The organism is Nitrospira sp. (assembly GCA_029194665.1).
In the GTDB taxonomy this organism is placed as follows: domain Bacteria; phylum Nitrospirota; class Nitrospiria; order Nitrospirales; family Nitrospiraceae; genus Nitrospira_D.
The window spans coordinates 57,672-163,165 of sequence record JARFXO010000008.1 but is presented as its reverse complement, the minus strand read 5'-3'; the positions used below and the strand labels follow the sequence as shown (position 1 = coordinate 163,165).

Here is a 105,494-nt window from a genome sequence, read left to right as displayed (position 1 = left end):
ATGACCGGACCGCGCGTTGAGTGCCGTAAGCCGAACGGCATTACACATACTCACCACTCAAGTCCGGATTTCAGTAAGCAGGAGGCTGATCGTGAAAAACAATGAAACGCGGGCATGGCAGGATTTGAAAATGACTTGCTACACGATGCTGGTTATCGCACTGTTGGTAACGGTTGTACATGTAGTTGTGGGTGGTTGAGACGCAGGATTCGTGGCCCGCTGAACAACTCGGCATGCGCCAATCGCAGATGAGCGATCGCTCCTGTATCTCAGCCAATGTTGCGGATGAACCGCAACATTCAATCGTCCTGAGGTAATCCGACAAGAGCACGAGGACCTCAACCGATCGCATGCTGAACCTGTTATGGATTCTTCTCGGCAGCTATGTCGTCGGTATACTGCTCCCATTCTGTCTCCCCCGACGAGCTGAAGTTCAAAGTCTCTCTGCCGGTGTCCCCGCCGTCGTGGCAACCAGCGCAGGTGTCGTTCTCGGGCTCCTTGGCCTCACGTCTTCGGGATTCATCACCGGCTCACTAGCATCGACGATTCCCCTGCTCGCCTTCACGATTCGAATTGATCCACTGGCCGCATTCTTTCTTTTGACCATCTCCCTCGCGGGTCTCGCCGCTTCGATTTATGCCCTTGGATACGTGCGGCATTTTGATGGGCGCGCATCAGTCTCGACGATTGGATCCCTCTTCAATGGGTTTCTTTGTTCCATGACCCTGGTGGTGCTCGCGGACAACGGCTTCTTTTTCCTCATCGCATGGGAACTGATGTCGTTGCTCTCCTATTTCCTCGTGGTGACGGAGCATGAAAAAACCGAGGTCCGCTATGCGGGATTGTTCTACTTGATCATGACGCATGTCGGAACGGCGTTCATCATCGTGGCATTCCTGATCCTCTTCCAGGGTGCCGGGTCGTTCTCCTTTGAAATTTTCCGGCATCCTAACCAGTCCCTACCGGAGGGCATGAGAACGCTCGCCTTTCTGATGGCCTTGATCGGCTTCGGCACAAAAGCGGGTATCGTACCGCTCCATGTCTGGCTGCCCTATGCTCACCCCGCGGCACCGTCACATATTTCGGCTCTGATGTCCGGCGTTATGATTAAGACCGCGATCTATGCCCTGATTCGGGTGTATTTCGATTTTCTCGGTGGCCAGTTTCCCTGGTGGTGGGGGTTCACCGTGCTGTTCCTAGGAGCAACATCAGCGTTGCTGGGCGTGATGTACGCGTTGATGGAGCATGACCTCAAGAGACTCCTCGCCTTTCATAGTGTAGAAAACATCGGAATCATCTTGTTGGGAATCGGAGCCGGCATGGTCTTTCAGTCCTACGGGTTGAAGGAACTGGCCGCTCTCGGACTGCTGGCGGGGCTGTACCACACGATCAATCACGCGATGTTCAAGGCTCTGCTGTTCCTAGGCGCCGGCTCGCTGCTCTATGCGACTCATGTACGTAACATCGAGGAATATGGCGGCTTGCTTCGGCGCATGCCCTGGACGGGAGTCTTTTTTTTGGTCGGAGCAGTCTCGATTTCCGCACTTCCTCCCACGAATGGATTTGTGAGCGAGTGGCTGGTCTTCCAAAGTCTCTTTCTGAGTTATCAGCTTCCGACGGCGTTTCTCAAACTGATGCTGCCCATCGCCGCTGCTATCCTGGCCTTGACCGGCGTACTGGCTCTGGCTTGCTTCGCAAAAGCTTTCGGGATTTCGTTTCTCGCACTGGCGCGAAGTACGCAGGCACGCCACGCTGAAGAAGTGCCGGCCCCTATGCTTGTCGGGATGGGTCTCCTAGCCGCCTTCTGTGTGGTGCTGGGAGTCGCGCCGATGGTGATGCTGCCGCTGTTGGATCGTGTCGTCGCTCCTCTGGCGGGAATATCGATTGAAGGTAAGGTGCTGGCGATGGATGGATGGGCTCTTGCGCCGGTGAATGTCGAATTCTCAAGCTTGTCCACACCGGCGCTCTCGCTGCTACTCATGGCGCTGGCGCTGCTGGGATGGGGATTGGCCGTCACGTTCGGCGGACGTCTAAGAAAACGCCGTTATAAGACCTGGAGCTGCGGAATCAACCTCACACCTCGGATGGAATACACCGCAACCGGTTTCGTCCAGCCGATCAAGCGCGTCTTCAGTACTGTTTACCAGCCGACGGCCAAACTCGAGACGGAGTTTCTGCATGAGTCGCGATACTTTGCCAAACGACGCCACTTTGAATTTCACATCGAACCGATTTTTGAGAAGTATCTCTACGATCCCCTGGTAGCCTTCTTCACGACGCTGGCTGACCGGCTGAGAGTGATCCAGGCAGGAAGCCTACATCTTTATCTGACCTATATCTTCGTCACCCTCATCCTCTTGTTGTTGCTCGCGGTGTAATTGATGCTACAGGCGATCATTCTCGTTCTTGCTCAAGTGACGGTCTTACTGGCCGTCTCGCCGTTTCTTGTCGGTCTGATCCGCAAGGTCAAAGCACGTCTGCAATTACGACGGGGCGCGAGCGTCCTCCAGCCTTACGCTGACCTGGCTAAGCTCTTCCAGAAGCAGCCGGTCATCTCGACGACCGCCTCTTGGGTTTTTACAGCGACACCCTACATCGTGTTCGCCTCCACACTTTCTGCTGGTTTATTGGTTCCGACGTTCATCTCGCTGAATCCCATGAACTTTGCGGGAAACATCATCGCGCTTGTGTATCTCCTGGCATTGGGAACGTTTTTCCTGATTCTTGCGGGCCTCGATGCTGGATCAGCGTTCGGCGGGATGGGAAGCAGTCGCGAGGCAATCGTTGCATCCCTGACCGAACCGGCCATGATCCTCTCTATCTTTGCGATCGCTCTGACCAATGGTTCGACGAACTTGAGCACGATCGTCCATAGGACCGCGCTGCTGGAAGGTACCGTAACGGACCCTTCCCCGCAGCTGATGGCGTTGGCGGCCCTCTTTATCGTGGCGCTCGCAGAGACAGGACGGGTGCCGGTCGATAATCCAGCGACGCATCTCGAACTCACGATGATTCATGAAGCCATGATCCTGGAGTACTCGGGACGCTATCTCGCCTTGCTTGAATGGGCGGCTGGTCTGAAGTTGGCCCTGTTCCTTTCGTTGATTGCCAACGTCTTCGCTCCTTGGGGAATTGCGACCACTGCAGCGCCTGCCGCAATGATGATCGGACTTCTGGTCTACCTGGCGAAGACTGCAGCACTCGCGGTGGTGATCGGAATTATCGAATGTATGTTCGCAAAATTGCGGTTGTTCCGCGTCACGGATCTTTTGGGCGTTGCGTTTATCCTCGGGCTGCTCGGCCTGCTGTTCTTTTATACTCTTCGGAGCTGAGCGGATGCAGGTTCTTTCTTACAGTGGATCGCAACTTGTCGACTTGTGCTCGGCCTTGCTCTTGTTGACCTGTTTCGCGATTGTGGCGCAACGGCGGCTCTCGGCCTGCGTCGACCTGTTCGCGCTTCAGTCGGCTTTTCTCGTTGTGACGACGGCACTGGTGGCCTATTTGACCGGGAACCAGCACCTCTACGTTGCGGCGGCGCTGACCGGTGTCATCAAGGTGATCATCATTCCTCGGGTCCTCAAGAAAGTCATTGACCGCCTCAACGTCAAGCGAGAATTGGTGATGTACGTCACTGTTCCGGCCGGGCTGTTGATCTGCGGCGGACTGGTCATGCTGGCCTTCTTCATCTCCCAGCCGATCATTCCGTTGGGCTTTCTGCTCACGAGGGATTCTCTGGCCATCGCCCTCGCGATCGTGCTCATCGGATTGTTTACGATGATCGCGAGACAAAAGGCCGTGACGCAACTGGTCGGTTTTCTGGTGCTGGAAAACGGTTTGTTCTTGGGCGCCACCGCCGCCACATACGGGATGCCGTTGATCGTCGAATTGGGTGTGTTCTTTGACGTACTCATCGCGACATTGATCGCGGGGATCTATACGAACCGCTTACAGGACGCGTTCGACAGCGTGGACACGAATCAACTTACCGTGCTGAAAGAATAGCGGAGGATCCGTTGATGATCGAGGTCGTGGCCTTGGTAGCGGCGCCGCTATTCGCGGGAGGGTTGAGCTTGGTCGTTCACCGTTCCGCGCTGCTCCACACGATCAACCTCATGAGCATGACCGTTCTCGTGACGGCAGAAATCATGATCACCCGAACTATGCTGAAAGACGGCCCATTCACGGCTTTGGAGCAGTTGGTGTATCTCGATGCATTGTCGACCTTCATTCTCTTCATCATCGGAGTGGTCGGACTGGCATCTTCGTTCTATATGCGATCCTACATGGATGAACAAGTGGCGCGGGGCGTCATCGCGTCTACAAGGCTCAACTTGTTCTTTTTTCTTTTTCATATGTTTTTACTTGCCATGGTAGTTGCAACCATCGCGAATAGTGTCGGGGTGCAGTGGGTCGCCATTGAGGCGACGACGCTCGCCACAACCTTTCTGATCGCCTTTTGGCGACGACGAGAGTCGCTGGAGGCAGGGTGGAAATATCTCATTTTGTGTTCAGTCGGAATATCGCTCGCATTGTTCGGTGTCGTGCTTCTGTATTATTCGTCGCTTCATGTGCTCACTGATGTCAGCCAGGCATTGAATGTGACGCAACTGCTCCCCGTGGCCGACCGACTCAATCCGCATGTGTTGAAGCTGGCCTTCATTTTCATTCTGGTCGGCTATGGGACCAAGGTGGGGCTTGTCCCGATGCATAGCTGGTTGCCGGATGCCTATACGGAAGCGCCGGCTCCAGTGGTAGCCATGCTCGCAGGCGTCCTCGAAGTGGTCGCGGTCTATGCAATTCTGAGGATGAGGATGATCATCGATCATGCGGTGCCGTTTGCCTTCACCGGCGGGCTGTTGGGGTTGCTCGGATTTGCCTCATTGGTGACTGCGGCATTCTTCATTCTTATCCAGCACAACTACAAACGATTGTTTGCCTATTCCAGCATCGAGCACATGGGGATCGCCATGATTGGATTCGGAGTCGGGGGAGCAGTGGGAACCTTCGGCGGACTGTTTCATCTGTTGAATCATGCATTTGCCAAGTCGATGGCGTTTTTTGCTGCGGGCAACATTCATCGTCGCTTTCACACCGTGGAAATCGATCAGGTGCAGGGGGTGGCGACTGCCCTGCCCTGGACGGCAATGGCGCTGATGATCTCAGGATTGGCCCTATCGGCGCTTCCTCCGTTCTCATCATTTGCCAGCGAAACCCAAGTCGTCACGGCCCTCGCCTCGCAAGGGGTTCCGGGAATGTGGTTCACCAGTACCGAGGGCATGGTGACCGTTCCATTGTCGGACCAATTCGGGCGGATAGCATTGGCTGCGGTATTTCTCATGGCTGCGGTTCTCGCATTTGGTGGATTGCTTTATCGCATGACCGGGATGGTTTGGGGTACGCCGCCGGAAGGAATCCTCCGGGCAGAAACCTGGACATTGGGTCATTTGCCGATCATTTTTCTTGCCGGAGCACTGGTGGTATTCAGTTTTTTCCTGCCGCCGCCCATACAGCAACTTTTGGAACAGGCGACCATGCTGCTTGTAATCCAATAGGAGAGGACTGTCATGACAGAGGCCCGGCCCTGTGACGACCTACTCAAAGCCGCGTTCCCGGCCATTGTGCAGGGCGACCCGGTCTGCGGAGAATCTTCGCATTTCCAGGTTCCTAAGGACCTACTTCCAGCGATCACTCGCTACCTGCATACCCAGCCGACCTTGCGCGGCCGGCTGACACTCATATGGGCCTGTGATCATCGCCCTGCTCGTGACAGCTACGGGCTTCATTACCTGTTCACTCTAGAGGCGTCCCGCCACTGGGTGGTGTTGTCCATTGAGCTCACAGGCAACGATCGGCTGTTCCCATCCATTACGCCGCACGTTCATGCCGCCAAGTGGTATGAGCGAGAGATTCGCGACCTGTTCGGGCTCATTCCCGAGGGGCACCCGGACCTGCGACGTCTGGTCCGACACGAGCACTGGCCGAAGGGGACGCACCCCCTCAGGAAAGACTTTCCCTGGGACCGCGTGCTCGGTCGACGGCAGGGTGAGCATCACTTCCGACGCATCGAAGGAGAAGGTGTGTTTGAGGTGCCGGTGGGCCCGATCCACGCCGGGATCATCGAGTCCGGACATTTTCGGTTTTCCGTGGCCGGCGAACCGATCATGCAGCTCGAGCTGCGCCATTTTTGGAAACACCGCGGTGTGGAAAAGCTTTTTGAGGAGCAGATGCTGATCGGGGCGGTACCGCTGGCCGAACGCGTGTCCGGGGACACAACGGTAGGACATAGTCTCGCCTATTGCCAGGCGGTTGAAACGCTTTTGGGCCTCCAGGTGCCTCGGCGCGCCAGGTACCTTCGTGCTCTCTTTTTGGAGCTGGAACGACTGTACAATCATCTCGGCGACATCGGCGCCATGTGCAACGATACAGCGTATGCGCTCGCCCATGCGCATTGTGGCCGGATGAAAGAGCGGATCATGCAGCTCAATGATCGGCTCACAGGTTCACGGTTCCTTCGGGGTGCCATCCGGGTCGGAGGAGTGACTCGGGACATCGAGAACCGACAACTCACCGACATTGTGGATGAGCTGAACCGAATCCAGCCGGACTTCTCCGAGGTGGGAGCCATCATTTTTGCGAACGCTTCTCTTACCGATCGCCTGGAAACGACAGGGATCCTCCACGAGCAAGCGGCATGGGATCATGCGGTGATGGGCGTCGTGGGGCGAGCCTCGGGCATGGATTGCGATCTAAGACGTGATCGCCCGTTCGCTGCGTATGACGAACTACCAGTGAATGTGGCTCTGTATCGCTATGGTGACGTAAGAGCCAGATTGCGCGTTCGCGGCGATGAGATCCACGAATCCATTCGCCTCATTCGCGAGATTCGCAGCAAGATCCCGGACGGACCAGTCGCAAATGAACCAAGCCATTTGCCGAACCCAGGTGACTGGACTCTGTCAGCGGTCGAAGGTTGGCGAGGGGAAATCCTTTATATGGTGATGGCAGGAGAAGGCGGCCGGATTCATCGTTGCAAAGTCCGTGACCCCTCGTTCGTGAATTGGCCCGCGATTCAATGGGCCGTGCCGGGGAATATCATCCCGGACTTTCCTCTCATCAACAAGAGCTTCAATCTCTCATACGCTGGAAACGACCTGTAGGAGGCCGAACATGTTCCGTATCATCAAGAAGAGTTTGAAAATCGGGGTTGTGACGGGTCAGTATCGAGGAGCGGAGAAGCCTCTGCTACCGGTTATCCCGGAGGCCAAAGAAAAATCCACGCTCTTCAAACGGTCGCTCGCGATCCGCGAAGTAGATACCGGCTCGTGCAACGCCTGTGAGATGGAGATGAACGCGCTCTTGAATCCTGTGTACGATGCCGAACGGTTCGGCATTCATATCGCAGCCTCGCCCCGCCATGCCGATGCCTTGGTGGTGACCGGACCGGTCACCGTCAACATGGAGCGCGCGTTGAAAGACGTCCACAAGCAAACTCCTGACCCGAAAATTGTCATTGCACTCGGCGACTGTGCGATCGACTGCGGCATGTTCAAAGGCAGCTATGCAGTGACCGGGCCTGTGGAACGGCATATTCCCGTGGATATCCGTATCCCCGGCTGTCCGCCTCGTCCAGCAGAAATTCTCGAAGCCTTATCTGAGTTGCGCAAGTCAACGGCATGAAGCATAACAGCCGGGAGCCTAGAAACAGGTGTGCGACCTCGGACAGATCGAGAGGTATGGAGTAGCAAAATGGTTTTTCACCAGGCTGTTAGGCGACCTTCTTTCCATCCAACACTTCACGAACTTTTTGGGTCAATAGATTGGGCGTGAAGGGTTTCTGAAGAAAGGCCGTGTCTCGTTTGACCCCACCCTGTTCGAACACCGGATGATCGGGGTAGCCGGACATGTACAAGACCTTGATCTCGGGCCGAACCACCATCAGTTTTTCTGCCACCTCCGGCCCGCTCATCTGCGGCATCGCGACGTCTGTCAGCAATAAATGGATCGGGCCCAGGTGCTTCGCACCGGTCAGGAGCGCTTCGATGCCATGACGCGCCACCAACACTTCGTACCCACTGATGCGAAGCGCTTCCTGCACGAGTCCGCGCACCGACGGGTCGTCCTCAACCACGAGTATCGTTTCTCGCCCGATCGCTCCGCCCACTGGTCCGCTGACGATTGGAGCTGCCTCTGCGGCCTGATCCACCTTCGGGAAAAAGATCTTGCAGATGGTGCCCTGTCCCGGCTTGCTCTCGATCCCGATCGTTCCGCCGCTTTGCTTCACGATACCGTACACCGTGGACAACCCAAGTCCTGTCCCCTTCCCTTTTTCCTTCGTAGTAAAAAACGGCTCGAATAAATGCGATTGAGTTTCTTCGCTCATCCCATGGCCGGTGTCCCTGATCACCAGGAGCACGTAGGTTCCCACATCGAGCGTCGTCGTTTCACGCCGAGGGCCCTTTCCGATCGTGACGTTCCTGGTTTCGATCGTCAGCTTACCTCCGGTCGGCATGGCATCTCGAGCATTCACAGCCAGGTTCATGATCACTTGCTCGATCTGCCCCGGATCTGCCTTGATCGATCCCAACTGCGGCTCCAGGTCGGCACAGAGCTCAATGATGTCCTCCCCCAACAACCGCCTCAGCATCCCGTCCATGTTCATGACGATCGCGTTCAAATCCACGATCTTCGCCGCCACAAATTGCCGGCGGCTGAATGCCAGCAGTTGGCTGGTCAGGCCGGCAGCACGATCGGCGGCTTTCTTGACTTCTGCCATCTCGCGTCGGGCAGGATCTGCCGACCCCAAGCGACTCAGGACCAGTTCGCTGTATCCTCGAATCACCGTCAGCAGATTGTTAAAATCATGGGCGACACCACCAGCGAGCCGCCCCACAGCCTCCATCTTCTGCGCTTGGCGCAGTTGTGCCTCCGTCAGGCGCAACGCCTCTTCGGCTCTCGTCCGTTCGCCGAATTGCCCGATCTTGAGGCCGACATCGGTGATCATACTGAGCAACTCGCCATCGGGCTCACGAACCTGATCGCTGAAGAACTCGATGACGCCCTCGACTTCACCGGCGATACGGATCGGAAACCCGAACGCGCCATGAAGTCCGGCCTTGGCAGCGACATCCGCCAAAACAAACACGGGATCGCAGGTCACATCTCTGATCCACATCGGTCGTCCGCTTTCCCAAATTCGACCCGGCAGCCCAGCCCCTAGCTTGAAGCTCTGGAGCTGCTTCGCGGCAATGAATGCCTCAGCGCAGATGGTCTCCGCTTGCCAATGATGGAGACACCGCAATGTTCCCGATTGTTTATCCAATCGCCAAAATAAACCTACGTCCCACTCAAGGCTTTCGCCGACTGCCTGAGTGATTCTTGGCACCGCTTCTTCCAGCGTCAGGGCCTCGGAGAGGACTCGTGTCACCGCATATTGGGACGCGAGCCGTCGTTCAGCCCGACGACGATCGGTAATGTCTCGCACAAACGCGCTGAAGATATACGCTTCACCGATACGCGCCGGCGACACAGCGAGCTCGACCGGGAACTCGTGGCCTTCCTTATGGCGCGCAGCGATCTCGATCCGACGATTCAGCACAGGGCCGACTCCGGTCTTGAGATACTCCCTGATCCCTTGAATATGCGCCTCTCGATCTCGCTCAGGGATGATGGTGTCCGAGAGCAATTTCCCCATCGCCTCTTCGCGAGTCCATCCGAAGATGACGGTCGCTTGGGCATTCCATTCCGTCACGATTCCGGCGGCGTCGATGGTGATGACTCCATCAAGTGCCGTATCGACAATCGCTCGATTGCGTTCCTGACTTTGTAGTAAGGCCGCCTCGGCGGCACGAGCCCAAGCACTTTCCTGTTGAGCCTGCCGGTATTCGGCACGCAATCGAATCGTCGACCATAATAAGAGCACCAACAGAGGGAGCCAGACAGCCGCCACGATGCTCCGCTCAACATGGCCGAGCAGGAATGTTCCCACACCCAGGGTGAACAGCGTGAGTAAGACCATCACGAACATCAACCACTCATACCGTCGAGCTGTTGCTGCGTTTCGCTCATCCGGTTGGGTCATGTAGTCGTCCTTGTGATTGTCCAGGTATCGAGGACTGCGGTCGGATGGTAAGCCGATTTGGCAGCACGGAGTCCCGGAAGACCTCCATCATCCATGGCATTGATAGAGGCCGCTCCTTGGGCCAGGGCAGTTCGACAGGTGTCACGGAAGAGCCACTGCGCCAGGCCTGTGATAGAACGATCCGCGACCTCCAGCAGGATGCACCAGGTTAGAGGAGTCAGCCGGTAGCCGAAGGTATAGGCGGCGATGTCACCGTTGACCCTCACGATCGTACCAGACAAGCCGATCCGTTCATGCTCTTCAAAGACGAGCGCATGGGCCATTTCCGCATCCTCCAGAAGCAGCGCCCCCATCTGATCGAGGTTTCCCCGGCGTTTCTGCTGGGCCCACCGTCGATACAGAAGCGTGCAGCCGGCTTGGTGGCCGGCACGATACGGTTCGCTCGTGATCACCCGTTCTCTGGCCACACGATTGCAGAGCGCCCGTTGGGATTTGTAATGGTCTCCGGCCAAGGCAACTAGAGCCTCAACCGGGTAGAGATAGTCTCCTTCTTTCCGACGGAATTGGATCCTGTCGCACTCCAGCAGCCGTCTTTGGGACTCCATCACGTTTTCGATACGACTCACCGGCGACGGTCCGTTCCACGACCGCATCAGCGCGAATGCTTCCTCCACCGCCTGATCCAGCGGCCCGGCTCCGAGGGGTGGAAGCGGCATGAACCATCCGTCCGGAGACTCGGCAAAAAGAAACAACGTGTGATCGAACTCCATCCACCAGTAGGGAAGCAGCGATGTCCATATATAGTGGTAGGGAAACGCAAAGGCGGCCGGCGTGTCATGGCCGATCACCTGAGCACGATCGAGCGCCTTTGCAAAACCGGCTGCGTCCTGCAACGTCAACGGACGGAGCTGAGGATCCACCGGCTTAGGACCAAGCCGAACCGTCAGGTGCGGGAGCGCCTTGAGAACGACCACATCCTCCTGAAACCGACCGACGAGACGAGGATGAGCCGCAATCGCTTCCACGATCGCCTCATCCGCAAGGAAGGTGGCAACACGATCCCCATACTCGCGAATTGCACTTGAGTGCGCGTCGCGAACGAATGGACACTTGGAATCCCAACCAAGCTGGACTTCTCGACCAGACGCGTCCCACATCAACGCCAACGGGTACAGCCGACAATCCAATGGGCGAACGTCGTAGATTCCACAAAGGCCTGACTTCGAATCAAACGCAGGACAGAGATACCCTTCGCCGGTTGGATTCTCGACAAGATGGACCTGCGAGCCAGCCTTGTTGGGAAAGAACGACTCGGGAACTCCATGTGCCACGGCATCGTTGATTTCCGCACTCGTAAAGTACGGGCGGAGAAAGCTGTCGGCTTCCGGAAAACGACAACAGACATCACAACGAAAACACGCGGAATCGGGGACCAGCTGAGGCAGAACCTTTATTGCTTGTTTGGAATCCACTGTAATGAGATCCATCGAGAGCCAATCATACGATGCATGGCTGACGGTAGCAAGGAAGGTTCGCTTCTAACCATCTTGCGACCTGTCACATTGCTCCGTATACCATATCCTCTTCGGGTAGTCCGTCGGCCTCTTGTCGGTCTCTGACGTGCGTGTTAGCATGAAGTCCCTTTGCACCATCGGATGCCGTATGTCCTTTAGGCCGAAACGTAACTAATGGTTCCTCCCTTGTCCCAGACCGAAGCCCCCTGCCCGACGTTTTCTCCAGAGGCCGCGCGCGATCGCTGCACTGCCATCCGCACGCGATTGCGCCACGCCAATCTGTTTAGAGTTCCAGCCGCCCTATCTGTTCAGCAGCCGTCTTCAGGCTTGGAGACGGCGACCTCGTGGCGAGTCAGCCCCTGTCCGTTTTACCTGTCCTCTGATCAATTGCAGTTCTTCACCGATTTGGGGCCACAACTGCTCTCGTTCTATCAAGCGCTGAACCGGCTCTACAACGAGAGCGTCAAAGGAATTCAACCACCCTGGGTTGCACGATACCTTGATCAAGGCAAGCCGGAAGCCTTGGTGCAGTACAGCCGAATGAAACGGTTTCGCGATGCCCTGCCCGCCGTCATCAGGCCCGATGTGATTCCCACAGAGAACGGCATGGTCATCACCGAGCTGGATTCGGTTCCGGGCGGCATCGGGCTCACCGCCTGCCTCTCGTACATCTATCACGACCTTGATGGCAGTGATTCCCAGCTCATCGGGGGACGAGACGGGATGGTGCGAGGATTTGCCCGCATGCTGCAATCTTTGCGAGGCCGGCGCGAAGGATGCATTGCGATCCTGGTCTCGGATGAATCCAAGGACTATCGGCAGGAAATGTCCTGGTTGGCCGCTGAACTCCGCGAAGAGAAGCTGCCCGTCTGGTGTGTCGAGCCGCATGAGGTTCGCTTTACAGAAGAAGGGCTTCGGCTGCATGTGGACGGCAGCGAACAAGCCGTCAGCATGGTCTATCGCTTTTATGAACTGTTTGACCTATTGAATATTCCCAAGGCCGAGCTCGTTCAATATGCCGCGAAGAAAGGCTGGGTGTCCGTGACGCCGCCTTACAAGCCGACACTGGAAGAAAAATCTGCGTTCGCACTGCTCCACCATCCTATGCTTCGTCCATTCTGGGAAAAGGAACTGGGGACCGACTGCCTGCTTCATTTAAGCACCATCATGCCCAAGACCTGGCTGATCGACCCAGCACCGCTTCCTGCAATCGCGACGATTCCCGGCCTACGGATCAGTGGACGTGCGGTTTCAAACTGGGCCGATCTCGAGACGGCCACGCAAAAGGAGCGCCGTTTCGTCGTCAAGCCTTCCGGATTTTCCACACTCGCTTGGGGAAGTCGCGGCGTGTCGATCGGACATGACCTGCCCCAAGTCGAATGGGTCCAGGCGCTGCGGAATGCGCTCGCATCATTCCCGACGACACCCTATATCTTGCAAGAGTTCCATAAGGGGCGGTTATTTGAAATGGACTTTGTGCAAAACGACGAACAGACCATGGCACGCATGTCAGGCCGCGTACGCCTCTCTCCCTACTATTTTGTTTCAGAGGGTCAGGTCGAGCTCGCCGGCATTCTGGCGACCCTCTGCCCGGCTGACAAGAAGATTCTTCACGGGATGATGGACGCCATTATGGTTCCTTGTGCCCTCCGATCAGCCTGATGCGCGCCCTCATGATCAACCATAAATTGGCCGTTTCACTTTCTGCCTTTTCCTGGTAGCCTAATAGGATTGTGGCTGTGACTCTTTTCCATGTCGATTGGTGCCCTGACTGTCATGAGGTCCGTCAAAAACTGGCTGATTTGGGACTGACCTATGAAGCGGTCGTCGTGCCGGACAGCAGGCGACTGCGCACGCAGGTGTACGAGGTATCCGGCCAATACTATGTGCCGGTCCTCAAGGACGGCGATCTCGTTCTGACGGAAACCGATGACATCCTGGCCTATCTGAACGAGCGGTATGGTGCCGAGCGCGCGGGATCCGAAGCGGCAACCGAGTTCCAGTCGCAAGCCCGCACCAGGCCCGATGTGTTGGACCAAGACGACGAACACCCATCTTGCCGAATTAACTGACCAACCGAAGGACGATTCATGGAAGACTGGAGACAAGTCTTGGCTCAGAGCATCGTGAAGCCCAAGGACTTGGCCGAACGGTTCGGCATCGATGAAAAGGAGGTCGAAGCGATTGTCGGCCCTTATCCCATGCGGATTACCCCGACGGTACTCGAGACGATCAAATCGAAGGATGACCCGATCTGGAAACAGGTGGTACCAGACGCGGCGGAGTTGGACGATATTGCGGCCGACGACGATCCCCTTGAAGAAGATCTCATGAGCCCGGTGCCGCACCTCGTGCACCGCTACCCTGATCGAGTGCTGCTGATGGTCACGAACCAATGCCCGATCTATTGCCGGTTTTGTACCAGAAAACGTCTGGTCGGCAAACCTGGTTTTCTCAAGAAGGGCGAGCTGGACCGCGCCATCGACTATCTCCGCGAGCACAAAGAGGTGCGCGATGTGATCCTCTCTGGAGGCGACCCGTTGCTGCTTCCTGACCATCTCCTCGAACGTATATTCAAGGCGCTTCGAACGATTCCTCACTTGGAGATCATCCGCATCGGATCGAGGGTTCCGGGAACGTTGCCGCAACGCATCACATCCCATCTCTGCGACATGGTCAAAAAGTACCATCCTATTTACATGAATCTGCATTTCAATCACCCGGACGAGCTGACGCCCGAAGTGAAAGCCGCTTGTGGCCGACTCGCGGATGCCGGCATTCCACTCGGAGCCCAAACAGTGCTCCTCAAAGGCGTGAACGACGATCCGGAAATCATGAAGCGCCTCGTCCATCAACTGCTCCTTGCACGGGTGAAGCCCTATTACCTCTATCAGGCTGACTTGACCAAGGGAACGAATCATTTCCGAACGACCGTTGAAACGGGCCTGCGCATCATTCAGGCGCTCCAAGGCCACACGAGCGGAATGGCCGTGCCCCACTTCGTGATCGATGCGCCGGGCGGCGGCGGTAAGATCCCGTTGCTGCCCGACAACTACGTGGTCCATCTGGATGAGGATGGGGCGATTCTCCGGAATTATGAGGATAAGACCTTCCGCTATCCCCAGCCAAAGTCCGATCATCGACGGGAGCTTCAGCTGATCGATGTACGTTCCTCGCTCGATGGTTCAGAAGAAGCCTATGCGGCTTGCAGCGACAGCTACCCCGATCGCGACGGCTACGCCGCCTGGGGTAACAGTTGCGGCGGAGATGCGGACGACCTGTGACGACCCATTCGCACCGAGCCGGTATCCTCCCCTATCAGGACATCAAGCGCTTGATCGCAAGCCGAGCCATCAGCGCCTCTCCGACAATCGAAGGCAGGCAGATCCAGCCGGCCAGTCTCGATCTCCGTCTGGGCCGCAAGGCTTATCGACTGATCAGCAGCTTCTTGCCGGAACTGTCGGCCATCTCCTCACGACTGAACGTGCTGGATTTTTATCAATCGGACCTCGTGATGTACGAGATGGATCTGACCGACGGGGCGATTCTGGAGAAGGGCCATGTGTATCTCGTTCCGTTACTGGAGCAGCTGGCTCTTCCAAAGACGGTCCACGCACGGGCGAACCCAAAGAGCACGACAGGCCGCTTGGATGTCTTCACCCGGGTCGTGACGGATCTCACCTCCGGATTCGACGAAATCCGTGCCGGTTATCGGGGCCGGCTCTTCCTGGAGATCGTCCCACGCTCGTTTGCCATTAAAGTTCGCACGGGGCAGTCGCTGAACCAAGTCCGGTTTGTGTGCGGCGAGGCCGCTGTGCAGGACCGGGCGCTTCAGGCTCTTCACCGACACACGCCATTGCTGTATCACAATACGACATCCCATACGGTCGTAAGCAGCCGAGACTTTCGTGTTGAGCGCGGTCTATTCCTCCGCATTGATCTCGCCGGAACGGATCAAGGAGACACTCGTGTCATCGGTTATCGGGCAAAGAAAAACAGCCATGTCATTGATCTCGAGAAAGTCGGCCATTATGCTGCGACTGATTTTTGGGAACCGCTCCATCGCCATCGCCACGATAGCTTGTTATTGGAGCCGGAAGAGTTTTATATCCTCGCCTCGAAGGAGCGCATCCGTGTGCCGGCCGGCTATGCCGCCGAAATGGTGGCGTACGAAGCAGCCTGCGGAGAGTTACGGACTCACTACGCCGGTTTTTTCGATCCTGGCTTCGGTTATGGATCGAAAGGGGAGATCACAGGTACACAGGTTGTGCTGGAAGTTCGTCCGCATGACGTGCCATTCTTGATCCATGATGGCCAGACCTTTTTCAAGGTCGTCTATGACAAGATGATGGGGATTCCGAAACAGCTCTATGGAACCCTGTTGGGATCATCCTATCAACAACAAACCTTGACACTCAGTAAGCATTTTAAAGTCTAGCCATGGCTCCGTCCGATCCGACACCTCCTCAAGACGAGCCTCCGCACCCGTCACGTCCGACCAACGCGGGAGAGCAGGGAGGTGGGAACGAGCATCACATACACGTCATTGGCTTGATGGTGGGATCCGCGCTGATGTTTATCGGTTTTCTCAATGTGTTTCTGTCTATCAGCGGCGGTTTCGAAATCAATGTCATGCCGTTCCTCATCTATTTCGGTGGCCTCGCGATCTGGGCCAATGCCGCCATCGAAACTTCGATCCTCCGCTATGGAACCATGGCCATTGCGATCACCCTGGCCTTAGGTCTCGTTCAATACGGAGAAGTGCTCTTTTGGCACAAGCAGGTCCTCTTCTGGGTCACCATCGTCATCGTCATGTATTTCATGTTCGTCGAGCCCAAGAAGCCCACACCGTGACCTCCAGGGTGACGATCTCCGTCATCATTCCAACGCTGAATGAAGAGCGGACCATCGGACAAACACTGTCATCCCTACCAACGGATGAAATCCTCGAAGCCATCGTTGTTGATGGAGGAAGCACCGATCAGACGATCTCGATTGCCGAAGTCTTTTGCGCGGAAGCATCGAACGTTCGTATCCTAACCGCTCCGGCAGGGCGGGCACGCCAAATGAACGAGGGGGCGAAGGCCGGCCGGGGTGACATTCTGCTCTTCTTGCATGCCGACACCCTATTGCCGACCGGTGCACAGCTGATGATCGAGACGGCGCTCACCGGCCCTGCGGTGGTGGGAGGCCGCTTCGATGTTGCCTTCGACTCTCGTTCAGCCTTGGGAACCATGATCAGCGCGTTCATGAACTGGCGTTCTCGATTGAGCGGTATCGCCACGGGCGATCAAGCCCTGTTCGTGCGCCGCCGGATCTTTGAGCAGCTCGGAGGCTTCGCTGACATCCCATTGATGGAAGACATTGAATTCAGTCGGAGACTGAAGCGTACTGGACTGATCGTGGCACTTCATCAAGAGGTCACCACATCGTTCCGCCGCTGGGAACAGCAGGGCCCCTTGAGAACCATCTTCTTGATGTGGACCCTACGATTCTTGTACTGGATCGGGGTGAGTCCCCATCGCCTCAAGGATTTCTACAAGGCAGTACGATAGGCAATGGGAAACCCAAAACACAGCCCACAGCCCTCAGCCCTCAACACTGCGCTAGTGATTTTCGCCAAAGCACCGATCCCGGGTCAGGTGAAGACACGTCTCTGTCCGCCGCTGACCCCCGACGAAGCGGCCACGCTCCACGGTAGTTTTGTGATCGATACGTTGGAGAGAACAAAGGTTGCGACCTCGAAACTGAAACTGCCGCTCGATCGCCATCTTGCCTGTGCACCGTCAGCGACGCATGTCTTCTTCAAGATCATGGAAGAACGGCAGGCAGTGAAGCTGCTCGACCAAGTCGGCGACAACCTCGGCGCACGCATGAACCAGGTATTTAAAACACTGTTCGCACAAGGATACCGACAGGTCATACTCCTGGGGACGGATGTGCCGGCCCTTCCGCTCGATCATTTTAAACAGGCCCTCACCTCGCTGGAGAACCATGATCTTGTGCTCGGTCCGGCTTTTGATGGAGGCTATTATCTGATCGGCCTCAAGCGGATGGCACCGGAACTCTTCGCCGACATTCCTTGGTCAACTGATCAGGTCCTCAGACTCACACAGAAGAATGCAGCGGAGATCGGACTCAAGGCTTCCTTGATTCAACCCTGGCGAGACGTCGATACCCTGGCCGATCTCGAAGCCCTCATCGAAGCCTGTACCGTCGAGGCCAAGAAACCAAAAAACGAACGGTCTTTTTCAGTCCGTACCACGGGCGTGCTGGATTTACTCGCTAAACGATTGCGAACGAGAGCATAATGACCCACTCATCGATCAACCAGGGAGCCGCATGAGTCAGCGCGTCGCACTGATCACCGGAGGAGCGAAAGGCATAGGACGAGGGATCGCCCTCGACCTGGCGTCGCGGCAGTGGAACATTGCCTTCTGCTACAGAACCAGCGAAGCCGAGGCCAAAGCAACGGCGCAGGATATCGCGCAGCGAGGAGGACAAGCACTGGCGCTTCGATGCGATGTTTCTGACCCGGTGGCAGCCACGCACATGGTCACGCAGGTTGAAAAAGAATGGGGACGAATCGATGTCTTGATCAACGGCGCCGGCCCTTATCATCGAAGGAACCTGTTCGACGAAACCATCGAGGGCTGGAACGAGATGTTTGCCGGCAATCTGCATCCTATTTTCTATCTCGGGCAGGCCGTGGCGCCCGGGATGAAGTCCCGCAAAGCGGGCCGCATCATCAGCTTCGGTATGGCCAATGCGGATCAGATGGCAGCGCAACCAGACGTGACCGCCCATTATATTGCCAAGGCCGGAGTGCTGATCCTGACGCGCACATTAGCCAAGCTCTTGGCTCCATACGGCATCACAGTGAATGCTATCTCGCCCGGTTTCATCGATTCAGGGAGCGCGGCACCGCAAGAACTCGCCGCCATGACCAAACGCATTCCCGCCGGGTACATTGGAGCGGTCGACGATACTGTTGCGGCTGTTCGTTACCTGTTGAGCGACGACGCCCGGTACGTGAACGGAGCGAATATTCAAATCAGCGGGGGCTGGGGAATATAAAGAGTGAGGGGGCTGGATTCGTTTTGGTGCTCGCTGACCGCGCGCCAAGACTTGGATCATATTTCAGAGCAGGGGCGACGCTCGGTCAATGCGCGCAGTTCAAAACAAATCCACCCCCCTCATAGACAGGGAGACAGGTGTGGACACATTGTGATCGCTCAATGTGCGCAGGGGAACCAACTTGGATGCCGTTCTTGAGAGGAAGCAGGAGAGTACCGGCGATCGGGCAATGTGGGCAGTGCGAGCGGACGCAAGCTATTATGGGGGCAGTCCATGAAAAATGAACAAGAACGCGAGACGCATCGGCGTTTTGTTCAGGCTCTTCAGCATGAACATCTCACTTGTGCGAAGCCTGGCTGCGGCGGACCGATGGCCGTGGCCGATCATACTCCACATAGCGCCCGCATCAAGTCTTACGAGGCCACTTGCGAACGTTGTCACGCTGCCGAGAAGATCACCGGCAAGGAAGAACATCAGCCCTCGTGGGATGTGGCCTCCATCACCCTGATGGCGGAATCACATCTTCTCCACGAACAGCCCACGTGCCCTTACGACGATACTCCCATTACCTTCATCTCCTTGCCCAATCCTCGTCGCAAAGCCCGATACCGCCTCCTCTGCTACTACTGCGGCCGGCATACGGAAATGAACTGGCCGCCGCCTGAGGCCAAACGGTAACTCGACGAGACCGTCTCAATCAGGTGCGCTCTGAACCTCAGTACGATGCCAGCGCTTTTCTGATGAACTCCCCGAGTCGGCGGAAGTAGACGCTGCCGCCCATCACATAGGTGTCATTATGGCCGGCGCCTTGGATCACATACCATTCCTTGGGCGGTTTGGCCGCGTCGAAGACTTGGCGGCCCAGTTCAACGGGAATGATGTCGTCCTTATCTCCATGGATGATGAGTTTCGGCAGCGAGAGATTCGGCAGACGATCGATCAACCGAAACTCAGCTCCGAGGAACCAATGGGCTGGAAAGCCACCGTAATGGAATTTGGCGACTGCCTCGATGGAAGGAAACGACGATTCAAGTACGAGCCCTGAGGCTGGTCTTTGTACCGCGAGTTCGCCCGCCACGGACGCTCCGAGTGATCGCCCGAACAGGATGATTCGTTCGGAGCGGATTCTTCTCACCCTGGTGAGGTAATCATACGCTCCATAGGCGTCCTCGTAGAGCCCCTTCTCACTGGGGCGAACATTCTCACTTCTGCCATACCCTCGATAGTCGAACAAGAAAACGGAGAGCCCGATCTGGTATAAGAACTTCAGATTTTCGAGACGATTGATGATGTTGCCGGCATTGCCATGGCACCACAGAATGATCGGGCGATCAGACGCCGCTTCCGCGTACCAGCCGAACAAACGGACACCATCGGAAGCCTGAAACCACACATCTTCGAGCGGCACAGCGCTCAGGCTTGCCCAATCTCGATCTTGCCAGGGGTCCGGATGATAGACAAAGAATTGGTCGAGGAAACTCACCGAGGAAGGATAGCGTAAACCGGTTCAGAGAAGGAAGATGGTCAGAAAAACGCCTGGACACTGAACAGCACATCGTTGTCGTAGTCGCGATGGTTGTACTCCAACCTGACCGTCCAATTCCGGGCCAACGTAAAACGTGTCCCGACAAACCACCGGAAGTCATCGGATTTGTCACCCAATGGAAATTTTAAATAGGTCCCCGTCGCCATCACTTTCCACCGCTCGGTGAGATCGACCAACATCCCGACCGTTCCACCGCCGCCTACTCGATACATCTCATCATAGGCCTTACTGACGTCCGCCTCGGCTTCCGCGAAGGCGAACAGGATCTCCCGCTTCAGCAACCGAAATTCCTTCGCGCCTCCAATACCTGCGTTGAACAGACCATTGCTGCAAAGTTGACACTCATTATAGCGAATCGTGTTCATGCCGATGTTGACCTTCCATGACGGGGCATGAAAGACGGAGTCGATCGGCGACAGCGAGAGGAGATTCAGCAGCGTGGCTCGTTCCACGCGGGTCTGTGCGGCGCGATTGTAATGGCGGATTGTAATGGATGCCATTTCGATCTGGGCACCGGGTGTATAGCCGATTTCCGGGTCAAGCAAATCGTGGTACCCGGCCCGCACCGACGCTTCCTCAAACGTATCGTTGTTCCGCCAGCCGCCCCCTACGCTAACCCGTGATGTCTTATGTCCCAGCTCTGGTCGCTGGGCAAAGGGTCGCACGGTGAATTCTTCGGATGGAATGCGAAGCTGACTGCGAGCGGCCAGAATGGCCTTGTTGCGGGCTTTCCATTCAGGTTTCGGAGGATCAGTCGTCTCAATCCGATACCGCATGTAGTCCGAAGCGAGGTCGAGCAGAAAGGCTTGCCTGGGGAATTCCAACTCGGTGAATGCCGGTGAGCTCACCGCGCTTGGATCTTGTGTGATCCGATGAGCCAGATCTCGTTCTGCTGCGGGCAACGATTCTCGCTTTCTTTTGATGACCGTACTACGGGACGGTCGGTACGCGATATCGGATACCAGACCAGGTTTCGATGTGATGAGTCGTATGGTGTCGGCCGGGACTGTCCAAAGGACGAATTCATCAGTAAGGCGTAAATCCGGGTCGGCATAATCCAAGAGGGCCATAAGATGGTAGGAACAGTTCTCCTTGAAGAAAAAATAATCAAAGTACGCATTCCCGAGTTCCCACGCATGCATCAAGAATCGCCGTAACTGATTTTCAGTGAGATTCAAACGATATTCCCAAATATCCCGGTTCTCGATGTCTCGATATTCCATCACTTTTAGATAATAGGGAATCGTCGAAAAGTATCCCTTGTAGATTCCGAAGATGCCCTTCACTGGAAACGCGATGCCGGCATCGGGAGGCACCTGCGCTGCATAGTTGATGGTATAGGCAAGGATGCGGGTCTGTTCGGTCTGCCCCTTTTGATCGACGCGAAACAGGGTATGGCCGAACATGGAGGCCGGGTTATTCAGGAAGGCTGATGGGAAGATCAGCGAGACAGATTGGACCTCGAAATCCTCATACCACCGATGAAACCGTTCGCAGGCGAGGGGCGGCAGACGAGTAGCATCAAAATTCAGTCGTTCCTTGAGCCAGTGGTACCGTGCGATGAACGCGCATTGAGCCGGCTGTCGAGTGGAACCGACCAGTTCATCGGAAAAAAACTTTGCAAGGGTTGCATTGAGCTCGGCAGCCGGATCCGTCTTCCCATTGGGAGACAAGAAAAAACCGGGATCGTCCTGTTCGCTCTCATATCCGCCGAAAAGACCCTTTCTATAGTGCAACAACAGATGCCATTCGCGCTGCCCCGCAAGCTTGGCCTCCTCGGCACGGTCGATGAGCTGCTGGAGATACGGCTCATGATCTGATTGCTGCGCATCGGAAGGAACGGGAGCAAATAAAGGGGCGAGAAATGCAAGAAGAACCAGCACGACGCAACGCGACGACAAGGGCCCTGACATCTCGGCCAGGGCCCTTACAATACCTCAGCGTACCGATGCTTGCGCGAGGACAGGATGACCCACGATCGCTTCGTTGAGAGACTTCACGAATGCCACCGGAGAAACTTCCCCAGCTTGAACCAGGGACGTATACCGCTCCTGGGTCATGGCGAAGAACGCGGCGTGGCGCTCCGCTGGTACGCCCATCAACGTCGCAAGCGAGGCCAAGTGTTCACCCTGCCCCTGAGCCATCTCCGCAGTGAGCGCATCGAAGTTCAACGATGCAAATACAGTCGTCCTATGCTCACCCAAGATTTTGCCGTCATTGGTACAGCCGGAGGTTCCGCTGCTGATGGCAAACGTGTTCATCCCGGTCCCATTGGTAGTGACCATCAAGACTTGGGGGAGAATTTCCTTCTGGCCCTTGTAATCCTCCCAAGCCAGCTTTCCCAGACCACAGCCAGGACCGGTATCTGGGTTTGCCGCCAGAGCCGGACCAGCCTGGGCGCCGAACAGCACGGCGACAGCCAAAATGAGCGCTTTTTTCGACATAAGTCCTCCTCCGTTAGATTGATTAGGCGTCATGCTACCGCATAAACACCGACACCTACTATAACTCAACTCACGATCGATAGGCTCAAAAGAGCTTGCCACTAGGGAAGTCCCTAGGTCTCCTGCTGTTGGCGAGAAATTTGCGTAATTATAGACGAATCGGAACGAATCGCAACCACTTTTCTCAGCCCAAGGATTCTTACCTACTCGCTACCTCACGAGCGATTCCAAATGCCATCATTCACTTGGTCCGTCTCAGCTCAATTTAAATTGACGAACGCGATGAGTCCGACTATACTCCGCTTCGGCGATTGCCTCCCTTAGCTAGGCAGTCAAACTATTTCATTCTATTAAGGAGGACCTATGAAGTACGTATCCAGACTTTCCCTAGCGGTTATTGCCCTAGCGGGCCTCGGTTTGAGCGGCTGTCAGATCGTCGCCTCTCCGATGGCAGGCGCCATCTTTGGCGAGACGAAGTACGGCTTTGTCGCCACCGACGCGTCTGCTGCCTCCAAAGAGGGCAAGGCCTGTGGCACCTCGATCCTAGGCTTGGTCGCACAAGGTGATGCAAGCATCCAGGCTGCCAAGGCAGCCGGCGGAGTCAGCACCGTCGCATCAGTTGACCACTATGCCAAGAACATTCTGGGCGTCTACGGCGAATGGTGCACGATCGTGCGTGGTAACTAATCAGCTGTAGCAACCTGTCGAAAGGGCCTTCGGGACGACTTCCGATAGGCCCTTTCATTTTCTCCCTCATGCCCGCGTGGAACCGTGGGACTCGACTTCCTCCCGCGATTTGTCGCTCTGCCAACCCTGCTGCTCTGCTGCCTGTGCTTACGTAATGTGGCTATGTCAGCCGAATTCGGAGACGCCGAAGTGAGCGTCTATGCACTGGGCGCCTGGCCTCACGATCAGGATATTTTCAATCAAGGAACAACGGTTGGGGCTTCGATTCAAGAGGGATTCGGTGCCGGGTTCAAGGTCGGGCTCTTTCCTTCCAGGCTTCGTCGAATGGTGGGGCTTGAGATTGATTCCAATATGCACGGCTCGGCGGTCTCCTTTCCCAACGTCGCCAACGGCCAGAACAATGGAACCGGACAGTCCGATCTCCTCCTTATCAATACGACGTTCAACCTCATTCTGCGTTATCCAGGGAAGAAGGTTCGTCCATACGGCGGGTTCGGCATAGGATGGTCCACCGGCGTGCTCCTCAACCCGAACATTGCAGGACGAGAGGATAAGGATTTTGACGCAGCCCGCGCCTTTACCCATCAATTTCTGGGTGGAATACAACTCCTTCTCAGTCCCAATGTCCATCTATTCGGTAGCAACCGGTCCTATCCCCTCTTTCTGTTCGGTGAGTACCGGTATCTTTCATCCGATTTTCATTGGGACACGTTGGCCATCGATTTTCGTACTCACTATGGATTGATGGGTGTAGGACTGCGGTTTTGAGAGCTCATCCGCGCTTGATCGCGCTGACGGCCCGCTATCTCACACGATCACTAAGTGCGATCAGCGTAGGTTTAATAGAACCATTTTCGACCGCGATGACACCAATGCCGCGCGGCAGCCTAAAGCGCTTCGGTCCCGCCGACCCCGGATTGAATAACAGCGTATCGCCCAACCATTCACTTTTCGGCTGATGCGTATGGCCGAAAATACAAATGTCTGGCCGAGTCCGGCCGAGAAAAGCGCTTCCCTCTTTGGTCAGCTTTCCAGCTTCAAATACAACATGCCGGATAGCGATACGGAGACCATTCAGTCGGATGATGCCCTCTGTCGGGAAACCGCTCTTTTCGTATCCATCGACATTGCCTGAGACAGCCGTCACAGGAGCAATGGCCTCAAGCTGTTCGATGACGGATGGCTTGCCGATGTCGCCGGCATGGAGGATGTGATCAACGCCCTTGAAATGTCTCAAGATTGCCGGATCGAACAGGCCGTGGGTATCGGCGATGATCCCGATATAGATCGGCCCCGAACGATTCACGGACTACCACCTGTTTGAGCACTAAGCGAGGTTCGAACTTTGGTCCACTCGAATGTAAACGGCTCAGGGGTTTGCTTCCGCATGTCTGTGAGCTCAGCTTTCAAACGATCTGCCCTCGCGCTGCTCATCGGATGGGTGGAAAGCCATTCGACCCGTCCCTCATCTTTCTCCGCCAATCGTTGGAAGAAGGTGATCATGCCGGAGGGATCGATTTTAGCCCGATACAGGAGCTGAAGGCCTGTCAGGTCGGCCTCCGTCTCCTGTGCCCGTCCAAACTTCAATGTCATCAATTCAACACCGAGCTGCTTCATCACCCCACCCAATCCCGGCGGATTCCCCAACACAATCGACAGGACGGCCACAAAGCCCAGCTGCTTGACGATACGTTCCAGTCCATGCCGCTGCAGCACATGGTTCAGCTCATGGGCTAATACGCCCGCCAGTTCCTCCGGGCTTTCCGCTTTTTTCATCAATCCCGTGAACACGACGATATACCCACCGGGGAGGGCAAAGGCATTTACCACGTCGCTCTTCACGACGGTGATCGAGAATGTGTAGGGGTTCTCCGGAATCTGGTCGGTCAGGCGATGGGTCATCTCGGTGACAGCCGCCACGGCAGGACCTTCGTTCATGACTTCCTGCCGAGCAAGAAAGTCATGATACGCGGACTCGCCTAACTTTCGTTCCCACTCGACCGGGATACGATCGACAGCAAGTTCTACCAGCAAGTCGCTCCCAAACCAGAGTCCCAGCACCAAGCCCAGAAGCGTCCCTCCGACAATCATCCACACGATCCGGCGCCGGTGTCGCACCTGACGAACCTGTCCCGCCGCTCGTTCAAGCGGTATGGTCAAGTGATCGGGCGCCGCTTGTCGGAAGGCGCGAATTACGTCGGAGTTCTTGAGATACAGTGTCCGCTGCCCTGTTGGCCCCCTCCATGTCGCGACGAGCTGGTCATGATCCAATCCACCTGCTGAAACGGTCAGTTCTGCAAATGGCACTGATTCCGAACGGCGCTCGCCCGCATGACGATCCGAGAGAAAAGTCATCGTGAGACCATGTCCTTCGACATGGACAAGGCACGGCGTACCGCTGGCTGGAAATTCATCACCAAAACAGAGCGCATTGGGGTGGAATTCGGTCATGGCGTGGCTCTCGATTGATTCATTGAGGGCGAAATGTTCTCGAGGGGATGCTCAAAACGGCCACCAACAAGGCCGCAGGTGAGAAACAAACGCAGGCGTGACAGTTTCCACCCTCCCGCCCCGAGCTGCCAAGACAGCTCCGTCCTCGTCTGGGGTACGTTGAGGATTGTTTCGAAAACCGAGAACGAAGTTGGCGGGCGGTTTCAGCATCCGCTATTCGGTGATCGGAATGAACTGTCTAACCCATGCTCCAAACCCGCCTGGATTGCGGCTCTGAATGAACACAAGACCCGGTCCACGGAATCGGCAGACAAAACCCTCGCCCGACGTGAAGCTGGCCACCCATCCGGACGTGGCCTTTTCGATGTTGTACGTGGTAGTGGTGGACCAAGCCACCAGATGGCTGTTGTCCACGATATATTCCTGAGCCGGTTTCAACTCGATCTTGTGAACGGCTCCGAAGCTGTTAAGTAGGAGCATCCCCTTTCCGCTCATTTTGAGGATGAAGAAGCCCTCCCCGCCCAACAGTCCACGGCTCATGCTCTGCATCTGACTATCGATCGTCACCCCATCAGCGCCCGCCAGGAATCCATCCTTTTGCACCATATACTCGTTGACACCATCGAGATCGAGAACGACAATTTCGCCCGGCACTGTCGGTGCGAGCAACACCTCGCCGGCACCGCGACTTGCGCGTAATGTCTGGAAGAAAAACTTCTCTCCCGTCAGAAACTTTCGTGACAGTGCTCCTAGAAATCCTCCCTCCATTTTGCTCTCAATGTCGATGGTCGGCGAGCAGGCCACCATCGCACCTGACTCGGCCTTGATATGTTCCCCCTCTGCCAACTCAACTCGCACCATCGGAAACGCACCGGGATATAAGATCTCGCTCTTCATCTTCCCTCTCCCCTTTCTTTCACCTCACCCATCCATATACCCTCTGACTCGGCTCCGGTCCTTCTTCCAGATAGCTCATTCTGAGCCGACCTAGGGCGTCATTCGGCACCTGGCGCCGTTTTACCTCGACATCGACCCCAAACAGCCTAGCCGAGTTTAACCCAAAAACCTGTTCCTTCGTCCGTCTCGTCAGAGGCTGATACTGATGTTTCTCGATCAATTCCTCGGGGATCTGAAATCGCCGAAACGCCTCGATCTGCCATTGCGGCGTTCCATACCAGATGGAGTCTGTTCCCCACAGTACGTGATCGACCCCGAACGAGCGGATAATTTGCCCCAGCAGATGCGCACAGATCAACGGATAGGTCGTCACCAATTGCGCAAAGGTCGAACCCAGCTCCATATAGATATTCGAGATGCTCGGTTCCACTTCCTTCATCCGGCAGAACTCGGTGGTCCATGGAATTTCGCCGGTCTTCGCAAATATCTGCTCAATCGAGGCCACGCCTCGGAACCCGGAGTGATACACCAGAAAGGCAAGATCTGGAAAGTGCTTCGCCGCCTTGATCAAATCTCTTGGATGATTGTAGTCCGGCACGGGACCGAGAGGCAGCCCCTTGTGGACACATATCCGCTTCACGTTGAGCTTTCGCGCCTGTTCCAGCATTGGATAGGCGATGTGCTCATCATCCATCCGCCAGCCTCGGTCGAACCCCTTCGGGCAGGAACCGGTGTAGCATTTCCACGCATCCACCTTGAGGGTTTCAGCCTGCATCGCCATGAATTCTAGATCTGCCGCACCCAGCTGGGGCGTCGCCAGACCATGGGCCAACATCCGTTGCGAACCGGCCAACCGATTGATCTCATCGCGAATATGGACCATTTCTTTTGGTGGGACGACGGCTTCTTGCGGATAGGGCCCGGGCGGCGTGCTGATCAACCCGACGGTCGTCTCGCTGTCGAAAAACACTTCTTTCACAAAATTCTTCCATGACAAATCATCAAGGGTGCCTCGATCCCCCGCAAGTTTCGGGTTGAGCCCTGCCTCACGAATGTGCTTCCTCAACGACAGTAATGCCTGTTTGGAAACGCCACCCTTGCGATTGGATTCGGCATCGGCGGGATCGTAACCGGAACTGACGTAGTGGGTTTGCACATCAAAGATAAAATACGGAGCCCCCTGCTGCTCGGCAAACGCCGCCGTTTCAAATAACTCGATTTCTCCAATATTGAAAAAGCGGCCGAATGCATCGTTCATAGCCAGTAGCGCAGCAGCCATCCCACCAGTGGTCCTCAAGAAGCCTCGGCGTGTCAATCCACGCTGAGCTGCAGCCCTTTCCACCAACTCGCTTGTTATTCGTTCGACGCGCGCCTGTTCAGCCGTTTGACAAATCGGGAAAAACTCTTCGTTGGATACGATCTGCGTTGGAACAGCAGTTGGAAACGTCGCGCCCTTTTTCACAGAGAGACTTCCAAGGAATGGTCGCGGGGAATGTCCCATGACGCACCTCTCAATCTATGCAAGGCCCACTGATTGTGTGAAATACTCCGCGCGCTGTCAAGCAAGCGAGGTTGGGACAGATCGGGAGCAGTGTGAACAGGCTTATCTGGACTTGGATGAAGCGGCTGAAGTTTTCGCAGAGGCGGCAGACGTTTGGACGGCAGGGATCTCCACCACCACATCCGACTGAGGATCGGCATCTTGATCCTTCCCATCCTGCCCGACACTGTAAAGAAGGCCTTTTTTCATGTTCACCAACATCGGCAATCCCGTATAGGGATCATAGAAACTTTGTCCTGCTTTCGCGATCCTTGTGAGGAGATCTCCATCTAGAGAACCACGTCTGAGCCAGGCTTGTAAGCTGGCAAGCCGGAGGTGGGCCTCCGTGTCAATTACGAATCCGTTGTACCGGCCCCATGGAGCAAGCGGTTCTAGACCGACGATATTCTCTATAGGATTAGTGAAATAGTCCATCAGGCCGGATGCCGGAAAGTGTATGTAGGTTTTCCACTTCGGCAATGACCCATATTGTCCTTCGCCGGCAGCTTTGTACGACGCGTCGTAATATTCTGCATAGGCGTTGAGACGGCGTTGCACCGGCAAGGGGAGAGCCGATGCCACCATCTTGTACAGCGGCTGTTCTTCAGCCCTCCCTGCTTTCAGCTGAGCGTCGTACATCTTTGAAGCGACGACTAGTTCGCTCTGCATGGGCCAGCGCAGCGAGATCTCCACCTGATCAAGCGGCCGGAGGAATTTGGAGATGCGTCCAAGATATTTTCCGTCGAAGTCAGAACGGACGAGTAACCCCGAGGCGACTGCGATATCATCATTGATCGCCTGCAGGGCCAGCATTTTCACGGCAAGGGTCCTGGCTTGACCCAGTACGATGCGCCACGCTTCCATGTCCGTTTCAAGTCGTTCGACACCGATCTCGGCACCTTGCAGGAACCCATCCGACACATGGAGTTGGTGGGCAAAGACCATTGCGGTACAAGGAGGAGCAGTAGGTTGACCAAAACCCCAATCTTCAAAGGGAAGTTTTTGCCACTGACCATATCGATTGAGCGTCGGTTGATGCTCATTGCTCCATCCCTTAATGGTGTCTTGATGGGACTTGAACTCACCGACGGGATCCGATCTGCGAACCCACCCACGCATGACATCGGCTGATGCATTTGCCCCCTTGACCGTCCTCGATCCCGAACCACCAAAACAGGCCGACGCCGAACTGCCCTCGTCGATATCCGGCTTGCGATCATACCCTGCCTGTATCGGGTCGTGACCGACGGGCGCGTCAATCCCGAGGAGGAGAAAGTAGCCGTTTTTCTTGAAATCCGACAGAGCCCGTTGAGGAGTGGTCGTGAGGCGTTGAAATGCCGGAGATGGTGACTCTTCCATAATAATCCAGGTCAGTCCGACGGCACCGACTCCTAATACCATCAGGATCCCGGAGAGCAGCACCAGACTCACACATGTCACCACAATAGCCCGTGTGGTCGAGAAGCATGAGCCGACTAACCCCGCAATTGCAATGCGGGCTCGACCCAGCGTCGTACTGGATTTTCGGACTGGTTTCGACTCCAGTACATGTTCATGTGGCTCAGTCGGTCTGAGCTTTCGGGACGACTCAAAAAGGGCATCAACTGCAGCTGGAGCCACTGACGTAGCGCGGGTAACTTCCTGCGGTTCTGAAACCGACGGATGCCTCTGGGCAATGGGCGTGGGTTGAGATGGCTCGATAAATTGAATTGATTCTCCAGCTTTGACCCATTCGTCTTGTGCGGGCACTGGCTTAGGAACCGGTGCAGGAATGGGAGTTCGCGCCTCAACAATCGTCATTGACGGCGGTTGATCCTCCTGGACCTGTACCTCAGCCGGCTCTTCAATGAGATGAGGAATGGTCGCCATTTCAGACGGCAATTCCAAAATAGTGTCCTGCTTGAGTAGCGGGACGGAAGATGGAATCTCGCCGGTTTCCTCGCTCAACGTCTCGCAGGTCGGTTGTGATGAAGTAGCGGGATGTTCTGCCGTAGACTCCTGAGCAAGCTTCTGATCGGCAATTATCGTACGATCATCGTCTGCCATCAAAACGGGGGCGGCACTCTGAGACGAAACCGCTGCAGGAGACACTACATCGTCTGTGACCTGTCCATTCGCATAAACCGACGATATTCTCGTTTTGAGAGAGGCTTCCGAAGGCGGCGATGCAGACATCGTAGGACCGCTCACCACCGGAAGCTGTTGGTCCAGTTCTGCCAAGGCAGGGGCGCTTTCTGGCATGGAAGTAGTTTGTCCCAAATCAGCAACCGGTATCTCAGGCTCAGTCGAGACCGGTATCTCACGATCCGGAGTAATCGAAAATGCTCCCGTTTCTGCAACCGGGGGAGGTGGAGAGATCGGAGGTTGTGCTTGATCTTCACCTATTCTCGTTACCAAATCCTTGTCAGCTTCACCAGCTGATTGAACTATCGCTGACTCCCTGTCCTCGGCATCCGGCTCAGCTGTTTGCGCCGGGAGAATCGAGATGACCGACTCCTGAACTTGATCCCAAGGCATCGGCGCAATTTGAAATCCAGATGCGGTTTGGTCTCTCAACGACACTGATTCTTCTCGCTTCGGAATTTCAACCGCTTGATGTTCTAACACTTGTTCCTGGGGTGGGGAGGCGACTGCGGGAAGTGCTTCCTCGACGTTCGCTTGTGTTACTTCGGACGGGGAGACATTTGCTGAATGATCACTTCCGAATTTCCATGCACTATTAAAGACTGATTCCCATGAGAAGCCTGGTTGCTTCCATGGTGCTGAAATCTCATTGGCTGAATTCGACCCGGGATTCGATGGAGCACGGGCCTCTGGAGAGGCTTCAGTAACCACTTCCTTTGAATGAGTGCCGCCAGGCTGCTGGGGGGAGGGTTGTCGATCCTCGACCTCTATTGGTCCAGCGGTCGACGATTCCTTGTTCAAGAAGGCGGGTGCTGATGTCTCTTCCATCTGGGAAGAGAGTGTGCCGCCGGCAGCATCGATGGACTGTACTGTGAATTCAAGCGAAGGTACCGAAGCATTGGCAGTCTCCGTAGGTGCGGAAACCAGGGATGAGCCACTTACACCAGGCGGTGCCTGTGGTTCGGCCTCGGCCGATAAACTGTCTTGCTGCTGAGCTTCGGCATGACCACCTGTCGACACAACTGGATCCAGCCCATGTTGTATCTCTGATCTCTCCGCATCGGAGGCTGATGGGGAAGCGAATGGATGGAAACCTCCAGGAGCAACTTGTCCGGAACAATCATCCAACTGAGGTCCAGAAAGAGCACTCTCAAATTCATGCGTGCAAGTTTCTTCCTGTGCATCGCTTCCCAGTTCATTCGCGCTGCTCGCTGCCTTCTCTTGTAACGATGAATCAGCGAGCAGCAATTCTTCGCTGAAAGTCGGTCCTGGATGTGCTGGAAGATCCGTGATCGACGGTGGGATAGGAGATCCGGAGAAGTCCGAGCCCTCGACTACTTTGCGGTCCGCCGGCACCATTGTCTGAGCATCCTGAATCTCCCGCGGCATCACCCCATCCACCGGTTCACAACCTGCCTGAGTACCCTGACCTCCCTCAAGCATGTCGAGTGATGGAGCGACAATCGATTGTCCCGATTCGCTGGGCTGACGGGCCAGCAACTCACCGGTTTGCGCGTCGAAGAAGGAGGCCAATCGAAAGGCCAGCGGACTCGCGGGGGCAAGCTCTCGTATTTTTGCGTAGAGTAAAGCGGCATGCTGTGGGTTGTCGGGATCAGGGTCTTCGATCAAGATATCGATCGCCTTGCCGTACTGGTCCACAGCTTCGAGTGCATCTCCTTTTTCTTGATAGAGCGTCCCAAGTTTCTCTAGGAATGGAACGCATCGCGGGCCGGCGGCTAAGTACTCTCGAAGCAACGATTCTGCGAGCCAATAGTCTTGGCGCTGAAACGCCTCGCTGATGAGTGAGTCAAAGGCTTGTCTCGCCGGGATAAGGCTCCCGAGACGAAGGTGGAGAGTGGCGAAAAGTCGCCGCGCCTCCATGTTGTGCGGATCGAGTGTCAGCAATTCCTTCAGCGCGGCAGAAGAACGCACATACTTCCCGGCATTCATTTGGGTGATGGCTTCTTCAAGAAGAGCGGTCTTCCTGCTGTAGCCCACCACACCACGCTTCTGGCCACGGCTGGTCTGGGTTTTATCAGATTTTAAAGGGAGTTTTTTATTCGCGCGCACGCTACAACCTTAGCAGATCCCTACATCTGAAAGTCTGCATGAGCGGCCGAGATCGCTCTCCGCGACCGCCTTGGAATTGAGTATGGATATAGGGGTAAAACCGTTGAGGAGATTGCAACATGGGTGCCTCGCCCTCTAATGATGCATTAAGTCAAGTCATTGAAAATTAATGTCTTGGCTCAGGGGTATTCCTTCCATTGTCATTGTCCACCCAATTTTGGACAGACCTTCACCCTCCCTGCCTGACCACGTAGAGAGGGCCACAAAATCAGGCATGCGCAGAGTGAAGCAGACCGATCAGTTTATTCGGTAACCCCATCGAGAGCGAAGACCAGGAGGCCAGAGACTCGTAGGGAGCCACTATTCGTCTCACGGAGCGATTGATCGGCGAATACAGTAACTTTGCTTTGGTATGTTCTTAGAATCCATTGGTTTGGTTGTCACACACAGCTAGCCGCTCTTTATCGGTTGTCTTGTGAGAGTCTTTACCGATCTGCGACTAGCCGGCTCTGCCGCTCCAGGAAAGGATCAAGCTGCAACGAGAGACCGTTCTTCTACACACGAGCTTAGGCTCCCTTTCAAAAAACCTCGTCCTGGTTGTGTCATTCGCTACGGCTATGATACCGTCAGACCCACGCATTCGGCTCAATTGATACCACCGATACCACCGAATCAATAGTCCATCGTGCAAGGCCTTTCAATAGGTTATCGTCCATTGAACACAACCAAGAGACTTGAAGCCTGTCTGGCTTTGTTCCTGTTTCTCTCCTTGGCCGTCCCTCCTCCTCTATTCTCGCAGGGCACGGGAGGCCACCCAGCGAAGGTGGCGCTAGATTTTAGCGATGTGGAGGTTCCGATCTTTGTCCGCTTTATCAGCGAACTGACCGGGAAGAACTTCGTCTTGGATGAAACCATTAAAAAACAGGGAGGGAAAATTTCAGTGTTTTCTCCCACCAAGGTTTCGTCGGAGGAGGCGTACAACATGTTCGTCGCGGCATTGGAAGCCGCTCGGTTGGCAGTCGTTCCCAAAGGGGGGAATGTGTATCAGGTCGTTCCGATGGGCGATCTACCTCCCGAACGTGGTGTATTCGTGTACAAACTCAAAAACGCCAATGCCACGGATCTCGCCGCTGTCTTGACGAACCTAGTTGCACGCTCACAAACCGTTGCACAGATAACGCCCGGCACCAGGCCTCCGATCAGACCGTTGACGGAATTCGAGGCTCCGGTCCAAGTGTTTGCCGATAAGGCAACGAACTCTATCGTGATCAGTTCGACCAAGATCGCCTGGAATCATCTCCACCCGGTGATCCGCGATCTGGACATCAAGCGCAGGCAGGTATTCGTGGAAGCCGTCATCCTCGAGGTGCAAGTCGACCGGTTGAGACAATTGGGCACCGACCCCACGCAGGTGCTCGCAGTAGGAGGGAATGATATGGTTCGGGGGCTCGTCGGACTCAACCGGACACCGGAGGACATCTCAACTCTTGCGGCGGCCATCCTGGGTAACGTGGCGGGTGGCGTGGCCACGGGCGGTGGACTCCAATTGATGAACACGATTAATGTCCGCGCCTTCCTCCATGCCCTGTTGAGTATGACCGACACCAACGTCCTCTCCACTCCCCAAGTGCTGGCCGCGGATAATCAGAAAGCCAAGATCGTCGTCGGCGAGAATCGTCCTTTTCCAACCGGGCAGGCCCAAGGCATCACGGGTGGGACGCTCGTAACAATTGAGCGGAAAGACGTAGGTGTGACATTGGAGCTGACGCCACAGGTACTCGAAGATGAATTAATTCGCCTTGAAATCAAGCAAGAGATCACGGCGATCGCAGAAAATGTGGCTCAAACAATCGGCACCGGCACCTCCTCTGTCCCGGTCGGGCCCACAACGACCAAGCGATCCATGGAAACAACGACGATTGCCCAGGATCAACAGACGCTCGTGATAGGAGGATTGGTGCGTGACAATATCACACTCAGTGAACAGAAAATTCCCTGGCTGGGAGACATTCCGTGGATCGGCTGGCTGTTCAAAACTCAGTCCCGCGCGACCGAGAAACTCAATCTCCTTGTATTTCTGACTCCTCACGTCGTGCGAGATCAGAGCGACATGGTCGAATTGAACGCGAGAAAGGCTAGAGATGCGAATGCTCTGCAACGAGAGAACCGAATCGAGGAGCCTACTCGACTGAAGCAAGATCTGCTTGAACGACTTGAGCTTCCGTCGACAGTCGCTCCGTCCACCTCAACGGCCCCCCCCACCAAGCCTTAAGGCAGGCACATCCATGGATGGCCACGACTCTGTGTAATACTCTGCAAACGGTAGTTCAACGAACCCCTGATACCGATCCACAGGTCATCATAAGCCCCCCCTCCGAGGAATGGTCGCTTACCATCTACCTGGATAGACTGTGCCTAGGAGGACATCGCTATGGTAGACCAACCGGTTAACTGGCGACTACACCAGCGGCTTCCTGTGGCATATCCTGTGATATTCGGAGGCGCCCCGTTTGTAGGTGAAGGGATGCTGTCGGATCTCTCCATTTCAGGCTGCTCCGTTAGCTGTGAGCGGACAGTCCTCAAAGGTAGCTATATCAAGCTGAGCGTTGTGTTGCCCGATCCAACAGCCTCTCTGTTCATTGAGTTAGGAAAAATCCGCTGGGTTGGTGAAAAGGGCTTTGGCGTGGAGTTCATTCGTGTGCCCACACTCACTCGGCACCGATTGGATCGAGTCATGTCTCAAGCGCCGGCCCTCGACGTGAACTGCTTGCCGACATTGGTCTGAACGTCAATCGAACCCCTCAAGTCCTAGTTGACGCCAGACAGGTACCCTCTCCTAACCTTACGCTAAAGGCTAGAATCCAACGAGAGTGCATCGGCGGTAGTGGACCCTCCCACTACCTCGGCAAGCTACTACAGGACGAACGTTGATCGAGAACCCCGGTAGGGCCAGACGGTTGACCGACTACGATTCCTCTAGCATGAGTGGGGCAACTGAGATGTAGTAGATGGAGAGGGAGAGGAATTGTCGGTGTTCAGCCAGGCCAACCCTGGCTGAACACCACGCTGCACCGCGATAAGCAACCTGAGTGGCTCTTGCACGAACCTACGGTTTCACGTCAAAGTGAAGCGACAAGCCAGCATGCACAAAGATCGTTTGGATCGTAGATGAATAAGTATTTATGGTTAGATTTTGCGCGCCAGGTTCGGACACCCCGTACCGATCCGTCCCCAGCTGGTCGTGAAAGGCCTGCGTATACTTCGCCTCAGCAAACGCAGCCAGGTACTTGAACAGATGGAACTTGAGTCCTCCCTTTGCAAGAAACCCGACAGTCGTATCCCGTTGGTCGGTGATGGCGTTCTGAAAACCAGCTCCCCGGAATCCACCTGGCCTATACGCTATCTGATGCGCTCCCACACCGACCCCGACGTACGGAAACCACCGCCCGTTGGGATAGGCCTCGGAAACCGCCATCGGTTTTCGAATCAGGAAATTGGCGCCGACGTAGACGCCTTGCATTTCAGTCGTGGTGCCCTGGAACATTCCGTCGGGAAGATAGACCCCATTAAAATTCTCCACACAGCAGTTCACGTCCGGAAACCAGATAAAACCCTCGATTTCACCGCCGAGATCGAGTCCCGCCAATTTGTTCCTGGTTGGAAACCAGATCCCAGCGTTGCCACCGATCGACTGTTTCATCGCATAGTTGATATTCGGCATCACCGTAGGCTGTGACCCATCAGTAAACGTGGCATCCTCACTGAGCGGCATTCCCACGCCCGCCATAAAGGAAAGATAGAGCTCGGGCGTACCGGCGGACATGTTCGGGGGATTAGGCGATATCGCATAGGGATCGGCGACCCGTTGGCTGTACGGATCTTGTGCCCTGGTGAGATCCGAATAGCTGAAGACACAGAGGAGGCAAATCATCGCCGAAATTCTGGTGTTCATTCATCGCCCTCCCAAGGTAAAGAAAATATTTTTCTTCAACGAATTTGGGTCGCGAAATTTGATATCCGTCAGGATCTCGTCGATGGTCAGCGGGGCGATGCGAGACGCTTCCGTCGTCGTTACGCCCGAACCGACCCCAGGTTCCGCTGTTGCGGTGATTGGCATGAGAGTCCACCTCTCCGCCTCTAGAGCGATCATGAGGGGATGCTCCTTTCGTAGACATTCGGCGAACGGCGCCAACAGTAGCAACCCCGCGCTCATTTTTGAAAATAGATAAAACGGATTGGAGCTATCGGTAAATCCAATACCCCATCGGACATGGCTGTGGCACCAGAGGAGGATGCCAACGGAAGCATGTACCTGGAAACTACCGTCCCAACGCTTTTTTGACCGCCGCACCGATCTCAGCTGGATTCTTGACGACTGTGACCCCAGCCGCTTCCAGAGTCTTCATCTTTTCAGCGGCAGTGCCTTTGCCACCGGAAATGATCGCTCCGGCATGGCCCATGCGGCGGCCTGGAGGCGCGGTAATACCGGCGATGAAGCTGATCACAGGTTTCTTGATGTTGTTTTTGATGAACTCAGCGGCTTTTTCCTCGGCGTCGCCGCCGATCTCTCCGATCATGACGATCGCGTGAGTTTCGGGATCCTTCTCAAACAGCGGCAAGACGTCCACGAATCCCGTGCCGTTCACTGGATCACCACCGATACCGACACAGGTCGTCTCTCCCAATCCCAACGTCGAGAGTTGGTGCACTGCTTCATACGTCAAGGTGCCGCTGCGGGATACCACCCCGACCACGCCTTTCTTGTGAATGAAGCCCGGCATGATACCGATCTTGGCCTCATCCACCGTGATCACGCCGGGGCAGTTCGGTCCGATCAAACGAACATCGCGGCCGCGAAGCGCTCGTTTCACCTTCACCATGTCGTTGACGGGAATCCCCTCAGTGATGCAGATGACCAATTTGATACCGGCATCGGCTGCTTCGAGAATCGCGTCGGCACAGAACGGCGGCGGCACGAAGATGAGCGAGGTATCGCACTCGGTCTGCTTCACCGCATCGGCCACCGTGTTGAACACCGGGATGCCTTCCACTTCCTGCCCGGCCTTCCCAGGTGTGACACCCGCGACCATCTTAGTCCCATAGGCCTTGCATTGGGTCGCATGGAACGACCCTTCCTTGCCCGTAATCCCCTGCACCACCACCCGTGTATTTTTATCAACGAGAATGCTCACGATTCCCTCTTTTCCTGTTCTTCCTTTTGAGAAGGTGTGACGAGTCGGGGCTCATACTGGGCACATCCACCGAGCACCGACCGATGTCTCATAATATGAATCGACTCTCCTGTGCGCGGTGGACGAGCACTGAGACTCGACCAGGCGCACCTTCTCTCACGCTGCTTTCCCGGTCAGTCTCACAATCTTCTGTGCCGCCTCCCACAGATCGTTCGCCACTTCGAGCTTCAAGCCCGACTCGGCCAGCAGCTTGCGGCCTTCCTCTGCGTTCGTCCCTTGCAGACGCACAACCAACGGCACCGAGATCTTCACTTCCTTGGCCGCTTCGATCACTCCATGCGCGATCCGCTCGCACCGAACGATGCCGCCGAAGATATTGATGAAAATACCCTTGACGTTCGGGTCTTTCAGAAGAATGCGAAAACCGGCGGCCACCGTTTCTTTCGTCGCGCCGCCGCCCACGTCCAGGAAGTTGGCCGGCTCGCTTCCGGCCAGCTTGATCACGTCCATCGTCGCCATGGCAAGGCCTGCACCGTTCACCATGCAACCGATGTTGCCGTCGAGCTTGACATAGTTCAGGTTGTTCGCCGTGGCTTCGATTTCGAGCGGCTCTTCTTCATTCAGATCGCGCATCTTTTGCACGTCTTCGTGCTTAAAAAGGCCGTTGTCGTCGAACGAGACTTTGCCGTCCAGGGCCACCAGGGTTTTTTCCTTCGTGATGATCAGCGGATTGATCTCGACCAGCGCCGCGTGCTTCTCCATGAACAGACGATAGAGATTTTCGAGCAGCTTAACGAAAGGATTCATCACCGTGGGCTCGATGGATTGGAGTCCGAGGGCAAAGGCGACGTTGCGGCCGTTGTGTCCCTGGAATCCCACCGCCGGATCAATCGCCTCCTTGACGATCTTTTCCGGAGTATGGGCAGCCACCTCCTCGATTTCCATGCCGCCTTCGGTGCTGGCGATGAAGGTCGGCCAACCTGTGTCGCGATCGACCAAGATTGAGAGATACAGTTCCTTGGCGATGTTCGCCCCTTCCTCCATCAGGAGGCGATTGACCTGGCGCCCCTTCGGACCGGTCTGGTGCGTTACCAGCGTCTTGCCGATCAACTCCTTGGCCAACCCGGCCACAGCAGTCTTATCTTTGGTGATCTTGACGCCGCCGGCCTTGCCCCGTCCTCCGGCATGGATCTGAGCCTTGACGACGAAGACCGGTGTATTCAGCTCGTTGGCCCAAGCCGTCGCAGCATCCGGGGAGGTGATCTCCTTCCCGCGAGGCACCGGCACGCCGAATTGCGCGAAGAGAGACTTGGCTTGAAATTCATGAACGTTCATTCTCTACCTCATTCAAAAAGGACTGCGACGGGGACGTTTCTTACTGCGCCCCTTCTCACCCACCCACCCTAAGGGCGTCGAGAGGCGCCCTTCACCCATTGCGAGCACCGCCAAACAGAACTTGTTCGACCCGGAGCCCCCTCCAAATAATCTTGGCGACGGGATAAAATTCCATTTCGTGTGCCGCGTTGCGCGAGCACAAGAAATGCCCCGTTGCAGTTCTAACCCACTTTCCTGGTGTACGCCGGCAGGATCATCGGTGAGATCACGCCGCTCACATTCCCGTGCTGCTTCGCCTCGGCGCGGAACCGCTCCAGATGCTTCAATGTGAGCTTGCCCTGCTTCATCGATCCGGCTCGTCCTGCCGCCGTCAAACCGGACCGCTTGCCATAGACCATCAGGTCGAGGAGCGAATTGCCCATCAATCGATTGCGTCCATGCAGTCCTCCGGACGCCTCGCCGGCCACGAAGAGGTTCTTCACGTTCGTTTCCGAGTTCGTATCGATCTTCACCCCGCCGTTTTGGTAGTGCAGGGTCGGATAGATCAACACCGGATCCTTGCTGATGTCGATGCCGAACCTCTCGAATTGCAGCACCATCGCCGGGAAATGTTTCTCCACTGTGCCCGCTCCGTGTTCGGCATCCAAGATCGGCGTATCCAACCAGACGCCGACGCGGCCCGACATCGTGCGGATGCCTCGGCCTTCCTCGCACTCTCGGATGATCGAGGACGACACCACATCGCGGGTATCCAGCTCGTTCACAAACCGATCGCCCTTGGCATTGACCAGCTGGCCGCCTTCGGATCTGATGCCCTCTGTGACCAACGCGCCGATCAATTGCTCCGGATAGACCGCTCCCGACGGATGGTATTGAAACGTGTCGATGTGCGCCAGCTTCGCTCCCATGCGGTAGGACAAACAGAGCCCATCGCCGGTCGCGCCGTAGTGGTTGCTCGTGGGGAATCCCTGAATGTGAAGCCGGCCGATTCCACCGGTCGCCAGAATAACCGACTTGGCCGCGACCACGACATGACGCTGATTGTCGAGATCTTTGAAGATCGCCCCGGTGCAGGCGCCGCTGTCGTCGCTGAGCAGTTCAATCGCCGCGGCGAATTCCAGCAGCTGAATCTTCTGGTTGAGGACCTCATCCTTGAGCACCCGCATGATCTCCAGCCCGGTGTAGTCCGAGCAGGTCACGAGTCGCGGTTTGGAGCTGCCGCCGCCCTTTTTTACATGGAGATTGCCGTCGGCCTGCCGATCGAACAAGACACCCAATTCCAAGAGCCACTTCGCAATCGACGGCCCTTCCTCGACCATGACCTTGAGCAGGGCATGGTCGTTCTCCATATGCCCACCCTTGAGCGTGTCGAGAAAATGGGTGACCGGAGAGTCCTCCGGTGCCACGGACACCTGCATCCCTCCCTGGGCCATCACGCTGTTTGAATCGCCCAACCGAAGCTTGGTCGCGAGAATCGTCTTGGCGCCGGCTCCGTGGGCGTGCAGGGCCGCCGCGCAGCCGGCTCCGCCGCCGCCGATGATCAGGACATCGGTCTGATGGTGCGGCGTCAGGTCGAGATCGTCGTGAATGGGGCTGTCACCTTCGAGCAGGGTGGCCAATTCAACCACGGTCTTCTCGCCCTCGTTCGGACCGAACCGAATGGGCCGGTAGGCGCTGGCCCGGAAATCAGGATGGTACTTGTGAATCAGTTGATCGCGGTCGGCGGGCGAGAATTTCGGAATGGTCTGCTTACGCCTGGCATCCCGAGTCTTGTGGACGATTTGCTGAAGTGCGTGGATGTCCATGATTCAACCGTAGCAAGTGGGAAAGTTCAAAGGTTCACGATTGCTGCTGAACCATGACTTTAAGACTTTCACACGTTCCAAATTTTTCACTTAACAGTCGCACAATGCTCGGCAAGTTCCTTGTCGTTCATCTTCAGTACGTTGTGCCACTCGTCGTTGTACCGACCCTCTTGAATTTCTTTGATGCGGGTATCCAGTCCGATCGGCTTTTCGGCAAAGTGTGCGCCCTGAGCCCGGCTGACATAGAGCGCGACAAGATTCGGCGCGATATCGGCGATGCAGACCGGTGTGCACATGCCGCACATGACGCAGTCCATGAACATTTCGGAGACACTCTTGAAGTCGCCGAACACAGCCTTCCACACTCCCTCGCGCACGTCGATCCTCTGGGGACAGGCTTCGGTACAGGCATTGCAATTTCGACAGAGCGGCGCTTCCGGATAGAAGTTGAACAGGTCTTGCTTCGGATCTTGGAGTTTCTGGATCTCGTAGATAGCCTTACGCGCGGGGAACGGCGGCATCATCGTGAAGCACATCCCATCTTGCACCGCCGTTTGGCAAGCCAGGCAAGTCCTTACTTTCGGATCGTCCTTCGTCCGGTAGTAGGTCGCGCAGGCGCCACAAAACCCGCCGAGGCAGCCGATCCCCCGAACCACGTCGATGCCCGCGTACCACATGGCCTTTACAACCGTGATCCCTTCCGGCACGTCTACCTTCTTGCCGGCGATCTCGATCGTGACCATCCGAGGCTTCATCACCTCGGGTTGATCGATCACGTTTTGGGTATCGTCCGTTGTCATAGTTCTTAGTTTTCAACCGTGATAGCGTCGTGATTCAGGACTGAGGACTGATGCTCGTCCTCAATCAATAACTCAGTCCTCAGTCCTAGCTACTCAGTCCTCGCGACTCGGTCCTGTTAGGCAATCGCGTCGATGATCCGATTCAACGTCGCGCTTGGGCGCATCGCCTTCGCAGCCTTTGCGTCGTCCGGGTGATAGTATCCACCGACGTCCTGAGGCTTCCCCTGCGCCGCCAACAACTCCTGATCGATCGTCTTTTCGTGGTCGGTCAGGTCCTTAGCGATCTTCTGGAACGTCTCCGCAATCTTCTTGTCCGCCGTCTGAGCAGCCAAGGCCTGCGCCCAATAGAGCGCGAGATAGAAATGGCTGCCGCGGTTGTCGATCTCGCCGACCTTACGGGCCGGAGACTTGTTGGACTCTAAGAATTTCGCGTTGGCTTGATCCAGCGTGTCCGCCAGGATCTTGGCGACTGCATTGTTCCCCACCTTCGCCAGGTGCTCCAGTGAAGCAGCCAGCGCGAGGAACTCACCGAGCGAATCCCAGCGCAAGTAGCCTTCTTCCTGGAACTGCTGTACGTGTTTGGGAGCCGAACCTCCCGCTCCGGTCTCAAACAACCCCCCGCCGTTCAACAACGGGACGATCGAGAGCATCTTGGCGCTGGTGCCGATTTCGAGGATTGGGAACAGGTCCGTCAAATAATCGCGCAATACGTTGCCGGTGCAGGAGATCGTATCCTTGCCGTCTTTCATCCGCTCGATCGAGAAGCGGCAAGCATCGGCCGGCGCCATGATCTTGATTTCGAGGCCGGTCGTATCATGCTTCGGCAGATAGGCATTGACCTTCTTAATCAATTCAGCGTCGTGCGCGCGATCCTTGTTCAACCAGAAAACCGCCGGCGCACCGGTCGCCCTGGCCCGACTCACCGCCAGCTTCACCCAGTCCTGAATCGGAGCATCCTTCACCTGGCAGGCACGCCAGATATCCCCTTCTTCCACCTTGTGCTCAAGTAAGGTCTTGCCGGACGCATCCACGATACGGATCGTGCCGTTGCTCGGCGCCTTGAAGGTCTTGTCGTGGGAGCCGTATTCTTCCGCCGCCTGCGCCATCAGGCCGACGTTCGGAATCGTCCCCATCGTACGGGGATCGAAGGCCCCCTTCTGCTTACAGAACTCGACAATTTCGCGATAGACCGGCGCGTAACTGGCGTCAGGAATCACACACTTGACGTCTTGCAGTTGGCCTTGAGGGTTCCACATCTTGCCGGAATCGCGGATCACCGGCGGCATGGAGGCATCGATAATGATGTCGCTCGGCACGTGGAGGTTGGTGATGCCCTTGTCACTGTTCACCATCGCCATCGGCGGCCGCCTCTGATAGACGGCCTGGATGTCGGCTTCGATGACCTTTCGTTGATCGTCCGGCAGGGACTTGATCTTAGCATAGACGTCGCCGAGACCGTTGTCTGGATCCACTCCGATCTTCTTGAACGTCTCACCATGCTTTTCGAACACATCTTTGTAGTAGACAGTGACGCCATGACCGAAGATCTTCGGGTCCGAGATCTTCATCATCGTGGCCTTCATATGGAGCGAAAACAGCACGCCCTGCTTCTTGGCATCTTCGATCTGCTCTTCCAAAAACTTACGCAGCGCCTTGACGCTCATGAAGGTCGCATCCAGCACTTCACCGGCCTGCAGAGCAATCTTGTCCTTCAGAACGGTGACCTTGCCGTCCGCACCCACGAACTCGATCTTGGCCGTGGTCGCGGCAGGAATTGTGAGCGACTTTTCGTTTGAAAAGAAGTCGCCTCCCTTCATATGTGACACATGCGTCTTGGAGTCGGACGACCAGGCGCCCATCTTGTGCGGGTGCTTCCGGGCATAGGCCTTCACGGACAAGGGCGCGCGACGATCGGAGTTCCCTTCGCGCAAGACTGGATTGACGGCGCTGCCCTTGACCTTGTCGTATCGGGTCTTGATGTCCTTTTCCTTGTCGTCCTTCGGATTTTCCGGATAGTCGGGCAGCTTGTAGCCCTGCTTCTGCAATTCCTTGATCGTGGCGACCAATTGCGGGATGGACGCGCTGATGTTCGGCAGTTTGATGATATTGGCTTCGGGCGTCTTGGCGAGTTCGCCCAATTCCGCCAAGGCATCGTGCTGTTTCTGCGCCGGGGTCAGATATTCCGGAAATACCGCGATCACGCGGCCAGCCAGCGAAATGTCCCGCAATTCCACCGTCACGCCCGCCGCCTTCGAAAAGGCATTGATGATCGGTAGGAACGAATAGGTCGCCAGCATCGGCGCTTCGTCCGTCTTCGTGTAAATAATTTTGTCTGCTTGTGCCATGATTCTCCCCCTCACCAGTGAGTTAATTCAGCGCGTTCAGCGCTGAGCCAGCCTTAAACCACGCAATCTGTTGTGCCGTCATGCTGTGGTTTGCCTGGATGGTGAGCGATCGGCCATCCGCCTTGTAGACTGCCACCTGTACCGGCTTGCCGGGAGCCAGACTGCCGAGCCCCGTCACGCTGATGCGGTCATTCTGCTCAATCTTCTCGTAGTCCTTCGGATCAGAGAAGGTCAACGCCAAGATCCCCTGTTTCTTCAGATTGGTTTCGTGGATACGCGCAAAGCTCCTCGTGATCACCGCCCGCACATTCAAGAACCGTGGCGACATAGCCGCATGTTCGCGGCTACTGCCTTCGCCGTAGTTTTCATCGCCGACCACGATCGAGCTGATACCCTTCGACTTGTACGCGCGGGCAATCTGCGCGATGTTCAAATTCGCCTCGCCGGTCAGGACGTTCGTGCCCTTACCAGGCTCCGATGCGAACGCGCTGTTGGCGCCAAGGAACATGTTGTCGCTGATCTTGTCCAAGTGGCCACGGAACTTGAGCCAAGGCCCTGCCGGTGAAATGTGGTCCGTCGTGGTCTTGCCCTTGGTCTTGATCAGAAGCGGAAGCTTATCGAAATCCTTCCCATCCCAACGCGGGAACGGTTGCAGCAATTGCAGCCGTTCGCTGGTCGGCGGAATATCGACGGTCAAGCTTGAGCCATCTTCAGCCGGCGCCACATACCCTTCTTCACCCTTGGCAAAACCTTTGGCAGGCAGTTCCTCTCCCACGGGAGGCTCCAGCTTAAACTCCTTACCATCGGCGGCCTTTAGATTTTGATTGATGGGATCAAACCGCAAATCGCCCGTCAGCGCATAGGCCGTCACGATTTCAGGACTGGCCAAAAACGACCGCGTCTCGCTGATGCCGTCGTTACGGCCGGGAAAATTTCGATTGAAGGAGCTGACGATCGAATCGGCCCTGCCTTTTACTCCATCCGCACGTTTCCACTGGCCGATACAGGGGCCGCAAGAATTGGACAGCACGGTGCCCCCCATTTTCTCAAAGGTGTCGAGGAACCCATCGCGTTTCATCGTATGATAGATGCGCTCGGATCCGGGTGAAACAAGGAATGCCGTCTTGGCTTTTAACCCAGCCTTCAACCCCTGCTGCGCAATGTGAGCGGACCGGCTGATGTCTTCGTAAGAGGAATTGGTGCAGCTCCCGATCAACGCCGCCTTCAATTCGACCGGATAGCCCTTCTCCTTCGCCTCGGCCGCAACCTTGGAAACAGGCCTGGCCAAATCCGGGGTATGGGGACCGACGACGTGCGGTTCCAGCTTCGACAGATCGATTTCCACGATCTGGTCGTAGTACTTCTCGGGCGATTGGTAGACCTCCGGATCAGCCACCAAGAGCTCCTTGTGCGACTGCGCCAAGCTGGCCAGATCAGCTCGATCCGTAATGTTCATGTAGGCGACCATCTTCTGATCGAAGGGGAACACGGAAGTCGTGGCGCCCAACTCCGCACCCATGTTGCAGATGGTGCCTTTACCGGTGGCGCTGATCGTCTCCGAACCGGGACCGAAGTATTCGACGATCTTGTTGGTCCCACCCTTGACGGTCAGAAGACCGCAGAGGTAGAGGATCACGTCCTTCGGCGAGGTCCAGCCGTTCAATTTACCAGTCAAGCGCACACCGATGAGTTTCGGATGGAGCACTTCCCACGGGAGTCCTGCCATCACTTCGCCTGCGTCCGCCCCGCCGACACCGATCGCCAACATACCCAGACCACCACCGTTCGGTGTGTGCGAGTCGGTGCCGATGATCAAGCCGCCCGGGAATGCATAATTCTCCAGCACGACCTGATGAATGATGCCGGCGCCGGGCTTCCAGAAGCCGATGCCGTACTTCTTCGCCGCGGAGGCCAGGAAGTTGTAGACTTCCTTGTTTTCGTCCATGGCACGAAGCAGGTCCTTCTCGGACCCCATTTCGGCGCGAATCAAGTGGTCGCAGTGGATCGTGCTCGGCACCGCCGCTTTCTGCTTGCCGGCCTGCATGAACTGCAGCATGGCCATCTGCGCCGTGGCATCTTGCATCGCCACACGGTCGGGACGGAGCGCCAACATGGCTTTCCCTCGCTCCCACTGTTGGGCGTCAAAGTTGTCGGCATGCGAGACGAGAATCTTTTCGGTCAAGGTGAGGCCGCGACCGAATTTCTTTCTGGCCTTCTCGAAGACCCCAGGCATTTTATCGTACAGCCTTTTGGCAAGATCTATAGACATGGCTTCACTCCTTCAATGTTCTGAGTGCTGGGCGCTGAGACTGGACTCGCAACTCAGGGACTCAGCACTCGTTACTCAGCACTTACTTGAGAGGCGGCACTTCTCTTCGTTTGGGCGCCGCATAGTTCACCAGGTAATCGAACAGCCGAATCAAACGACTGTCCTGTCGCTTCTGATCGACCCAGTGACCGATCAATCCGATCGTACGCGACAGGATGAAGAATCCGTTCAAACTATCGACCGGGAAGCCCATATCGACCAACACAGCCGCCATCGTGCCGTCCACGTTCAGAATCAAATTATCCTTCTTCACCGCCGTCACCTGCTCTACCTCTAAGGCGAAATCGAGACAGGGCGTTTTGATATGCAAGCTCTTCACGTAACCCACGAGTTCCTTCACGCGTTTATCAGGGTTGCGCAAACTCTTCACTCGGTGGCCGATACCAGGCACAGGCCCGACGTGCTTTTTCATGTAAGCCAGAAACTCGTCGACCTTCATCTTGTTATCGACCGCATACTTGAACCAGCGGCCGGCATCCGTCACGGCCCCGCCGAAGCGAGGCCCAATCATGATCAAGCCGGCTGCCACCGCTTGCGACAGCCCGATGCCGGCGCAGGCCGCGAGAATCGTCGCATAAGCACCGCTCACACAGGGGCCGTGGTCGGCGGACAACATCATAATTCGCTTGATGATTTCAGCCTCTTGCTTTGAGATCAGCCGCTTGTCCCAGAGCAAACCGATCACATGAGGAATTTCATACCCTTTATTGATTAGCTCGGAGGCAGGATAGCCGTCGTAGCAAGGTTCGTCCCCCCGGTCGTCGCTGATCGTGGTGCGGATGAGCGGCGCCACCACGACTTCGTCCGCCTTCATCGCTTCTTCGACGGTCTTGGGGAGCCTTGGAAGACTGACCGGCTCAATGACCTCCTTGACCAGACCGGACTTCAAGAATCCCTGATACGTGTCCTTGATCGCGGGACCAAGCGCACCGAACGTCTCAGGCACCAACGCGCCGGATTGCTTGAGGGCCTCCGACTTCGATCGGGCCGAGCCTTCTCCCTTCATCCCTTCCTTGGCGCCGGCATGGCCGAACTTCATTCCCTTGGGCAGACTTTCCTGACAGAACCCGGAGACGACGCCGATCAGCTTGATCCGGCGCTTCTTCGCACCGTACCACTCGGCCGCCCGCTCTTCGAGATCGCCGCCCATTTCACCGACGATGACCACCGCCTTCGTCTGCGGATCATGCTCGAACATTTCGAGGTAACTGACGTAGTCGGTGCCTGGATAGGCATCGCCGCCGATGCCGATCGCCGTCGTGATGCCGTCGGCGAACTGCGAGCAGATCCAAATGATTTCGTTGGAAAGCCCGCCCGACTTGGTGATGACTCCGAAAGAACCTTCCCGATAGAGCTTTGAGAGCACGAGGTTGTCGAACGCTCCGCCGATTACGCCCAACCGGCAAGCGCCGGCGGAGATAATGCCGATGGATGACGGACCGTTGAAGACCTTGCCCAACTTCCGGGCATGGGCGCCGAGCAGTTTCGCATCCTTCTCCGGCACACCCTCGGTGATCATCGAGACCACCTTAATATGTGAATCATCCAGCGCTTCCATCCCTCCCCTCATCGCACGGTCCGCGCCGATGTAGACAAGGCTCGTGTTGATCGTCGGATGGTTCTTCGTCGCTTCCGCAACGGTCTTGTAGATTGGAATCGCGATCAAACCACTGCCGTAGGGAATCTCGTTGGTCTTGCCGGCGTCTGGCGGATAGACGAACGCTTCAACATTGAGCGGGCGCTTGATCAGGTAACAGAACTCCGCCATGCGGCGGGCCGCGTTGACACCTGCAGCACCCCCCTGAATCACCACGCGGGTGTCCTTATTTGCCAGAATACTCATCGCGATCTCCTCTTTGCATCAGGACTGAGTGCTGAGGGCCAGGTGATCCTCTCTAACTCAGTCCTGAGTCCTCGTTGCTATTTCTGAAGCGCTTTGTCGACGATGTCCGTCAGCGGGGTGTTGCGGTCGAAGACGTGAATGTCGAAGCCCTCGTCCTTCAGCGCGCGCATCGCGTCAAGGCCTTCTTTTTCACGAGGCCCACCACGGCGCACCCAAATTTTCACCCCCTTTAACTTGCCGTCACCCTTTGCCTTGCGAAATCCATTGATGATGCCGCCGAAGGTCTTCTTCACGTCGGTAAAATTGGCGATCGCCCCGCCGACGATGATATTCTTGATGCCGGGCAAGGAGCAGACCTTTTCCGTCAGCACCTCAACGGCCCAATCGGGGGGATCACCTGAATACTCGGCATAATTCGCCAACTTGCCGCCTCGCGCCACGACGGCATCGGAATAGTAGACGCTCGCGCCGCCGCCGGCCGGCAGCATCGCCGTATCGCCGCCTGGAATTTCGATGAACTTGACGGACCCCTTGATTTTGCTGTCGACCCCCATGACTTCCACTTCATCTCGACTGTAGGCACGCCCAAACTCTGCGGCGAACTGGAAATTCCAATCCGGATGGCGGAATTTGGCGTCACCGTCCAGCAGCGTCACGGCATCGAGCGCAATCAACTCACCGTCGCTCTCGCGCGTGACGACAGGATTCACTTCGAGATACTGCGCATCTTCGCTGTCGAAACAGGCAAACATCTTTCCGGCGAAGTCGGCCATCTTCTTGGCGACCGGGCCTGTAAATCCTGCATCCTTCGCGAGTTTTTCAAGCTGGTCCGAGGAAGGAGTTTGCCCGATATCGAGACACAAGCGCTTCACTCGCTCCCAATTGGACTCCACTTCGATCCCGCCGCAATTGGCGACAAGGATCTCGACACCTTCCCGAGTGGACTTCACCGCGCAATAGTATTCCTCTTTGTGGGGAACCATCTCAGAGACAATGACCTGCGAGATGGTAATGCTCCCGACCTGGCGACCGATCATTTCTTTGGTTGCCGCCACCGCCCCATTCAGATCGAGGCCGACCTTCACCAGACCGAGCTTAAACCGAGAGCCCAGCGCTTCATGCGCTTTGGCAACCAATTTAGTCTGTTTCATCCACTCGTTGACTTGACCAAGCTTGGAGAGTTCGTCCGCAGAGGTGACAACCGCATAATGTGGAACGTGAATTCCCCACTTCTTCATCAATCCCATCCCGGGACCTTCCAAGACCTTTGCCATGATCGTTCTCCTTCGTATTCAACTCAGTCGTATAGGGGAGCCGGATTGTAGCGGAAATCAACGGGATGACTCAAGACACCAGAGGGACTACCGTGAAGCGGATCAAAAGGCCTAGCGTGAAACTTTCAAACCTAGCCCTTACTAAGCCGTGAAAATGTAAGTACTTTTTTCGCCTCTGCCCGTTACTTTGTAGAGCGAAGAGACTGGCATCGGGGACAAAAATATGCGCTCCGTTCCCCTTGAAAACGTTGAATGATCCCGCCACAGTGCTGTGGACAGGGCTGACCCGCTTTCCCATAGACCAGATGCCGCCGCTTGTATTGTCCCTCCGTTCCATCGGGAGAAATAAAATCTCGGACGCTCGAGCCTCCGCAGGCAATCGCCTCGTGAAGGACCTCACGCATGATCCGGTAGAGCTTTTCAATCCTGCCCACCGATAGTTTGCCGACCTGAACATGTGGGTGCAAGCCGGCTCTAAAGAGAATCTCATTCGCGTAGATATTCCCGATACCGGCGATGACTTGTTGATGCATCAGGAGCGACTTCAGCCGACCGCGTCGCTCTGTCAGAACTCGCACAAATTCAGGCTGGGACACGAGAAGTGGGTCCGCCCCGAACCGACGAACGAGATATCGCTCAAGGCCCGGCTTGTCCAGGAGGGAAAGACGTCCGAACCGACGAGGATTCCAGTAGCGTAGTTCCGGCTCACTGGCTCCTTCGAACGATAACCTGACATGGGTATGCTGAGGATGTTTCGTCCGAGCCGACTGGAACAAGAGCAGTCCGGTCATCCCGAGTTCAGCCACCACATAGCGACCGGCTTGAGCCTTCGTAAATCCCAGAACGATACTCTTGCCGAATCGCTCGACAGATTGCAGGCCGACGCCTCGATACCAAGCCACGGTGCTGTAGCCTTCTCGAACGATATCCGCCCGTCCGACCCACACATCACGCAATTGTGCCCCAAGGAGACGTGAACGGATCTGTCGCGCAACGACTTCAGCTTCTGGAAGCTCCGGCATAACTCATCCAGGTTAAGCGCTAGAGAGGAGCTCCATTACGCCATGAGAAGTGAGGAAAGGCAAGACGGGCTTGGCGGATCGGGGGAAAAGATCACTATCGAGGGACGGCAGAATTACTAGCGCGCCGGAGTTGGCGGACCTGTTCAATGGCAACTTGAAGGTTCGGCAGAGGCATGGCACCAGGGCGCCGAGCCATGACCAACTTCAAGACTTCATCATAAGTCCGGCCTTCGATGCAGCAGAGATAGGCCATGACCACAGAAACCGAGCGGCCCATACCGGCCCGGCAACAGACCAGGGTCCGACCTTTTCGTGCGCGTGGCTCCAGCCATTGAACGGCTTCCATCAGCCTGGCAGGATCGGCCTTGGCAAACTCTCGAAAAGGAATCCGATGATAGTCCACCCAGGCAGCCGGTGTGATCGTAAACTCTTCGGCGACCAGCAGGAGTGTGCCGATCGTCGACGGAGGCTCCTCCGCATCGATAATGCTGCCTACCAGCAGAATGTCTGTAATCTGATGCACGGCGTTTTCAGTATAGCCGCACCGTGAGCGACGTCAAGCTATTCCCCTCTGCTCTCTTGTGGTTGCGATTTCATTTCCCCGCCCGTTATACTCGTCTCAACATGGTCACTATCACTCAGCAGGAAGTCGAACGTCGCTTGAATACGGTCCCATGCGCCGTTTGCAAACAGTCCAGCTTCGCGATCGACGAACGGTTCATGGGAACAGACGGCGACTGGCGAGGCATCTGCAAGAAGTGTTACTACACGTTTCCCGTCTATACCGACATGGAGTTCTATCTGCGGACACAGCCGGATGTGCCGCTCCGGTTAAGAGAGATTTCCTGCACAGCCTGCAACCATCAGGGGGTTGATCTCGATTTTCGAGCCACGTTATCCGTACGAGATGCCTATTACTTCGTGACCTGTCGGAATTGCAAGCGGCAATTCCCTGAGAAATCGTCGTTGGAAGCGTTTGAATAAATCAACCTTGTTCCCGTCGCTGGTGTATACTAAGTCGCATGACTGATCAACCAAAACAGTCTGACCTCTCCGATCCGGAAGAGAAACCCAAGGAGAGAAAAGAAATCCCGTTGATCGCCATTCAGGATGATAGTGCTGTGATGGCCGAAGAAATGGCGGATCTGTTCGAAGAGGACAAGGTCTCCCACCAGCACGGCAGTTCAGAGCCTGAAGCGGACTAGTGTAGTGACCCACAAGTTCCTTCACCTTCCGTTCGTGGTGAGCCTGTCGAACCATGAACGGAACCGGTTGAAAACACTTGCCCTTCGACAAGCTCAGGGCGAACGGTCAATGCCAACGTATTAATGAAACACTACACTAGCCAGTTCGGCTTTCAGCAATAGCCGTCACCGTTCCGTCCACCTAGCCAATAAGAAAGATTGACCAGCACTGACCAGTCCTACCCTGCTCACACGCTTCGGCTCGACCGCGCTAACCTCAGGTCGCTCGGCGTCGCAAACTTGTTCAGGCTCCGCGTTGCTGGGCCTGAACTTCAAACATGCGCCGCCGTCCTCATGCTTCAGACTGCAACCTTTCGGTAAGCGTGGTACCCTCGCCTCTGCGATTCGCGATGCAGCACCGCGCAGCGCCGCTCTAAAAAATACAACGGCGACGAGTCGCTTATGGACCCGTCACCTTCAGATGAAGCACAGCTCTGGTTGGGTCTACGGCATACAGATGGCCTGTGAGACCCTTTCATGCCCACGCAGTATAGCTCTTCCACAGGCCTTTATGTACTCGCAACATCGCGACAGATAGAAAGTGTTCCCAGTTGCAGCTTGCAACCAACCGTTAGCCAGCTTCGCGCTTCCAAATCTTATGCAGTTGTCCAGCTAACCTAGCGAACACTTCGTCTCTCTGGTTCTGATGGAGGGAACTCAAAGGTTCATGCGGCTTGTTTACTGTTTGAATCGAGGACAAAACAAACTCGTCCGGACCGAGATCAGGGTCTGGGTATTTGAAAGTCGTCAGGCTAAACACGCAATGGCTAACTATTAACGGCAATATAGGGAGTCCCTTTGCCTTACGTTCATTAAGGAGTCTTGGCAGCTCACTTTTTCTCACAAAGTCGGAGGCTAGGAAATGTTGACTTACGAACAGAACAGCTGCACGTGCACTGTCGATAGATATACCGATGTCCCGCTCCCACTCTGCACCAGGGGCTAAGTCGAGGTCTGACCACGCACACACCTGGTCTTGCATTTGCAGTAGCTTTAGGTGAGTAACAAATTCATTCAAGTATGATTTGTCCTCGTCCGCGTAGCTCAGGAAAATGGGTAGTCGTGGATTCATGATGCGCCCTCCCTTTGCCTGAAGTGTCCTTCGCTTATGTGGAGGATTGTGCATTCAGATTGAATAACCTCGCTAGGCTGCACTCAGCGGCGAAATACGATTGATTCTGCCCTTGGCTTGCCTTCGCCGCCTCCCACAGATCGACCGCTCTCTGGGCATTCAACCAGAACTCAAGGCTGTTTCCGAACAGACGAGAGAGCCGTAGCGCCATTTCCGGGCTCACAGCCCGCCTCTCTCGCAGTACTTCGTTCACAGTCTGGCGCGATACCCCAATAGCCTTGGCAAAGCCTGATACGTTCAGCTTATAGTCGGGCAGGAAATCTTCTCGCAGCATCTCACCTGGATGCGTCGGACGCACTTTCCGAACTCCTTTGTTAGGGATAGCCATGCCTCACCTCAATGACAGTCGGTCAATTCAACATCATACGCATCGCCGTCGACAAATCGGAAGCAAATCCTCTACTCTACGCCGCGCTTTTCTTGAACGATGCGACGAGTACCCGCTTGGGCTTTCCTAGACTGCGACGATTCTTACGGATACGGTCGAGTTCGCGGGCCGTATCCGCGGTGAGGTACGATTCATGACACCGAGCGCAATGGACAATTGGAATGTTCTCGATGACGACAAGACTGCCACCTCGGCCAAAACTTTTCGTCGCCTTCTTGATAGTGGCTGCCTGAGCGCCACAGAGATCACACTGCATCAATCCTCCTCACGATAGACGGTGATTATGACCGCCTTCCCTGTTGGTCCGATCTTCAAGACGACATGCACAGGCTGACCGGAACAGTCCGCTCCCTCCAAGACATATTTTCTTTCCTTGGTGGCACGATCAACTTGTCGCTCGACAATCTGTCCGGTCAGAATGACGTTCTCAATGTCTTCGGCTAGAACGTCATCCTCATCCATCTCCTCAAGCGCATGAATCGTGATAATGTACTGACGTTTCCTGATCAATGAACGGAGTTGTTTTAGAACCCGCTCGAACATTCGGAGGCCATTCTACGCCGCGCCGTGCTTATGCTCAAGGAGACTTCACTGGAGCGCACATCCGTTCAGCGCCTGCTTTTGGCTATGCTGAACGAACGATTTGTACAGCCGTATCCCGCTCGATGCGTCCCAATGCCGACGCCTTGTCTCCTCGTTCCTTTCGAACGATCCGCTCAATTTGCACGATCGCGCCACGATGCCACTGATCGAATGATTCGTTGTGAGGAGACGCCAGGCGATCCTGCCGCCCGACTTCTTGTCGGCCTTGCTCGTTGCAAAGCCAGGCTCTTTTCTCCCCCTTCATGACCCGCAGTTCACTGACAACGCGATAGACATCCGGCTTCCGGTCGACGATGGTCTTGCCGTCTTTTCGCAACAATACGTACGAAAATTTCAACGCATCCTTGATGAAGCCTACTTGCTCGTCGATCTCCTGAATAATCACAGGTGGTTCCCATGCCCGTTCTTCATGGCACCAATCGTCAGCCTTGGCTAAGGCTGGGCAATTCTGCTCATGGAGACAGGGGCTATAGAGAGTGCACCGTTTCTCTTGAAGCAATCGATCGCGCACCCGATGGAGTGCGCGAGAAGTTTCTCGTAACGCCGGCTCGACGATCATCATCGTGCCGTGCGGTGCCAGTAACGCTAGAGACTGGTCAACAAAGGTAGTTCGCGCCATGATGGGATCGCCTGCGTCTGCAAAGATCTCATTCAAACAATTGGCAAGAATGATGAGATCAAACGGCCACTTCTGTCGAACCTGTTCCAACCAGGCTCGTCGCTCCAAATCTCCCTCACACGTCCGCAAGTCCGCTTCCTGAATACTGGCCACCCGACAGTAGCGATCCCATAACTTCCTGGCTTGTCTGAGGGCTACCGTCGAACTATCGACAGCGGTAACTGATAAGGCATATGGCAACTTTCGTTGAGACCACCAGTCAAGGACCGCCAGAGCCCCGGTTCCCGGCCCCGAACCAATGTCGAGAACGGAAAACCCCTCGACCGGTTTCGGAGTCGGCATCTCATCGAGCAACAACCGGATTTTCGCCAGATTGACGGGCATGAAATACTGAAGATACGCAGCCCCCAAAAACTCATCGTCTAGATATGTTCGGGATAGACGACTCCGCTCTTTAGTGAAGCTCTTGGAAAGCGCCGCCACTGCCTGCCCTAACTTTTTTTGGGAGAGATCCTCGCTCTCGATCCGTTCAGCGATGGCCTCAAGGAGTAACGGTGAAACCGTGGCGTTGAGGCATTGCATGAGGCTAGTGTATGCTCGACCTATTACGGAGGACAACCATGACGGATGAAATCCTGAAGGCTTACAAAGAAGTTGAATCAGCGGTGGAACGGTACATCACGCTCCTGCATGACCACGTCACAATGCTGCAGAACGTGGAACCACCCGGCTCCGACAAGGTCGTTCGACTGACGGCTGGCTCAAAAGCCATGACTGATAGTGCGGCAATCTATCTGTCCTATGCGAAGTATGTCGCTTATGGCATGCCGGCCAGCGAGGAGATGGTTGAGGACGAGATCCAAGGTTGACCGGCGCCGTTCGTGAATCGTTATTCGTGAAACGCAGGAGACCACTCATGACGAATAACGTGTAGCGATTCACGTATAACGCGGGGCACCAAAAAGCAAAAGAGCCTGCCCGGTTTCCCGGCCAGGCTCTTTTCCCTTTACTAAGAAACGCCTTATCAGATGCTCCGCATGAACTGGGCAACCTCGTCGTGACTGACGGCCCCACCCATGACCTGCGACATCGCGACATTCGTGGACTTCTTGCCGGTCAGACCGGATTCGACTTCGTCCAGGATCAATTCCACCGGCATCGACTGACCCCCATACACGCGCGGACCGCCGATGATCTTAGCTTTGGAGTACCCATAGACCGCGGTCGCCACTTCCTTGGCCAACCAGCCGACGTAGTTGAATTCCGGCACGACGATCAGCTTTGTATTCTTGCACAGCTCACGCAGTTCCTTCGTCGGAAATGGACGGAGCGAACGAACCTTGATCAACCCGACGTTGAGGCCCTTGTCCTTGCAGAGACGCACCGCTTCGCGCGATTGGGCCGCCGCGCTGCCGGAAGCGATGATGATGGCTTCCGCACCCTCGACGTTTTCCGCCGTCACCAAGCCACCCATGTACTTATTGATGTACTTGCGGGAACGTTCAACGGCCGCCCACACCTCTTGCTGCCAGACTGCGTGAATGTTGTAAGCCATGAAGTTCGACTTCTGGACCGGGGCATCGCGAGACAGGCGAGCTGGAGGATTCTCCGCATCCAGCACCGGGACCGCACCACGCCAGGCTTCACGCGGCGGCAACTTGATACCACGATCCTGCATCCGCACATAACCGCGGGCATGCGTGACGAAGAATCCATCGCAACAAACCCCAACCGGCAAGGTCACATCGTTCTTTTCACTGATCGTGAAGCCTGCCATCGTGAAATCGAACATGTCCTGCTGGTTCTCGGCATGGAACACAATCATCCCGCAGTTCAGCAAGTAGGACACTTCAATGTTGTCCGGCTGAATCGCGAGCGGTGCGTTGACCACCCTGCAGGTAAACATGGCAACGACTGGGAGACGATGGCCGGGCCAGGAGGCGATACCCTCCAAACCACGTAGCGTACCTGGTCCTGCCGTGGCCGTATAGCAACGGACACCCGCGCGCGATCCACCGGCGATTGCCGCCATAACACCGACTTCTTCTTCACCACGATAATACTCTTTCACGTAGCCTTCGCCGTAGAGCACGCCGACCAGCTGCATGGTTTCGCTCTGGGGGGTAATCGGGTAGGCGATGGCCAAATCCACGTTCGAGCGGCGAACCGCTTCCTTTGCCGCTTCGCTCCCGGTGATGAATTCCTTCGTCCGCGGTGCTTCGAGGAACAGGTACTCAGGTGTCACGACCTTTTGTCGCTTTGCTTCCCCATGGGGATCTTTTTTCCCATCCGACTTTGGCACCGCAACGCTGGTAATCGGATCACCCTGTGGATTGGTTTTGACTTCGGTCTCGCTCATAGTTACACCTCTTGGCTAGTTCGAGCGTTGCCGCCCGGCCTTATCCTTCCCGCTTCATGTGCTCGGCAGAATGACCGAACATCGCCGCACTACCCGTCCCACCTGGAGTTGGAGCGAACGCCATCGGGTTCGTGTGGGTCTTACCGCCATGCACCTTGGATTGCGTGCCGGTAAAGCGGACATTTTCACCATTTTCCGGTAACTTGATCCCCATCTCTTCACGGACACGCTTAAAAATCTGCGCTACGCGCTTGATCTTAAGCGTATCGGAGTCTCGGATCGTCAGCATCGCATCCTCATGGCCTTGTTCCGCGCAGATCGCCATGGTGCAGCAATTCGTTCCCGCCCGGATCATCTTGAGGGTCAGATTCGCATAATGGCAGTGCACGCCGATGAAGATACAGGCTTCGATCTTATTGCCCCAGATCGTCAGATTCGGATGATTAGGGTTGATGACTTCTTCCGGGTCGATCTTCGGATACTTCGGCCGATAGTCCGGCATCGGAATGATCATGACTTCCGGAATCTGCGCGGCAATTTCCAGCGTGGCCTTTGCTTTTTCAACCGCATGATCGTTCCAGGCCCAGAGCAACAGTGGTCCAGGGAAGAGCGTCGCGTTTGGGCTCGTCAGCATCTTACGAGCCATCTCTTCAATCACCACTTCTTCGTTCGGCTCGAGCAAACCATAAAATAATCCCTCCCCTGGATCCGGCAGCGACACCCCTAGCTGTGCGGCTGAGGGAGGATGGAAGCCCGCAGGCCCTGGTACGATGATGCGCTCTCGAGTATCCTGTGTTGTTGCCACGCCCTTCCCCCTTCCTCAGGTCTTATCCAACGACCGGACTAGCCAAGACGGCCGTTGTGCTCTTTTCGCCGTATGTAATATTGTCCGTCAACGCCGCCTTCGGCAATTGATCGATCATGATCATCTTGATCGCGTAGTTCTTGGCCATGTTGTCGCAGACCCACACACATTGCGCACAGCCCTTGCAGCGATCCACCGCTACGTAGGCCGAACCGTACTTGAATCCTTGATCCTTGCCCATCTCCTCGCTGTACTGGATAGTATTGGCCTCCGGGCAATATTGCGTGCAGAGCTTGCAGCTCTTCGAGGCACAGATTTCAACGCTGATATCGGCTACAAGGTACATGGTGCTCCTTTATGCAGTGGCCACCGCCACCGGCTCTTCAGCGCGCTTGACATCGGCCGCGGCCCAGCCATGGTCGACAGCATAGTTCCATCCAGCCCGCATGACGGCGACGTTCTTATCGATCAGCTCCTGTTTCTTCTTGAACTTCCGTTCGACGACACTGTCGAGGGCGGCAGTACCGCCGGATACCACAAAACCTTTCCCGAGGAACCGGTCCTTGACGGCCTGGTCCAACCCCGCCATGCTCGTCAGCCCTGTAATCGCGCCGATGCAGCCCATCAGCGCCATGTTGGTGGCGAGGTCCATGCCCGCGACCTCCAGCGAGATCTTCGTCGCTGGGAAGTAATAGAGCTTCGCGCGACGTTCTTTGAGCTCAGCCGCCTGATCTCTATGAAGATTCATCGGCCCGTCGTTGTTGATCAACGCCACTCCATCTTCTTTCAGGCCGAAATAGAACGGCATCGTATAGGACTTGCCATGGGTGATGACCTGCGGATGGAAGATGATGATGATGTGCGGAAACGTGATTTCACCGATTTCGTAAATCGGCTCGTCCGATACCCGAACATAGCTTTCGACCGGCGCCATCCGCTTTTCCGACCCATAGAACGGCACGATGGTGCTCTCGCCGCCTGCATTGATCACGGCGGTACTGAGAATATGCGAGCCGGTGACGACTCCCTGCCCTCCGACGCCTGCCATCCGAATATTGAATCTTTTCGCCATGATGGACCTCCTCGTGAACGCCTAAGCTTTGCCGGGAATCGCGGCGGCTGGAGCAGCCGGCTTGGCAAGGAATTCTTTGTAGCCGTAACGCTCAGTGAGGTATTGCTTCGCTTCGTCGCTGACATATTCCGTGAACTGATACCGATCATTCTCGACCGTCTTCGCATCTTCCATGACCTTGTCGGTCGGAATGGCGTACTCGATGTTGCAGGACGTGTAGGCTTGAATGTAGGTCGATCCAACTTCGCGCGCAATCAACACCGCTTTCTTGATCACGCTTTCCACACGGCGCGGATTGTTCGGCACCACCGTGGCGACATAGGCGCAGCCGGCAACCTTCGCCATCTGCAGCATATCCATCTTCTCAAACTTCTTGCCGAGCGGTGCCATCTTCAGCACGGCGCCGCGGTTGGTCATGCCGCTCTCCTGACCACCGGTATTCCCATAGACTTCGTTGTCCAACATGATCGTCGTGAACCGCTCTTTGCGGAACCAGGAGTGAAGGACCTGCTGGAAGCCGATGTCCGCCGTACCACCGTCGCCGGCCATCACAACCACATCCTTCGGCTTGTCGCCGAAACGAAGACGGAGGCCGCGGGACAGGCCGCTCGCCACTCCGTTTTGATCACCGTAGTTGCCGTAGACAAAGGGAATCGCCGCCTGAGAGATGGCCAGACGGCCGCAACCAGCAGTCCCGACAGTAATGGTGTCTTCGGGGTTGGGAAATGCGATCATGGCGAGCCGGATAAAAAGCGTCATGGCACAGCCGGCACACATGGGGTGTTCTTCCAACACTTCTTTGAAACTCCCCATTTGTGAAACAGTGACCTTCTTTCCAAAAGGTCCATGTTCCACCATGTCCCGATATTCCTTCGGCATAAACTTCTCAAATCCATTGGAAAACTTGACATAATCAAGACTCATCAGGCACCTCCCTTATATCGTTGGCAACGGTCAGCCGCTGCTCATCTTCTTCTTCACACCGCTTCCACATGCATCGAAGAAAACTTGAGGACTTGAGGATTTGACAATCAGACCACTACTTTACACTCACCAAGCATTGCGCATACTAGCAAAGCCGAAAAAAGACTGTCAATCTTTGCTCAACCTTTTCTCGACTCTTTCTCGTCTCTATTCATCAACAGTCTCATCAACAGTCCCCGCCATGAATTTTCGACGATATTTTCTGCAATAGTATAACGTCGTGAAAATCAAAGCAACTTCTAAGAGGGCCTAAGGTATCCAAAAGAAGACCTAGTTTCAGTCGGCGGGGTAGGTCATTCGCCCCAACGACCAAAACGAGTAAACCACAAGAGCAGGCAGCTCCGAACTTTTTAACAATTCACGTTTAGACATTGCCGATCTATCACATTCCGTTTACACTGCACAGCATGCCACTACGCGTTCTCATCCCGGGTGAAGATGATGCCGGTTTCCATGTCGGCGGAGTTCATAAACGTCCGCCGATTCCGGACGATTCCGTCAAAGCCGAATGTCCGAAATTCATGGCGCACGGTCCTTGCGGAGGGGTTCGCAAAGGTGGGCTGTGCGAGGTCTACCCCGAGATGAAATGTCCATGGGTCTCACTTTATATAGAACTGGAGAAAATCGGCCAAACAGAATGGATGAAGCAACTATGAATGGGCCAGCGTGGAGAAGGGGAGAAAATGAGGGGCAAGCAAAAGACCACGAAATTGGGTTACAACGAGCGGCATGCAAAGAGCGGAATCAGCGCCACGCTTCCTGACATCGAGACCTTCCCGAATCAATATAAGGGGTATGAAATTACGATTGAGATCCCTGAGTATACGGCGATTTGTCCTAAAACCAACTTGCCGGACTTCGGAACCATTACATTGCATTATATGCCTGATAAAGAATGTCTTGAGCTGAAAGCGCTTAAAATGTACATCCACGCCTACCGCAATCTCGGCATCTTCTATGAAAATGCCGTCAACAAAATCCTTCACGATATTGTTAAAGCCTGCCATCCCGTATGGGCAAAGGTCACCGGCACCTTCACGGCGCGCGGCGGGCTTTCCAGTAAGATCGAAGCCAAGTTTCCTTAACTGAACAACAGCACACCAGTCGGGACTCGAAGGTCCTTGGATATGGCCTCTTTGTATCGATTTAGCTCACGGTAAGCATGGCGACCTATGCGATCGGCGATGTGCAGGGATGCCATGACGCCTTGCAACGGCTTCTCGACCTTATCCAATTTGATCCGAGCTGCGACCGTCTTTGGTTCGTCGGCGATCTCGTCAATCGCGGACCCGATTCACTTGGTGTGCTTCGTTACATCCGTTCGCTCGGACCATCCGCACGTGTGGTGCTCGGCAACCACGACATCTTTCTTCTTGCAGTCTCGGAAGGGGTGGTGGCACTTCGACCCAAGGATACGATAGGCGACGTATTGAAAGCCGACGACCGGCTGGACTTGATCGACTGGCTCCGACACCAGCCCTTGCATCACCAGGAGGGGTCGTTCTTCATGATCCATGCGGGGCTACTCCCTCAATGGACAACGCAAGATGCCGATCAATTGGCCGGCGATGTCGAGACCGCCCTGCGCGGTGAGGGCTTCCAATCGTTCTTGCGATCACTCTTCCATGAGCCGGCGGTCACGTGGAGCCCCAACCTTACTGGCGTGTCACGGTTGGTCACCGTTGCCCATGTACTAACGCGACTTCGCACCTGTACACCGACCGGCGACACCTCGAACTTTTCCGGTCCGCCGGAAAAGGCACCGCCAGGCTATTTCCCTTGGTTCCGTCTCCCCGCTCGCCGCAGTGCGGATACGACCATCATTACCGGCCATTGGGCTGCACTCGGCCTACACCTGGAGCCTAATCTGCTGGCCATCGATAGCGGCTGCGTGTGGGGACGACAACTGACAGCGGTGCGATTGGAAGATCGGTCGGTGTTTCAGGTTGACGGGCAGACACGACGTTGACGCACACCCAGTTCAGACCCCTGCGACCAGACGCGCCAGGGGAACCTGCTCACCGATCCCGAAGGTAATCGACGCCTTGAGTTCCTCCGGATCGACATAGGTTCCGAACAGCCGGTCCCAAACCGAGAACGTCACTCCAAAATTCACATTGGCATGTGCCAGGTTCTCACTGTGATGGACATGGTGATACCGCGGCGTCACAACGATCCATTCTAGCCAATTCGATCGCCAGGTGACGTTCATGTGCATCCAATCGTTCAACAACATGTGGGAAGACAAGACCACCCAATACACCCACCATGGAGCATGGCCGAAAACCGAAAATGCCGTCATCCAGGGCAAGTTGAACAATACCTGTTGCGGGAGCGAGGCTCGGTACCCGGCCAGCCAGTACATGTGCCTCGGAGAATGGTGCCACTTATGGATGCGCCAAAACGGGCTCAGGTGCAGAAATCGATGTACCCAGTAGGCGCCAAAGTCTCCAACCACATAGTAGAGGGCAAAAGCCGTCGCAGTCGGAAGGGCCGAGACAAATTCCGGCAACTGCGGCCGAATCACGATCCGTTCGCTCACAACCAAGGCGACAGGGAGCAGCAGATACCCGACCAGCGTGGCCCCCACGATGTCCATGAGGAAGATGGACCGATAGGGCACCTTTCTCGCCGGTGTCATCCATTCCAGCGCTGTGACGAAGATCACCCTCGCCGTAAACAAAAGAGGAATGAAGAGATCATGGGCGAAGACAAACTGCTGGAGCTCCCGGCTCAGCAACCATTGAATCCAGTCCATCAAGCCTGTCCATTCGCCGATGTAAATCGTATGGTCGGACCCTATCAAACGGACTCAGCCCTGTCCTCCCCCTCTTTTGAATAGGAGATAGGTCTTGGCACCACGCAGAAACATGAAACCCTTGGGTGCGGGAGGGCAGGAGAAGCTATGTGGGTGATCTAGTGGTAACTCTCAGAATCCGAAGGGAATTTCCCCTGTTCCACTTCTTCTTTATAACGAGTCAGGGCTTGGAGCGTGTCGGCTTTGAGATGAGCGTAGGTCTTGACGAATTTCGGGATGAAAGTATCGAAGAGCCCAAGGAGATCATAGAGCACCAGCACTTGGCCATCGCAATAAGGGCCTGCTCCAATACCAATGGTGGAGATCAAAAGGGCTTGAGTAACCTTTTTGGCTAGATCGGCAGGCACCGCTTCCAGTACCAGCGCGAATGCGCCGGCTGCTTCAAGAGCCTTTGCATCTTCCAAAAGCCGGGAGGCGTGAGCGTCGGCTTTACCTTGGACTTTGTATCCGCCCAATGCATAGACTGATTGCGGTGTCATCCCCAGGTGGCCCATGACAGGAATGCCAACGCTCGTCATGGCTTTGATTCGATCTGCCATCACAGCACCCCCCTCCAGCTTCACCGCAGCGGCGCCTGCTTGCAGCAATCGGCCCGCATTGCGCAGGGCCTCCTCTGTGCTGGTCTGATAGGACATAAACGGCATGTCCGCAATCACCAGCGCTCGCTGCACCACGCCTGCGACCAGCTTGGTGTGGTAGAGCATGTCGTCCATCGTCACCGTAAGCGTATTGGGTTTCCCCTGCACGACCATACCCAGCGAATCCCCGACCAGAACCACCCGTATGCCCGCTTGCTCTACGATGCGCGCGAACAGCGCGTCGTAGGCCGTCACGACGGCGAGTTTTTTCCTCTCTCGTTTGAGCTGCTGGAAATCGAGGATCGTCATCAGTTCAATTCAGCTTTGGCGATGATCTCGGCCAACCGATGCGTGGCTTTGATCGCCATGATATGAACGCCGTCGCAATGCGGCCGGACCGCCTGGATCGTCCGTACGGCAATCTCCACCCCGACATCCTCTGCCTTCTCACCGGCAGCTTTGAGTTCATCGATCATCTCGCTTGGAACCGAGATGCCCGGAATATGCGCGTTCATGAATTCCGCCATCTTGTGGTTACGCAGCACAAGGATACCGGCAAGAACCTTGACCTTATAGGGCTGGACCGATTTCATGAAGCCCGCGAACTGCTCAGGATGGTACACCGCTTGGGTTTGGAAGAATTGGGCGCCCGCCTTCACCTTCACTTCAAACTTGGCCAGCATGGGCCCGAGTGGGTCGGCCTCCGGTGTGACGGCGGCGCCGATCGTAAATGCCGTCGAACCGTCCAACTTATGCCCAGCCATGTCGTGACCGTTGTTCAATCCTTGCACGAGTTGCATGACTTGGACTGAATCGAGATCATACACCGGCTTGGCCTCCTTATGATCACCGACCGTCGGATAATCGCCCGTGAGACACAGAATATTTCGAATCCCCAGCATGTGGGCGCCCATCAGATCCGACTGCATGGCGATCCGATTGCGATCGCGGCAGGTCAACTGCATCACGGGGTCGTGCCCCAACTCATACAACAGACGACAGACTGGAAGTGATCCGGCCCGAACCACGGCGGCCGTATTGTCGGTGACATTCACTCCGTGTACCAGCCCGACAAGCTGTTTGGCACTCTCAAGAACGGACGAGATGTTGGTGCCCTTGGGGGGGTTATACTCGACCGTGACTGCAAACGTCCCTCGGTTGAGGACATCGATTAGGCGCTGTGGCTCTCGACTCATGGATGGCTCCTCATAGCATCCCTGCAGCTCTCTTGGCCGACTCCACGGTATTTTCCAGCAGCATCGCGATGGTCATCGGGCCGACCCCACCGGGGACAGGGCTGATCCAGCCGGCTTTTTGGCTGACTGCGTCAAAATCTACGTCGCCGCACAGCTTGCCTTCGGGAGTCTTGTTGGTCCCTACATCAATAACGACCGCACCTTCACGCACCATGTCGGCCGTCACAAACTTCGCCTTTCCGATTGCGACGAGCAACAACTCCGCCTCACGGCAAACTGCGGGAAGGTCTCTGGTTTTTGAATGACAGATGGTGATCGTCGCATTCCGTTGAAGCAGCATTAGCGCCAACGGCTTCCCGACAATATTGCTCCGTCCCAGCACAACTGTCCGCTTGCCTTCTATTGTCACCCCGGTCGATTCGATCATCTTGATGACACCCTTAGGGGTACAGGCTTCGAAGACCGGGTGTCCCTCCACCAGTCGGCCGAAGTTGTAGGGATGAAACCCATCCGCATCTTTCAGTGGCGAAACTGCTTCTAGGATCACCTGGCTGTCGATGTGTTTGGGCAGCGGGAGCTGAACCAGGATTCCATGGATTTTGGGATCGCTGTTCTTTTTGTCGATCAACGCCAACAGTTCAGCCTGCGTCGTGCTCCCAGGCAGTTTGTGATCGTCAACGTAGATCCCCGCTAATTCGCAGGCCTTTTGCTTGTTTCGAACGTAGACATGCGAAGCGGGATCGTCACCGACCAAAATGGTCGCAAGGCCCGGTTTCATCGCCTTCTTGGCGAACAGTTCCGCCGATTCTTTTGCCAGACGATCGCGAACCTGTTGCGCGAGCCCTTTTCCATCAATCAATTGTGCGGCCACGATCCCCTCCCTGTAACTATTCTGCCGATCAAACCGCCGCAACTTAACAGGGGAATTTTATGCAAGTCAACGTTTCATCATATCGCACTCCTTGCCTCCAACCTTCATCGCCATTTCTTGACAGTCTCTTAGCCGCTCCGGTACGATGAAACTCGGCTAAAACTTGGACAACCCGCCTTTGTTCGTGAAGTTCTATCACCACTTACTACTGTCGACTACATTCATCCTAGGCTTGACGTTCCCCGGTGAAGCCGCGCAAATCATCGGTTTGGGATCACCCAATAGCTTCATCGGCGACCAGTCTGGGAAGGAATATTTCATTTCCAACATCAATGGCGAGCCGGAAGCCAGAGACAACAACGGCTTTATCACAAAATTGAATGCCGAAGGAAAGGTCACCGAGCTGAAATTCATCCAAGGTGGAGTGGCAAACGTGTTGCTGCATGCCCCGAAAGGGATGGCCTTGGTAGGACCGCTTCTTTACATCGCGGATCTCGATCAACTGAAAGCTTTCGACAAGACGTCAGGCAAACTCTTCGCCACTGTCTCGTTCTCCAGATCGTCTCCTACGTCGGTATCGTTGACCGACGTGGCGGCCGCGCCGGGCGGTCTGTTGTACGTTTCGGATCAGGCGGCGAACTCCATTTATCGGGTTGATCCGTCAGCCGATCATCGAATCGACCTCTTGATCCATGATGAACGGCTCGCAGGACCAGCCGGAATTGCGATTCACCCCGGGACGAATCATCTCATCGTTGTGAGCCTCCAAAAAGGGAAGATTCTTGAGATCACTCCGGACGGACGATTGACCGAACTGGAATCGAACGGGTTTTTTACCGGTCGCTTTGAAAACCTGAGCGGAGTAGATTTTGATCGATGGGGGAACATGTACGTATCAGACATCACAAAAGGCAAGATTTGGCGCATGACTCGAGATCATCGATTCCAAGTCATCGCCGAGTATCTCCCCGCTCCGGCTGATATCGGCATCGACCGTGCGAACAACCTGATATTGGTTCCCTACCACTATGTGGATGCCGCCGAGATGAATGGGCTGGAAACCCCGTCATCGGCTAAGCCTAAAGGCGAGAAGCGCACGCTAGCCGATTATGGATTCATCCCGCCACCTCCCAAGCCCGGGCCGGAAGGAACGAAGAAATGAGCTCGTGCTCTTATTGTCACCATCGAAAGGGCAAACGGCCGTGTCCTGCTCTCGGAGGATTGATCTGCAGTCCTTGCTGTGGAGAGCATCGCGTGACGCGGATCTCATGCCCCACTGATTGCACATATCTCGACAGCGGGAGCGATTACCAACAAAAGAGACTCGGCGTGCGATTTGCCTCAGTTCGGCGAGACTTCTATCAGGAGCTGGACCAGCTGGGAGGCCACAAGGCCGTGGCGCTGTTCAATCTAATTGAAGTGGTCACGTTCGGCTACTTTGAAGGACGAAGGGATGGACAGGATCTCGAGATTGTCACGGCACTCCAGACGCTCCGTCGCACGCTCAGCCCACTCCACGTCCCAGCCGGTCCTACAGCGGTTTTTGCCGAGCATCTCACAAAGGAATATGAGTCGTTTCAAAAACAGAATCCCGAACAAATTGCCGGTGCCTCCGACGCTCTGGCCATCCTGGATCGCGCCGTGCAATTTGTCTCCACATTTTCAGAGAATGGATTTCAGTCGAGCCGGTTTCTGGGAGGGTTGCTTGGTTATGTAAGAACGGAGCATCCGGAAATCGCGGCACAGCTCAAGAAGAGACGTGAGGCGGGACACATTCTTTTGCCAGGACAATCTTTCCTGCCACCACCCCCGGCCGAAACACACACTCATGGTCCCGACTGCAAGCACCACCACAATTAGCCTGCTGTAGTCCAGCGCACACTCGATCGGTCAAGGAAATTTCTGGTCGATGCACGGCTCACCTTCGTCCAGGAACAGGCCCAAGAAACGAAAAACACCAGGCGCGAACGCCGTCCATCAGCTACCCAGGGACCTCCCCAGTGAAAGTCGGAACACCTGTCATGGTACGTTAAGCCCCAAAGGGGGAGTACCGATGTCTTTTCCCGACTCGCTCAACGTCCCTATTCTTCGGAACATCTTTCATCCATCCGATTTCTCCCCAGCAAGTGAATCCGCGTTCGCTCATGCCTTGAGAGCTGCCTTGATGGCTCAAGCCAACCTGACCATCCTTCATGTCTCCTCCGATCGATATGCGGAATGGATGGAGTTTCCCGGTGTACGTGCGGCGCTGGAGCGATGGGGCCTGCTGCCCATCAACAGTCGCCGATCTGACGTCGCCAAATTGGGTATCCACGTCAAGAAGGTCCAAGCAGTCCATCCGGATCCCATGGAATCAGTGACATCCTATCTAGCCGAACACGCGACGGATTTGATCGTGCTCGCGACTGATCAAAATAAACCCGGTCTTCCGTGGCTTAGAAAGTCCGTGGCGATGCCGGTTGTGCTGGCGTCAGGGCAGATGACCCTCTTCATCCCGAAAGGCACGGCCGGATTCGTTTCCTCGCACGATGGTTCCGTCTCGTTGACGAATATCTTGATTCCCGTCGCCTCCAAGCCGCCTGGCCAGGCGGCAGTCCAGGCCGCCGTGCGGATGGCCTACCGGCTCAATCGCCCGGTCGGCGTCTTTACGGTGCTCCATGTCGGCGAAGAAGGGGACATGCCCGACCTCCACTACCCCGATATGCCCGGCTGGCAGTGGGATACCGTCATCAAACAAGGAGATGTGGTGGACGTGATCTGCGGAACCGCTGAGGAGATCAAGGCGGACCTCATCGTCATGACGACCGAAGGGCGCCATGGTTTTCTCGATGCGCTGCGGGGCAGCCATAGCGAGCGGGTGATTCACAAGACGCCCTGCCCGCTACTGGCGATTCCAGCAGGCGGATTTATCGTCTCGGTGTTGGAGGCTGAATCAGAAAGCCGAGCGGCATCTTGAGGATCCGTCGCACATGAGCATCCAACGCAAATGTCGAGGGGAATTACTCCACGATCGTGACCGTCATTTCCACCCGCTCTCTCGGATTATCCCGCTCGTCGCGCGGCAGGTTGACGATCTTGTCGGCCACTCCGATCCCCTTCGTCACTTCGCCAAAAACGGTGTACTTGCGATCCAGAAATCGTGAATCCTCCACCACGATGAAAAATTGCGAGCCGGCCGTATCCGGATCAGCTGCCCTGGCCATAGAAACAATGCCACGCTTGTGTGGGATATCGCTGAACTCCGCCTTGATCGTATGGCCGGGGCCACCCTGCCCATAGGTATCCTTTTTAAGCGTGTCCTTCGTATTAGGATCTCCGCCTTGAATCATGAAACCGGGGATGACACGGTGAAAAATCGTCCCGTTGTAGAATCCAGACTTTGCTAGCTTGACAAAATTCTCCACATGTTTTGGCGCGACATCCGGATAGAACTTGATTTCGATATCGCCGAATTTCGTTTTGATGATCGCCCTCGACCCTTTTGGTGTTTCAGTCTTGGACGCGGGGGTGTTATCAGCCGCGACAACCGCCGCGTTACCTGAGACTGATAGACCGACCGCTAATACCGCTCCCATCAGCATTCGCCACTCGAATTGCTTCAGCATGAGCCCCTCCCATATCTTTCATATGACAATGTCGATCATCTTAGCATGGACTCGGCATTACCGTTCAGACTGCTCCAACGCCCGTTGCGCTGCCTCCTGTTCCGCTTCCTTCTTGCTGTATCCTCGGCCGATCCCCAACGCCCGATCGTTCACATGCACTTCCACTTCAAATACCTTTTGGTGATCCGGTCCGGTTTCGCGTACGATGACATACCGAGGCAACAGTTCATACCGTTTTTGGCACCATTCCTGGAAACGCGTCTTATAATCATCTCCTCCTGGTTCTTCTTGTAAGACATCAATTTGCCGTAATTCATCCATCAGCGCCTCAATAGTGAAGCTTCGGCTCGCCTCCAAACCTCCATCAAGATAGACAGCCGCGATGATGGCCTCGAACGCATCAGCCAGCAACGAGGGTTTGTCCCGCCCGTTCGAGAGTTCCTCGCCTCGCCCAAGTTTCAACCTGGCGCCAAGATTCAGCCGCCTGGCGGCATTCGCTAATGACGCTTCACTCACGAGTTTGGCTTTAAGTTTTGAAAGAGCTCCTTCGGACAACTCAGGATGCCGCCTCGCAAGATAATCGCTCATGATGAGCGACAAGACCGCATCCCCCAAGAACTCAAGCCGTTCATTATGGTTTCGACCGGAGTCTCGGCGCTCATTCACGTACGACTTGTGGGTCAATGCTTCCGTCAAGAAGCTCGCATTTGTGAAGCGATAGTTCGATATGGCAGGAAAAGGATCGGCTGAAGGAACCGGCGTCATCGTGACACGCGTACTACACGTCCGGTCTCTTGAAGATCAAACAGGCGTTCACTCCGCCGAATCCAAAGGAGTTCGATAACGCTGTTTGAATGGCGGCAGGTCGTGCCTTATTCGGAACATAGTCCAAATCACAGGCCGGATCCGGATGATCCAGATTGATCGTGGGGGGGAGAATCCCGTGAAACAGCGCCAGAAGACTGACGACAGCTTCGACCCCACCGGCGGCTCCAAGTAGGTGCCCGGTCATGGATTTGGTTGAACTGATTGGAATACGAAACGCCTGTTCGCCGAATACCTTTTTGATCGCTCGAGTCTCAATGGCATCGGCCATCGTCGACGTCCCATGCGCATTAATATACCCGATCTGATCACGATTGATTCCCGCATCGTTGAGGGCCAACTCCATGCAACGAACGGCTCCCTCGCCTTCTTCCGGTGGGGCCGTAATGTGATACGCATCACTATTCATCCCATACCCGATGATCTCACCGTACAGTCTGACCCCACGCCGAAGGGCATGTTCAAGCTCCTCGATCACCACGACCCCCGCGCCCTCGCCCAACACAAATCCATCTCGGTCCTTGTCGAACGGGCGGCTCGCCTTCGTCGGGTCATCGTTCCGGAACGACAAGGCCTTGGCTGATGCGAATCCGGCTACACCCAGCGGAGTGACCGCCGCTTCGGCACCGCCAGCCACCATGACATCGGCCTCACCTCGTTGAATCAGGCGGTACGCATCCCCAATGCAGTGATTGCCCGTGGCGCATGCCGTTACCGCGCAAGAGTTAGGCCCCTTGGCTCCGATCCGAATCGCCACTTGCCCGGACGCCAAATTGATGATGGTCATCGGAATGAAAAACGGTGAGACCCGGCCCGGCCCCTTGCTTCTGAGCACATCATGGTAGTGCTCGATCGATCCGAGCCCGCCGATTCCGGAGCCGATGTACACTCCGACCTTTGCGGCCTCCTCCGGCTTTATTTTTAGCCCGGCATCATCCACCGCCAACTGGGCTGCGCCCACGGCGTAGTGGATGAACGTATCCATCTTCTTGATCTCTTTCTTTTCGATAAACTGAGCAGGATCAAAATCTTTCACCTCACCCGCAATTTGAGCATCATACCCCGTCGGATCAAATCTAGTGATTCGGCCGATCCCGGACTCACCGGCGCAGATCGCCTTCCACGTCTTCCCGACACCCGTTCCCAACGGTGTCACCACCCCAAGACCGGTGACCACAACGCGCCGTGCCGCGTGATCAGATGCTCCTGACATGCCTAGGATTTTTCCTTGATGTAGTCCAATGCCTTCCCAACGGTCAGAATCTTCTCTGCATCCTCATCGGGAATTTCGATCGAGAACTCTTCCTCCAGCGCCATGACAAGCTCGACGGTATCGAGCGAATCAGCCCCAAGATCTTCGACGAAGGAGGCCTCCGGCGTCACCTCATCCTCTTCCACACCGAGCTGCTCAGCAATAATCTTTTTGACCCGCTCTTCAACAGTTGCCATCGCTATGACTACCTCCTTCCCCGGTAGGACTCCCACTGCACCGCCACAGGGGGATCTGTGACAGCCGTACATCCTCACATATTCGACGCTTCTATACCATTAACATCCCACCATTCACGTGCAAGACATGGCCGGTGATGTAGGCCGCATCTTCGGACACGAGAAACCGCACGGCCGCCGCGACATCCGCCGGAGTACCCAATCGTGCCAATGGGATTTGTTTCAGTAACGTTTCTTTCACATCAGCCGGCAGCCCATGGGTCATGGCCGTGTCGATGAAACCAGGCGCCACCGCATTCACGGTGACGTTACGGCTGGCATATTCCCGTCCGACAGTTTTTGTAAACCCGATGACGGCCGCCTTCGAGGCCGAGTAATTTGCCTGTCCCGCGTTCCCGATCACGCCAACGATCGAAGCGATGTTGACGATGCGACCATACCGTTGCTTGGTCATCGGCTGCAAGACCGCTTTCGTGCAGTTAAACGTCCCGTTTAGGTTGATCTGAAGCACCAGATTCCAATCTTCCTCCTTCATCCGTAACAACAAGCCATCGCGGGTGATACCGGCATTGTTGACGAGGATGTCCACTTTCCCCCAAGCCTTCAGGACTTGCTCGACCATCGCCTTCGTGTCATTGGCGTCGGCGACGTTGACTTTAATGTTCAGAGCCTTTCGTCCCAGCTTTTCGACGGAGGCGACCGTTTCCACGGAGCGGCCGGGGTCGAGATCGGCCACGGCAATGTCGGCCCCCGCTTGGGCAAGGCATTCGGCAATGGCCCGACCGATACCCTGTGCGGCTCCGGTGACAATCGCGGTTTTTCCTTGTAGTGACATTTCAGACCTTTCGGACGATACGTTAACAGGCTGATGGGGAGTTCGTCACCTGGTTTTCCGCCTGGACAGTCCGGCTTTAACTGACCGCCTTGACGGTCTCGTCCAACGACTTCGGATCGTTCACATTCAACAGTTTCGCCTCAGGCAGAATTCGTCTGATCAAGCCGGTCAACACGGTACCAGGGCCGATTTCTACAAACGTTGTGACGCCCATCCTTCCCATCGTCTGCACGGTATCCTCCCACAGTACTGAAGAGGGCAGCTGACGGACCAACGACGATTGGATCTCCTGTGCCCGGTTGATCGCTTTCGCCTCGGCATTATTCACAAGCGGGGCGTTGAGGTCCGACCACCGAACCATGGCTAAATCCTTTGCCAATCGATTGGCTGCTTGCTGCATCAACGGAGTATGAACCGGCACACTGACCGGCAACGGGATAGCCTTTTTACAGCCTTGCGCTTTGGCCAATTCAATCGCCCGCTCCACTGCCGCCTTTTCACCGGCGATGACCACCTGCCCCGGCGAGTTGAAGTTTGCCGCCGCGACCACTCCAGCGGGCGACGCCATACGGCAAACGCTCTTGACTGTCTCGGCCGTTAAACCCAACAGGGCGGCGACAAGTCCGGCTCCCGGAGCCACGGCTTCAGACATGTAGCGTCCTCGTTTCTGAACCAGACCAACGGCATCGCGAAAAGATACACCGCCTGCCGCAACCAACGCGGAGTATTCGCCCAAACTATGACCCGCCACCGCCAGCGGCCTGACCCCGACCGGCTCAAACAGTTTCAACGCGGCCAGGCTGCTCACGAGCAAGGCCGGCTGGGTGAATTCTGTTCGATTAAGTCGCTCAGCCGGTCCGACAAAGCACAACTCGGCCACATCGTACCCCAGGACCGTCGAAGCCTCATCATAGATGGGTTTCAACAAAGGATGCGCGTCGTAGAGCGCCTTCCCCATCCCGACCGACTGGGACCCCTGTCCGGGGAAAACAAGTCCGATTCCTAGAGTCATGGGGCGTTAGATATCTTCGAAATCCTATGTAAAGTCAACGGGAAAAAGTTTTCGCAGGCCCCCGCCTTCTCGCAATCAAACGGAGTCCAGGCTTTCATCCCGCTTGATCTCCAAGAGATACGCATCTACCATCGGATGAGCGATGAGGCCCAGGTCAATCCTGCCCCAAACGCTCCGAGCATCACCAATGAGCCATCCTTGATGCGACCTTCGCGAACCGCTTCATCCAGGGCAATCGGGATGGATGCAGCAGATGTGTTCCCGTAACGATCGAGATTCAGGAGCACCTTTTCGCTCGGAAGGCCCAGCCGCTCCATCACCGCCTTCAGAATTCGCATATTGGCTTGGTGCGGCACATAGAGGTCAAGATCCTCTATCCGGAGGTTATTCGCTGACAACGTCGTGCGGGCAATGTCTTCCAGGGTACGTACCGCAACTTTGAACGTCTCGTTCCCTTTCATCTTAATGTACTGCAACCGCTCGGCGAGGACCTTTTCGGATGGTGGAGTACGTGAGCCTCCTCCCGGCACCATGATCAACTCGCAGAGCGCACCGTCGGATCGAAGGTGAGTAGAGAGGATCCCCCGTTCTCCATCGCTAGCACTGACGACGACTGCGCCGGCCCCATCCCCAAACAGTACGCAAGTATTCCGGTCCGTCCAATCGATGACGGCAGACATCACCTCCGATCCGATCACCAGGACATGGCGCATCCCGCTCTTCACATACGCATCCGCCACCGAAAGCGCGTAGACAAATCCACAGCAGGCAGCCGAAAGATCGCAGGCCGCGGCTTTGGTCGCGCCGAGTTGATGCTGGACGAGACAGGCCGTTGCGGGGAGCGGATAGTCACCCGTACAGGTGGCGACCAAAATCATGTCGAGATCGGTCGCCGCCAGACCGGCCGCAGTCAAAGCCCGCTTCCCGGCCTGAACCGCTAAGTCCGAACAGGCCTCTCCAGCAGCTGCGATACGACGCTCCCGGATACCCGTCCGTTCTCGAATCCATTCATCAGAGGTGGCGACCATCCGTTCAAGATCCGCATTCGTCAGAACCCTGGCAGGCGCGTAGGAGCCGGTTCCGGCAATCCAGGCTTTCATGAGTCCAGTTCCATCGATGAACGCGAGCGACTTTCTTCAATATCGCGCTGAATCAGCTCGCGCACGCCGCCCTCAGCCATGCCCTTCGCTCGTCGGATCGCATTCTTAATGGCCTTGGCAGACGATCGGCCATGACAAATCATCGTGATCCCATTGACGCCCAGCAGCGGGGCGCCGCCGAATTCGGCATAGTCGATTTTCCGTTTCAGATTCATGAGCGGCCCGGAAATCAAGGGATAGGCAAGTCGGCCAAGGAAGTGGCCCGAGATTTCCTTCAGCAACAGTCGCTTGATCATCTCGGCCACACCTTCCGAAATCTTCAGGGCGACGTTGCCGATAAATCCGTCGCAGACAACGACATCGGCAATGCCGCTGTACACATCGCGGCCCTCGACATTCCCGACAAAGTTCATCGAGCTGCCTTTGAGGAGCTTGAACGCCTCTTTGGTGACTTCGTTGCCTTTGCTGTCTTCTTCGCCGATGCTCAGAAGGCCGACACGAGGATTCGGTTTTCTGAGCAGATGCTTCCCATACTCATTGCCCATCAAGGCAAATTGCTCGAGATGTTTGGCGGTGCAGTCGACGTTGGCCCCCACATCGAGCATGATCGCTTCCCCACTCAACGTCGGCAGGCTGGTGGCGATCGCCGGTCTCTCCACTCCCTTCATCAGGCCCAACACAAAGAACGACGCCACCATGCTCGCCCCCGTGTTGCCGGGACTCACGACTGCGTCCGCATGGCCATGCTTGACCAACTCGGTCGCAACCCAGATCGACGAGTCCCGCTTTTTCCGAGCGACGACGGCGGGCGACTCGTGCATTTCGACGACCTGGGATGCATGCCGAATTGAGATACGGGAATCATGACAAGATTGTCGCTCTCGCTCCTGGTTCAGGGTGGTTTGGTCGCCGACGAGAATGACCTCGACGTCACACTCTTTCACCGCCTGAAAAGCGCCCTCGACACAGGGTGCGGGACCATGGTCGCCCCCTACTGCGTCGAGCGCAATCTTCATGCGAGATGGCGTACTCACGGATGGCGTTGGAATAACCGGCTGAACACGCGTCGCCCCCTCGGCTCACGTCAGACGTGCTGGGAAACTCGCGCAATGGACCGACTTGTACGACCTGCTCACGCCTCTTCGACTTGAATGACCGCCTTGCCCTTGTAGGTGCCGCAATTCAAACAGGTATAATGCGGCAGCTTCAACTCGTGACACTGGGGGCACACCGCCATCCCAGGCGGGGTCATGCGCAGCTTTTGGGTACGACGCTTGTCGCGCCTCGCCCGTGAATGTTTATGTTTGGGATTGGGCATGATGACTCCTTCTTCCGCTCGATTCGAACCACTGCTCAGCGCTCACCAAGGTCCCTCAGCTTGTCCTTCATAGTGCGCAGCACCTGAAACGGGCTTCCCGTCGGCTCTTCACCACAACGACAGGGGCCCTCATTCAGATCTTTCCCGCAACGGGCACAGAGTCCGCGGCAGTCCTCGGAACAGAGCGGGTGCATGGGAGAAGCAAGAATCAATTGCTCGCGCAGCATCGGCCCCAATTCCAGATGATCACCCGTAAAGTAGTAGAGATCGTCGTTCTGTTCTTCTGCTTCGCCTTCCGGCGGTGCTGCCGAGTTCCTCTTCCGTGGATCGTCTCGCTTTGCCACGGCACTCGCCGCTTTGATCTCACGCTCATAGGCCACACGTAACGAAAACGCCAGTGGATCGCCAAAATCTTTGAGGCACCGCACACATTGGCGGACCGCTGTTCCTTCCACGACTCCGGTCACATAGATGGTCCGTTCAATCGCTCGAAGATCCAGCCCGACTGCCATGGTTCCGCGGATGGACACATCCGTATCCGTCAGTCCCAACTCTTCTCCCGTCAGGTCCCCCGACAATGAGATACCCGCTGCCGTGATGTCCGCGATTTTCGGTGTCAATACATCCATGGTCATCCTCGGCGGCGTGCCGCTGCCCCACCCCGGTGCCTCGAGATCGACGATCACGTTCGCTATCGCTCCTCGGCAAAGCTGATGATGGCGATATGCCGAGCCCGCTTGACGGCCACCGTCAGTTCACGCTGGTGACGCATGCAATTCCCGGAAATGCGGCGCGGAACGATCCTTCCTCGCTCCGTCAAAAAATTCCTGAGGAGCCCGGCGTCTTTAAAGTCGATCGGCACTTTATCCAAACAAAATCGGCAAGGACGTCTCCGTTGAAATAACCGCCCTCCGCCTCCGCCACGTTCGCCTTCGCTTCGATCCATCACTGCCTCCTCATGCTCCTGTCATTAACCTTCTTCACTCATCTCATAGCCGGGCTCATCGTGCATCGGAGGTTCCGCACCAGTCCCACCATCTTGACGCTTGGGCATGAACGTCACGGTCTGCGCGACCACTTCATGCTTGCTGCGTTTTTGGCCGTCTTCCGTTTCCCATCGGCGCTGCTGCAACCGACCTTCGACGATCGCCCCGTTGCCTTTACTGAGATACTGCCCGCAATGTTCCGCCTGTCTGCCGAACACCACAATGTCGACGAAGCAGACCTCTTCCTTCAGGTCTTCACCCTGTTTAAACCGACGGCTCACCGCCAAGCCGAAACTCGCCACCGGTGTCCCGCTCGGAGTATACCGGAGCTCAGGATTACGGGTAAGGTTCCCCATCAGTATGACTTTGTTAAATCCGGCCACCGTCCGACTCCTGTGTCGAGGCTTCCACCGGACGCCGCTCCACCAAGGGCTTCTCGTGATGGACCGTCAAGAACTTGATGATATTGTCTTCCAATCGATAGGCCCGTTCGAGCTCACCGACCGTGTTGTTGGGGGCCTTAAAGTAGAAATAGGCGTAGGTACCCTTCCGCTCGCGACGCACCTCGTAGGCGAGTTTTTTCTTTCCTAAATTTTCAGCTTTGATGAATTGGGCGCCGGTCTTATCGGCGACGTTCTTCATCTTGTCGATGAGCGCCTTGGTCTCCTCATCAGAGACGGACGGACGAATAATAAACAGAGACTCGTAGAGCTCCATGCAGCGATCCTCCTGGACAAAGGCCCCCGAACCAGTCGGGAGCGAGGTGTAGGGTGCCTATTCGGCGCAAGAACGGTGGACCGTAGCACAAGATTTCTCACACTGTCAATGAATCACCGCCCATCCCTAATCTCCGGCTAAGCGAGACTGCGTCAAGATTTTACTTTGCGCCAGGCGTCAGGCCATCCCCGCCCGGTTCGTCACGGTCGCGATAAGTCATGCTGACCCCGATTTGTCCCTTTACGGATTGGGGCTACCTCTTTCCGTCCGTCGGTCGCATGCCTGGCTTGAGCTCGAAGAGATAAAGACCTTTCCCTCCTGAGGCGACGATCCCTGTTCCAGAGGGGAAGCAGGCAATGTGTGACGGGTAATCATCGACACGGATGACAAGAATCGAGTTGGGCGAGGCGACATCCCAGAGGCGCAGCGTGCCATCACCGGCGCCGGAGACTATCCACTTGCCCTGCGGATCGACCGCACAGCACGTGACCCCGTCGGTGTGGCCTTCGAGGGTACGGAGGACGTGGCCGGAGGCGACATCCCAGAGGCGCAGTGTACGATCGTTGGCGCCGGAGACTATCCACTTGCCCTGCGGATCGACCGCACAGCGGACCCGCCGGTGTGGCCTTCGAGGGTACGGAGGACGTGGCCGGAGGCGACATCCCAGAGGCGCAGTGTACGATCGTTGGCGCCGGAGACTATCCACTTGCCCTGCGGATCGACCGCACAGCACGTGGACCCAGTCGGTGTGGCCTTCGAGGGTACGGAGGACGTGGCCGGAGGCGACATCCCAGAGGCGCAGCGTGCCATCGTCGGCGCCGGAGACTATCCACTTGCCCTGCGGATCGACCGCACAGCACGTGACCCCGCCGGTGTGGCCTTCGAGGGTGCGGAGGAGCGCAGAATGTGGCCGATCGGGCATGGGCCAGAGCGGTTTGAGGAAGGAGATGTCGGCACTGGACTCAAACCGGTCTGCTATGGATGCCAAAGCTGGATCGTCGCGGAGTCGCGTGTAGAGAGTCCGCAATAGATCGTCCATTTGGGAAAAGCCAGTCAGTACGTGACCAGATTGAGCCAGGTTTCGACGAAGGGCCTCGATCGCTGCATTGCTCTTCATCCTTTCGGCCGTCACCAGATCGCTTTCCGCACTAAACACTTTGAGGAGAAAGATCTTCTTCGCGAGATAGTGCAAATCCTGGACTACCGCGTGCAGCTCATCAGAGCATTCGGCTTCGGTCAGATGATGGGCAAGGTATGACCAGATGTACCGATCATCGGCTGGCAGTCGAGACCACGGGCTTTGCTGTGCCGTGACTCCGTTGGCAAGGCTGTCTCGGTACGCCTGCAGGAACTGAGCATGGAGACTGGGCAAATCCTCGGCGATCAGTCGCAGGAAATCTTGCTGCAGGTCATGAAAGGACAGGCCGGCTTCCCGTTGATTCTGTCCGGTATACACTAGCCCTTTTCGTTCGAGGGTTTTCAGCAGGCTTTTGACTTGTATTGCGTCGAGGCCTCCGGTCTGATGCCAGAGCTTGTGAACGGTCGGTTCTGGGATGACCGTATCCTCCGGAAAGATTGCGAGTTCGAGATACCGTTGGCGCCAGTCATTTGGTAATGCATCGACACTGCATCTCATGGACTTGAAGATGCTGCCGTAGGGATGGTCGAGGAATTCAAGATGCCCGCGTGCCAGAGCGCTTCTCAGGTCGTCCCAGGCCATGCCGTCTCGCACGCGCGCGCCGGCGAGCGCCAGGGCCAGTGGAATCCGGCTGCAATGTTCAGCGATCTCTTCAGCGACGTGAGGAAGGGATGCACGAGACTGAGCGGACCACTGGGCGAGCAATTCTAGCGCAAGCTCTTTCTTGACACGATCGAGTCGTTCCTCATGGGCGCCGATCGCGGTGAGGAGGGTGGCATCCCTGGTTGTAATCAGGAGCTTGGACCCTGCGTTCAGTGTATCGAACGCCAGCGCGTCTTCATATCGCCAGAGATCATCCAACACCAGCAGACAGCATTTCCCTTCAAACAGTTCCCTGAGCAGCTTCTTGCATGGTTCTACACCGGTAAGGTCGGTTTCTTTTCCGGTGAGATCCTGAATCAGGCCGTCCAGTAAGCGAAGCATATCGGGTGCTTGACCCAAGGTGATCCAATAGATCCCATCCGGAAAAGCCTGACGAACTTCGTCATCATTCGCAAGAGCGATGGCCAGCACCGACTTGCCAATGCCGCCTTGCCCATGAAGGCCGAATTTTGACGCTGCGCCGGATATGCCGACTACCGTTTTGTTTTCTGTTAGCAAGGCGACTTTGAGCCGGTTCAGCTCCTCTGGCCTTGATATGAAATGCGGCCGTTGGGCAGGAACGCCGTACAACCTTCCCATCTGCTTGGTGATCGATGCCACTGCGGCGCTCATGTTGACTTGACCCTTTTGGCCGATGCGAGTTTGTTTCTCATTCACGAATGGAATCGGAGCAACAGGGAAGGGAACCGCCGTCACGAGTGTGTCGACAATCTTGACCAAGGCATTGTTTCGTATTTCCTCATCCGGGATGAGTCCCAATGGCTCCTCAGTGCCCCTGGCCCACTGGTACTTCGATAACTTCATCAGTGTGGGCGATTTGGGGACCGAGCTGATCGGCACGCAGAAAAGGACTGCGTCGCCGCGTTCCGTGGCATTTAGAATGGCCGGCAGCTCGACATCTGCGATGAAGTCGGATGCGAGAAAGTGAGGGCTGACCAGCAGTACGGCGATTTTCGTTCGATTCAAGGCTTCGTCAATCTTGCGTTCCCACCGATCGCCCACTTGAATGTAGGGATCGATCCACAGACTGATCTGTTTGTCACGGACGAATGGCTTCAGGAGTATTTGCAGCCGATCGAGCCACTGCTTGTCTTGGTGGCTATAACTGATGAAGATCAAGTCGCGTTGGAGCGCAGTAGTGGGGCTGTCCATGGCCGGGCCGCCGTCGCGGTCAGAAACAGTACGGGCAGCAGGATAATGTGTCGATAGGTGATTTACAAGGCACGGAAGGATGTTCGGAGGAAGAAGTTAGGGACCTTGTTACTCATTCTTTCTTTCACAGCCTGCATGTGATCGTAAGTCAACACTCATGCCTGATCCCACTTGACGGACGGGAGGGATAAGGAGGTACGTTGGAGCCATGCGAAGGTGGCCGGTGATCATATCAGTCCTCCTGCTCCTGTCGCCTTCCGTCGCCCCGGCCCAATCCCCGGTTCGTCTCCCAAGCCTTTCCGGTGGCGGCAATGCGGCCGGCAAGCCCACCGCCCCAGACCCACCATCACCTGAAGAGCAGATCAGGCAATTGCGTGAACGGTTGACTGCGGCCGAGGCGGACCTCAATTCGATCAGCACATCCGGTCCATTGGAGGCCGGTGCTCCATCAGGCACTCCCGAAAACGAATTGCTGGAGCGCCGTTCCTTCCTCTACCAGTTGGCCCGTGCCTACGAGCAGCAGCTTGAAGATACCCAAAAGCTCCAGCAGGCGCGCACGCGCCGTGAGCAAGTGGAACGAGAGAACCGCGAGTGGACGGACTTTCCTGATCCGCCCCCATACTCCGTCCTCATCGTCGATTCCCTCCGAGACCGTACCAGATCCCTGAAACGGACAGTCGAGCTGCTTGAGTCCAAGCTGGCCGCCACGATTCGTGCCGCTGAGCGTAGTGAGGAAGCGCTCAAGGCCGCCGAGCAACGATTGCGACTGGCTACCGAGCAACTTGAAATGGTCAAGGATCAGACCCAAACGACTCGACTCACCTGGCTCCGCGACTTGGCTCACCTGCGTAGCCGCGCCATGGCCGCCTCAGCCGCCATGCTGACTCAGTCGGTGAAGGCTCGTCAGGAGGAACTGGCCGAAGCGAAATCCAGACTGGCCTTCGCGCAGCGGCAGCTTGCTCGGGCCGAGCCAGAGCAACGGTTTAATACACAGGATTTGGATAAGGTTCGGGAGCGACTCGAGACGGAACGGACTGGGTTGGAGGCAGAGCTTGATCTGGCGCTGAGAGACCAGCGCGCCAGCCATCGTGCCCACGACCAAGCGGTCACAAGGCTCAATGGTGCCAAGACGACTCCATCCCCGGGCGGCAAGGAATCCCCGAAAGCCGCTGTCACCCACTCGTTGCTGATCGACCGCGCCGAGTTGGGGCGCGTGCAATCGGAAAACACCGATATCCGCGTCGAGATGTTGCGGCATATGTTGGATACCGTGGAGATGGAACGCCGGATCTGGGAAGGCCGGTTTGCGGTCGTGAGCGAGGGCGACATAACCAAAGCCCGCGAGGCCTTTCAACGTTTGGCGCCGGTCCTCCAAGAGGCCAGGACCTGGAGAGACTATATCGGGCAGCAGATCGACATGACCTCGGGACAGGAGGGCGCGTTGGAAACGCGGCTGAAACATGCCACGACACCAGCGGAGGTCGCCCGGTTACGCCCCCTCGTAGACCGCTACCGAGAACGGGGGCGATACTATCATCGCGGACTGGAACGCTCACAACAGCTCAATCGCCTTCTCGAATTGCTCAAAACCCGTTTCGAACAACAGGAGGAAGCGCTTCCGCTCTCGGCTCGCCTGCAGGCATCACTCACCGGTGCTTCACGCACACTGACCAACATCTGGGAGTTCGAGCTTTTCGCGGTTGAAGACACGATCGAGGTCGACGGCCAATCCATCAGCGGCCGACGGAGCGTGACGATCGGGAAAATGTTTCGGGCCATCCTGTTGTTGATGCTGGGATACTGGGCGTCCGCGGCCATGGCCAAGTTTGTACAAAGTCTTGCCGTTCGGCGGCTGCGGATGGAAGAACCCCTGGCCGACATCCTCCGCAAGTGGACGTTCGCCATACTGTTCGCCGTCGTGCTGATCGTCAGCTTGGTCTGGGCCAAGATTCCGTTGACGGTGTTTGCCTTCCTTGGCGGAGCGCTCGCGATCGGCATCGGCTTCGGCACGCAGAATCTGCTCAAAAACTTCATCAGCGGTCTGTTGGTCCTTATTGAGCGACCGCTTCGCGTAGGCGACCTGATCGAGATCGACGGAGTCGTGGGGGAGGTCCGGAGTATCGGGTTCCGCTCATCGACGATCCGTGACGGCAACGGCATGGAGATGCATATACCCAACAGCAACCTCTTGGAGCGGAATCTGAGCAACTGGACCTACTCCAATCGAACAAGGCGGTTCTCCCTGAAGGTCGGAGTCGCCTATGGATCGCCGGTCAAGCGGGTCCGCGACCTGTTGAGCGAGGCAGCCGTCCAGCACGGACTGGTGTTGAAGGATCCGGAGCCGCTGGTCCTGTTAGAAGACTTCGGAGACAATGCACTTATCTTCACGTTGTACTATTGGGTGGCGTTCGCTCCCGGGGTCAACCCAGCACTGGTCGGCAGCGACTTGCGGTTCATGATCGAAAAAAGCCTGGGCGACGAACGGATTTCCCTTTCGTATCCCCAGCGAGATGTCCATTTGGATACCGCCAGGCCGATTGAAATTCACCTGACAAATCGACTAAACCAGCCGGTCCATCCAGAGGATGACCACGAACAAGGCAAAGTTCGCGGTCATCCGACCACCTGATACCGCGCGATCACATGAGGACATCAGGGCCGAAGAGCCTGTCGTTTCGTAGTGATCGTCGAATGCCCGGAGGTCGCTCATCTATGGACCGTGGGTTCACATCGCCGAAGTTCCACTCATAGCCCGGAATCCACGACCAAAATCTAGACCCAGCTTTCCTACGTACTTGACGGGGATCTATTTTGATGTAACCATCGGTTACTACTTTGACTTGCCATGGATCGTCATATTGTCTGCCTACAGATTCCTGCCTTTAGAATCGTGCTGGCCCGTGCCGCTGACAGCGCGCTGCGGAACAGGCCGGTGGCCGTCGCACCGACGCATACGCAGCGCGCGTTGATCCGAGAGATTTCCACTGAGGCGTTTCGTGAAGGCATTCAGCCTGGCATGCCCGTAGATCTAGGACGGCTGATCTGCCCCGGCCTGCGGATGATTCCGCCCGATTCATCATTTACGCAAGCCGCCCATCGTGAGCTGCAACAGCGTATCTCGTCCTTTGCACCGGCTTGGGAATCGATCAGGCCCGGCTCGCTCTTTCTGGACCTCACCGGCACAACCAGACTCCTCGGCCCTCCCATCGATACCGCAACCCGCATCGGTCGAGAATTGATTCATCAGGAGGGATGGCCGAGTACGATCGGACTGGCGGAGAACAAACTCGTCTCGCAGTTGGCGGCATCCACGCTGACCAAGGCACCTCAAGTGTTGTCGATCCATCCTGGCTCCGAACAGCCGTTCCTCGCTCCGTTGCCGACCATGTTGCTTCCCGGTCTTCGCCGGACCCACACCTCACGAGTCATACAACGGCTAGAGGATTTAAACCTCGTTACACTCGGCGCGATTGCCTCTGTTTCATTAGCACACCTACAAGCCGCCATCGGTACTCCTGCTTATACGTTACACGACTGGGCCTTGGGTATCGATCCTTCTCCGGTACACCCAGTAATCGCTCAGCCTGTGATCGAACGGTCCGTCCTCCTCGATCCGGATGAAGTGGATGATCGACTCTTGCAGGGCCGGTTGTACCGATTATTGGAGCAGCTTTGCGCCACGCTGCGGCAACAGCAACGGATGTGCCGGCACATCTCGCTGACAGTTCGTCATAGCGACCATATCGAGCAGACCGCTCATAAGACGCTGCCCCACAGCACCTACTGGGAAGTCGATCTCCAGCCAGTGCTGACAGACCTGTTCTACCGATGTTTCTGCCGCCGGGTACGTCTCACAAGGCTGATCCTTCAGGTCAGTCGGCTGGAACCACCCACCCGACAACTTTTGCTCTTCGATGAGTCGCAATCCATAACTCCTCCCCGTTCTCACCGTCTCTCGCTGGCTCTGGATCAGATTCGCGCAAAATTCGGCGAACAAGCCCTGTCCTGGGGAAGGACGTTACGATGACGGCTGTCCAATTCGTCCATCTCCATGTCCATTCGGATTATTCACCGATGCGCGGGGTGTCGTCACTGGAAGGACTCTGTGCTTTGGCACAGCGACAAGGATCGCCGGCCATGGCTTTGACCGATGCGAACGGATTGTACGGAGCGATCCGCTTTGTCGAGCAGGCGAAGCAACTGGGGCTCCGGCCGGTTCTCGGCGCTGAACTGACCACTGATGATCATCGGGCGATTTTGCTGGCCAAAACACCAGACGGGTATGCCAACCTCTGTCAGGTGCTGTCGCAGAGACATTGCAATCCATCGTTCGACTTTTTCACGTCCGTTTCACGCTATCGTGATGGTCTCATCGTCTTCACGGACGACGAAACGGCGCTTACGGTCTGGGCCAAAGAATCGCGGCAAGACCTCTATGTCGAATTGACACCAGGGCCGGCTATGCATGATGCCCTTCTCTTCAGCCGCCGTTCCGGTTTGCCGCCTGTCGCCACCAATCGCGTGTACTTCTCTCATGCGAATGGCTTTGCCACCCATCGTCTGTTGCGTGCCATCGCCCTCAACAAGACTCTGTCACGGCTGCCGGAAGAAGCTTGTTGCACGCATAGGCAATGGCTGATGCCACCCGCGCTCATGGCATCTCAGTTTCCTCACGTTCCGGAAGCAGTGGAAAATACCCTCCGCATTGCCGAGGCCTGTCACAGCGACTGGCGTTTTGGCGAGACGATCTTTCCCGCCTTTCGTCGGCTGACCGATGAAGAAGCATTTTTGACGCTCAAAGACAAGACCTATGCCGGCGCACAGAGTCGATACGGCGTCATCACGCAAGAGATCCGTGACCGGATTGAAAAAGAGTTGGCGATCATCCGAGGGAAACGCTTCGCTCGCTATTTTCTTGTCGTGGAGGAAATTGTGACGACGTCAAAACGGACCACCTGTGGCCGCGGTTCAGTCGCGGCGTCAATCGTTTCGTACTGCCTTCACATCACTCATGTCGATCCGATCAAGCATCATCTCTTCTTCGAACGGTTTCTCAATCCAGGCAGGAAAGATCCACCGGACATCGATATCGATTTTGCATGGGACGAGCGCGACAACGTTTTGAAATGGGTGTTCGAACAGTACGGCGATCGCCAAGCCGCCATGGTGGCAAACCAAAACAGCCTCGGCTTCCGGGCAGCCATCCGCGAAGTCGCAAAGGTGTACGGAATGCCGACTGAAGAAATCGGCAGGATATCTTCACACGTTGTGCGTCAAAAGGACTTCCTCGGCTTTTCCACTCCACCGACCAACGAGCAATGGCTCCATCGGTTGTCACAGACCATGCAGTTGCCTCCCCCCTGGCCTGAGATCCTTGCTTTGGCGCTGAAAGCACAGAAACACTTCCGCCATCTCTCCATACACTGCGGCGGAGTCGTCATCGTACCGGATGAGATCCGGCGCTACGTGCCGGTGGAATACACAGCCAAACGCTTACCCGTCATCCAGTGGGAAAAAGATCAGACGGAGGACGCTGGGCTCGTGAAGATCGATATCCTAGGCAACCGGTCACTCGCTGTGATTCGAGATGCTCTTGCGGCCATCGCCAAACATACGGGCCGGACGATCGACTATGAAACCTGGAACCCGCTCAACGATGTCGCCACGCAGGACGCGATCCGACGTGGTGACACGATCGGCTGCTTTTACATCGAATCACCCGCTACACGTCTCTTGTTGAGAAAACTGTGGCTGGGAATGCCACCGCACCGCCGCGCAGTGACCGATGTTTTCGAGTATCTCGTCATGGTCTCGTCCTTGGTCAGGCCTGCGACTATTCCCTTCGTGGAAGAGTTTATCCGACGAGCGCATGCAGGCTCGTGTCCATCCCGACATCCCAAGCTGAAAGGAGTTTTGGATGAAACACACGGCATCATGGTCTATCAGGAGGACGTAACCAAAGTGGCGATGGCTCTAGCGGACTTTTCTGTTGAAGATGCGGATCAGCTTCGTAAGATCATCAGCAAGAAGCACAAACAAAAGCAACTGCAAGACTACTATCAGCAGTTTTTCCGGGGTGCCGAAAAAAATGGCGCGTCACCGAAGACGATCCATAGCATCTGGAAGATGATCATGAGTTTCGCCGGCTACAGTTTTTGCAAACCCCACTCGGCCAGCTATGCGCAGGTGTCGTTCAAGTCCGCGTACCTCCGAACCCACTATCCGGCGGAATTCATCGCCGCCGTCATCAGCAACCAAGGCGGCTTTTATTCGACTTTTGCCTATGTGTCGGAAGCCCGACGCATGGGACTGGCGGTCCTCCTGCCGGACATCAACGAAAGCGATTGGGCTTACCACGGTGAAGGCGAACGGCTACGGATGGGCTTGATGCAGGTGAAGACAATCCCGAAAGACCTCGGCGTGGGAATCGTCGAGGAACGGACGAAAGCCGGCCCCTATCGCTCGTTCCAAGATTTTTTGCGGCGTGTGAAGCCGGAGCCCTCCCATGCCAGAGCATTGGTCCGCGCCGGCTGCTGTGATTCCATCGCCGGTGAGCTGACAAGGCCGGCCTTGATGTGGCGGCTGTATGCGGGAAATGATTTCGCCTCAAGTCGTTTGCCGGTACCGGACGATTATTCCGCCGCTCAGAAGCGAGCCCATGAGATTGAATCGTTCAGCTGTCTGGCCAGCCGCCATCCTCTGACTCTCTACCGCAAGCAGATCGAACGGCTCCGCCCGGTGCCAGCCTCCCAAATGCATCGTTTCGTCGGTCGGCGTATCACCATGGTCGGCTTGCTGATCACAGAGAAATCGGCTGAGACCAAGTATGGCCAAACCATGGAATTCATCACCCTGGAAGATGTCACAGCCCTCTACGATGTCACGCTGTTCCCCGAGATCTACCGCCGTTGCTGTCATCTGCTTTCACCAAACCAGCCGTACGTGGTCAATGGACTGGTGGAAGAAAGCTTCGGCGTCGTCACACTGACTGTGCTGGATCTCCAACTCCTAGAGCCGACAACGGGCGACGTTCCTGACCGACTGACCCGACATGAATATGCTGACGGTTTCGTCCCTCATGAGTTATAGGAAACCCTTCTATAACTCATGCAATCCGTCTATTATGAGCTATACGAGAGGAGTCTATCGCTCATGACATGGAATTGGCAGCAAGACGAGTGGCCGAACTTCACCTATGACAGGCAGACTTTTACTCCAAACGAGACCCACTTTATCCATGAAGCGGGAATGGTTCAGGGCGCCATCAAACATCTCACGGAGGGAGATCAGTCACAGCTCACAATTGATCTCATCAGCAACGAGGCCGTCACCACTTCGGAGATCGAGGGGGAAATACTCAACCGCGACTCCGTGCAATCGTCCATTCGCCGAAATTTCGGGCTGGATACGGATAACAGGAAGATCCCTCTCGCTGAACAAGGCATTGCCGCCCTGATGTCCGATCTCTATCAGCACGCCGGTACCACGCTTTCTGAAGAACAGTTGTTCGGCTGGCACGCGATGCTGATGCGTGGACGGGGGGACCTGACTACCATCGGAGCGTACCGGAACACCCAGAATCCGATGCAAGTGGTGTCAGGCCCCATCGGAACTCCCAGGGTTCATTTTGAAGCGCCACCCTCGCACAGGGTTTCGATGGAGATGAACAGGTTTCTCGAGTGGTTCAACCACACGGCACCGGAAGGACAGCATCCGCTTCCTGCACTGGCTCGGGCAGGCATCGCACACCTGTACTTCGAATCGATCCATCCGTTTGAAGACGGCAATGGACGGATTGGGCGGGCGCTGTCGGAGAAGGCCTTGTCCCAGACCCTAGGCAGGCCGACGCTCATTGCGCTGTCTCAGACGATCTGCCGGAGCCGGAAGGCCTACTACGCAGCACTTGAGGACAACAATAAGGATTTGGACATCACAGACTGGCTCAGCTATTTCACACGAACCGTCCTGGAAGCACAGCAATACACCCAACGCCTCATCGATTTTCTCATTGCGAAAACCAGGCTGTATGATCGACTGCGTGGCAAGCTCAATGAACGGCAGGACAAAGTACTGACACGCATGTTTCGGGAGGGACTGGACGGGTTCAAAGGTGGTCTCAGCGCAGAAAACTATCTCAAAATCACCCACACGTCCAGAGCCACCGCCACCAGAGATTTACAGAGCCTGGTCGAACTGGGCGCGCTCCAAAAAACCGGCGAACTCAAACACACCCGGTACTGGCTGAGGATCCTTCAGGAGCCCGGCAAACAATCGTAGCGATTACTTACCGGGGGTGAGGCCTTGGCATAGACGCAATGGAATTCGAGATCTGTATGGCGTGATTGCTTTCAGCGGTGACCTGACATACAATTTCTTCCATTAAGGAGCGCTCGAATGAGCACAAAACAAGCCGTTCTAGACCTTGTGGGAAAGCTGCCTGACGACTGCTCGCTGGACGACATCCAGTACCATCTCTATGTGCTACAAACGATCGAGCGCGGCAGAGCGGAAGTCGCACAAGGTGAAACCGTAAGCCACGATCAGGTCAAGCAAGAGTTACGCGCAAAGTGGCGAAAGAACGGCGTGAAGTAATCTGGACAACCAACGCACGAAACGAACTCGACGACATCGTCGCCTACATCGCCAAAGACGCTCCCCTCTCAGCACTGGCCTTTCTTGAAGAAGTCCTGAATACCGCCGACTCGCTCTTCTCACTCGCGGAGCGTGGTCGGATCGTCCCTGAACTTCAGAACCCGTTCATCCGTGAACTCTGCATCAAACATTACCGGCTATTCTATGAAATTCAGGACCGCACGGTGTATGTGCTCGGCTTCATTCATGGAGCCAGAGAGTTCAAGCCACACGAGACGAATTGATCAGCCGGTTCTCCTTATCGAACACAGGCCACACCGATAACCACCTCCATCACAGATTGGGTGAATTGACCGGGGGCCCTGGATAAATGGCAATACGATCAGGCGCGGACTGCTGTTCCAGAGTCGTGAAGAGCAAATGGCTTCGCACACCGTAGGTCCGAGATCGGACACACCGTGGACTTGCACTACTCAACGATCCATGCATCCTGAATCCAGAGAAAGCCCAGCAATGCACAATGTAAGACCCCGCTTTCTTTCGAGTACGTGGGGAGGTCCTTTCGGGGATCAATCGCACGGCCTGCACACTCGCTGTCTACGCTTCGCAGGATGGGTTGCCCCATCGCCATGCGAGACTCGCTTCCGGCTGGATGCCCTTCCGTTGCCGGGCAGGACTGAGGTCCTGCTGGGGGCCACTGACAGGTTTCCGCTCTCGGTTCACGGAGCTTCCCCCTTTCCCAAGCTTTGCTGGCGCACCAAGATTCAACCCCCACTTCTTGACGCGTCAGCACCCAATCGGATCTTGGTCCTACCTGCGGCGTTGGATTCATGCGGGTTCGCTGACCGGAGCTGAGGGTGATGCGGGAAGGGGCTTTGCTTCCGCTTCGTCTTTGACCTGCTGGCCATAGCGCTGGCCAAGGATCGGGCCGACGACGCACGTCGCGACCACGAGGACGAGCACGGCGTTGACATACGACACGTCTAGCAGGTGTGTGCCGGAGGCGTTCACGGTCTTGTAGGCGACGACGGCGGAGGCGAGCGTGGCGGCCATCTGCGGGAGGGAGAGGCTCCACACGAGACTGATCTGTGCGCGGGTGCCCCCAAAGGCACGCGTGGTCAACCATGCGGCGAGGTATTTGCCGATGACCAGCACGCCGATGATGCCGAGCACCAGCCCCGGACGGGTGATGGCGGTTTCGCCAAGCAGATGGAAATTCACGAGGAAACCCGTGGCGAGAAAAAACGCCGGGATGAACAACGTCTGCGCGATCACTTCGAGCTGCTCGACGGCGAACTTGCCGCGCACCGTGCGTTTCACCGCGATGCCGGCGAGGAAGGCGCCGACGATCCCTTCGAGCTGGATCAGGCTGGCGCCCTCCGCGCAGACCGTGATGACCACCAGCATGATCATCACGCGCAACTCCGGCTTGTCACCCCAGCGGACGATCGCCTTCCGCGCCAGCGTCCCGGCAAACAGCAAGACCACCGTCACAAAGACAGCGAGTTCGAGCACCTCCACGCCGAGGAGTCCCCAGGAGAATCCGGCGAGGTGCACGCTCACGGTCAGGGCCAGGACGAGCATCGAGGCGATGTCGGTGAAGATGGTGCCGCCGACGACCGTCGTCACCACAGGATGTTGGGCGAGGCCGAGCCGCTGCAGGATCGGGAACGCGAGCAGCGTGTGCGACGCGATGAGCGAACCGACGAGCAGCGCGCTGTTCCAATCGTTGCCCGTGGCGCGGCCGAGCAGGACGGCGGCGGCGAACGGGATGAGAAACGTGAGCGCGCCGAAGGTGAGCGAGCGATTGCGCGACTTCTTGAATTCGTCGAGATCGATCTCGAAGCCGACGAAGAACATGAAGAGCAGCTTGCCGAGTTCCGCGAACAAGGCGATCACCGGCCCGTCCGCGCTGATTAGTCCGATCGCGTTCGGCCCCATGAGCACGCCGGCGATGATGAAGCCGAGCACTGCTGGCAGCCGCAGGCGTTCCATGAGCCTGGGCAGCAGCACGAAGCAGCCGATGGCGATAGCAAATTTGGTGAGTGGCGAGAGTTGAGCAGCAAGTCGTTCCATGGATTCAAGCACCAGAACTCTCTACCACCGCGCCTGTCTTGAGATCAAGAAGCGGATGCGGATCACGATCGCAAGGACGGACAGGCTTCATCGCGCGGCTCGACGCGCGGGAGTGGATGAATCTCCGAAGGCTTTCTTCACCTCCACCAGGTCAACCGGCTTCCGCTCTTCGTCGAAGAACTCGACGCACGTGCCGTAGAGGCGCAGAGCGACGAGGAAGTTACGGCCGGGAATGGTCTGCCTGCAAAAAAATGGTCACAGAGAAAGTTGGGGTCGGATCTTGAACCGTGCACAGCGCAGGAGAGCCGATTCGATCTGGCAACTCACTGTTCCAGGCACCCGTCCTGTTCTCCAGCCACTGCTCCCCTCATTGCGTCCCACCGTAGTTTTTTGCGCGGAACCCTTGCGTGATCAGCAACAACAAAAGGAGCCATAGGCCAACCTGAGTTATCTGGATTCGGTTATGGTACGTGACGCACGCATGACTTCCAGCGCACGCTCTATGACGATGCGGTCCGGCAGGTCTTTTTCACGGAGTGTTTGTTTGGTGAGCAGGAGTCCTTCGAGATTGATGGTGCTCACAGGAATGCCTTCGAACTCGATTGTTTCGGCGTACGGTTGAAGCGTTTCATGGGTCTGGCCGTTGGCATTCAGCATGACGTCCACGACAAATGCATCGGCGACCCGAATATTTTCACCCTCTTCGAACCACGCAGGTTCGATCTCCTTGGCCGCTTGATCCGGCAGGATCAACAGAGCATCTTTGACTCGTTCTCCCGCCGCGGCATAAGCCGGAACCACAATATCAATATGGTCGTTGCGCGTTGGTAGCCATGAGCCGCCAGCGCATAGCCGTCGCTGAGAAAATAGTCGACGTGATGTTGATTGAGAGAACGTAAGAGGGTTTTGAGGTCGTCGAGCGTAGCGGGTCGGCTGCACTCTTCCATCACGCTCGCTCGGCGGCTAATCGTCCTATGCCCTGCGCCAAGCAGTCTTCCTGTTGTTGATTCGCGTCCTTGTGTGATCGAAAACGGTACACCCCTTTCGGAATAAACGTACTTTTGGCCAAATGTGCGATCACCTCGCTAAAGCTCGCCCCTTCTGCCAGCAAGGTTCCATCGGCCTGCCCGGCAATCGGTCGCTCACGTCTGTGCCCAACCGTTATCATGCTCTTTACTCTACCTGAGGTGTTAAAAGTGGGCAAGCCGTACCTCCTCGACCGCGCCGGCACGAACAGCCGTTGCCGATAGCCACACGAACGCGAGCGGACATTCCTCGGACGGCGCATTCCTGGTTGAGAAGAACCAAAGGGGCCGGGAATGTTTGTGTTGGCCGATTACTACACACCGTGGCGAGTCGCGGCCTAGACCCCGACTGCCATGCGGACGGGGTGGACTGTCTCTGAAATCCCGTAAGGCCCTGTCAAATCCACCTGCTCGGGATCAACATAGGTTCCGAACAGTCGATCCCACACGGTAAACAGGACCCCGAAATTCGCCCCCGTCCTCCCCATCTCTCTCAAATGGTGCACGCGATGGTAACGAGGCGTGACGAAGAGCCACTCCAGTTTTCGCGATTCCCAGGTGACGTTCATGTGCATCCAGTTGTTGGTGAGGACCAACATATAGCCATAGATCGGGAAAAATGCTGCGGGCACCGGTTTGATGAGTGGGAACACCAGCAGATAAGGAATATTGGCGAGGACGATTTGGGGAAAGCTCGCTCGGATACCGGCCAGCCAGTATAATTCGGTGGGTGAATGGTGCCATCGATGGATGGGCCAACCCCACGACGTATGCCACAGTCGATGCATCCAGTAAGCGATCCCGTCGAGGACGAACAAGAACACTACCAGCTTGAAACCGAATGGAAGCGCCTGCCACCGCCAGTAGGAGTAGTGAGGAAACGGGATTTGGTTCGTCACCTGTGCGGCAAAAACGAAGAAGATCTGATAGGTGGTGAGGGCTGCCACATCCGACAGGAGCACCTGAAGATACGGGATCGGACGTGTGGGCCACCAATATTCTGCCGCGAAAAAGAGCAGGCCAATTCCCCAATAGATGGCGATTCCTTCCAGCGCAAACGTATTCGCAAGCGAGTCGAACATTGGTTCCACCTAAGTAACAGCTTAGGAGTGACGACGAGAAAGTGAGGCAAGAGAATCGCTCATCTTGAAGGCGTCGGTCAAGTCAGTACTTGCCCGCCGCGCCCCTTTCATGGGCGAAGCCACGCTAGCGGCCCAACGTGACTGACCCAGAGTGAAGGAGGTACGAAACAGCCTGGGTCTGTAAGTTGTGGGATGATGCGGTCGACTAGGCGCTTGCCCTTCTGCAGCGATCAGCGTGCGAGGCCGGTGGGTTTCTCATGACTCCAGACCTATTCTTCGGGGTTCAGGCTCGGGCATAACCCTGCAGGTAGCGCGGTGCCCACTATTTTAGCGTTCGGCTCGGTAATGGTGCAACGGCGACGGCAGCCTACGAGACGTTATCGAGCGTCATCCACACAATGTTTTCACTGGGCGGATCATCGACGCAGGACTGATACTGTGGCTATACAGGCGGTCTCGTCCACTCAGAAAGTTCAAGTTGCTCAGACAGACGATGGAACGGCTGTTGTTCCAACCGACGGCCCGGTGTGTCAAGCGAGTACGAGCCTTCTTCCGAGCTCTCACTCTCGGCCATTCGTAGCTTTGTGGAAAGAGTCCTTCCCTCCATGAGCCATCTCCAAACTGGAACGGACCGGCAGCGTCTCGGAGGCGTTTGGTCCGAATATCCTTTCCTGGATCTTCAACTCTTCTTGATAAAGCGGGATCGCAAGATCTCTGCGGTCATGCGTTTCATACAGCCGGGCCATCGCGTCGAGCGAATTCGCCACCAACGGATGGTCGTGGCCGAAGACCTTTTCTCGGATCGCCTTCGAACGGAGAAACAAGGGCATCGCGAGTGATACATTGTCGGAATATAAACTGACCGCCAAGTGATGGAGACTGTCCGCGATGGCAGGATGGTCAGGCCTCAACGTTCGCTCTCGAATCACCCATGCGCGGTAGAACAATGGACCGGCTAATGCATGGCTTTGCTGCTGTTCGTATAATGCGCTTGCGACCAGATCCAGCGTATCGGCCACATGAAGATCCTCGGATCCGTGCGTGAGCGTGTAGATTGTCAGTGCCCGGAGAAAGTCCGTCTCAGCGCCGACGAAGTCGTTTTGTTTGAACCGCGCGGCGCCCAATTTATTGAGGAGAGCCGCCAGGTCTTGGTTGACTTCCTTGTCGCTGGTTCGATCCAATAGCTCAACAGCCTTCCCGTATGCTTTTTCAGCCTCAGGCCAGTTCCCGACGGACCTCGCATGGTCCCCTCGTGCTTCATACCCCGCCCAGCCAATTTCATCGACCGCGGGCAACAACCCGACGCAAACCATCGTCAACGGGAAGGGCAAGGTGCGGTCACGATCAAACCCTAGTGGCCCAAGTCGGTCTTCCATTCGGTCATCGATCGAAAAGCACGCGTCCCTTCCCCCGGGAGACATCGGGCTGTAGGCGGTGAGCTTGTCGCTCTTCGTATCAGTTGCCCACACACTATCGATCGTTGGAGGAGAAACCACCGGATGGTTTTCTTGGAAGGGCGCGGCGGCAAAAGACATCGCTGGCGTGCAACACCAGTTTAGTCCAGCGCTGAGGCCTACGAAGCAGAAGAAAGAAGTCGTCCACAACCGAACGATGGTCAATACATCTGCCATTTTCAACCTAATAATAGATTAGATCACATAGATGCTACTTTAGAGAAGAAATACAGCTGCACTTATCGTATTGAAAGCCGGATGACGATGATACTGGGGAATTCCCCGGTATTGGCTGGACAGTAGCTAAACGTTGAACCTAAAGTACACGATGTCTGCTTCTTTGATGACGTAGTCCTTGCCTTCCAGTCGGAACAATCCCTTCTCCTTCACCTTCGCTTCCGATCCGCAAGCCAGCAGATCGTCGTAGTGATAGACTTCGGCGCGGATAAAGCCCCGTTCCATGTCGGAGTGGATCTTACCAGCCGCTTGCGGTGCCTTAGTGCCCTTCGGAATCGGCCAGGCACGAGATTCAATCTCGCCGGCGGTGAAGAAAGTAATCAGGTCAAGCAGGGTATAGGCCTCGCTCGCCAATCGGACAAGCCCCGATTCGGTCAGCCCCATTTCGCTCAGGAAGTCCGCCCGTTCGCTCTCAGGCAATGACGACAGTTCGGCTTCCAGCTGTCCACAGATGGTGACGACCCGGGCCCCGCGCTTCGCAGCAAACCCGCGCACCGCCTGCACCATGGTGTCGTCCGCGTTTTTACCTTCGGACACGTTTGCAACAAACAGAACCGGCTTCGCCGCGAGTAGTTGACATTCATTGAGGATAACCCGTTCTTCCAGGGTGTATTCCCGGTTTCCCAACCATTCGCCTTTGTCGAGCAATCCGATGAGCTTGGCAAGAAACTCCACTTCAAACGCAGCTTTCTTGTCACCGGCCCGGACTTTTTTTTCCGTCTTCTGTTTCCGACGATCAAGCGTCTCCAGATCGGACAACATGAGTTCGGTTTCGATCACGCCGATGTCACGGAGCGGATCGACCCCGCCGCTAACGTGAACAACATCGGTACCCTGAAAACAGCGGACCACGTGAAGGAGAGCATCTACTTCTCTAATGTGGCCAAGAAATTGATTGCCGAGCCCTTCCCCTTTGCTGGCCCCTTCGACGAGACCGGCGATGTCTCGCACTTCCAGTGTGCTATAAGTGGTTTTTTTCGAGGTGAAGATTTCCGTTAGTTTGATGAGGCGGGGATCCGGCACCAGAGCGATGCCGGTGTTCGGGTCAACGGTTGCGAACGGATAGTTCGCCGCCAGCGCGCCGCCGCCGGTCAGCGCATTGAAGACCGTCGTCTTACCGACATTGGGCAGACCGATCATGCCGCAACACAGGCCCATTAGTTCGCGCCCTCCCCTTCGTCCATCGCCTTCGCTCTGACATTAAATTGGTTCATTGCCGCTTCAGATCCACGATGAATCACACATTCCAGTGCATCCACTGCCCGCTCCAGACAGGGCTCAAAAACGGCCATCTCATCCATCATCACGGGCTCTAAAACATAGTCGGCGGAATCTTGGCCTGGAGCAGGGCGACCGATCCCAATTTTCAATCGCACGAATTGTGGAGTCTCAAGCGCTTCCGCAATGGATTTGATCCCGTTGTGTCCGCCATGGCCACCAGCCAACTTGATCCGCAGCCGCCCCGGCTCTAAATCCAGGTCATCGTGCACGATGATAAGTTCGTTGGCGGTGAGTTCGAGTTCTCCCAGGAGACCTTTCAGCGGAGGGCCGGAAATATTCATCCAGTCGAGTAGTCCGGCCAGCTCGACCCATTCCCGTCCGAGTCTCCCGGAACCTCGTTGTGCTGTGCCGCGCGGTGAGAGTCGGATCGACCATCGAGCGGCTGCCCGCTCGATGACCCACATGCCGACATTGTGACGGGTCTGAGCATAGGCCTTTCCAGGATTGCCCAGCCCTACGAGCAGGTGCAACGTTACTTCTTCTTTTCAGCTTCTTTCTTTTCAGCCTTGGGAGCGGCTGCAGCTTCTTTCTTCTCGCCGGCCTTCGCTTCCGCCGCAGGCACTGCAGCACCGGCCTTGGCCGGCTCGGCACCAGCAGCACCTTCAGCCCCAGCCACCTCCTTGCCTTTTGCCATGACTTCCGGCTCCCCTGCTGCTCCTGCACCGCTGGTGAGCAACGCTTCGAGTTTGGCATCCGACATCGGTGCCGCAACGCTGACCACCATCTGATCGGGATCGTCCAAGAAACGGACACCTTCGCGAGCTCCGATTTCTTTCACATGAATACCGCTGCCGATAGTCAATGTCGACGCATCAACCTCTATATGATCAGGCAGAGCGGCTGGAAGACATTCGACATGCACGTCGCGCATGTTGTGGTGCAGTACACCGCCCTCTTTGACGCCGGCCGGGACACCGCCGATGACTTTGATCGGAACCTTCACCCGAATCGGCTTGCTCATGGAAATCTCAAAAAGATCCGCGTGCAGGACAACCCCCGTCACCGGGTCGACTTGATAATCCCGTAAGAGGGCCGTGCGATTCTGCTTGGACTCAGCTCCATTCACCGTGAGCGAAATCAGCGCGGTGCTGCCCGCCTGCGATTTGAGAATCTTAATTAGTGCCTCAGGATTGACGGTCAGCAAGAGACATTCTCCTTGACCGTAGAGCACAGCCGGGATTTTCCCAGCCCGCCGCATAGACCGCGCAGCTCCTTTCCCCGCTTGTTCTCTGACTGCCGCCGTCAAATCGAATTTCATGGTCTTCCTCCGTCCTCCACGCTGCGCCCAGTCGATAACGGCTTAGGCGAATAGTGAACTCACCGATTCATCTTCATGGATCCGTCTGATGGCTTCGCCCAACAAAGGCGCCACCGACAATTGATGCAACTTCGGACAGGCCAACTCTTTCCCTCGCAGCGGAATCGTGTTGGTCACCACCACTTGCGAGAGACACGAAGCCTGTAACCGTTCCAGTGCCGGCCCCGACAATACCGAATGGGTGCAGGCAGCTATCACCTCTCTGGCACCTTGATCGGTACAGGCCTGCGCACCCTGAACAATCGTCCCTGCTGTATCGATCATGTCGTCCAGGAGCAAAACGCTCTTTCCTTGGACGTCCCCGATGATGTTCATAATTTGGGCTTGGTTCGGACCCTCGCGGCGCTTGTCGATGATAGCCAGGTTGGCCTGAAGACGCTTGGCAAACGCCCTGGCTCGTTCCACGCCGCCGGCATCGGGAGAAACGACGACCAAATCACTGATTTGTTTCTTCACGATATAGTCGAGCAGAACCGGGAGCGCATACAGGTGATCAACCGGCACATTGAAAAATCCCTGAATCTGCCCGGCGTGAAGATCCATCGAAAGCACACGGTCAGCTCCGGCAGTGGTGATGAGATCGGCGACCAATTTGGCAGTGATGGGGACGCGCGGCTGATCTTTACGGTCCTGGCGAGCATACCCAAAATAGGGAATGACGGAGGTAATGCGATTGGCGGACGAACGCTTCAACGCATCGATGATGATCAACAACTCCATCAAGGAATCGTTGACCGGTTGACAACAGGACTGCACGACGAACACATCGGCGCCGCGAACATTTTCATCGATCTTGACCCGAATTTCCCCATCGCTGAAGGAGGAGACGGTCGCCTCGCCTAGTTTTTGTCCCAAATACGCTGAGATCTCCTGGGCAAGCACAAGGTTGGCGTTGCCAGAGAAAATCTTAAGTTCTCTGTTCATCAGACGTTCCTAATCCGCAGTCTCTCTATAACGTGTTGGATTCTCTAGCGGGTTTTATGCGATGCGCAGCATCGGCTTTCTGTTAGACCAACCATTTCCGTCGCTGCACACACTACTAGCAAGAGAGTCAAGGGGTGAAACTGTATCGGAAATCGTTGGTCTCTGTCAACAAATGACAGGGAGTGTATGTACGTTATCGTTGCAGTGCAGAGAGGGTCGAAACGGCATAGATTTTGACGTGGTGTTCGGTCCGAAAACCAATCTCGGTTCGTCGAGCTGTCGCCTTGTCATGAAACACACCAAAAGCCCATGAGCGCCGCTCCACAGAGCCACCAAGCCATTGTAGCTCATTCAGCGAGAAGCTTCTGCTTGATTCTGTGAAGTGAGCCTTGAGCCTTGGACAGTCCTGGACAGCACATGAAGCCCGGCAGAGCCGTCCCTATCGGTTTTCGAGCCGGTTATAGTCGAATAGGCCAGCATCGAGCGGGCTGATCCGGCGATAGGCCGCATGGATCGTGTCGCTGTGGGTCCAGAAGGCAGGATTGGTTCGACGGACGGCAAACCGTTCGGCCAGCCGTCGGTAATCATCCTCGCTGGTGAGGTCTGTCACCGCCGTAACGAATTCCGGCAGGTCCGACCGGCGGAGCCGATAGAGGGCGTTGGGATAGGCACCGATAACACCACGTCCCACTGTCAGTCGATCCTCGTCCGGAAGCCGGCGCGATGCTTGATCGAACAGCGAAGCGACATTGCTGAATCCGTTATCGTGGAGCAATGTGAAGATCTGATCCTCCTGATTGCCTACCAATCCCTTATCGTTCACGACGGTCAGCAAGGCCATTTCTGGCATCCACTGCGCTGCCCTTCCCTTTACCTGCATCAACCTCTGTAACTGTTTGCGCAGAGTCAGGTCCTGCTCCCCGATGAGGTCATATTTTGACTCCAATGTCGTGCCGATCCGTTTCCGCAACAGCCCGAACAATTCGCTCTTGGGCTGGTCGCTGTGGTAGACGATGCCGCTGTCTTGCTGTACCAAGATACGCCGGCCATATACATAGTCCTTGACCGATTCATGCGCATCGCGATACCAGAAGTCTCGCCACCGTTCCCGTTCCTTGATCGGGAGCAACATCAAAAAATTGAACTCCCCTTCCATGCGGAGGAAGTCCATATACAATCGGGTATCGAGTTGATGCCCAACGAAGCCGTAGACATCGAAACCCGCCACCAGTAAGTAATAGATCCGTTCGAACAAGTCATAGGATAAGAGCCAGGCGGTTTTGGGCTCTTCGCCGACTAAACCTTGCACGACCGAACCGCTGTCCTGATGGCGAAACACGGTCAACGCGGCATTGCGGTTCTGCCCCCGGCCATCCCAAATAAAGGCGAGGTCGGGCGCCTCGTTCTGGAGATGGAGGCGTTCGATATAGGCCTGCTTGGCTTTGAGAAACTCATTCTGCATATGGGAATACTTGATCCAGGAGATCAGTCCCAACCTGGTCGTCCCTTCGGGCGTCGGCAAATAGAGATGCTGGCTCATCTCCGCGAGGAACTGCTCCTTCTTGTCGAGCACGGCGCTGTCGGGATCGATGAAGAAGATCCAGAATCGATCGTCGATCACATCCAACGCCACCTGCCCTCGACAGACCGGCCCCTTGATGAACTGCATGACAAAGGCGCGGGCGTCATCAAGCAGAAACCGGTATCGCGACCGGACTGGAAGGTCACGAAATGCCACGAACGGGTTAGCGGCCACGTTCGAGTCATAGCTAGGCAAGGCGCCGACATTGAAGGTGTTACTCAGAAACAGGTCCGTATACCGTTGTTTGCGAGCAGAGGACAAGGCATACGGCACATGCGTTTTGGCCGTGAGACTTTCTTTCACCGATTGAAGCCGGTAATAGACACGCGGGACGCCCGGATCGTCGAAGGGACGCCGCGTGGCGATCACGTCAATGGGCTGGCCAGGTGCCGTGCGGGACCGTACGAGCCGGAACCATTCACGATTGAGCAACTCGTCGAAATAGAGATGCGTCAGATGCAGATGCTCATAGAGGTACCTGGCCATCAATTGGTGTTTCAAAGATTCCCCGTTTAAAAACTCCTCCCATTCCTTCACCTGCCGCAGTGCCGGCGCAGACGTCCGGTCCTGCTCGGGATAGGGCGTGCCCAGTTCGATCCAGCGCAAGACCGTCTGGTATTCCTGATCGGTCAAGCCCGGTAAACCATAGGGCATGCCCCACAACGGATGCTTCTCCGCAAACCGATCGAACTCTGAGTCGGTCGGACAACTCTGATCACGATTCAAGGAGAGATCGAAGGAATCGGACAGCAACGGATCAGCCGGGAGCGGGTTGGCCTGCTTCAAGGTCAATGTGCGGGCAAGCACACCGGCGCGGCGCTCGCTTTCAGTCGCACTCGACTGTTCCTGAACGACGGGGAAAAAATCCTTTTTGCGCCAGGCCTCTACCGTGTGAGCATCCTCGAACAGCCGTGTCGGCTCGGCCGTCAACAGACGCATCCCGTCATAGACCGGCTTTTTGTTGGCGCCGCGAGCCAGGCCTTCAAAGGCGGTGAGATTCAACTGACAAGGTGAATCGTAACAGCCGTGACACACGGCACAGCGGCGCTCGATGATCGGTTGGATTTCGCGCCAATAATCGACGGTGGCAGTACCGGCCGTACTTGGCGGAATCCTCGTTTCACCCGTTGCGACCGGGCCCGATCCCGTGGGCTGTACGCAGCCGGCCAATGGCAACAAGAGAACGATCCACCGATACCCGCCGCCGATTTGTGATAGCAGACGAATCGACGGCATACTGACTTTCGCTTGCGGGTTGGACTTGGATACATTGCACACTGGCTCGGCCTCTCCAGTTTGGGGCTATACCACACCGGCAGCGAAGCAAAGCGGTCTGAAATTCCCGAATGGCGTCGGGGTCGCACGAGGCGTGGAGCCATTGCCTCGACAAAGGCTTTTAGAAATCGACCGACTACGAATCAGAATGAGCCGCCACCGTGAAGACCTTGAGATGTGGCTCGTTCAGAAAAGATAGCTGTGCGTGCCGAGCCTGAGCCTCGTCACGGAATACACCGAATACAGTCGCCCCACTGCCCGATAACAATGCCACCTCTGCTCCTGCCGCAATGAGCCGCTGCCTAATGTCATAGAGCGCCGGATAGGCCTTGAACGCCGGCACTTCAAAGTCGTTTTCGGCCGCTTGAAGCACGGCTTCCCATGAGAGCTCATATGCTTTCCCCAGCCCCGCATGGAGATCCGAGAGCGGCTGAACCCCTGATCGGCTTGCAGAAAGTTGCTGATACGCCCACTTTGTTTCGACCGGAAATCCGGGATTCACCAGGACAACCCATCGGTTCCCCTTGATTCGTACTGGCGCTACCTTTTCACCCCGCCCTTCTACAATCGCCGATGGAGCGAAAAAGAAGAACGGGACATCGCTTCCGAGCGTTTGACCAACCTGAACCATCTTCTCCGTCAACCATCCCAAATTCAATAGCCGGTTCAGCCCAATAATTGTCGCAGCTGCATCACTGCTTCCGCCACCCAAGCCGGCCCCCATCGGAATTCGTTTTGCGAGGACGATGTCCAATCCAACGGTTCGACCACAGGCTTCAAGTACCGCTGCCGCAGCGCGATACACCAGATTGGAATGGTCTCCCTTCAAGGACGGTTGATCGCATCGCAAGTCGATGGTCGAATGGTGGCCGCTCAGAGAAAATGCGAGCTCATCCTCCAACTGCACGGTCTGCATCAGAGACCAGAGGTTGTGATAATCATCAGACCGACGGTCAAGAATACGAAGGACGAGGTTGATCTTGGCGGGTGCACGAACGGTAATGGGAGAAGGTACGGCCGTCGAACGGGAAACAGGGTTAGTCACGACCTCCTTTTATAGCATACTTTTCCAAGCGATACCGAAACGACCTAGTGTTGAGGCGGAGCATTCGCGCGGCCTTCTTTTTGACCCATTTCGATCGTTCAAGCGCCTTCAACAATAGGTCCTTCTCGATTCCGTTGATGAGCCCTTCGAGGTCTAACCCCTCCTCAGTCAAATCCAGGGGTATCGCCGGTTGCTGCGACTGCGTCGCGGGTCGGTGAAGCCATCCCCGTACCTCAGCCTCGGTCACCGGCCCTTCCGTCGAGAATGCGACGACCCGTTCGATCAGATTCTCCAACTCACGGACGTTGCCGCGCCATTCATGCCCCAGCAAGACGTGCATCGCCTCGGAGCTGATGCTGGGTTTGGCTTTAGCACTCTCCTTCGAAAATCGTTCTAGAAAGTGATCGACCAGTAGCGGAATATCGCTGGAACGCACACGCAACGGCGGGAGCCGTATAGGAATCACATCCAAACGATAGTACAGGTCTTCCCGGAATGAACCTTCCGCAACGGCTTTCTCGAGGTCCTTGTTCGTGGCGGCCACCACACGTACGTCGACTTTGACGTCTTGATTGCCCCCCACTCGCCGAAACTCCCGTTCTTGGATAACACGCAGCAACTTCACTTGAATCGTCGGGGTCGTATCGCCGATCTCGTCGAGAAAAATGGTCCCTCCATCGGCGATCTCGAACAATCCTGCTTTGTTCGAGATCGCTCCGGTGAACGATCCCTTCATGTGGCCAAACAGCTCACTCTCCAACAACGTTTCCGGCACGGCACTGCAATTTACGGCCACAAAGGGGAGGGCGCTTCTGGCGCTGTTGTAATGAATCGCGCGCGCAACCAACTCTTTTCCCGTTCCGCTTTCCCCGCAGATGAGGACATTGCTTTTCGAATCGGCGACTTTCCGTACAACATCGAACACCTTCTGCATCGCCTCGCTTTGCCCGACCAGCTGCGCGAACGACGACTGGCTCGCCATCTCCCGCTTCAGCAGCATGTTCTCGGCCGTGAGTCGCCGCTTTTCCAGTGCATTCCGAATGATCAACTGGACTTCATCGACCTGAAACGGCTTCGTCAGATAGTCGTAGGCGCCCTGTTTCATGGCTTCGACGGCGGAATCCGCAGTGGCAAAGGCCGTGATGATCAACACGACTGTTTCCGGCGAGGCGGACTTTACGGCCTTCAGGACCTCCATTCCATCGATCTTCGGCATGCGCAAATCGGTGATGACCAGATCAAAGATTTCTCTGTTCAGAAGCCCGATGGCTTCTTCACCGTCCATGGCACACGTCACGGCATATCCGGCCCGTTTGAGCATGATACTCAATACGTCGCGCAAACTTTGCTCGTCATCAACGACTAGGATCTTTTCCACGGTTCTCTACCTTCGTGCCAAAGTCGCACTCCTGAATCTGCCGTACGAGGCAAGCAAACTCCAAATCGTGTTCCTTGCCTTTCCTGGCTATCCACTTTGATCCACCCGCCGTGAAGATCGACGATGCGATGGACTGCGGCCAAGCCCAATCCAGAACCTCGCCTTTTGGTGGTAAAGAACGGGAGAAATATCTTGTCGAGATTCTGCTTCGAGATGCCTTCCCCGGTATCCTGGAACGAGACCTCTACGACCTCGGCCTTTCGTCCGGCGACATCGACCCTTCTACATCCGGTTGCAATCGTCAGTTCCCCCCCCTTCGGCATGGCATCGAAGGCATTCACCGCGAGATTCCAGAACACTTGTTTCATTTGATCCTGATCCACTTGGGCTGGCAAAGGCCCGGCGCAGGGAGCAGCCACGATGGAGATGTTCGTTCTGCTTCGTGCTTCATGTTGTACCAGATCAAGAGTCTCAGCAAGGACTTTGTTCAAATCGTACTCCGCCAGATTGAGCGCAGGCGGCCTGGCATACTGGAGAAACTCCGTGATGATGGTATCCAACCGGGTCGCTTCCCGAACCGCGATGTCCATCAGGCGTCGGCTGGTATCATCGGCTTGGAGATCTTTCCGAAGCATTTGCATCGCTCCGGCCAGGGCACCCAAGGGATTCCTGATTTCGTGCGCCATCCCCGCCGACATCTCCCCCAGGCTGGCCAACCACTCCTTCCGCCGCATTTCTTCTTCGAGGTCGCGGATCTGGGTGAGATCCTTGAACACTCCGACCAGTCCCGTTTTTTCTCCTCGCTCGTGCAAAGGGGCGAGCGTCATGCCGAGGATCAACCGATTGCCGTCGGACCGCTTACATTCCACTTCAAATCGCATGTTACCGGAGGCCTCTTGCAGGAGATCAGTATCTTGTTGATCGGGATGCCAGCCAAATATTTCCTGCCAGGGTCGGCCCTGCACTTGGTCGAAACTGTGGCCGGTGGCTTCCTGCGCCGCAGGATTGAAAGATGTGATCTGCCCCTTCTCGTCTGTCGCAAAAACACCGCTGCTGATGCTATGAACGATATTCTCATGAAAGGCTCGAAGGTGGCTCAGCCCCTGTTCTTTTTCACGAAGCGACTGATCGGCCGACTGCAACTGATCCGCAAGTGCTCCGCTTAAAAAACCAACGACCAGAAACGCCAGGCTGTAGACGCCGAATGCATGGAGCGTTTCTGCCGCACTGAGACGAGTGTGCGGCAGCCATCCCCAAATCTCAGCGAGGCCGTAGAGTTGGACATTGGTCAGAATTCCAAACAGGATGATGCAAAGACTGGCCGTCACGAGGCCTACGCGGCGACGCGGAACCAGACTCGCGACCGTCACGCTGATGACATAGAGCACCGCGAACGGGCTTTCAATTCCACCCGTCCTGGCGATCAATACCGTCTCAAGCAAGAAATCGACGGCTACCTGAGTCCACGCGAACTGCACGAGCACTTGAGGCGTTGTGAACCAACGGAACAGAAATGCGTAAAGTATCGTGACTGCATATGTAAAGATGATCAGGGCGTAAAATGTTTCAACGCGCTCTCCCTTCGTAACCTGGAACGCAAGAGACAACCCCAAGAGCAGCGTAACAAGAACAACTCGCCATCCCATCAACCAGTAAATTCTGGCTTTAATATCTCCCACGAAACGAAACCCCGCCTACAAGATGGTCAACATCATGCTGTCCCGCCTGTCTTCACGGAGATGCCGACCGACCCCACTATGTCATGGAAAGTACGTCGTTCGTTACTGTAACGATGAAGGAGGCTCACTAAGAAGTCAGCGGCTTCGTCCCGTTCCCTTGAAGGGACGAAGCCGCTTTGCAAGGTCGAATCGTCGATTTGCTTACCCGATTGCGGACGCCATCGTAAAGATCGGAAGATACATCGCAACGACGATAAACCCGACCGTGACGCCCAAGAACACCATCATCATCGGCTCCAAGAGGGCGGTGAGATTGGTCACGGCCTGGTCTACTTCGTCTTCGTAAAAATCGGCGATTTTCCCGAGCATGCTGTCCAGCGCACCCGTTGATTCTCCGACCGATATCATGTGGGTCACCATCTTGGGGAATGTCCCGCTTTTGGCGAGCGGTTCAGCGATCGTCTTCCCTCCACTGATACTGACTTTTGCATCAAGGAGCGCCCCCTCCACCACTTTATTTCCGGAAGTCTTCGCGCAAATCGTCAAAGCCTCCAATAACGGAACGCCGCTGGCCAGCAGGGTCCCCAACGTCCGTGTGAATTTCGCCACGGAGGCTTTCCTGATAAGGTCACCGAAAACCGGCAGCCTCAGTAAAAGTTTGTCGATCGCCAACTTGCCTTGTGGAGTGGCATAGTATTTCTTGA

Annotated in this window: 96 protein-coding genes (1 of these 96 only partly in view); 33 read left to right on the top strand and 63 right to left on the bottom strand. The window is 56.1% G+C overall.

Going from position 1 to position 105,494, the window contains the following annotated elements; translation table 11 throughout:
- Positions 1-350: 350 nt before the first annotated feature.
- Genes hyfB through P0119_21890 form a run of 6 tightly spaced genes read left to right on the top strand, consistent with a single transcriptional unit; the run spans position 351 to position 7,677 of the window.
- Entirely contained in the window at positions 351-2,378 is a 2,028-nt protein-coding gene (gene hyfB / locus P0119_21915; GenBank protein MDF0668717.1) for a hydrogenase 4 subunit B, read from the top strand.
- 3 nt (positions 2,379-2,381) lie between these two features.
- The gene (locus P0119_21910; protein ID MDF0668716.1) at positions 2,382-3,332 is read left to right on the top strand and encodes an NADH-quinone oxidoreductase subunit H; all 951 of its coding nucleotides are present in this window, start codon (positions 2,382-2,384) and stop codon (positions 3,330-3,332) included.
- A gap of 4 nt (positions 3,333-3,336) precedes the next feature.
- Positions 3,337-4,002: a hydrogenase gene (locus P0119_21905; protein ID MDF0668715.1), complete on the top strand. Its 666-nt coding sequence runs from the start codon at positions 3,337-3,339 to the stop codon at positions 4,000-4,002.
- A gap of 14 nt (positions 4,003-4,016) precedes the next feature.
- The gene (locus P0119_21900) at positions 4,017-5,552 is read left to right on the top strand and encodes a proton-conducting transporter membrane subunit (GenBank protein ID MDF0668714.1); all 1,536 of its coding nucleotides are present in this window, start codon (positions 4,017-4,019) and stop codon (positions 5,550-5,552) included.
- A gap of 12 nt (positions 5,553-5,564) precedes the next feature.
- Positions 5,565-7,157: an NADH-quinone oxidoreductase subunit C gene (locus P0119_21895; GenBank protein ID MDF0668713.1), complete on the top strand. Its 1,593-nt coding sequence runs from the start codon at positions 5,565-5,567 to the stop codon at positions 7,155-7,157.
- Between the two features lie 10 nt (positions 7,158-7,167).
- Positions 7,168-7,677, top strand: a complete 510-nt coding sequence (locus tag P0119_21890; GenBank protein MDF0668712.1) for an NADH-quinone oxidoreductase subunit B family protein — start codon at positions 7,168-7,170, stop codon at positions 7,675-7,677.
- Positions 7,678-7,765: 88 nt separating this feature from the next.
- On the opposite strand, the gene P0119_21885 is transcribed toward P0119_21890, so the two are convergent.
- Complete coding sequence (locus P0119_21885; GenBank protein ID MDF0668711.1) at positions 7,766-10,078, bottom strand: PAS domain S-box protein; 2,313 nt, start codon at positions 10,076-10,078, stop codon at positions 7,766-7,768.
- Positions 10,075-11,565, bottom strand: a complete 1,491-nt coding sequence (locus P0119_21880) for a phosphatidylglycerol lysyltransferase domain-containing protein (protein ID MDF0668710.1) — start codon at positions 11,563-11,565, stop codon at positions 10,075-10,077. The genes P0119_21885 and P0119_21880 overlap by 4 nt, the downstream gene beginning before the upstream one ends.
- Positions 11,566-11,778: 213 nt before the next feature.
- Here P0119_21880 and P0119_21875 point away from each other — a divergent pair, with 213 nt between their 5' ends.
- The 9 genes from P0119_21875 (at position 11,779) to P0119_21835 (ending at position 19,347) form a co-directional block, all read left to right on the top strand.
- The gene (locus P0119_21875) at positions 11,779-13,254 is read left to right on the top strand and encodes a hypothetical protein (GenBank protein MDF0668709.1); all 1,476 of its coding nucleotides are present in this window, start codon (positions 11,779-11,781) and stop codon (positions 13,252-13,254) included.
- Between the two features lie 77 nt (positions 13,255-13,331).
- The gene (locus P0119_21870; protein MDF0668708.1) at positions 13,332-13,664 is read left to right on the top strand and encodes a glutathione S-transferase N-terminal domain-containing protein; all 333 of its coding nucleotides are present in this window, start codon (positions 13,332-13,334) and stop codon (positions 13,662-13,664) included.
- A gap of 18 nt (positions 13,665-13,682) precedes the next feature.
- The gene (locus P0119_21865) at positions 13,683-14,876 is read left to right on the top strand and encodes a KamA family radical SAM protein (GenBank protein MDF0668707.1); all 1,194 of its coding nucleotides are present in this window, start codon (positions 13,683-13,685) and stop codon (positions 14,874-14,876) included.
- Positions 14,873-16,030 carry a 2'-deoxycytidine 5'-triphosphate deaminase gene (locus tag P0119_21860; GenBank protein ID MDF0668706.1) on the top strand — a complete coding sequence of 386 codons (1,158 nt, stop codon included), beginning with the start codon at positions 14,873-14,875 and terminating at the stop codon, positions 16,028-16,030. Before P0119_21865 ends, P0119_21860 begins: the two co-directional genes overlap by 4 nt.
- Before the next feature lie 2 nt (positions 16,031-16,032).
- Entirely contained in the window at positions 16,033-16,446 is a 414-nt protein-coding gene (locus P0119_21855; protein MDF0668705.1) for a hypothetical protein, read from the top strand.
- Positions 16,443-17,147: a TIGR04283 family arsenosugar biosynthesis glycosyltransferase gene (locus P0119_21850; GenBank protein MDF0668704.1), complete on the top strand. Its 705-nt coding sequence runs from the start codon at positions 16,443-16,445 to the stop codon at positions 17,145-17,147. The genes P0119_21855 and P0119_21850 overlap by 4 nt, the downstream gene beginning before the upstream one ends.
- 3 nt (positions 17,148-17,150) lie before the next feature.
- Positions 17,151-17,903, top strand: a complete 753-nt coding sequence (locus tag P0119_21845; protein MDF0668703.1) for a TIGR04282 family arsenosugar biosynthesis glycosyltransferase — start codon at positions 17,151-17,153, stop codon at positions 17,901-17,903.
- Between the two features lie 31 nt (positions 17,904-17,934).
- Positions 17,935-18,669 carry an SDR family oxidoreductase gene (locus P0119_21840; GenBank protein ID MDF0668702.1) on the top strand — a complete coding sequence of 245 codons (735 nt, stop codon included), beginning with the start codon at positions 17,935-17,937 and terminating at the stop codon, positions 18,667-18,669.
- Positions 18,670-18,942: 273 nt separating this feature from the next.
- The gene (locus P0119_21835; protein MDF0668701.1) at positions 18,943-19,347 is read left to right on the top strand and encodes a hypothetical protein; all 405 of its coding nucleotides are present in this window, start codon (positions 18,943-18,945) and stop codon (positions 19,345-19,347) included.
- Positions 19,348-19,384: 37 nt separating this feature from the next.
- Here the strand turns inward: P0119_21835 and P0119_21830 are convergent, their stop codons facing one another.
- From P0119_21830 to P0119_21820, 3 genes are read right to left on the bottom strand one after another with little or no spacing between them, the layout of a single operon-like run.
- Positions 19,385-20,152: an alpha/beta hydrolase gene (locus tag P0119_21830; GenBank protein MDF0668700.1), complete on the bottom strand. Its 768-nt coding sequence runs from the start codon at positions 20,150-20,152 to the stop codon at positions 19,385-19,387.
- A gap of 41 nt (positions 20,153-20,193) precedes the next feature.
- A complete protein-coding gene (locus P0119_21825) occupies positions 20,194-22,098 on the bottom strand; it encodes a DUF4105 domain-containing protein (GenBank protein ID MDF0668699.1) in 1,905 nt (634 codons plus the stop codon).
- Positions 22,099-22,152: 54 nt separating this feature from the next.
- Positions 22,153-22,659: a DUF3015 domain-containing protein gene (locus P0119_21820; protein MDF0668698.1), complete on the bottom strand. Its 507-nt coding sequence runs from the start codon at positions 22,657-22,659 to the stop codon at positions 22,153-22,155.
- A 363-nt stretch (positions 22,660-23,022) separates the two neighbouring features.
- On the opposite strand from P0119_21820, the gene P0119_21815 reads away from it, so the two are divergent.
- Both P0119_21815 and P0119_21810 read left to right on the top strand, forming a co-directional pair.
- Positions 23,023-23,346, top strand: a complete 324-nt coding sequence (locus P0119_21815; protein ID MDF0668697.1) for a TRL-like family protein — start codon at positions 23,023-23,025, stop codon at positions 23,344-23,346.
- 162 nt (positions 23,347-23,508) lie between these two features.
- Positions 23,509-24,114: a hypothetical protein gene (locus tag P0119_21810; GenBank protein ID MDF0668696.1), complete on the top strand. Its 606-nt coding sequence runs from the start codon at positions 23,509-23,511 to the stop codon at positions 24,112-24,114.
- 34 nt (positions 24,115-24,148) lie between these two features.
- On the opposite strand, the gene P0119_21805 is transcribed toward P0119_21810, so the two are convergent.
- The 5 genes from P0119_21805 to P0119_21785 form a co-directional block, all read right to left on the bottom strand.
- Positions 24,149-24,652, bottom strand: coding sequence for a metallophosphoesterase family protein (locus P0119_21805; protein MDF0668695.1), 504 nt, complete (start codon positions 24,650-24,652; stop codon positions 24,149-24,151).
- Positions 24,649-25,797, bottom strand: a complete 1,149-nt coding sequence (locus tag P0119_21800; protein MDF0668694.1) for a M48 family metallopeptidase — start codon at positions 25,795-25,797, stop codon at positions 24,649-24,651. Before P0119_21800 ends, P0119_21805 begins: the two co-directional genes overlap by 4 nt.
- 213 nt (positions 25,798-26,010) lie before the next feature.
- The gene (locus tag P0119_21795) at positions 26,011-26,694 is read right to left on the bottom strand and encodes a TIGR00266 family protein (protein ID MDF0668693.1); all 684 of its coding nucleotides are present in this window, start codon (positions 26,692-26,694) and stop codon (positions 26,011-26,013) included.
- A gap of 19 nt (positions 26,695-26,713) precedes the next feature.
- Entirely contained in the window at positions 26,714-28,195 is a 1,482-nt protein-coding gene (locus tag P0119_21790) for an amidohydrolase family protein (protein ID MDF0668692.1), read from the bottom strand.
- A gap of 102 nt (positions 28,196-28,297) precedes the next feature.
- Positions 28,298-32,428, bottom strand: a complete 4,131-nt coding sequence (locus P0119_21785; protein MDF0668691.1) for a hypothetical protein — start codon at positions 32,426-32,428, stop codon at positions 28,298-28,300.
- 715 nt (positions 32,429-33,143) lie between these two features.
- Here P0119_21785 and P0119_21780 point away from each other — a divergent pair.
- The gene (locus P0119_21780) at positions 33,144-34,700 is read left to right on the top strand and encodes a secretin N-terminal domain-containing protein (GenBank protein ID MDF0668690.1); all 1,557 of its coding nucleotides are present in this window, start codon (positions 33,144-33,146) and stop codon (positions 34,698-34,700) included.
- Between the two features lie 159 nt (positions 34,701-34,859).
- A complete protein-coding gene (locus tag P0119_21775) occupies positions 34,860-35,213 on the top strand; it encodes a PilZ domain-containing protein (protein MDF0668689.1) in 354 nt (117 codons plus the stop codon).
- 321 nt (positions 35,214-35,534) lie between these two features.
- Here the strand turns inward: P0119_21775 and P0119_21770 are convergent, their stop codons facing one another.
- From P0119_21770 to P0119_21715, 12 genes are all read right to left on the bottom strand, one after another.
- Positions 35,535-36,380, bottom strand: coding sequence for a hypothetical protein (locus P0119_21770; GenBank protein MDF0668688.1), 846 nt, complete (start codon positions 36,378-36,380; stop codon positions 35,535-35,537).
- Complete coding sequence (locus tag P0119_21765; GenBank protein ID MDF0668687.1) at positions 36,381-36,545, bottom strand: hypothetical protein; 165 nt, start codon at positions 36,543-36,545, stop codon at positions 36,381-36,383. It lies immediately after the preceding gene.
- 202 nt (positions 36,546-36,747) lie between these two features.
- On the bottom strand, positions 36,748-37,620 hold the full coding sequence (gene sucD, locus P0119_21760) for a succinate--CoA ligase subunit alpha (GenBank protein ID MDF0668686.1): 873 nt from the start codon (positions 37,618-37,620) through the stop codon (positions 36,748-36,750).
- Between the two features lie 156 nt (positions 37,621-37,776).
- Entirely contained in the window at positions 37,777-38,955 is a 1,179-nt protein-coding gene (gene sucC, locus P0119_21755; GenBank protein MDF0668685.1) for an ADP-forming succinate--CoA ligase subunit beta, read from the bottom strand.
- A gap of 221 nt (positions 38,956-39,176) precedes the next feature.
- Positions 39,177-40,760, bottom strand: a complete 1,584-nt coding sequence (locus P0119_21750) for an FAD-binding protein (protein MDF0668684.1) — start codon at positions 40,758-40,760, stop codon at positions 39,177-39,179.
- Positions 40,761-40,846: 86 nt separating this feature from the next.
- A complete protein-coding gene (locus P0119_21745) occupies positions 40,847-41,560 on the bottom strand; it encodes a 2Fe-2S iron-sulfur cluster-binding protein (GenBank protein ID MDF0668683.1) in 714 nt (237 codons plus the stop codon).
- Positions 41,561-41,676: 116 nt separating this feature from the next.
- Positions 41,677-43,905 (bottom strand): NADP-dependent isocitrate dehydrogenase, encoded by a 2,229-nt coding sequence (locus tag P0119_21740; GenBank protein ID MDF0668682.1) that lies wholly within the window; start codon positions 43,903-43,905, stop codon positions 41,677-41,679.
- Between the two features lie 22 nt (positions 43,906-43,927).
- Positions 43,928-46,174, bottom strand: a complete 2,247-nt coding sequence (locus P0119_21735; GenBank protein ID MDF0668681.1) for an aconitate hydratase — start codon at positions 46,172-46,174, stop codon at positions 43,928-43,930.
- A gap of 82 nt (positions 46,175-46,256) precedes the next feature.
- A complete protein-coding gene (locus tag P0119_21730; protein ID MDF0668680.1) occupies positions 46,257-48,077 on the bottom strand; it encodes a citrate/2-methylcitrate synthase in 1,821 nt (606 codons plus the stop codon).
- 77 nt (positions 48,078-48,154) lie between these two features.
- Positions 48,155-49,351, bottom strand: a complete 1,197-nt coding sequence (locus P0119_21725; GenBank protein MDF0668679.1) for an ATP citrate lyase citrate-binding domain-containing protein — start codon at positions 49,349-49,351, stop codon at positions 48,155-48,157.
- A gap of 182 nt (positions 49,352-49,533) precedes the next feature.
- Positions 49,534-50,373 carry a bifunctional DNA-formamidopyrimidine glycosylase/DNA-(apurinic or apyrimidinic site) lyase gene (gene mutM / locus P0119_21720; protein ID MDF0668678.1) on the bottom strand — a complete coding sequence of 280 codons (840 nt, stop codon included), beginning with the start codon at positions 50,371-50,373 and terminating at the stop codon, positions 49,534-49,536.
- A 94-nt stretch (positions 50,374-50,467) separates the two neighbouring features.
- On the bottom strand, positions 50,468-50,896 hold the full coding sequence (locus tag P0119_21715; GenBank protein MDF0668677.1) for a dual specificity protein phosphatase: 429 nt from the start codon (positions 50,894-50,896) through the stop codon (positions 50,468-50,470).
- 23 nt (positions 50,897-50,919) lie between these two features.
- Here P0119_21715 and P0119_21710 point away from each other — a divergent pair, with 23 nt between their 5' ends.
- Together P0119_21710 and P0119_21705 are read left to right on the top strand one after the other, a co-directional pair.
- The gene (locus P0119_21710) at positions 50,920-51,357 is read left to right on the top strand and encodes a hypothetical protein (protein MDF0668676.1); all 438 of its coding nucleotides are present in this window, start codon (positions 50,920-50,922) and stop codon (positions 51,355-51,357) included.
- A gap of 38 nt (positions 51,358-51,395) precedes the next feature.
- On the top strand, positions 51,396-51,578 hold the full coding sequence (locus P0119_21705; GenBank protein ID MDF0668675.1) for a hypothetical protein: 183 nt from the start codon (positions 51,396-51,398) through the stop codon (positions 51,576-51,578).
- Between the two features lie 1,145 nt (positions 51,579-52,723).
- On the opposite strand, the gene P0119_21700 is transcribed toward P0119_21705, so the two are convergent.
- From P0119_21700 to P0119_21685, 4 genes are all read right to left on the bottom strand, one after another.
- Positions 52,724-53,077 (bottom strand): HigA family addiction module antitoxin, encoded by a 354-nt coding sequence (locus P0119_21700; protein ID MDF0668674.1) that lies wholly within the window; start codon positions 53,075-53,077, stop codon positions 52,724-52,726.
- A 76-nt stretch (positions 53,078-53,153) separates the two neighbouring features.
- On the bottom strand, positions 53,154-53,393 hold the full coding sequence (locus P0119_21695; protein MDF0668673.1) for a type II toxin-antitoxin system MqsA family antitoxin: 240 nt from the start codon (positions 53,391-53,393) through the stop codon (positions 53,154-53,156).
- A complete protein-coding gene (locus tag P0119_21690) occupies positions 53,393-53,680 on the bottom strand; it encodes a DUF4258 domain-containing protein (protein MDF0668672.1) in 288 nt (95 codons plus the stop codon). The genes P0119_21695 and P0119_21690 overlap by 1 nt, the downstream gene beginning before the upstream one ends.
- 82 nt (positions 53,681-53,762) lie before the next feature.
- On the bottom strand, positions 53,763-54,941 hold the full coding sequence (locus P0119_21685; GenBank protein MDF0668671.1) for a small ribosomal subunit Rsm22 family protein: 1,179 nt from the start codon (positions 54,939-54,941) through the stop codon (positions 53,763-53,765).
- Between the two features lie 38 nt (positions 54,942-54,979).
- Here P0119_21685 and P0119_21680 point away from each other — a divergent pair, with 38 nt between their 5' ends.
- Positions 54,980-55,228 carry a hypothetical protein gene (locus tag P0119_21680; GenBank protein MDF0668670.1) on the top strand — a complete coding sequence of 83 codons (249 nt, stop codon included), beginning with the start codon at positions 54,980-54,982 and terminating at the stop codon, positions 55,226-55,228.
- Between the two features lie 155 nt (positions 55,229-55,383).
- Here P0119_21680 and P0119_21675 read toward each other — a convergent pair whose 3' ends face one another.
- From P0119_21675 to P0119_21655, 5 genes are read right to left on the bottom strand one after another with little or no spacing between them, the layout of a single operon-like run.
- On the bottom strand, positions 55,384-56,718 hold the full coding sequence (locus P0119_21675) for a transketolase C-terminal domain-containing protein (protein MDF0668669.1): 1,335 nt from the start codon (positions 56,716-56,718) through the stop codon (positions 55,384-55,386).
- A 40-nt stretch (positions 56,719-56,758) separates the two neighbouring features.
- The gene (locus P0119_21670; protein MDF0668668.1) at positions 56,759-57,523 is read right to left on the bottom strand and encodes a carbon monoxide dehydrogenase beta subunit family protein; all 765 of its coding nucleotides are present in this window, start codon (positions 57,521-57,523) and stop codon (positions 56,759-56,761) included.
- Positions 57,524-57,545: 22 nt separating this feature from the next.
- A complete protein-coding gene (locus P0119_21665) occupies positions 57,546-57,869 on the bottom strand; it encodes a pyruvate ferredoxin oxidoreductase (GenBank protein MDF0668667.1) in 324 nt (107 codons plus the stop codon).
- 9 nt (positions 57,870-57,878) lie between these two features.
- Positions 57,879-58,595 carry a 2-oxoacid:acceptor oxidoreductase family protein gene (locus P0119_21660; protein ID MDF0668666.1) on the bottom strand — a complete coding sequence of 239 codons (717 nt, stop codon included), beginning with the start codon at positions 58,593-58,595 and terminating at the stop codon, positions 57,879-57,881.
- 21 nt (positions 58,596-58,616) lie between these two features.
- The gene (locus P0119_21655) at positions 58,617-59,519 is read right to left on the bottom strand and encodes a thiamine pyrophosphate-dependent enzyme (protein ID MDF0668665.1); all 903 of its coding nucleotides are present in this window, start codon (positions 59,517-59,519) and stop codon (positions 58,617-58,619) included.
- A gap of 716 nt (positions 59,520-60,235) precedes the next feature.
- Here P0119_21655 and queF point away from each other — a divergent pair.
- Together queF and P0119_21645 are read left to right on the top strand one after the other, a co-directional pair.
- The gene (gene queF, locus P0119_21650; GenBank protein ID MDF0668664.1) at positions 60,236-60,664 is read left to right on the top strand and encodes a preQ(1) synthase; all 429 of its coding nucleotides are present in this window, start codon (positions 60,236-60,238) and stop codon (positions 60,662-60,664) included.
- Positions 60,665-60,741: 77 nt separating this feature from the next.
- Positions 60,742-61,548 carry a symmetrical bis(5'-nucleosyl)-tetraphosphatase gene (locus tag P0119_21645; protein MDF0668663.1) on the top strand — a complete coding sequence of 269 codons (807 nt, stop codon included), beginning with the start codon at positions 60,742-60,744 and terminating at the stop codon, positions 61,546-61,548.
- Positions 61,549-61,560: 12 nt separating this feature from the next.
- On the opposite strand, the gene P0119_21640 is transcribed toward P0119_21645, so the two are convergent.
- The 4 genes from P0119_21640 to folD all read right to left on the bottom strand — a co-directional run bounded on the left by P0119_21640 (position 61,561) and on the right by folD (position 65,042).
- Positions 61,561-62,337, bottom strand: coding sequence for a sterol desaturase family protein (locus P0119_21640; GenBank protein ID MDF0668662.1), 777 nt, complete (start codon positions 62,335-62,337; stop codon positions 61,561-61,563).
- Between the two features lie 158 nt (positions 62,338-62,495).
- Positions 62,496-63,284 carry a 3-methyl-2-oxobutanoate hydroxymethyltransferase gene (panB, locus tag P0119_21635; GenBank protein ID MDF0668661.1) on the bottom strand — a complete coding sequence of 263 codons (789 nt, stop codon included), beginning with the start codon at positions 63,282-63,284 and terminating at the stop codon, positions 62,496-62,498.
- Positions 63,284-64,171, bottom strand: a complete 888-nt coding sequence (locus P0119_21630) for a methylenetetrahydrofolate reductase (GenBank protein MDF0668660.1) — start codon at positions 64,169-64,171, stop codon at positions 63,284-63,286. The genes panB and P0119_21630 overlap by 1 nt, the downstream gene beginning before the upstream one ends.
- A gap of 10 nt (positions 64,172-64,181) precedes the next feature.
- On the bottom strand, positions 64,182-65,042 hold the full coding sequence (gene folD / locus P0119_21625) for a bifunctional methylenetetrahydrofolate dehydrogenase/methenyltetrahydrofolate cyclohydrolase FolD (protein ID MDF0668659.1): 861 nt from the start codon (positions 65,040-65,042) through the stop codon (positions 64,182-64,184).
- Positions 65,043-65,205: 163 nt separating this feature from the next.
- Between folD and P0119_21620 the strand changes: the two genes are divergently transcribed.
- The 3 genes from P0119_21620 to P0119_21610 all read left to right on the top strand — a co-directional run bounded on the left by P0119_21620 (position 65,206) and on the right by P0119_21610 (position 67,998).
- Complete coding sequence (locus tag P0119_21620; GenBank protein ID MDF0668658.1) at positions 65,206-66,204, top strand: hypothetical protein; 999 nt, start codon at positions 65,206-65,208, stop codon at positions 66,202-66,204.
- Between the two features lie 92 nt (positions 66,205-66,296).
- Complete coding sequence (locus P0119_21615) at positions 66,297-66,902, top strand: hypothetical protein (GenBank protein MDF0668657.1); 606 nt, start codon at positions 66,297-66,299, stop codon at positions 66,900-66,902.
- A 193-nt stretch (positions 66,903-67,095) separates the two neighbouring features.
- A complete protein-coding gene (locus P0119_21610) occupies positions 67,096-67,998 on the top strand; it encodes a universal stress protein (protein ID MDF0668656.1) in 903 nt (300 codons plus the stop codon).
- Positions 67,999-68,041: 43 nt separating this feature from the next.
- Here the strand turns inward: P0119_21610 and P0119_21605 are convergent, their stop codons facing one another.
- From P0119_21605 to P0119_21540, 14 genes are all read right to left on the bottom strand, one after another.
- Entirely contained in the window at positions 68,042-68,647 is a 606-nt protein-coding gene (locus tag P0119_21605; protein ID MDF0668655.1) for a peptidylprolyl isomerase, read from the bottom strand.
- 57 nt (positions 68,648-68,704) lie between these two features.
- Complete coding sequence (rnc, locus tag P0119_21600) at positions 68,705-69,412, bottom strand: ribonuclease III (GenBank protein ID MDF0668654.1); 708 nt, start codon at positions 69,410-69,412, stop codon at positions 68,705-68,707.
- Positions 69,413-69,425: 13 nt separating this feature from the next.
- A complete protein-coding gene (gene fabF / locus P0119_21595) occupies positions 69,426-70,685 on the bottom strand; it encodes a beta-ketoacyl-ACP synthase II (GenBank protein ID MDF0668653.1) in 1,260 nt (419 codons plus the stop codon).
- A 2-nt stretch (positions 70,686-70,687) separates the two neighbouring features.
- The gene (gene acpP / locus P0119_21590; protein MDF0668652.1) at positions 70,688-70,921 is read right to left on the bottom strand and encodes an acyl carrier protein; all 234 of its coding nucleotides are present in this window, start codon (positions 70,919-70,921) and stop codon (positions 70,688-70,690) included.
- Positions 70,922-71,012: 91 nt separating this feature from the next.
- Positions 71,013-71,756 carry a 3-oxoacyl-[acyl-carrier-protein] reductase gene (gene fabG, locus P0119_21585; protein ID MDF0668651.1) on the bottom strand — a complete coding sequence of 248 codons (744 nt, stop codon included), beginning with the start codon at positions 71,754-71,756 and terminating at the stop codon, positions 71,013-71,015.
- A 76-nt stretch (positions 71,757-71,832) separates the two neighbouring features.
- Positions 71,833-72,768 carry an ACP S-malonyltransferase gene (fabD, locus tag P0119_21580; GenBank protein MDF0668650.1) on the bottom strand — a complete coding sequence of 312 codons (936 nt, stop codon included), beginning with the start codon at positions 72,766-72,768 and terminating at the stop codon, positions 71,833-71,835.
- Positions 72,769-72,893: 125 nt separating this feature from the next.
- Positions 72,894-73,868 (bottom strand): ketoacyl-ACP synthase III, encoded by a 975-nt coding sequence (locus P0119_21575; protein ID MDF0668649.1) that lies wholly within the window; start codon positions 73,866-73,868, stop codon positions 72,894-72,896.
- Positions 73,865-74,884: a phosphate acyltransferase PlsX gene (gene plsX, locus P0119_21570; protein ID MDF0668648.1), complete on the bottom strand. Its 1,020-nt coding sequence runs from the start codon at positions 74,882-74,884 to the stop codon at positions 73,865-73,867. The genes P0119_21575 and plsX overlap by 4 nt, the downstream gene beginning before the upstream one ends.
- Before the next feature lie 116 nt (positions 74,885-75,000).
- The gene (rpmF, locus tag P0119_21565; protein MDF0668647.1) at positions 75,001-75,186 is read right to left on the bottom strand and encodes a 50S ribosomal protein L32; all 186 of its coding nucleotides are present in this window, start codon (positions 75,184-75,186) and stop codon (positions 75,001-75,003) included.
- Positions 75,187-75,221: 35 nt separating this feature from the next.
- Complete coding sequence (locus P0119_21560) at positions 75,222-75,872, bottom strand: DUF177 domain-containing protein (protein ID MDF0668646.1); 651 nt, start codon at positions 75,870-75,872, stop codon at positions 75,222-75,224.
- A 5-nt stretch (positions 75,873-75,877) separates the two neighbouring features.
- On the bottom strand, positions 75,878-76,132 hold the full coding sequence (gene rpsR, locus P0119_21555) for a 30S ribosomal protein S18 (GenBank protein MDF0668645.1): 255 nt from the start codon (positions 76,130-76,132) through the stop codon (positions 75,878-75,880).
- Positions 76,133-76,156: 24 nt separating this feature from the next.
- Positions 76,157-76,555 carry a single-stranded DNA-binding protein gene (locus P0119_21550; protein ID MDF0668644.1) on the bottom strand — a complete coding sequence of 133 codons (399 nt, stop codon included), beginning with the start codon at positions 76,553-76,555 and terminating at the stop codon, positions 76,157-76,159.
- On the bottom strand, positions 76,542-76,889 hold the full coding sequence (rpsF, locus tag P0119_21545; GenBank protein MDF0668643.1) for a 30S ribosomal protein S6: 348 nt from the start codon (positions 76,887-76,889) through the stop codon (positions 76,542-76,544). Before rpsF ends, P0119_21550 begins: the two co-directional genes overlap by 14 nt.
- 253 nt (positions 76,890-77,142) lie before the next feature.
- Positions 77,143-79,842 carry an NB-ARC domain-containing protein gene (locus P0119_21540; GenBank protein ID MDF0668642.1) on the bottom strand — a complete coding sequence of 900 codons (2,700 nt, stop codon included), beginning with the start codon at positions 79,840-79,842 and terminating at the stop codon, positions 77,143-77,145.
- A gap of 223 nt (positions 79,843-80,065) precedes the next feature.
- Here P0119_21540 and P0119_21535 point away from each other — a divergent pair, with 223 nt between their 5' ends.
- The 6 genes from P0119_21535 (at position 80,066) to P0119_21510 (ending at position 88,718) form a co-directional block, all read left to right on the top strand.
- Positions 80,066-82,471 (top strand): mechanosensitive ion channel, encoded by a 2,406-nt coding sequence (locus tag P0119_21535; GenBank protein MDF0668641.1) that lies wholly within the window; start codon positions 80,066-80,068, stop codon positions 82,469-82,471.
- 216 nt (positions 82,472-82,687) lie between these two features.
- Positions 82,688-83,869, top strand: coding sequence for a hypothetical protein (locus tag P0119_21530; protein MDF0668640.1), 1,182 nt, complete (start codon positions 82,688-82,690; stop codon positions 83,867-83,869).
- Positions 83,866-86,931 (top strand): DNA polymerase III subunit alpha, encoded by a 3,066-nt coding sequence (locus P0119_21525; GenBank protein MDF0668639.1) that lies wholly within the window; start codon positions 83,866-83,868, stop codon positions 86,929-86,931. Before P0119_21530 ends, P0119_21525 begins: the two co-directional genes overlap by 4 nt.
- Positions 86,932-86,994: 63 nt before the next feature.
- Entirely contained in the window at positions 86,995-88,119 is a 1,125-nt protein-coding gene (locus P0119_21520) for a Fic family protein (protein MDF0668638.1), read from the top strand.
- Positions 88,120-88,236: 117 nt separating this feature from the next.
- Positions 88,237-88,434 (top strand): hypothetical protein, encoded by a 198-nt coding sequence (locus tag P0119_21515; protein ID MDF0668637.1) that lies wholly within the window; start codon positions 88,237-88,239, stop codon positions 88,432-88,434.
- Positions 88,410-88,718 carry a type II toxin-antitoxin system RelE/ParE family toxin gene (locus P0119_21510; protein MDF0668636.1) on the top strand — a complete coding sequence of 103 codons (309 nt, stop codon included), beginning with the start codon at positions 88,410-88,412 and terminating at the stop codon, positions 88,716-88,718. Before P0119_21515 ends, P0119_21510 begins: the two co-directional genes overlap by 25 nt.
- Positions 88,719-89,262: 544 nt before the next feature.
- On the opposite strand, the gene P0119_21505 is transcribed toward P0119_21510, so the two are convergent.
- The 14 genes from P0119_21505 to P0119_21440 form a co-directional block, all read right to left on the bottom strand.
- The gene (locus tag P0119_21505) at positions 89,263-90,510 is read right to left on the bottom strand and encodes a cation:proton antiporter (protein ID MDF0668635.1); all 1,248 of its coding nucleotides are present in this window, start codon (positions 90,508-90,510) and stop codon (positions 89,263-89,265) included.
- Positions 90,511-90,957: 447 nt separating this feature from the next.
- On the bottom strand, positions 90,958-91,449 hold the full coding sequence (locus tag P0119_21500) for a hypothetical protein (GenBank protein MDF0668634.1): 492 nt from the start codon (positions 91,447-91,449) through the stop codon (positions 90,958-90,960).
- Positions 91,450-91,456: 7 nt separating this feature from the next.
- Entirely contained in the window at positions 91,457-91,678 is a 222-nt protein-coding gene (locus tag P0119_21495) for a hypothetical protein (GenBank protein MDF0668633.1), read from the bottom strand.
- Positions 91,679-91,873: 195 nt separating this feature from the next.
- Positions 91,874-92,617, bottom strand: coding sequence for a sterol desaturase family protein (locus tag P0119_21490; GenBank protein ID MDF0668632.1), 744 nt, complete (start codon positions 92,615-92,617; stop codon positions 91,874-91,876).
- Between the two features lie 560 nt (positions 92,618-93,177).
- Positions 93,178-94,152 (bottom strand): tetratricopeptide repeat protein, encoded by a 975-nt coding sequence (locus tag P0119_21485; GenBank protein ID MDF0668631.1) that lies wholly within the window; start codon positions 94,150-94,152, stop codon positions 93,178-93,180.
- A 222-nt stretch (positions 94,153-94,374) separates the two neighbouring features.
- Positions 94,375-95,466 (bottom strand): redox-regulated ATPase YchF, encoded by a 1,092-nt coding sequence (gene ychF / locus P0119_21480; GenBank protein ID MDF0668630.1) that lies wholly within the window; start codon positions 95,464-95,466, stop codon positions 94,375-94,377.
- Complete coding sequence (pth, locus tag P0119_21475) at positions 95,466-96,059, bottom strand: aminoacyl-tRNA hydrolase (protein ID MDF0668629.1); 594 nt, start codon at positions 96,057-96,059, stop codon at positions 95,466-95,468. The genes ychF and pth overlap by 1 nt, the downstream gene beginning before the upstream one ends.
- A gap of 2 nt (positions 96,060-96,061) precedes the next feature.
- Positions 96,062-96,847: a 50S ribosomal protein L25 gene (locus P0119_21470; protein ID MDF0668628.1), complete on the bottom strand. Its 786-nt coding sequence runs from the start codon at positions 96,845-96,847 to the stop codon at positions 96,062-96,064.
- Between the two features lie 42 nt (positions 96,848-96,889).
- Entirely contained in the window at positions 96,890-97,831 is a 942-nt protein-coding gene (locus tag P0119_21465) for a ribose-phosphate pyrophosphokinase (GenBank protein MDF0668627.1), read from the bottom strand.
- A 439-nt stretch (positions 97,832-98,270) separates the two neighbouring features.
- Positions 98,271-100,649, bottom strand: coding sequence for a fatty acid cis/trans isomerase (locus P0119_21460; protein MDF0668626.1), 2,379 nt, complete (start codon positions 100,647-100,649; stop codon positions 98,271-98,273).
- A 175-nt stretch (positions 100,650-100,824) separates the two neighbouring features.
- Entirely contained in the window at positions 100,825-101,733 is a 909-nt protein-coding gene (ispE, locus tag P0119_21455) for a 4-(cytidine 5'-diphospho)-2-C-methyl-D-erythritol kinase (protein MDF0668625.1), read from the bottom strand.
- Complete coding sequence (locus P0119_21450; GenBank protein MDF0668624.1) at positions 101,726-103,111, bottom strand: sigma-54 dependent transcriptional regulator; 1,386 nt, start codon at positions 103,109-103,111, stop codon at positions 101,726-101,728. Before P0119_21450 ends, ispE begins: the two co-directional genes overlap by 8 nt.
- Entirely contained in the window at positions 103,096-104,790 is a 1,695-nt protein-coding gene (locus P0119_21445) for an ATP-binding protein (protein ID MDF0668623.1), read from the bottom strand. The genes P0119_21450 and P0119_21445 overlap by 16 nt, the downstream gene beginning before the upstream one ends.
- Before the next feature lie 201 nt (positions 104,791-104,991).
- Positions 104,992-105,494: the end of a type II secretion system F family protein gene (locus P0119_21440; protein MDF0668622.1), read on the bottom strand. 712 nt of this gene lie beyond the right edge of the window; the window shows 503 of its 1,215 coding nt (coding positions 713-1,215); its start codon lies off the right edge, out of view; it ends in the stop codon at positions 104,992-104,994.

What these genes read in the sequence shown, in the direction of transcription:
- hyfB (MDF0668717.1), top strand. Translation starts at nt 351, where the DNA reads ATGCTGAACCTGTTATGGATTCTTCTCGGCAGCTATGTCGTCGGTATA.
- P0119_21910 (MDF0668716.1), top strand. Translation starts at nt 2,382, where the DNA reads ATGCTACAGGCGATCATTCTCGTTCTTGCTCAAGTGACGGTCTTACTG.
- P0119_21905 (MDF0668715.1), top strand. Translation starts at nt 3,337, where the DNA reads ATGCAGGTTCTTTCTTACAGTGGATCGCAACTTGTCGACTTGTGCTCG.
- P0119_21900 (MDF0668714.1), top strand. Translation starts at nt 4,017, where the DNA reads ATGATCGAGGTCGTGGCCTTGGTAGCGGCGCCGCTATTCGCGGGAGGG.
- P0119_21895 (MDF0668713.1), top strand. Translation starts at nt 5,565, where the DNA reads ATGACAGAGGCCCGGCCCTGTGACGACCTACTCAAAGCCGCGTTCCCG.
- P0119_21890 (MDF0668712.1), top strand. Translation starts at nt 7,168, where the DNA reads ATGTTCCGTATCATCAAGAAGAGTTTGAAAATCGGGGTTGTGACGGGT.
- P0119_21885 (MDF0668711.1), bottom strand. Translation starts at nt 10,078, where the DNA reads ATGACCCAACCGGATGAGCGAAACGCAGCAACAGCTCGACGGTATGAG.
- P0119_21880 (MDF0668710.1), bottom strand. Translation starts at nt 11,565, where the DNA reads ATGGATCTCATTACAGTGGATTCCAAACAAGCAATAAAGGTTCTGCCT.
- P0119_21865 (MDF0668707.1), top strand. Translation starts at nt 13,683, where the DNA reads ATGGAAGACTGGAGACAAGTCTTGGCTCAGAGCATCGTGAAGCCCAAG.
- P0119_21855 (MDF0668705.1), top strand. Translation starts at nt 16,033, where the DNA reads ATGGCTCCGTCCGATCCGACACCTCCTCAAGACGAGCCTCCGCACCCG.
- P0119_21845 (MDF0668703.1), top strand. Translation starts at nt 17,151, where the DNA reads ATGGGAAACCCAAAACACAGCCCACAGCCCTCAGCCCTCAACACTGCG.
- P0119_21840 (MDF0668702.1), top strand. Translation starts at nt 17,935, where the DNA reads ATGAGTCAGCGCGTCGCACTGATCACCGGAGGAGCGAAAGGCATAGGA.
- P0119_21835 (MDF0668701.1), top strand. Translation starts at nt 18,943, where the DNA reads ATGAAAAATGAACAAGAACGCGAGACGCATCGGCGTTTTGTTCAGGCT.
- P0119_21820 (MDF0668698.1), bottom strand. Translation starts at nt 22,659, where the DNA reads ATGTCGAAAAAAGCGCTCATTTTGGCTGTCGCCGTGCTGTTCGGCGCC.
- P0119_21815 (MDF0668697.1), top strand. Translation starts at nt 23,023, where the DNA reads ATGAAGTACGTATCCAGACTTTCCCTAGCGGTTATTGCCCTAGCGGGC.
- P0119_21810 (MDF0668696.1), top strand. Translation starts at nt 23,509, where the DNA reads ATGTCAGCCGAATTCGGAGACGCCGAAGTGAGCGTCTATGCACTGGGC.
- P0119_21800 (MDF0668694.1), bottom strand. Translation starts at nt 25,797, where the DNA reads ATGACCGAATTCCACCCCAATGCGCTCTGTTTTGGTGATGAATTTCCA.
- P0119_21795 (MDF0668693.1), bottom strand. Translation starts at nt 26,694, where the DNA reads ATGAAGAGCGAGATCTTATATCCCGGTGCGTTTCCGATGGTGCGAGTT.
- P0119_21790 (MDF0668692.1), bottom strand. Translation starts at nt 28,195, where the DNA reads ATGGGACATTCCCCGCGACCATTCCTTGGAAGTCTCTCTGTGAAAAAG.
- P0119_21775 (MDF0668689.1), top strand. Translation starts at nt 34,860, where the DNA reads ATGGTAGACCAACCGGTTAACTGGCGACTACACCAGCGGCTTCCTGTG.
- P0119_21770 (MDF0668688.1), bottom strand. Translation starts at nt 36,380, where the DNA reads ATGAACACCAGAATTTCGGCGATGATTTGCCTCCTCTGTGTCTTCAGC.
- P0119_21765 (MDF0668687.1), bottom strand. Translation starts at nt 36,545, where the DNA reads ATGCCAATCACCGCAACAGCGGAACCTGGGGTCGGTTCGGGCGTAACG.
- sucC (MDF0668685.1), bottom strand. Translation starts at nt 38,955, where the DNA reads ATGAACGTTCATGAATTTCAAGCCAAGTCTCTCTTCGCGCAATTCGGC.
- P0119_21750 (MDF0668684.1), bottom strand. Translation starts at nt 40,760, where the DNA reads ATGGACATCCACGCACTTCAGCAAATCGTCCACAAGACTCGGGATGCC.
- P0119_21745 (MDF0668683.1), bottom strand. Translation starts at nt 41,560, where the DNA reads ATGACAACGGACGATACCCAAAACGTGATCGATCAACCCGAGGTGATG.
- P0119_21740 (MDF0668682.1), bottom strand. Translation starts at nt 43,905, where the DNA reads ATGGCACAAGCAGACAAAATTATTTACACGAAGACGGACGAAGCGCCG.
- P0119_21735 (MDF0668681.1), bottom strand. Translation starts at nt 46,174, where the DNA reads ATGTCTATAGATCTTGCCAAAAGGCTGTACGATAAAATGCCTGGGGTC.
- P0119_21730 (MDF0668680.1), bottom strand. Translation starts at nt 48,077, where the DNA reads ATGAGTATTCTGGCAAATAAGGACACCCGCGTGGTGATTCAGGGGGGT.
- P0119_21725 (MDF0668679.1), bottom strand. Translation starts at nt 49,351, where the DNA reads ATGGCAAAGGTCTTGGAAGGTCCCGGGATGGGATTGATGAAGAAGTGG.
- mutM (MDF0668678.1), bottom strand. Translation starts at nt 50,373, where the DNA reads ATGCCGGAGCTTCCAGAAGCTGAAGTCGTTGCGCGACAGATCCGTTCA.
- P0119_21705 (MDF0668675.1), top strand. Translation starts at nt 51,396, where the DNA reads ATGACTGATCAACCAAAACAGTCTGACCTCTCCGATCCGGAAGAGAAA.
- P0119_21700 (MDF0668674.1), bottom strand. Translation starts at nt 53,077, where the DNA reads ATGGCTATCCCTAACAAAGGAGTTCGGAAAGTGCGTCCGACGCATCCA.
- P0119_21695 (MDF0668673.1), bottom strand. Translation starts at nt 53,393, where the DNA reads ATGCAGTGTGATCTCTGTGGCGCTCAGGCAGCCACTATCAAGAAGGCG.
- P0119_21690 (MDF0668672.1), bottom strand. Translation starts at nt 53,680, where the DNA reads ATGTTCGAGCGGGTTCTAAAACAACTCCGTTCATTGATCAGGAAACGT.
- P0119_21685 (MDF0668671.1), bottom strand. Translation starts at nt 54,941, where the DNA reads ATGCAATGCCTCAACGCCACGGTTTCACCGTTACTCCTTGAGGCCATC.
- P0119_21680 (MDF0668670.1), top strand. Translation starts at nt 54,980, where the DNA reads ATGACGGATGAAATCCTGAAGGCTTACAAAGAAGTTGAATCAGCGGTG.
- P0119_21675 (MDF0668669.1), bottom strand. Translation starts at nt 56,718, where the DNA reads ATGAGCGAGACCGAAGTCAAAACCAATCCACAGGGTGATCCGATTACC.
- P0119_21665 (MDF0668667.1), bottom strand. Translation starts at nt 57,869, where the DNA reads ATGTACCTTGTAGCCGATATCAGCGTTGAAATCTGTGCCTCGAAGAGC.
- P0119_21660 (MDF0668666.1), bottom strand. Translation starts at nt 58,595, where the DNA reads ATGGCGAAAAGATTCAATATTCGGATGGCAGGCGTCGGAGGGCAGGGA.
- P0119_21655 (MDF0668665.1), bottom strand. Translation starts at nt 59,519, where the DNA reads ATGAGTCTTGATTATGTCAAGTTTTCCAATGGATTTGAGAAGTTTATG.
- queF (MDF0668664.1), top strand. Translation starts at nt 60,236, where the DNA reads ATGGGCCAGCGTGGAGAAGGGGAGAAAATGAGGGGCAAGCAAAAGACC.
- P0119_21645 (MDF0668663.1), top strand. Translation starts at nt 60,742, where the DNA reads ATGGCGACCTATGCGATCGGCGATGTGCAGGGATGCCATGACGCCTTG.
- P0119_21640 (MDF0668662.1), bottom strand. Translation starts at nt 62,337, where the DNA reads ATGGACTGGATTCAATGGTTGCTGAGCCGGGAGCTCCAGCAGTTTGTC.
- panB (MDF0668661.1), bottom strand. Translation starts at nt 63,284, where the DNA reads ATGACGATCCTCGATTTCCAGCAGCTCAAACGAGAGAGGAAAAAACTC.
- P0119_21630 (MDF0668660.1), bottom strand. Translation starts at nt 64,171, where the DNA reads ATGAGTCGAGAGCCACAGCGCCTAATCGATGTCCTCAACCGAGGGACG.
- P0119_21610 (MDF0668656.1), top strand. Translation starts at nt 67,096, where the DNA reads ATGTCTTTTCCCGACTCGCTCAACGTCCCTATTCTTCGGAACATCTTT.
- P0119_21605 (MDF0668655.1), bottom strand. Translation starts at nt 68,647, where the DNA reads ATGCTGAAGCAATTCGAGTGGCGAATGCTGATGGGAGCGGTATTAGCG.
- rnc (MDF0668654.1), bottom strand. Translation starts at nt 69,412, where the DNA reads ATGACGCCGGTTCCTTCAGCCGATCCTTTTCCTGCCATATCGAACTAT.
- fabF (MDF0668653.1), bottom strand. Translation starts at nt 70,685, where the DNA reads ATGTCAGGAGCATCTGATCACGCGGCACGGCGCGTTGTGGTCACCGGT.
- acpP (MDF0668652.1), bottom strand. Translation starts at nt 70,921, where the DNA reads ATGGCAACTGTTGAAGAGCGGGTCAAAAAGATTATTGCTGAGCAGCTC.
- fabG (MDF0668651.1), bottom strand. Translation starts at nt 71,756, where the DNA reads ATGTCACTACAAGGAAAAACCGCGATTGTCACCGGAGCCGCACAGGGT.
- fabD (MDF0668650.1), bottom strand. Translation starts at nt 72,768, where the DNA reads ATGACTCTAGGAATCGGACTTGTTTTCCCCGGACAGGGGTCCCAGTCG.
- P0119_21575 (MDF0668649.1), bottom strand. Translation starts at nt 73,868, where the DNA reads ATGAAAGCCTGGATTGCCGGAACCGGCTCCTACGCGCCTGCCAGGGTT.
- plsX (MDF0668648.1), bottom strand. Translation starts at nt 74,884, where the DNA reads ATGAAGATTGCGCTCGACGCAGTAGGGGGCGACCATGGTCCCGCACCC.
- rpmF (MDF0668647.1), bottom strand. Translation starts at nt 75,186, where the DNA reads ATGCCCAATCCCAAACATAAACATTCACGGGCGAGGCGCGACAAGCGT.
- rpsR (MDF0668645.1), bottom strand. Translation starts at nt 76,132, where the DNA reads ATGGATCGAAGCGAAGGCGAACGTGGCGGAGGCGGAGGGCGGTTATTT.
- rpsF (MDF0668643.1), bottom strand. Translation starts at nt 76,889, where the DNA reads ATGGAGCTCTACGAGTCTCTGTTTATTATTCGTCCGTCCGTCTCTGAT.
- P0119_21540 (MDF0668642.1), bottom strand. Translation starts at nt 79,842, where the DNA reads ATGGACAGCCCCACTACTGCGCTCCAACGCGACTTGATCTTCATCAGT.
- P0119_21530 (MDF0668640.1), top strand. Translation starts at nt 82,688, where the DNA reads ATGGATCGTCATATTGTCTGCCTACAGATTCCTGCCTTTAGAATCGTG.
- P0119_21525 (MDF0668639.1), top strand. Translation starts at nt 83,866, where the DNA reads ATGACGGCTGTCCAATTCGTCCATCTCCATGTCCATTCGGATTATTCA.
- P0119_21520 (MDF0668638.1), top strand. Translation starts at nt 86,995, where the DNA reads ATGACATGGAATTGGCAGCAAGACGAGTGGCCGAACTTCACCTATGAC.
- P0119_21515 (MDF0668637.1), top strand. Translation starts at nt 88,237, where the DNA reads ATGAGCACAAAACAAGCCGTTCTAGACCTTGTGGGAAAGCTGCCTGAC.
- P0119_21505 (MDF0668635.1), bottom strand. Translation starts at nt 90,510, where the DNA reads ATGGAACGACTTGCTGCTCAACTCTCGCCACTCACCAAATTTGCTATC.
- P0119_21495 (MDF0668633.1), bottom strand. Translation starts at nt 91,678, where the DNA reads ATGATAACGGTTGGGCACAGACGTGAGCGACCGATTGCCGGGCAGGCC.
- P0119_21490 (MDF0668632.1), bottom strand. Translation starts at nt 92,617, where the DNA reads ATGTTCGACTCGCTTGCGAATACGTTTGCGCTGGAAGGAATCGCCATC.
- P0119_21485 (MDF0668631.1), bottom strand. Translation starts at nt 94,152, where the DNA reads ATGTCTTTTGCCGCCGCGCCCTTCCAAGAAAACCATCCGGTGGTTTCT.
- ychF (MDF0668630.1), bottom strand. Translation starts at nt 95,466, where the DNA reads ATGGGCCTGTGTTGCGGCATGATCGGTCTGCCCAATGTCGGTAAGACG.
- P0119_21470 (MDF0668628.1), bottom strand. Translation starts at nt 96,847, where the DNA reads ATGAAATTCGATTTGACGGCGGCAGTCAGAGAACAAGCGGGGAAAGGA.
- P0119_21465 (MDF0668627.1), bottom strand. Translation starts at nt 97,831, where the DNA reads ATGAACAGAGAACTTAAGATTTTCTCTGGCAACGCCAACCTTGTGCTT.
- P0119_21460 (MDF0668626.1), bottom strand. Translation starts at nt 100,649, where the DNA reads ATGCCGTCGATTCGTCTGCTATCACAAATCGGCGGCGGGTATCGGTGG.